At 65.1% G+C, this 99,022-nt stretch carries 85 protein-coding genes and 5 tRNA genes; 31 read left to right on the top strand and 59 right to left on the bottom strand.

Translation table 11 applies throughout. The features are described 5' to 3' along the window. Position 1 precedes the first annotated feature (1 nt). From Q0894_RS15495 to Q0894_RS15480, 4 genes are all read right to left on the bottom strand, one after another. Positions 2-75, bottom strand: a tRNA-Asp gene (locus Q0894_RS15495). Positions 76-104: 29 nt separating this feature from the next. Continuing rightward, positions 105-181, bottom strand: a tRNA-Asp gene (locus tag Q0894_RS15490). Positions 182-219: 38 nt separating this feature from the next. Then, a tRNA-Val gene (locus Q0894_RS15485) sits at positions 220-295 on the bottom strand. A gap of 51 nt (positions 296-346) precedes the next feature. Then, positions 347-1,084, bottom strand: coding sequence for an alpha/beta family hydrolase (locus Q0894_RS15480; RefSeq protein WP_299237012.1), 738 nt, complete (start codon positions 1,082-1,084; stop codon positions 347-349). Between the two features lie 165 nt (positions 1,085-1,249). On the opposite strand from Q0894_RS15480, the gene ccoN reads away from it, so the two are divergent. The 11 genes from ccoN to fnr all read left to right on the top strand — a co-directional run bounded on the left by ccoN (position 1,250) and on the right by fnr (position 12,226). Continuing rightward, on the top strand, positions 1,250-2,674 hold the full coding sequence (ccoN, locus tag Q0894_RS15475; protein WP_299237010.1) for a cytochrome-c oxidase, cbb3-type subunit I: 1,425 nt from the start codon (positions 1,250-1,252) through the stop codon (positions 2,672-2,674). 23 nt (positions 2,675-2,697) lie between these two features. Continuing rightward, on the top strand, positions 2,698-3,303 hold the full coding sequence (ccoO, locus tag Q0894_RS15470; protein WP_299237008.1) for a cytochrome-c oxidase, cbb3-type subunit II: 606 nt from the start codon (positions 2,698-2,700) through the stop codon (positions 3,301-3,303). 2 nt (positions 3,304-3,305) lie between these two features. Further along, on the top strand, positions 3,306-3,536 hold the full coding sequence (locus tag Q0894_RS15465) for a cbb3-type cytochrome c oxidase subunit 3 (protein ID WP_299237006.1): 231 nt from the start codon (positions 3,306-3,308) through the stop codon (positions 3,534-3,536). Further along, positions 3,533-4,462: a cytochrome-c oxidase, cbb3-type subunit III gene (gene ccoP / locus Q0894_RS15460; protein WP_299237004.1), complete on the top strand. Its 930-nt coding sequence runs from the start codon at positions 3,533-3,535 to the stop codon at positions 4,460-4,462. The genes Q0894_RS15465 and ccoP overlap by 4 nt, the downstream gene beginning before the upstream one ends. A 133-nt stretch (positions 4,463-4,595) precedes the next feature. Further along, positions 4,596-6,035, top strand: coding sequence for a cytochrome c oxidase accessory protein CcoG (gene ccoG, locus Q0894_RS15455; protein WP_299237002.1), 1,440 nt, complete (start codon positions 4,596-4,598; stop codon positions 6,033-6,035). Between the two features lies 1 nt (position 6,036). Further along, positions 6,037-6,540, top strand: a complete 504-nt coding sequence (locus tag Q0894_RS15450) for a FixH family protein (protein ID WP_299237000.1) — start codon at positions 6,037-6,039, stop codon at positions 6,538-6,540. A 14-nt stretch (positions 6,541-6,554) separates the two neighbouring features. Then, positions 6,555-9,044, top strand: coding sequence for a heavy metal translocating P-type ATPase (locus Q0894_RS15445; RefSeq protein ID WP_299236998.1), 2,490 nt, complete (start codon positions 6,555-6,557; stop codon positions 9,042-9,044). Next, positions 9,041-9,271 (top strand): cbb3-type cytochrome oxidase assembly protein CcoS, encoded by a 231-nt coding sequence (gene ccoS / locus Q0894_RS15440; RefSeq protein ID WP_299236996.1) that lies wholly within the window; start codon positions 9,041-9,043, stop codon positions 9,269-9,271. Before Q0894_RS15445 ends, ccoS begins: the two co-directional genes overlap by 4 nt. Then, positions 9,271-9,978 (top strand): sulfite exporter TauE/SafE family protein, encoded by a 708-nt coding sequence (locus tag Q0894_RS15435; protein ID WP_299236994.1) that lies wholly within the window; start codon positions 9,271-9,273, stop codon positions 9,976-9,978. The genes ccoS and Q0894_RS15435 overlap by 1 nt, the downstream gene beginning before the upstream one ends. 89 nt (positions 9,979-10,067) lie before the next feature. Then, complete coding sequence (locus Q0894_RS15430) at positions 10,068-11,402, top strand: radical SAM protein (RefSeq protein WP_299236991.1); 1,335 nt, start codon at positions 10,068-10,070, stop codon at positions 11,400-11,402. Between the two features lie 80 nt (positions 11,403-11,482). Beyond that, complete coding sequence (fnr, locus tag Q0894_RS15425; RefSeq protein WP_299236989.1) at positions 11,483-12,226, top strand: fumarate/nitrate reduction transcriptional regulator Fnr; 744 nt, start codon at positions 11,483-11,485, stop codon at positions 12,224-12,226. A 164-nt stretch (positions 12,227-12,390) separates the two neighbouring features. Here fnr and ttcA read toward each other — a convergent pair whose 3' ends face one another. The 3 genes from ttcA to Q0894_RS15410 all read right to left on the bottom strand — a co-directional run bounded on the left by ttcA (position 12,391) and on the right by Q0894_RS15410 (position 15,878). Next, a complete protein-coding gene (ttcA, locus tag Q0894_RS15420) occupies positions 12,391-13,308 on the bottom strand; it encodes a tRNA 2-thiocytidine(32) synthetase TtcA (protein ID WP_299236987.1) in 918 nt (305 codons plus the stop codon). 94 nt (positions 13,309-13,402) lie between these two features. Next, positions 13,403-14,020, bottom strand: coding sequence for a 3'-5' exonuclease (locus Q0894_RS15415; RefSeq protein ID WP_299236985.1), 618 nt, complete (start codon positions 14,018-14,020; stop codon positions 13,403-13,405). Positions 14,021-14,054: 34 nt separating this feature from the next. After that, positions 14,055-15,878, bottom strand: a complete 1,824-nt coding sequence (locus Q0894_RS15410) for a putative nucleotidyltransferase substrate binding domain-containing protein (RefSeq protein ID WP_299236984.1) — start codon at positions 15,876-15,878, stop codon at positions 14,055-14,057. A gap of 566 nt (positions 15,879-16,444) precedes the next feature. Between Q0894_RS15410 and Q0894_RS15405 the strand changes: the two genes are divergently transcribed. The 4 genes from Q0894_RS15405 to Q0894_RS15390 all read left to right on the top strand — a co-directional run bounded on the left by Q0894_RS15405 (position 16,445) and on the right by Q0894_RS15390 (position 23,180). Further along, complete coding sequence (locus Q0894_RS15405) at positions 16,445-16,705, top strand: DUF4212 domain-containing protein (protein WP_161423818.1); 261 nt, start codon at positions 16,445-16,447, stop codon at positions 16,703-16,705. A gap of 6 nt (positions 16,706-16,711) precedes the next feature. Then, complete coding sequence (locus Q0894_RS15400) at positions 16,712-18,508, top strand: sodium:solute symporter family protein (RefSeq protein WP_299236980.1); 1,797 nt, start codon at positions 16,712-16,714, stop codon at positions 18,506-18,508. Between the two features lie 139 nt (positions 18,509-18,647). Continuing rightward, complete coding sequence (locus Q0894_RS15395; protein WP_299236978.1) at positions 18,648-19,163, top strand: hypothetical protein; 516 nt, start codon at positions 18,648-18,650, stop codon at positions 19,161-19,163. A 69-nt stretch (positions 19,164-19,232) separates the two neighbouring features. Then, a complete protein-coding gene (locus Q0894_RS15390; RefSeq protein ID WP_299236976.1) occupies positions 19,233-23,180 on the top strand; it encodes a NahK/ErcS family hybrid sensor histidine kinase/response regulator in 3,948 nt (1,315 codons plus the stop codon). Between the two features lie 149 nt (positions 23,181-23,329). On the opposite strand, the gene Q0894_RS15385 is transcribed toward Q0894_RS15390, so the two are convergent. The 3 genes from Q0894_RS15385 to Q0894_RS15375 form a co-directional block, all read right to left on the bottom strand. Next, positions 23,330-23,992 carry a response regulator transcription factor gene (locus tag Q0894_RS15385; RefSeq protein ID WP_132044969.1) on the bottom strand — a complete coding sequence of 221 codons (663 nt, stop codon included), beginning with the start codon at positions 23,990-23,992 and terminating at the stop codon, positions 23,330-23,332. A gap of 201 nt (positions 23,993-24,193) precedes the next feature. Further along, positions 24,194-26,146 (bottom strand): acetate--CoA ligase, encoded by a 1,953-nt coding sequence (gene acs / locus Q0894_RS15380; RefSeq protein ID WP_299236973.1) that lies wholly within the window; start codon positions 26,144-26,146, stop codon positions 24,194-24,196. A 182-nt stretch (positions 26,147-26,328) separates the two neighbouring features. Beyond that, positions 26,329-26,868: a SprT-like domain-containing protein gene (locus tag Q0894_RS15375; protein WP_299236971.1), complete on the bottom strand. Its 540-nt coding sequence runs from the start codon at positions 26,866-26,868 to the stop codon at positions 26,329-26,331. An 84-nt stretch (positions 26,869-26,952) separates the two neighbouring features. On the opposite strand from Q0894_RS15375, the gene Q0894_RS15370 reads away from it, so the two are divergent. Continuing rightward, on the top strand, positions 26,953-27,600 hold the full coding sequence (locus tag Q0894_RS15370; protein ID WP_299236969.1) for a YecA family protein: 648 nt from the start codon (positions 26,953-26,955) through the stop codon (positions 27,598-27,600). Between the two features lie 89 nt (positions 27,601-27,689). Here the strand turns inward: Q0894_RS15370 and Q0894_RS15365 are convergent, their stop codons facing one another. Further along, a complete protein-coding gene (locus Q0894_RS15365) occupies positions 27,690-28,811 on the bottom strand; it encodes a phospholipase D-like domain-containing protein (RefSeq protein ID WP_299236967.1) in 1,122 nt (373 codons plus the stop codon). Between the two features lie 132 nt (positions 28,812-28,943). On the opposite strand from Q0894_RS15365, the gene plsB reads away from it, so the two are divergent. Then, complete coding sequence (plsB, locus tag Q0894_RS15360) at positions 28,944-31,394, top strand: glycerol-3-phosphate 1-O-acyltransferase PlsB (protein WP_299236965.1); 2,451 nt, start codon at positions 28,944-28,946, stop codon at positions 31,392-31,394. On the opposite strand, the gene Q0894_RS15355 is transcribed toward plsB, so the two are convergent. From Q0894_RS15355 to ampD, 6 genes are all read right to left on the bottom strand, one after another. Further along, a complete protein-coding gene (locus Q0894_RS15355; RefSeq protein ID WP_299236962.1) occupies positions 31,395-32,159 on the bottom strand; it encodes a class I SAM-dependent methyltransferase in 765 nt (254 codons plus the stop codon). Continuing rightward, on the bottom strand, positions 32,156-32,875 hold the full coding sequence (gene tsaB, locus Q0894_RS15350) for a tRNA (adenosine(37)-N6)-threonylcarbamoyltransferase complex dimerization subunit type 1 TsaB (RefSeq protein WP_299236959.1): 720 nt from the start codon (positions 32,873-32,875) through the stop codon (positions 32,156-32,158). The genes Q0894_RS15355 and tsaB overlap by 4 nt, the downstream gene beginning before the upstream one ends. A gap of 245 nt (positions 32,876-33,120) precedes the next feature. Continuing rightward, positions 33,121-33,777: an adenylate kinase gene (gene adk, locus Q0894_RS15345; RefSeq protein WP_299236957.1), complete on the bottom strand. Its 657-nt coding sequence runs from the start codon at positions 33,775-33,777 to the stop codon at positions 33,121-33,123. Positions 33,778-34,017: 240 nt separating this feature from the next. Next, a complete protein-coding gene (aceF, locus tag Q0894_RS15340) occupies positions 34,018-36,021 on the bottom strand; it encodes a pyruvate dehydrogenase complex dihydrolipoyllysine-residue acetyltransferase (RefSeq protein ID WP_299236954.1) in 2,004 nt (667 codons plus the stop codon). A gap of 58 nt (positions 36,022-36,079) precedes the next feature. Further along, entirely contained in the window at positions 36,080-38,758 is a 2,679-nt protein-coding gene (gene aceE / locus Q0894_RS15335) for a pyruvate dehydrogenase (acetyl-transferring), homodimeric type (RefSeq protein WP_299236952.1), read from the bottom strand. Positions 38,759-39,093: 335 nt separating this feature from the next. Then, a complete protein-coding gene (gene ampD / locus Q0894_RS15330) occupies positions 39,094-39,663 on the bottom strand; it encodes a 1,6-anhydro-N-acetylmuramyl-L-alanine amidase AmpD (protein ID WP_299236950.1) in 570 nt (189 codons plus the stop codon). Positions 39,664-39,780: 117 nt separating this feature from the next. Between ampD and nadC the strand changes: the two genes are divergently transcribed. Further along, positions 39,781-40,623 carry a carboxylating nicotinate-nucleotide diphosphorylase gene (nadC, locus tag Q0894_RS15325; RefSeq protein ID WP_205741936.1) on the top strand — a complete coding sequence of 281 codons (843 nt, stop codon included), beginning with the start codon at positions 39,781-39,783 and terminating at the stop codon, positions 40,621-40,623. Here nadC and Q0894_RS15320 read toward each other — a convergent pair. Beyond that, a complete protein-coding gene (locus Q0894_RS15320) occupies positions 40,620-41,159 on the bottom strand; it encodes a GNAT family N-acetyltransferase (RefSeq protein ID WP_299236948.1) in 540 nt (179 codons plus the stop codon). The genes nadC and Q0894_RS15320 overlap by 4 nt on opposite strands. A 103-nt stretch (positions 41,160-41,262) precedes the next feature. Here Q0894_RS15320 and tsaA point away from each other — a divergent pair, with 103 nt between their 5' ends. After that, positions 41,263-41,988, top strand: a complete 726-nt coding sequence (gene tsaA, locus Q0894_RS15315; RefSeq protein ID WP_299236946.1) for a tRNA (N6-threonylcarbamoyladenosine(37)-N6)-methyltransferase TrmO — start codon at positions 41,263-41,265, stop codon at positions 41,986-41,988. A gap of 52 nt (positions 41,989-42,040) precedes the next feature. On the opposite strand, the gene purC is transcribed toward tsaA, so the two are convergent. The 4 genes from purC to dapA are packed head-to-tail and all read right to left on the bottom strand — an operon-like array spanning position 42,041 to position 45,484. Continuing rightward, entirely contained in the window at positions 42,041-42,754 is a 714-nt protein-coding gene (purC, locus tag Q0894_RS15310) for a phosphoribosylaminoimidazolesuccinocarboxamide synthase (protein WP_195688962.1), read from the bottom strand. A gap of 40 nt (positions 42,755-42,794) precedes the next feature. Further along, positions 42,795-43,598: an MBL fold metallo-hydrolase gene (locus Q0894_RS15305; RefSeq protein ID WP_299236940.1), complete on the bottom strand. Its 804-nt coding sequence runs from the start codon at positions 43,596-43,598 to the stop codon at positions 42,795-42,797. Further along, on the bottom strand, positions 43,598-44,554 hold the full coding sequence (locus Q0894_RS15300) for a lipoprotein, NlpB (RefSeq protein WP_299236937.1): 957 nt from the start codon (positions 44,552-44,554) through the stop codon (positions 43,598-43,600). The genes Q0894_RS15305 and Q0894_RS15300 overlap by 1 nt, the downstream gene beginning before the upstream one ends. Positions 44,555-44,599: 45 nt before the next feature. Further along, complete coding sequence (gene dapA, locus Q0894_RS15295) at positions 44,600-45,484, bottom strand: 4-hydroxy-tetrahydrodipicolinate synthase (protein WP_299236935.1); 885 nt, start codon at positions 45,482-45,484, stop codon at positions 44,600-44,602. Positions 45,485-45,707: 223 nt separating this feature from the next. Here dapA and Q0894_RS15290 point away from each other — a divergent pair, with 223 nt between their 5' ends. Beyond that, entirely contained in the window at positions 45,708-46,196 is a 489-nt protein-coding gene (locus Q0894_RS15290) for a peroxiredoxin (RefSeq protein WP_299236933.1), read from the top strand. 28 nt (positions 46,197-46,224) lie between these two features. Here Q0894_RS15290 and Q0894_RS15285 read toward each other — a convergent pair whose 3' ends face one another. Together Q0894_RS15285 and Q0894_RS15280 are read right to left on the bottom strand one after the other, a co-directional pair. Continuing rightward, the gene (locus Q0894_RS15285) at positions 46,225-47,325 is read right to left on the bottom strand and encodes an AI-2E family transporter (protein ID WP_299236931.1); all 1,101 of its coding nucleotides are present in this window, start codon (positions 47,323-47,325) and stop codon (positions 46,225-46,227) included. Further along, a complete protein-coding gene (locus Q0894_RS15280; RefSeq protein WP_299236929.1) occupies positions 47,322-47,570 on the bottom strand; it encodes a sulfurtransferase TusA family protein in 249 nt (82 codons plus the stop codon). Before Q0894_RS15280 ends, Q0894_RS15285 begins: the two co-directional genes overlap by 4 nt. A 134-nt stretch (positions 47,571-47,704) precedes the next feature. On the opposite strand from Q0894_RS15280, the gene Q0894_RS15275 reads away from it, so the two are divergent. Continuing rightward, on the top strand, positions 47,705-49,171 hold the full coding sequence (locus Q0894_RS15275) for a M48 family metalloprotease (RefSeq protein WP_299236927.1): 1,467 nt from the start codon (positions 47,705-47,707) through the stop codon (positions 49,169-49,171). 70 nt (positions 49,172-49,241) lie between these two features. Here Q0894_RS15275 and nadA read toward each other — a convergent pair whose 3' ends face one another. From nadA to Q0894_RS15245, 6 genes are all read right to left on the bottom strand, one after another. After that, positions 49,242-50,270, bottom strand: coding sequence for a quinolinate synthase NadA (gene nadA, locus Q0894_RS15270; RefSeq protein ID WP_299236925.1), 1,029 nt, complete (start codon positions 50,268-50,270; stop codon positions 49,242-49,244). A gap of 238 nt (positions 50,271-50,508) precedes the next feature. Continuing rightward, positions 50,509-50,584: transfer RNA gene (locus tag Q0894_RS15265), tRNA-Lys, on the bottom strand. Positions 50,585-50,612: 28 nt separating this feature from the next. Beyond that, positions 50,613-50,688: transfer RNA gene (locus tag Q0894_RS15260), tRNA-Lys, on the bottom strand. A gap of 79 nt (positions 50,689-50,767) precedes the next feature. Beyond that, positions 50,768-51,619 (bottom strand): 23S rRNA pseudouridine(2605) synthase RluB, encoded by an 852-nt coding sequence (gene rluB / locus Q0894_RS15255; protein WP_161423835.1) that lies wholly within the window; start codon positions 51,617-51,619, stop codon positions 50,768-50,770. Then, positions 51,616-52,485, bottom strand: coding sequence for an SMC-Scp complex subunit ScpB (gene scpB / locus Q0894_RS15250; protein ID WP_299236921.1), 870 nt, complete (start codon positions 52,483-52,485; stop codon positions 51,616-51,618). Before scpB ends, rluB begins: the two co-directional genes overlap by 4 nt. After that, positions 52,482-53,393: a ScpA family protein gene (locus Q0894_RS15245; RefSeq protein WP_299236919.1), complete on the bottom strand. Its 912-nt coding sequence runs from the start codon at positions 53,391-53,393 to the stop codon at positions 52,482-52,484. Before Q0894_RS15245 ends, scpB begins: the two co-directional genes overlap by 4 nt. Before the next feature lie 359 nt (positions 53,394-53,752). On the opposite strand from Q0894_RS15245, the gene Q0894_RS15240 reads away from it, so the two are divergent. Then, the gene (locus Q0894_RS15240; protein ID WP_027960243.1) at positions 53,753-53,956 is read left to right on the top strand and encodes a cold-shock protein; all 204 of its coding nucleotides are present in this window, start codon (positions 53,753-53,755) and stop codon (positions 53,954-53,956) included. A 217-nt stretch (positions 53,957-54,173) separates the two neighbouring features. Here Q0894_RS15240 and Q0894_RS15235 read toward each other — a convergent pair whose 3' ends face one another. The 5 genes from Q0894_RS15235 to guaB form a co-directional block, all read right to left on the bottom strand. After that, entirely contained in the window at positions 54,174-55,634 is a 1,461-nt protein-coding gene (locus Q0894_RS15235; RefSeq protein WP_299236917.1) for a catalase, read from the bottom strand. Positions 55,635-55,794: 160 nt separating this feature from the next. Then, positions 55,795-57,069 (bottom strand): dicarboxylate/amino acid:cation symporter, encoded by a 1,275-nt coding sequence (locus tag Q0894_RS15230; RefSeq protein ID WP_299236915.1) that lies wholly within the window; start codon positions 57,067-57,069, stop codon positions 55,795-55,797. A gap of 199 nt (positions 57,070-57,268) precedes the next feature. Next, the gene (locus Q0894_RS15225; protein WP_299236913.1) at positions 57,269-58,132 is read right to left on the bottom strand and encodes a putative RNA methyltransferase; all 864 of its coding nucleotides are present in this window, start codon (positions 58,130-58,132) and stop codon (positions 57,269-57,271) included. A 107-nt stretch (positions 58,133-58,239) separates the two neighbouring features. Next, positions 58,240-59,817 (bottom strand): glutamine-hydrolyzing GMP synthase, encoded by a 1,578-nt coding sequence (gene guaA / locus Q0894_RS15220; protein WP_299236911.1) that lies wholly within the window; start codon positions 59,815-59,817, stop codon positions 58,240-58,242. A gap of 177 nt (positions 59,818-59,994) precedes the next feature. Continuing rightward, complete coding sequence (guaB, locus tag Q0894_RS15215; RefSeq protein ID WP_299236909.1) at positions 59,995-61,464, bottom strand: IMP dehydrogenase; 1,470 nt, start codon at positions 61,462-61,464, stop codon at positions 59,995-59,997. Between the two features lie 136 nt (positions 61,465-61,600). Between guaB and xseA the strand changes: the two genes are divergently transcribed. Together xseA and Q0894_RS15205 are read left to right on the top strand one after the other, a co-directional pair. Then, positions 61,601-62,971 (top strand): exodeoxyribonuclease VII large subunit, encoded by a 1,371-nt coding sequence (xseA, locus tag Q0894_RS15210; RefSeq protein WP_299236907.1) that lies wholly within the window; start codon positions 61,601-61,603, stop codon positions 62,969-62,971. Positions 62,972-63,115: 144 nt separating this feature from the next. After that, the gene (locus tag Q0894_RS15205; RefSeq protein WP_299236905.1) at positions 63,116-63,772 is read left to right on the top strand and encodes a peroxiredoxin; all 657 of its coding nucleotides are present in this window, start codon (positions 63,116-63,118) and stop codon (positions 63,770-63,772) included. A 63-nt stretch (positions 63,773-63,835) separates the two neighbouring features. Here Q0894_RS15205 and glrR read toward each other — a convergent pair whose 3' ends face one another. The 6 genes from glrR to Q0894_RS15175 all read right to left on the bottom strand — a co-directional run bounded on the left by glrR (position 63,836) and on the right by Q0894_RS15175 (position 71,720). Further along, positions 63,836-65,206, bottom strand: a complete 1,371-nt coding sequence (gene glrR / locus Q0894_RS15200) for a two-component system response regulator GlrR (RefSeq protein ID WP_299237019.1) — start codon at positions 65,204-65,206, stop codon at positions 63,836-63,838. Positions 65,207-65,264: 58 nt separating this feature from the next. Next, positions 65,265-65,834, bottom strand: coding sequence for a hypothetical protein (locus tag Q0894_RS15195; protein WP_299236903.1), 570 nt, complete (start codon positions 65,832-65,834; stop codon positions 65,265-65,267). A gap of 4 nt (positions 65,835-65,838) precedes the next feature. Further along, a complete protein-coding gene (locus Q0894_RS15190; RefSeq protein WP_299236902.1) occupies positions 65,839-67,326 on the bottom strand; it encodes a HAMP domain-containing sensor histidine kinase in 1,488 nt (495 codons plus the stop codon). Between the two features lie 910 nt (positions 67,327-68,236). Then, positions 68,237-69,550, bottom strand: a complete 1,314-nt coding sequence (gene argA / locus Q0894_RS15185; protein WP_299236900.1) for an amino-acid N-acetyltransferase — start codon at positions 69,548-69,550, stop codon at positions 68,237-68,239. A 149-nt stretch (positions 69,551-69,699) separates the two neighbouring features. Further along, positions 69,700-70,965: an inorganic phosphate transporter gene (locus Q0894_RS15180; RefSeq protein ID WP_299236898.1), complete on the bottom strand. Its 1,266-nt coding sequence runs from the start codon at positions 70,963-70,965 to the stop codon at positions 69,700-69,702. Positions 70,966-71,039: 74 nt separating this feature from the next. Then, a complete protein-coding gene (locus Q0894_RS15175) occupies positions 71,040-71,720 on the bottom strand; it encodes a TIGR00153 family protein (RefSeq protein WP_299236896.1) in 681 nt (226 codons plus the stop codon). A 114-nt stretch (positions 71,721-71,834) separates the two neighbouring features. Here Q0894_RS15175 and Q0894_RS15170 point away from each other — a divergent pair, with 114 nt between their 5' ends. Together Q0894_RS15170 and Q0894_RS15165 are read left to right on the top strand one after the other, a co-directional pair. After that, positions 71,835-72,701 carry a CYTH domain-containing protein gene (locus Q0894_RS15170; RefSeq protein ID WP_299236894.1) on the top strand — a complete coding sequence of 289 codons (867 nt, stop codon included), beginning with the start codon at positions 71,835-71,837 and terminating at the stop codon, positions 72,699-72,701. Between the two features lie 22 nt (positions 72,702-72,723). Continuing rightward, a complete protein-coding gene (locus tag Q0894_RS15165) occupies positions 72,724-73,662 on the top strand; it encodes an ion transporter (protein WP_299236892.1) in 939 nt (312 codons plus the stop codon). A 10-nt stretch (positions 73,663-73,672) separates the two neighbouring features. On the opposite strand, the gene Q0894_RS15160 is transcribed toward Q0894_RS15165, so the two are convergent. Continuing rightward, entirely contained in the window at positions 73,673-74,296 is a 624-nt protein-coding gene (locus tag Q0894_RS15160; RefSeq protein WP_299236890.1) for an L-threonylcarbamoyladenylate synthase, read from the bottom strand. 2 nt (positions 74,297-74,298) lie between these two features. Further along, positions 74,299-75,204, bottom strand: a complete 906-nt coding sequence (locus Q0894_RS15155) for a PHP domain-containing protein (RefSeq protein ID WP_299236888.1) — start codon at positions 75,202-75,204, stop codon at positions 74,299-74,301. A gap of 111 nt (positions 75,205-75,315) precedes the next feature. Between Q0894_RS15155 and Q0894_RS15150 the strand changes: the two genes are divergently transcribed. Both Q0894_RS15150 and mnmC read left to right on the top strand, forming a co-directional pair. Continuing rightward, complete coding sequence (locus tag Q0894_RS15150) at positions 75,316-75,615, top strand: YciI family protein (protein WP_299236886.1); 300 nt, start codon at positions 75,316-75,318, stop codon at positions 75,613-75,615. 155 nt (positions 75,616-75,770) lie between these two features. Next, on the top strand, positions 75,771-77,786 hold the full coding sequence (gene mnmC, locus Q0894_RS15145; RefSeq protein ID WP_299236884.1) for a bifunctional tRNA (5-methylaminomethyl-2-thiouridine)(34)-methyltransferase MnmD/FAD-dependent 5-carboxymethylaminomethyl-2-thiouridine(34) oxidoreductase MnmC: 2,016 nt from the start codon (positions 75,771-75,773) through the stop codon (positions 77,784-77,786). Between the two features lie 72 nt (positions 77,787-77,858). On the opposite strand, the gene Q0894_RS15140 is transcribed toward mnmC, so the two are convergent. From Q0894_RS15140 to ccmA, 13 genes are all read right to left on the bottom strand, one after another. After that, positions 77,859-78,128: a YheU family protein gene (locus tag Q0894_RS15140; RefSeq protein ID WP_132045053.1), complete on the bottom strand. Its 270-nt coding sequence runs from the start codon at positions 78,126-78,128 to the stop codon at positions 77,859-77,861. Continuing rightward, a complete protein-coding gene (gene ligA / locus Q0894_RS15135; protein ID WP_299236881.1) occupies positions 78,125-80,194 on the bottom strand; it encodes an NAD-dependent DNA ligase LigA in 2,070 nt (689 codons plus the stop codon). The genes Q0894_RS15140 and ligA overlap by 4 nt, the downstream gene beginning before the upstream one ends. 137 nt (positions 80,195-80,331) lie before the next feature. Further along, positions 80,332-81,744, bottom strand: coding sequence for a cell division protein ZipA (gene zipA, locus Q0894_RS15130; RefSeq protein WP_299236879.1), 1,413 nt, complete (start codon positions 81,742-81,744; stop codon positions 80,332-80,334). 225 nt (positions 81,745-81,969) lie between these two features. Then, the gene (gene smc / locus Q0894_RS15125; protein ID WP_299236876.1) at positions 81,970-85,461 is read right to left on the bottom strand and encodes a chromosome segregation protein SMC; all 3,492 of its coding nucleotides are present in this window, start codon (positions 85,459-85,461) and stop codon (positions 81,970-81,972) included. Positions 85,462-85,480: 19 nt separating this feature from the next. Continuing rightward, positions 85,481-86,731 carry a c-type cytochrome biogenesis protein CcmI gene (ccmI, locus tag Q0894_RS15120; protein WP_299236875.1) on the bottom strand — a complete coding sequence of 417 codons (1,251 nt, stop codon included), beginning with the start codon at positions 86,729-86,731 and terminating at the stop codon, positions 85,481-85,483. Beyond that, on the bottom strand, positions 86,728-87,210 hold the full coding sequence (locus tag Q0894_RS15115; RefSeq protein ID WP_299236874.1) for a cytochrome c-type biogenesis protein: 483 nt from the start codon (positions 87,208-87,210) through the stop codon (positions 86,728-86,730). Before Q0894_RS15115 ends, ccmI begins: the two co-directional genes overlap by 4 nt. Continuing rightward, on the bottom strand, positions 87,201-87,734 hold the full coding sequence (locus Q0894_RS15110; RefSeq protein WP_299236873.1) for a DsbE family thiol:disulfide interchange protein: 534 nt from the start codon (positions 87,732-87,734) through the stop codon (positions 87,201-87,203). Before Q0894_RS15110 ends, Q0894_RS15115 begins: the two co-directional genes overlap by 10 nt. Further along, positions 87,731-89,737, bottom strand: coding sequence for a heme lyase CcmF/NrfE family subunit (locus tag Q0894_RS15105; RefSeq protein ID WP_299236872.1), 2,007 nt, complete (start codon positions 89,735-89,737; stop codon positions 87,731-87,733). Before Q0894_RS15105 ends, Q0894_RS15110 begins: the two co-directional genes overlap by 4 nt. A 14-nt stretch (positions 89,738-89,751) precedes the next feature. Then, positions 89,752-90,255 carry a cytochrome c maturation protein CcmE gene (gene ccmE, locus Q0894_RS15100; RefSeq protein WP_299236870.1) on the bottom strand — a complete coding sequence of 168 codons (504 nt, stop codon included), beginning with the start codon at positions 90,253-90,255 and terminating at the stop codon, positions 89,752-89,754. Next, positions 90,245-90,463 (bottom strand): heme exporter protein CcmD, encoded by a 219-nt coding sequence (ccmD, locus tag Q0894_RS15095; RefSeq protein WP_299236868.1) that lies wholly within the window; start codon positions 90,461-90,463, stop codon positions 90,245-90,247. Before ccmD ends, ccmE begins: the two co-directional genes overlap by 11 nt. Continuing rightward, positions 90,463-91,203 carry a heme ABC transporter permease gene (locus Q0894_RS15090; protein WP_299237017.1) on the bottom strand — a complete coding sequence of 247 codons (741 nt, stop codon included), beginning with the start codon at positions 91,201-91,203 and terminating at the stop codon, positions 90,463-90,465. The genes ccmD and Q0894_RS15090 overlap by 1 nt, the downstream gene beginning before the upstream one ends. Before the next feature lie 29 nt (positions 91,204-91,232). Further along, positions 91,233-91,949: a heme exporter protein CcmB gene (gene ccmB / locus Q0894_RS15085; RefSeq protein WP_299237015.1), complete on the bottom strand. Its 717-nt coding sequence runs from the start codon at positions 91,947-91,949 to the stop codon at positions 91,233-91,235. Positions 91,950-91,956: 7 nt separating this feature from the next. Further along, positions 91,957-92,601, bottom strand: coding sequence for a cytochrome c biogenesis heme-transporting ATPase CcmA (gene ccmA / locus Q0894_RS15080; protein WP_299236866.1), 645 nt, complete (start codon positions 92,599-92,601; stop codon positions 91,957-91,959). Between the two features lie 298 nt (positions 92,602-92,899). Here ccmA and lexA point away from each other — a divergent pair, with 298 nt between their 5' ends. Then, complete coding sequence (gene lexA, locus Q0894_RS15075) at positions 92,900-93,286, top strand: transcriptional repressor LexA (protein WP_299236864.1); 387 nt, start codon at positions 92,900-92,902, stop codon at positions 93,284-93,286. Continuing rightward, positions 93,286-93,906 carry a YigZ family protein gene (locus tag Q0894_RS15070; RefSeq protein WP_299236862.1) on the top strand — a complete coding sequence of 207 codons (621 nt, stop codon included), beginning with the start codon at positions 93,286-93,288 and terminating at the stop codon, positions 93,904-93,906. Before lexA ends, Q0894_RS15070 begins: the two co-directional genes overlap by 1 nt. Before the next feature lie 102 nt (positions 93,907-94,008). Here the strand turns inward: Q0894_RS15070 and Q0894_RS15065 are convergent, their stop codons facing one another. Genes Q0894_RS15065 through Q0894_RS15055 form a run of 3 tightly spaced genes read right to left on the bottom strand, consistent with a single transcriptional unit; the run spans position 94,009 to position 97,496 of the window. Beyond that, positions 94,009-95,331 carry a sodium ion-translocating decarboxylase subunit beta gene (locus Q0894_RS15065; protein ID WP_299236860.1) on the bottom strand — a complete coding sequence of 441 codons (1,323 nt, stop codon included), beginning with the start codon at positions 95,329-95,331 and terminating at the stop codon, positions 94,009-94,011. A gap of 10 nt (positions 95,332-95,341) precedes the next feature. Beyond that, positions 95,342-97,183, bottom strand: coding sequence for a sodium-extruding oxaloacetate decarboxylase subunit alpha (gene oadA, locus Q0894_RS15060; protein WP_299236858.1), 1,842 nt, complete (start codon positions 97,181-97,183; stop codon positions 95,342-95,344). A 55-nt stretch (positions 97,184-97,238) separates the two neighbouring features. Continuing rightward, entirely contained in the window at positions 97,239-97,496 is a 258-nt protein-coding gene (locus Q0894_RS15055) for an OadG family protein (protein ID WP_299236856.1), read from the bottom strand. Between the two features lie 181 nt (positions 97,497-97,677). Between Q0894_RS15055 and Q0894_RS15050 the strand changes: the two genes are divergently transcribed. Next, positions 97,678-98,658, top strand: a complete 981-nt coding sequence (locus Q0894_RS15050; protein ID WP_299237013.1) for a tRNA-dihydrouridine synthase family protein — start codon at positions 97,678-97,680, stop codon at positions 98,656-98,658. Positions 98,659-99,022: the final 364 nt, after the last annotated feature.

Here is a 99,022-nt window from a genome sequence, read left to right as displayed (position 1 = left end):
GCGGACCGGACGGGACTCGAACCCGCGACCTCCGGCGTGACAGGCCGGCATTCTAACCAACTGAACTACCGGTCCGCAACAGGGCTGACTGACTGGAAACACGTTGGCGGACCGGACGGGACTCGAACCCGCGACCTCCGGCGTGACAGGCCGGCATTCTAACCAACTGAACTACCGGTCCGCTGCGTGTTGCCTACGTAATCGGGACTGCCGAAGCAGTGGTGGGTGGTACTGGGTTCGAACCAGTGACCCCCAGCTTGTAAGGCTGGTGCTCTCCCAACTGAGCTAACCACCCCCGGTACGTGGCGCTGCATTCTACAGAGACCGGCCCGAATGTCAACGCCTTTTATCGAACGGCGTCGACTCCACCATGCCCATCCATAAAGCCGGCGATGGCGGCGGCGGCCGTCTCGATCAACCGCACCTGGGTCGTGCCGCTGGCGCGCCGTGGCTTCCAGTCATGGTCGCCATCCTCCAGCCAGTGCAGGCGTGCCGCTTCGGGTAGCGCATAGCCTGCCACCTCCTCACGGGTGCCAAAGGGGTCACGACTGCCCTGCACCACCAGGGTCGGGCAGGCGAGTTGCGGCCAGTGATCGAGGCGCAGCCGCTCGGGTTTGCCGGGCGGGTGGAAGGGGTAACCACAGAGTACCAGCCCCGGGGCACCATCGCGGGCGGCGAGCAGGCTGGCTACCCGTCCCCCCATGGACTTGCCACCCAGCCACAGCGGTGGCAGCTCGGGGTGTGACAGAAGGTCGCACCAGGACGCCATCTCCTCCACCAGGGTGTTCATTCCCGGTGGCGGACGACGACGCCCTTCGCGACGCATCCGCTGAAGGTAGCCGAACTCGATGGCCAGGGTCTGGACACCGGCCACGGCGAGACCTTCGCGCAGCCGTTGTAGAAACGTGGAATCCTGGCCTGCGCCGGCGCCATGGGCCATCAGCAGACGACCGAGGCGCGCCTCGCCCCGCACCTCCAGCGGCCCCTCCGGCAGCTGCCACAGGCCGCAATCACCTTTCAGTAGACGCTCGCGACACTCGGACGAAGCCATCGCCACGGCCTGCAGATGGATGAACTCTGACACAAGATCTCCTTTACAAGTTCTCCAAATACACCCTTGGGCGTGTTCAGGATATTGCCCGGCTGGGGTAGAATCCCCCGCGAATTGACCTGCATCATCCTCAGGGAGGCCGCGTCCGTGACACACTGACGCAGCTTTATCTCCTACCGCGTTCGATGGGAACCCGACATGAGCACAGCATTTGAACACCCGACCTACAACTACAAGGTAGTTCGGCAGTTCGCGATCATGACCGTGGTCTGGGGCATCGTGGGCATGACACTCGGTGTCACCCTCGCCGCCCAGCTGGTCTGGCCGCAACTGAACCTCGATCTACCCTGGACCAGCTTCGGACGCCTGCGCCCGCTGCATACCAACGCCGTGATCTTCGCCTTCGGCGGCTCGGCACTGATTGCCACCTCCTACTACGTGGTACAGCGGACCTGTCAGGTGAGACTGTTCTCCGACCGGCTCGCCGCCTTCACCTTCTGGGGCTACCAGGCGGTGATCCTGCTCGCCGTGGTGACCCTGCCGCTGGGCTACACCACCACCAAGGAGTACGCCGAGCTGGAGTGGCCGATCAACATCCTGCTGGCGGTGGTCTGGATCGCCTATGCGATCGTCTTCCTGATGACCATCAAGCGCCGCAAGGTGTCGCACATCTATGTGGCCAACTGGTTCTATGCTGCGTTTATCCTCACCATCGCCGTGCTGCATATCGTCAACAACGCGGCGATTCCTGTCACCGCCTGGTACTCCACCTCCATCTACGCCGGCGCCATCGACGCCATGGTGCAGTGGTGGTACGGCCACAACGCGGTAGGCTTCTTCCTGACCGCCGGCTTCCTGGGCATGATGTACTACTTCGTACCCAAGCAGGCCGAGCGTCCGGTCTACTCCTATCGCCTCTCCATCGTCCACTTCTGGGCGCTGATCATGGTCTACATGTGGGCCGGCCCGCACCATCTTCACTATACCGCTCTGCCCAACTGGACCCAGTCGCTGGGCATGGTGCTGTCGATCATCCTGCTCGCACCCTCCTGGGGCGGCATGATCAACGGCATGATGACGCTCTCCGGCGCCTGGCATAAGCTGCGTACCGACCCCACCCTGCGCTTCCTCGTGGTCGCCCTCTCGTTCTACGGCATGTCCACCTTCGAGGGTCCGATGATGGCGGTGAAGACCGTCAACGCCCTCTCCCACTATACCGACTGGACCATCGGTCACGTCCATGCCGGCGCCCTGGGCTGGGTGGCAATGATCACCATCGGCTCCATGTATCACCTGATTCCGCGCCTGTTCGGCCGCACCGAGATGTACTCGGTCAACCTGATCGCCGTGCACTTCTGGCTGGCGACCATCGGCACCGTGCTCTACATCGCCTCCATGTGGGTCAACGGCATCCTGCAGGGCCTGATGTGGCGTGCGATCAACCCGGACGGCACCCTGATGTACACCTTCGTCGAGTCCGTCGAAGCCAGCGGTCCCGGTTACATCGTGCGTCTGATCGGCGGCCTGTGCTGGGTCACCGGCATGCTGATCATGGCCTATAACGTCACCCGGACCATCAAGCGCGGCGAAGAGGCCCATCAGCCGCTTCCCCAGACCGCCTGAGCCTACAGGGAACGAGACTTCCAATGAGACACGAGATCGTCGAAAAGAACGTCGGCCTGCTCGCCGTGCTGATTCTGGTGGTAATCAGCTTCGGCGGCCTGGCCGAGGTGGTGCCACTGTTCTTCCAGAAGCAGACCACGCAGCCGGTAGAGGGGCTCAAGCCGCTGACCGCCCTGGAGCTCGAGGGACGCGATATCTTTCGCCGCGAGGGTTGCGTCGGCTGCCACTCGCAGATGGTGCGCCCCTTCCGCGCCGAAACCGAGCGCTATGGCCCCTACACCGTGGCCGGTGAAACGGTCTACGACCACAACTTCCTGTGGGGCTCCAAGCGTACCGGACCCGACCTCGCCCGCGTAGGCGGCCGCTACAGCGACGACTGGCACCGCGCGCACATGTACAACCCGCGTGATGTGGTGCCCGAGTCGGTGATGCCCGCCTACCCATGGCTGTTCGAGAACACCGTCGACGGCGAGGCCACGCCCAAGAAGATGCGCGCCCTGCGTGCCCTCGGCGTGCCCTATACCGACGAGCAGATCGAAAACGCCACCAGCGAGGTGCGTGGCGAGCAGGAGATCACCGCTCTGATCGCCTATCTGCAGCAGCTAGGCACCGTTCTCAAGGACAACTGATCATGGACAGCGGCACCGTAAGCGGCATCGTTACCGGCATCCTGATCGTGACCTTCATCGGCATCACGGTGTGGGCCTACTCGAAGCGTCGCAAGCCGGACTTCGATGAAGCGGCCAATCTGCCCTTCAGCGACGATGACGAGACACCGAACCATGACACGAGCGCCTCGCCGAACGGGGTCGATTCCCGCAAGAACGATTCTTGCAAGAGCAAGGGAGACAGGAACACATGAACAATCTCTGGGGTGACTCCCTTTCCGGGTTCTGGAGCGCCTGGATCATCGTCATCACGCTGGGCTCCATCGGTCTTGCCTTCTGGTTGCTCTATGCCAACCGCAAGACCGACAAGACCCCCGATGCCGAAGGTAATGTCGATACCACCGGCCATGCTGCCGACGGCATCGAGGAGTACGACAACCCGCTGCCGCGCTGGTGGTTCCAGCTCTACGTCGGCACCGTGATCTTCGCGCTGGGTTACCTGGTGCTCTACCCGGGTCTGGGCAACTTTGCCGGCCTGCTGGGCTGGAGCCAGGAGGGTCAGTGGGAGCAGGAAGTGGCGCGAGCCGAGGAGCGTTTCACGCCGATCTTCGCCCAGTACGAGGAGGTGCCGATTCCCGAGCTGGCCCAGGACGCGGAGGCCATGCAGGTCGCCGAGCGCATCTACCTCAACAACTGCGCCGTGTGCCACGGCTCTGGGGCTCAGGGCGGCTACGGCTTCCCCAACCTGACCGACGACGACTGGCTCTACGGCGGCGAGCCGGAGAACATCCTGGCGACCCTCAACAACGGCCGCAACGGCCTGATGCCCTCCTGGCAGCAGCTGGGCGAGGAGAACATCGAGAACGTCACCCAGCACGTCCTCGCGCTCTCCGGCAACGAGCATGATGCCGAGCGCGCCGAGAGCGGTGCGGCGACCTTCACCTCGGTGTGTGCCGCCTGCCACATGCCCGACGGCACCGGCAATCAGGCGCTCGGCGCCCCCAACCTGACCAACAACATCTGGCTCTATCAGCAGCCCGGACAGAGCGTGGCCGATGCCGTGCGCCAGACCCTGCGTAACGGCCGCAACGGCCATATGCCGGCCCAGGCCGCCTATATCGGCGAGGAGCGCGTCCACCTGGTGGCCGCCTACGTCTACAGCCTGCGTAATCAGGACTGAGACCGCCGGTCCCGGCAAGGCTGAAAGGGTGCGACCTCAGGTCGCACCCTTTCTCGTTTGTGCGGCGCATCGATACAATAGTCCCATCTCGCCCCGAAGCGACCCGGGTCATCCCTCCTGCCGTGAGCCAGCCATGAGCGACAAGATTCCTACTCGCGATGTCACACCGCCATCCGTGCAGCACCATACGCCCCAGGAAGCGTTCACCCAGGAGATGTATGCCAGTCGGCGCCATATCTATGTGCGCGAGATAAAGGGCTTCTTCCAGCGCCTGCGCCGCGCCTCCAACTGGTTGCTGATGCTGGCCTTCTTCCTGCTGCCCTGGGTGCCCTGGGGCGACCGCCCCGCCATCTGGTTCAACCTGCCCGGTCGCGAGTTCCATATCTTCTCGGCCACCTTCTACCCTCAGGAGTTCATGCTGCTCTCCTGGCTGCTGATCATCTGCGCCTTCGGACTGTTCTTCATCACCGTGTTTGCCGGCCGCGTCTGGTGTGGCTACACCTGCCCACAGAGTGTCTGGACCTTCCTGTACATCTGGGTTGAGCACCGCCTGGAGGGCTCGCGCAACCGACGTATCAAGCTCGACAAGCAGCCCATGAACGCCGACAAGCTATGGCGCAAGGGGGCCAAGCACGCCATCTGGCTGATCATTGCCATGGCCACCGGCGTCACCTTCGTGGGTTACTTCACCCCCATCAATGACCTGGTGGTCGAACTGCCGACCCTGGAGGCCCACGGCTGGTCCTACTTCTGGGTCGGTTTCTTCCTGGTCTTCACCTATCTCAACGCCGGCTGGCTGCGTGAGCAGGTGTGCATCTACATGTGCCCCTACGCCCGCTTCCAGTCAGTGATGTTCGACCGCGATACCCTGATCGTCTCCTACGACGCTGCCCGGGGCGAACCCCGCGGTCATCGCAAGAAGAGTCTCTCCCATGAACAGGCCCGCGAGGCCGGTCATGGTGACTGCATCGACTGCGACCTGTGCGTGCAGGTCTGCCCCACCGGCATCGACATCCGCGACGGTCTGCAGTACGAGTGCATCACCTGTGCGGCCTGCATCGACGCCTGCGACAGCGTGATGGACAAGATGGGCTATCCCCGCGGTCTGATCCGTTACACCACCGAGAATGCCCTTGAGGGCAAGCCCACCCATATCCTGCGGCCACGCCTGATGGGTTATCTTGCGGCCCTGCTGCTGATGACCGGGCTGTTCGCCTGGACCGTCAGTGATCGCACGCCGCTCTCCTTCGATGTGGAGCGTGACCGCAACCGGCTGTTCCAGACCACGAGCGAAGGCAATATCAGCAACAGCTATACCCTCACGGTACGCAACATGGACGGCGAGGCCCATGTCTATCGCCTGGAGGCCTCGGGCCTGCCCGGGCTGACACTGGATACCGAGAGCATCCGAGTCCCGGCCAGCGACTCCCGCCAGCGAGTGGTCACCATCACCGTGCCGGGAGAGGTGATCGAACAGCCCAGCCATGCCATTACCCTGCGACTGACCGCCGAGCGGTCCCCCGATATCAGCCTGGAGCGCGAGGCACGCTTCCTCGGCGAACTGCGGAGATAACATGCGCGAAGACCTCACCCCCTGGTACAAGCAGTTCTGGCCCTGGTTTCTGATCGGGCTCTTGCTGTCATCGATCACCTTCAGCCTCATCTACCTGGTCGTCTCGATTCGTTACTACGATGGCTCGGTTGGCGGCGACTACTACAAGCGCGGCCTGGCCATCAACGAGCAGCTGGCCAAGCAGGAGCATGCCCGGGCGCTGGGGCTCGAGGCTCAAGTGCTGTTCGATAACCGCACCGGCGACGTCGTGGTGGACCTGATGGGGGAGAGTCGCCCGGAGAGCCTTGCCCTGACACTGATCTTCCCCACCGACAGCGACTTCGACCGCGAGCTGACCCTGGAGCATGTACATGAGGGTCGCTATCTCACCACCCTGGAGGAGCCGTTGCGCTATCGCTGGTACCTGCAGCTGCAGCCCGAGGCAGGTGAGCAGGCCGAGTGGCGACTCACCGGCGAGATCAGCTTCCCGAACGATGCCCCCGTCACCCTGAAGCCGGGCCTCTAGCCCGGCGCCCCGACATGACCGACACCGTCGAGACCCTGGACACCACCTGCTATCACTGCGGCAACCCGGTACCCACCGGTGCCACCTGGTCGATCACCCTGGATGACATCCGCCACCCGCTCTGCTGCCCCGGCTGCGAGGCGGTGGCCCACGCCATCGTCGACGGCGGGCTTGCCAGCTACTACCGCTTCCGCACCGAGCTGCCGGAGCGACCCGATGAGCGCGGCACGGTTGATGCCGATACCTGGACGGTCTTCGATGACCCCGGGCTGCAGCAGCAGTTTGTCCACCCCGAACAGGACGGCAGCGGCCAGGTGCATGTCACCCTGGCGGTGGATGGCATCACCTGCGCCGCCTGCGCCTGGCTGATCGAGCACCGCCTCAACGCCCTGACGGGTATCACCACCACCGCGGTCAACCTCAGCCATCACCGGTTGCGCGTGACCTGGGACCCCGAACGGCTTCCCCTGTCTCGCATCCTGGCCGAGCTGGCTGCCATCGGTTACCCCTCCCAGCCCTATGAACCGGATGCCGCCCAGCTTCGCCTTCAGCGCGAAGAGCGCATGAGCATCCGACGCCTGATCGTCGCCGCTGCCGGCATGATGCAGGTGATGATGTTCTCGATCCCCCACTACTTCGCCGGCGAGGGCGAGATCAGCGCCGACTTCAGCGCCCTGTTCCTGTGGCTGGCCTTCGCCCTGACCACACCGGTGGTGCTGTTTTCGGCTCAGCCCTTTTTCACTGGCGCGGTGCGCGATATACGCAGCCGTCAGCTGGGCATGGATGTTCCGGTGTCGCTGGCCATCGGCTCGGCCTATATCGCCAGCGCCTGGGGGGTATTCGTTGGCGGCGACATCTACTTTGATTCGGTGGTGATGTTCACCTTCTTTCTGCTGTTTGGTCGCTATGTGGAGATGCGCGCGCGCCGGCACAGCGGACGCATCGGCAATGCGCTGGCTCAGGTGCTCCCGCTTTCGGCGACGCGGCTGGAGGATGACGGCCAGGCGCGCATCGTGCCCGCCAGCGACCTGCACGAGGGCGACCGCGTATTGGTCAAGCCCGGCCACGGGATACCCGCCGACGGCATCATCGAGGATGGCGAGTCCAGTCTCGACGAGTCCATGCTGACCGGCGAGACTCTGCCGGTCAGTCGCACGCTCGGCGACAGCGTGACCGGTGGCAGTCAGAACATCACCAGCCCGCTGACCATCCGCGTGACCCGCGCAGGCAAGGACGCCAGGGCCGCCGGCATCGTTGACCTGACCGACCGCGCCTTCGCCCATCGCCCCAAAATCGCGGAGCACACCGCCCGCCTTGCCCACCACTTCGTGCTTCAAGTGCTGATTCTCTCCGTGGTGGTCGGCACCGTGTGGTGGTTTGTCGATCCTCAGCGCGCCTTCTGGGTGACGCTCTCGGTACTGGTGATCACCTGCCCCTGTGCACTGGCCCTGGCTACCCCCACAGCGCTGACGGCGGCCCATGGTCAGCTGCGGCGACGCGGCGTACTGATCACCCGCGCCGACGCCCTGGAGACACTATCCAGTCTCGATCGGGTGGTTTTCGACAAGACCGGCACCTTGACCGCCGGTGAAATGACTCTTGCCGAGGTCCGGCGAACCGGGGAAAGCGAAGGCCTCGACGGCAACCACCATGATGAGGAGGCGCTGACCCGCATCGCCGCGGCTCTGGAAACCCAGTCCGAGCACCCCATCGCACGGGCCTTCGGGCCCTATCGTGATCACCGCCTGAGCGCCGAGGCGATCATCAACCGCCCGGGACTGGGGCTGGAGGGCACCCTTCACAACCGGCGGTGGCGGCTCGGCAAGCCGGAGTTCGCCGCCCCCGACCAGCCCCTGGCACCCCCAGGCGACGGCCAGTGGCTGCTGCTGAGCGAAGCCGGACGGCCCCGGGCCTGGTTCAACTTAAGCGACCGCCTGCGAGAGGATGCCGTCGACACCATCGCCGCACTGAGCTCGTTGGGATTGAAGGTGGAGCTGCTCTCGGGCGATACCGCTGACGCCACCGCCAGCATGGCCGAGCGGCTGGGTATCGCGCAGTGGCGCGGCGGGGTCAGTCCGGAAGGCAAGCTCGACCGCCTGCGCCAGCTGCAGGCCGCGGGTGAGCGCGTCGCCATGGTCGGCGACGGCATCAACGATGTGCCGGTGCTGGCGGGTGCCGATGTGGCCATCGCCATGAATGGCGCCACGGACCTGGCCCGCACCCGCGCCGATGCCGTGTTGCTGGGCCCGCGCCTGATGCGTATCGTCGAGGCCGTCGCCATCAGCCGCGCCACGCGCCGCATCATCAAGCAGAACCTCGGTTGGGCGCTGGTTTACAATATTGGCGCCCTGCCGTTGGCCATGATGGGCTTCGTCACGCCCTGGATTGCGGCCATCGGCATGTCGGCCAGCTCGCTGGTGGTGGTCGGCAATGCTCTGCGCCTGACTCGCCACACCCCGCTGCCACAGGAGGTGGCTACACCTTCGGAACCCCGCACCGCATGACTATTCTCTACCTGCTGATACCACTGACCCTGATCCTGCTGGGTCTGGCCTTGTGGGCCTTCTTCTGGGCGGTGAAGCACGACCAGTTCGAGGACCTGGAAGGACCCGCCTACCGCATTCTCTTCGATGAGGACGACAATGACCGCCCCCCGGAGGAGCGCAGGAGCGGCGGCAAGGATGATACGACCTCATCGGCGCCCCCCGGGCCAACGGACGAGACGCGCTGATGGACCCGACCGGACTGGACCTGCCGCCTTTCGCCGCCGCCTTCGTCTTCGGCCTGCTCGGCGGTGCCCACTGCATCGGCATGTGTGGTGGCATCATGAGCGCACTCTCCTTCGCGGTACCCCCCAGCATGCGCTCTCCGGCGCGCCTCTCGGGCCTGCTGCTGGGCTACAATCTGGGCCGCATCACCAGCTACATGATCGCCGGTGCCCTGGCGGCGTCGCTCGGCACCCTGCTCTCGCTGACCGCCCCCGCGCGTCTTATCCTGCAAGGGCTCGCCGCTCTGATGCTGATCCTGATGGCGCTCTATATCGCCGACTGGTGGAAAGGGCTGCTGGGGGTCGAAGCACTGGGCAGGCGCCTGTGGCGCCATCTGGAGCCACTGGGGCGGCGACTGATGCCGGTGGTGAAGCTCCCCCAGGCAGTGGCGCTGGGGGCGGTATGGGGCTGGCTACCCTGTGGGCTGGTCTACTCCATGCTGACCTGGAGCCTGGCCATGGCGGATCCGCTGCGCGGCGTCTTGCTGATGGGAGCCTTCGGGCTAGGCACGCTTCCGGCCCTGCTGGCCACCGGCTTTGCCGCGCGCCAGCTGAGCCGACTGATCCGCCACCGGGCCACCCGCACCCTTGCCGCGCTATCCATCATCGCCTTCGCGCTCTGGCAGCTATGGCTGCTGCTTCCCGGGGGAGGCGCCTCCCATACCGGCTGAGCACTATTCCACGCGGGGTTGACGCAGCTCAACGCCGTTCTGGGCACCACGCCCTAGCATGAGGGTAGATCCATCATCGGAGTCGCCCCATGCCCGTTCCCGCCAAGCACACCGTCCCCGCCGGGGCCTCGAGTCCTGCTCGAGAGGCGCTGCCCGGTGCGGGCGACCTGGTAACGGCCGAGGAGGTCGCCTACCCCGCTCCACACCACTATCGCGACGACATCGGCGCCCAGGCACTGGAAATGGCCCTCGCCGAGCGTCCGGCCGAGGCACCCCTGGCGATCAAGGTGCGCCTGCCCTTCTGCCGCCATGCCTGCCGCTTCTGCGCCAGCCAGTGCGTCTCCTCCCGCAGCAGTCGCCAGGCCGACCCCTATCTCACCCGCCTAGACCGCGAAATGGTACTGGCTCGGCGTCGGCTCAGCGGCCTGCCGGCGGTATCTCGCCTGCACTGGGGCGGCGCCCCCCCGGCCTTTCTCTCCCTGGACCAGATGAGTGACCTCTTCGATCGCCTGGACGCCCGCCTCGGACTCTCCGGTGCCCGGGAGCGGGACTTCAGCATCGACCTCGACCCACGAGAGGCCGATATGCTGACCCTGCGCCATCTGCAAGCGCTGGGCTTCAACCGCCTGAACCTGGGTGTGCAGGAACTGGATCCACGTGTACAACAGGCCATCAACCGCCTACAGCCGAGGGCCCTGACCGAGTCCCTGGTCGACGAGGCCGACCGCCTGGGTTTTCGGGAGCTGACGATGTCGCTGATGCTGGGGCTCCCTTTCCAGACACCTCAAGGCCTCGTCGACACTCTCGAGCAGGTCATCGGCATGGTCCCGGCACGCATCCGCCTCTACCGCTATCGGCATCGCCCGGAATACCATCGGGCCCAGCGTGCCATCCACCGTGACTGGCTACCCGACACCTCGACCCGCCGACAGCTGCTGGCCGTGGCTCGCGCCCGGCTCGACGCCGCCGGCTATGTCCATATCGGCCTGGGCCTCTACACGCGCCGCAACGACCCCCTGGCACTGGCCCAGGCCAGCGGCACTCTGGGGCATGGTCCGCTTGGCTTTACCCGGGGGCAAGCGGGTGATCTGCTGGGGCTCGGCGTGAACGCCACCAGCCGTATCGGCGACCTCTGGGTTCGTAACACCGGTACGCTGGCGGCATACGAATCGGCACTCGATAACAGCCAACTGCCAACCGCACGCGGCGCCCGACTGACAGCCGATGAACGACGCCACCGCGTGACCCGCGAGACCCTGCTGTGTGACCGTGGCATCGACCCTGCAGGCCTGCCGCCGAGCCCACACCTCGAGAGGCTCCTCGCGGAGGGACTGATCGAGATGACGACTGAGGGAGTAGTATCGCTGACCGCCGAAGGGCACTGGCGGCTGCCCTACATTCTCGACGCCCTCGCCCTCCCCTAGCCGCCGAGCCCCGTGCAGTTTGCCCTGCCTGCACTTTGCTCCATAATGGGGCCATGACCACGATCAAGAAGGAAAGGGCCATGGCGGACACTCTCACCGGTCGGCGGCGATCCGTACTGCAGGAGACACGCTGTCAGACATGCAGTCTCAGCTCTCTCTGCCTGCCTCTGGCACTCGAGGTGGACGACATGGACCAGTTCGACGCCATCATCCGGCGTCGCGCACCACTCAAGAAGGGCGAGGCGCTATTTCGCCAGGATACCCCCTTCTCCAGCGTCTTCGCGGTTCGCTCCGGCAGCCTCAAACAGGTCACAACCGAAGGCAGTGGCGAAGATCAGTTGACCAACTTCTACCTGCCCAGCGAACTGGTGGGCCTCGACGGCATCGACGAACAACGCTATCCGGGTACCGTGGTGGCACTGGAGACCACCACCGTCTGCGAGATTCCCTTCGACCGCCTGGATCACCTCGCGGAGTCGATGCCGGAGCTGCGCGGCCAGCTCTATCGCAGCATGAGCAAGGAGCTGCGCGATGACCGCCGCATGATGCGCCTGCTCTCGCGCAAGACCGCCGACCAGCGCCTGGCCAGCTTCTTCACCAGCCTCTCCGAGCGTTTCCGCCGCCGCGGCTACTCGCCCTACAGCTTCCGCCTCTCCATGGCACGGGCCGATATCGGCAACTACCTGGGCCTGGCGGTGGAGACGGTAAGCCGTATCCTCGGCCGCTTCCAGACCCAGGGCCTGGTCGCCGTCTCGGGGCGCGAGGTGAATATCCTCGACCTGCCAGCGCTCACCCGCCTTGCCGAGGAAGAGGGGGCGCACTAACGGCGTAAGCCGTAAGCCGTAAGCCGTAAGCCGTAAGCCGTAAGCCGTAAGCCGTAAGCCGTAAGCCGTAAGCCGTAAGCCAGGGTATCGACGCCAAGCCTAGCGGCAAAGAGTTGTTCTTACAGCGACAAGCTTATAGCTTACCGCTCCCGGCGAAGCCGGGTTTACAGCTCTTGCTGGATATCGATACGGCTGGCCTGCATCCTGGCCTGCTTCTTCTCCAGCCCAGCGAAGTCAAACAGCTCACGATCGGCCAGCTGTGAAGGCGCCACGTTGGTCACCGCCTTAAACATGCTCTCCAGACGCCCGGGGTGCTTCGCCTCCCACTCCGCCAGCATCTCCTTGACCACCTGGCGCTGCAGGTTGGGCTGAGAGCCACACAGGTTGCAGGGGATGATCGGAAACGCCATCTGCCGAGCAAACTCGGCAATGTCCGCCTCCCGGCAATAGGCCAGCGGCCGAATCACCATGTTGCGGCCATCGTCGGACAGCAGCTTCGGCGGCATCGACTTGAGGCTGCCGCCGAAGAACATGTTGAGGAACAGGGTCTCGAGGATATCCTCGCGGTGGTGCCCCAAGGCGATCTTGTTGGCACCGATCTCCTCGGCGAACCCATACAGGGAGCCGCGGCGCAGTCGCGAGCAGAGTGCACAGGTGGTCTTGCCTTCCGGGGTCTTCTCCTTGACCACCGAGTAGGTATCGCGCTCGAGGATATGATAGTCGACCCCGATACTCTCCAGGTACTCGGGCAGCACATGCTCGGGAAAGCCGGGCTGCTTCTGGTCAAGGTTCACCGCCACCAGCGAGAAGTCGACCGGGGCGTTGCGCTGCAGATTGCGCAGGATCTCGAGCAGGGTGTAGCTGTCCTTGCCGCCGGACAGGCACACCATCACCCGATCTCCCTCATGAATCATGCCATAGTCGATGATGGCATTGCCTACCTGGCGCCGCAGCCGCTTCTGCAGCTTGTTGAATTCACGCTTGTCCTGAGTACCGGGCTGCTGCTGGGGCGCGTCTGGCCCGGAGTGGGTGAGGGGCGCGCTATCGCGTTCGCGGGGGTCGAAGGTCACGGCGTCTTGCATAGGTCTTGGCGCTGCCAGTGCGGGCAAAAATGGAAAGGCGCCCATCCTACCACCGGCGACCGCGCCAGGCGACGCCAGACGTCACTCGTGCCGACTAACTCCCGGCGGCGTCAGCGCGCTCCAGGCGCAGGAACATCAGCGCGGTGGTCACCGCATCCCCCAGGGCGGTATTGCGCCCCATGACCGGCACTCCCAGGCGCTCGGCGGCACTCTCGAAGCGCGGCAGGTTATCGATTGCCGGGTGCTGACGCCGCAGTCGGCGCCGCCACAGCTGGGCCACATCCACGGTGGCGTTGGGTAGCTCGAAGCCGAAACGCGGACGCAGCTCACGGTTGAGAATCGCCAGGTCAAAGCCCAGATGCCAGCCCACGAGAGGGCGATTGCCGACGAAGTCGAGCAGCCGCGCCAGGGCGCTGTCGATGCTCTCGCCATTGTCGAGGTCCATGCCACGCAGGCCATGGATGCGGATGGAATCACCGGTCAGCGAGTCGGGGCGACGAAGGCGCAGATCCAGGGAGCCACTGGTGAGGATATGATCACCACGCACCCGCACCGCGGCGATCGACACCAGCTCGGCGCTGCGGGTATCCAGGCCGGTGGTCTCGGTGTCGATCACCACCATCTCGTCACCGGTATAGGGGCGAAACAGCCAGGCGTACTCGCCGTTGGCATGGCGCCGCTGATCCGCGACGCGTCTCAGCATCTTGAGCATGACGGGCTCCTTGTGTCGTTGTCGTTCCGTCGATTCATGAGTATTCCAGATGAAAGCGGTGGGAGAGGCGCTGCTTGAAGTCCTTGACGATATGCAGCGCCTCGCGCAGCAGGTCGCGCTCCAGCGACGAGAGCTCCTGTACCACCACACGATCAGGGCTGTGCTCGCCCCCCTCCTCGTCCTCACGCCTCTCCAGCTGCTGCTTGAGGCGCAGCTCGGTGAACAGCGCCAGCGCCTCGGCCAGGTCCTCGGCGAAGCGTGGCTCCAGCCGGCCATCGGCAGCCAGGGCCTCCAGGCGCTCCAGGGTCGAGGTAGGCCGGATGCCGCGCTCCAGCGCCATCACTCGCACGCCATGCACGATGGGGAAGATCCCCCCCTTCTTGATATCGATGCCGTGCTGGGGCCGCTTGAGTGAGCCAAACAGGGTCAACGGTGTGGAGAAGCGCAGGATGGTGCGGGCGAAGTAGGAGAGCAGCAGATCGTTTCCGCTGCACTGGGCAAAGAGGTCGTCACGCACCCGGTCGAGCAGCGCCGGGTTACCCGCCACCGCGTGGGAGTCGAGCATGATCGCCAGCTTCATCAGGCTGTCGCCATCCCGAGCCTCGACCCAGCGCGCGATGCGCTGCTTCCACTGGGTGACCGTGCCCACCCACTCCGGGTTGGAGACCATGATATTGCCCGGGCAGAGTGGATAACCCAGCTCCACCAGGGTCTCGGTCAGGCTCTGCATCTGCTCGGCGCAGTCGGGCCACTCGAGATCATCGGCCAGGATCAGGCCGTTGTCCTGATCGGTCTTGAGGATCTGCTCACCACGCCCTTCGCTGCCCATCACCATCAGGCAGCTATCGGCATGGTAACGCTCGTCGATCAGAAACCCCCAGGCCTTGTTGATGATCCGGCCGTTGAGGGCCGCCAGCAGGCCCATGGAGAAGCGCAGCTTTACCCCCTGGGCCATCAGCGCACTGACCAGCTCTGGAGTGCGCCGGCTGGCGGCGGCAAGGGCTTCGAGGCTATCGGCCTGCTCGACCTGCAGGCTGACCACGTAGCTGCGACTGGAGAAGTAACTGAGCACATCGGTCAGCTCCACCACCCCCACCGGTTGGTGCTGGTCGATCACCACGACCCGCTCCACCTTATGGCGGGTCATGATCACCAGCGCCTCGAAGAGGTACTTTTCCGGTGTCACGGTGATCAGCTCGGCATGTCCCAGCTCCTCGAGCGGAGTGTCTCGGCCACGCTCATCTATCACCAGAGCATTGAGCAGATCGGTCTTGGTGATCATGCCGTGACAACCTCTGCGCTTCACCAGCAGCGAGTCGGCATGTCGCTCGTTGATGGTGACCACCGCCTCGGCGATGGTGGTGGCAGCCGGCACCACCAGGGGCTCACGCATGCACTCCTTCACCATCGCCAGCATGAAACCGGCCATGGTCACTCCGCCCTCGGCGCGCTGCTCGGTCAGCAGGCGGGCCTTGTGGGCCAGGCTCTGGCGGAAGAACTCGGCAAAGGGGAGATAGGCGTCGCACAGCTCCAGGAAAAGTGCCCTGGGCATCAGGTAGCAGAGGCTCTCCTGCTCGGCACGAAAGCGATAGCGACTCTTGCCGTTGAGAATGCTGATCGCCCCGAACAGGTCCCCCTGGGTGTAATGCCCGATGCGCTCCCTGGCCGCCGGCTGGGTGGCATCGATCTCCGCCACCTCGCCCTTGTGAATCAGAAAGACATACTCGCCGGGCTGACCAGCCTCGAGGATGATCTCGTCACGATCGAAGTAGGCCAGATCGACGCCCTGGCGCACCCGCTCGCGACCGGGCTCGTCGAGCAACGTGAACGGTGGCTGAGAAAGATCGAGATCGATCATGGCTGGACCTCACGGATCACCTCTCGCCTGAAGGAGCGCCCCGGCACCGAAGTGGCTCGTCGGTCTCAAGGGGGCGCCTTCGGCGAAGGCATTGTTATTGATTTCCGCAGGCGTGATCGGCAGGCGACGAAGCCGACGACACATCGGTACTCCTGTGGAGCATAACAACGACCATGCCTCGCCGATAAGCTAGACGAACGTATCGATCCTGGGCCGCTTAGACCATGGTCCTATCCGACGCCTTATCACTAGACAAAGGTCCAAGATGAACGAGATATACCATGGTGTTAACCAGCCGCCTTAGCTCTTGGCATTTCACATAACCATCTATCACAAATTATTGATTTTAAATATTTTTTACTATTGAAAATGAATCACTTTATTCTCATGATACGAAAGTCTGGGATTCATTTCTTGCACTCATTGACCACTATTCACCTGCATCATGCAGGGCAATCGCACGCCACCATGGCGTCTTCCCGCCCGGAGACATGCGATTGCCCTGGTGGTTTCACCATCAACGACTGCACAAGTTCCCTATCTCAACAACAAGTGGAGAACACGACATGGCAGAAGAGAAAGTCGACACAACCGAGTACTGGAAGGCCAACGTACGCCTGATCGTGGGCTGCCTGGCCGTCTGGGCCTTTGTCTCCTACGGCTGCGCCATCCTGTTCCGGCCTCTGCTCGCCGGCATCCCGGTCGGCGGGACCGATCTTGGCTTCTGGTTCGCCCAACAAGGGTCGATCCTGACCTTCATTTGCCTGATCTTCTTCTACGCCTGGCGCATGAACAAGCTCGACAAGAAATTCGGCCTCGGGGAGTAATCAAGAATGAGCCAATTTGCCATCAACCTGCTATTTGTAGGGGCATCATTCGCCCTCTACATCGGCATAGCGATCTGGGCCCGTGCCGGCTCGACCAAGGACTTCTATGTGGCGGGCGGCGGCGTCCACCCGGTCACCAACGGCATGGCCACCGCTGCCGACTGGATGTCCGCCGCATCGTTCATCTCCATGGCCGGCCTGCTGGCCTCCGGGGGTTACGCCAACTCGACCTTCCTGATGGGCTGGACCGGCGGCTATGTCATCCTGGCCATGCTGCTGGCCCCCTACCTGCGCAAGTTCGGCAAGTTCACGGTGCCCGACTTCATCGGTGAGCGTTTCTACAGCAATACCGCTCGCCTGGTAGCCGTCATCTGCCTGATCGTCGCCTCGGTGACCTACGTCATCGGCCAGATGACCGGCGCCGGTGTAGCCTTCTCGCGCTTCCTCGAGGTCTCCAATACCTGGGGCATCTGGATCGCGGCCTTTATCGTGTTCCTCTATGCGGTATTCGGCGGCATGAAGGGAATTACCTATACCCAGGTGGCCCAGTACGTGGTGTTGATTGTCGCCTACACCATCCCGGCGGTGTTCATCGCTCTGCATCTGACAGGCAACCCGATCCCCATGTTCGGCATGTTCAGCACCCACACCGAGTCCGGTGTGCCGCTGCTGGCCAAGCTGGATAGCGTGGTCAATGCCCTGGGCTTCCGTGATTACACCGCCGACGTGGACAACAAGCTCAACATGGTGCTGTTCACCCTGTCGCTGATGGTGGGTACTGCGGGCCTGCCCCACGTCATCATCCGCTTCTTCACCGTACCCAAGGTGGCCGACGCACGCTGGTCTGCCGGCTGGGCCCTGGTCTTCATCGCCCTGCTCTACCTCACCGCACCGGCCGTTGGCTCCATGGCGCGCCTCAATCTGATGACCACCGTCTACCCGGAGATGGCCGGTGAGGTGGAAGACTATACCGACGAGCTGAACAACCCGATCCTCTACGAGGAGCGCCCGGGCTGGATCCGCACCTGGGAAGAGACCGGTCTGATCACCTTCGATGACAAGAACGGTGACGGCCGCATCCAGCTCTATAACGACAACAATCCCGAGTACACCGAAATCGCCGAATCCCATGGCTGGGAAGGCAGCGAGCTGACTGTCAACAACGATATCCTGGTACTCGCCAACCCCGAGATCGCCAACCTGCCACCCTGGGTCATCGGCCTGATCGCGGCCGGCGGTATCGCCGCGGCACTCTCCACCGCAGCCGGTCTGCTGCTGGCCATCTCCTCGGCGATCAGCCATGACCTTATCCGCAACATGATCAATCCCAACATCACCGAGAAGGGCGAGATGCTGGCGGCGCGGATCTCCATGGCCGGCGCCATCCTGCTGGCGACTTACCTGGGCCTCAACCCGCCGGGCTTCGCCGCCCAGACGGTGGCCCTGGCCTTCGGCATCGCCGGCGCCTCGCTGTTCCCGGCGCTGATGATGGGGATCTTCTCCAAGCGGGTGAACAACAAGGGCGCGGTCGCCGGCATGCTGACCGGTCTGGTCGCTACCCTGCTCTATATCTTCACCTACCTGGGCTGGTTCTTCATTCCCGGCACCAACATGCTGCCCAACACGCCGGATAACTGGATCCTGGGCATCTCGCCGCTCTCCTTCGGCGCGCTGGGGGCGATCTGCAACTTCACGGTGGCCTACCTGGTTTCCAGCGCCACCGAGGAGCCCCCGCAGGAGATCCAGGACCTGGTGGAGAGCGTCCGCTATCCCAAGGGTGCTGGCGTGGCGACCGGCCACTGATCTCCAGGCCATTCTGGGTCATAATGGCCCCCTGGCCCGGTTCGCCGGGCCAGGCAACTTCCTACCGATCGGGCTTCCTCAGGGAAGCCCGATCGCTTTGCCACCGGTTTATTTACATGATGTCTTACAAGGGTGAATCATGATTTGGCACTTGATTGCGGCGATCTTTGCCGGCCTCGGTGCGGCGGGCATCGGGCTTCTGCTGCGCACGCTCAGTGGCAAGCGGCTGCCGCGTTGGATCATCCCGGTCCTGGGCGGCCTGGGGATGCTCGGCTACCAGATCAACGTCGAGTACAACTGGTACGAGCACAAACGCTCGCTGCTGCCGGATACCGCCCGTATCGTCCAGGTACAGGAAGAGCCCATGTTCTGGCGCCCCTGGACCTACCTCTTCCCGATGACGACCGCCTTCAGTGTGGTCGATGAGCAGGGCATGACGACCCGGGAGCAGGCGGGCAAGAAGCATGTCGAGTTTCTGCTCTACCGCTTCGAGAAACAGCTTCAGGACAGCGTCAGCCACCAGACCTGGCTGATGAACTGCGCCACTCGCGAGACCCTGCCACTGGAGGGTGAGGAGCGCCGGCCGAGACTGGACGCCATGCGTCGGCTGACGTCGGAAGCGCCGCTCTACCGAGTGGTCTGCACCGAGACCTGACAGACCATGAGCCTGCCCTCGGGCGCGCCATTGCCCTAGAATGGGCGGCGACACCGAGGGAGGAAGTCCATGTTCTCAGGCTGGCTGCTGGTCGCCGCATCGCTGCTCTACATCGCCATACTGTTCGGCATCGCCTGGCGTGGTGATCGTCATGCCCGACGCCATGGCGCCAGCCAGCGACGGCCGATCATCTACTCCCTGGCGCTGGCCATCTACTGCACCTCCTGGACCTTCCATGGCGCGGTAGGACAGGCCGCCAATGGCGGCTGGTCCTTCGCCAGCATCTTCGTCGGGCCGATCCTGACCTTCCTGCTGTTCTGGCCGGTGCTGGCCAAGATGATCCGAGTCGCCAAGCACCAGAACGTCACCTCCATCGCCGACTTCATCGCCTCACGCTACGGCAAGACCCAGTCGCTGGCGGCCTTCGCGAGCCTGGTGGCCCTGATCGGCACCCTGCCCTATATCGCCCTGCAGCTGAAGGCCGTATCCACCTCCTTCAGCCTGCTGACCGTCGACAGCGACATCACGCGGGCGCCGCTCTTCGCCGACACCGCCTTCTATGTGGCGCTGGTGATGGCGGTCTTCGCCATCCTCTTCGGCACCCGCCATACCGATGCCACCGAGCACCACGAGGGGATGATCCATGCCGTGGCCTTCGAGTCACTGATCAAGCTGGTCGCCTTCCTCGTGCTGGGGGCCTATGTCACCTGGGGGATGTTCGACGGGCTCGGAGATCTACTGGTACGCGCCGAGAGCCAGCTGGAGCTTCAGCAGCAGCTGGCCGAGCAGGACTTCGGCCAGAGTTTCTGGGCCCAGACCCTGCTGGCGATGCTGGCGATCCTCTGCCTGCCACGCCAGTTCCACGTGGCGGTGGTGGAAAATACCCATCGCGATGACGCCCGCACGGCACGCTGGCTTTTCCCGCTCTACCTGCTGGCCTTCGCCTTCTTCGTGGTGCCACTGGCGGCCGCCAGCCTGACCCTGTTCGCCGACAGCCAGGTGGCGCCCGACAACTTCGTGCTGGCGCTCCCCATGGCAGCCGATAGCGCCTGGCTGACGCTGCTGACCTTTATCGGTGGCTTCTCGGCGGCGACCGGCATGGTGATCGTGGCCGCCGTCGCGGTCTCGATCATGATCTCCAACGAGATCGTGATTCCGGCGCTGTTCCGATTGCGCTGGTTCGACACCAAGGCCCGCGACTACGGTCGCCTGGTGCTGCGCGCGCGTCGCATCACCATCGCTGCCGTACTGGCCATGGCCTACGGGTTCTATCATCTGATTGGCGAATTCGCCTCCCTCGCCTCCATCGGCATGCTCTCCTTCGCCGCCGCGGCCCAGTTCGCTCCGGCGTTGATCGGCGGACTCTACTGGAAACGGGGCAACCGTCTCGGCGTGATCGTCGGCATGAACGCGGGCTTTGCCATCTGGGCCTACAGCCTGCTGATGCCGGCCATGATCGGTGCCAGCGTGCTGCCCGCGGACTGGCTGGCCGGTGGCCCCTTCGGCGTCGCCTGGCTCTCCCCCACCTCGCTGTTCGGCCTCAATGTCGGTGACGGTTTCACCCACGGCGTGATGCTCTCGCTGGGGGTCAACCTGTTCTGCTACATCTTCGTCTCCCAGGTCACCTCCCAGCGAGTGGTGGAGCGCATCCAGGCCTCGCTGTTCGTCGACAGCGTCGAGACCCGTCAGACCTCGGTGAACCGGCCCTGGACCGGTGCCACCACCGTGGGCGACCTCAAGGTGCTGTGCGAGCGCTTCCTGGGTGCCAGCCAGGTCAGCCGAGCCTTCGACGACTATGCCCGGCGCAGCGGCAAGCCGCTGGAGGACGGCACCCGTGCCTCCATCGACGTCATCCAGTTCACCGAACGCTTCCTGGCCTCGGTGCTCGGCGCCTCCTCGGCACGCATCGTGGTCAACTCAGCGCTGCAGGGGCGCGGCATCGGTATCTCCGATGTCATCTCCATCGTCGACGAGGCCTCCCAGGTGCTGGAGTTCAACCGCGCCCTGCTCCAGGCCACCATCGAGAACATCAACCAGGGCATCAGCGTGGTCGATCAGAACCTGCGCCTGGTGGTATGGAATCAACGCTATCTTGAGCTGTTCCGCTTCCCCGATCACCTGATCCGGGTAGGCGCGCCGATCGACAAGATCTTCCGCTACAACGCCCATAACGGTGAATACGGCCCCGGCGATCCCGAAGAGCATGTCCAGTTGCTGCTCGACAATATCCGCCAGGGACAACCACACCGCTACGTCCGCTATCGCCAGGATGGCAGCGTCCTGGAGGTGCAGGGCAACCCCATGCCGGGCGGCGGCTTCGTCTACACCTATCAGGACATCACCCAGCAGAAACGCATCGAGGAGGCACTTATCCGCTCGGAGAACAATATCCGCATCTATACGGATAACGTACCCGCGCTGATTGCCTACTTCGACAAGGAGTGCCGCTACCTCTTCACCAACCGCGCCTACGAACAGGCCTTCGGCATCGATCGCAACGCGGTGATCGGCAAGCGAATCCACGAGGTCATCTCACCCGAGATGAGTCAGGAACGGAAGCAGTGGATCGAGCTCGCCCTGGCCGGCGAGCGGGTCAGCTTCGAGGTCTCGTTCAGACTACCCGAGGGGCGGCGCTACATGCTGGTGACCTACACCCCCCACTTCGGCGACAGCAGTGCGATCCTCGGTTTCTTCGCCCTCTATCAGGACATCACCGAGCGGCGCCTGGCGGAGGTCGCCCTGAAGGAGACCAACGAGACCCTGGAGGAGCGCGTTCGCGAGCGCACCCAGGCCCTCTCCGAGGCCAACGCGGCACTACGCCAGGAGAACCGGGTACGCGCCGAGGCGGAGCAGGCCCTTCGCCAGGCCAAGCAGGTGGCCGAGGATGCCAACGCCTCCAAGACACGCTTCCTGGCCGCCGCCAGCCATGACCTGCTGCAGCCACTCAACGCCGCTCGCCTGTTCACCTCGGCCCTCGCCCAGGAGATGGACGCCACGGACATGAAGCGCACCATCGGCCATATCGATGGCTCGCTGCAGGCCGCCGAAGAGCTGCTCGGCACCCTGCTCGACATCTCCAAGCTGGATGCCGGCGCCCTCACCCCAAGACGCAGCCACTTTGCCCTGGCAGATATCATCCGGCCGCTGCGTGCCGAGTTCGAGGTGATGGCCGAGAATCGTGGCCTCGACCTGATGGTGGTGCCGACCGCCGCCTGGGTCGACAGCGACCCTCAGATGCTGCGCCGTATCGTGCAGAACTTCCTCTCCAACGCCATTCGTTACACCCAGGAGGGTCGGGTGCTGCTGGGCTGTCGACGGCATGCCGGCCGACTCTCCATCCAGGTGTGGGACTCCGGCCCCGGCATTCCCGCCTCCAAGCAGGCCGAAATCTTCCAGGAGTTCCGCCGCCTCGACCAGGCCTCGCGTCACAAGGAGAGCGAAAAGGGGCTCGGCCTGGGGCTCTCCATCGCCGACCGCATGAGCCGGGTGCTCGACCACCCCATCACGGTGCGCTCCCGGGAGGGGTACGGCACCATGTTCGCGGTCAGCGTGCCGGTGGTCGCCGCCCAGACGCCGGCCCAGCAAGGCGAGGAGCCAACGCCACCGCGCCGTGCCGGCAACAAGCTGGCCGGTACGCGAATACTCTGCATCGACAATGAGACCCTGATTCTCGAAGGCATGAAGGCGATGCTCACCGGCTGGGGCTGTGAGGTATTCACGGCCACCAGCATCGGCGGTGCCAAGTCGGTGCTGCGCCATCTCGACGGCGACCCGGACGCCATTCTCGCCGACTATCATCTGGACAACGAGGTCACTGGACTGATGGCCCTGGAGGCCCTCGGCGAGCGGCTCGAGGGGGCGGTGCCCGGCATCGTGATCACCGCCGATCGCACCGAGGAGGTGGCCGAGGAGGTCAGGCGCACCGGCTACCAGCTGCTGCTCAAGCCGGTGCGTCCCGCGGCCCTGCGCGCCCTGCTCACCCGTACCCTGCAGGCCAGCCGCGCGCCTGGCGGTTAGCCGTAAGTGAACTGCACCCGAAGGTTGGATGTGGGCATCCAGCTTTCGGGGTGCAGTTCAGATCCGTGAGGCTTTTCGGGGTGCAGTTCAGATCCGTGAGGCTCTTTTCTTATAGCTTACAGCTTAAGGCTTACAGCTCCTGAGCCGGCTCAGGAATGGACCTTGGGCGGCTCGACCTCGAGCTTCTGGGCGGCGATCACCGCCTGGGTGCGGGAGTGCACACCGAGCTTGCGTAGAATGGCGGTGACATGCGCCTTGATGGTGGCCTCCGAGACATTGAGCTCATAGGCGATCTGCTTGTTGAGCAGCCCCTCGGTCAGCATGTTGAGCACCCGGAACTGCTGGGGAGTCAGCGAGGCGATGGCCTCGGCGAAGCGGGTCTCCTCCTCGTCGGCATCGCCGATGACATCGGCCAGCTCCGCCGGCAGCCACACCTCCCCGTCGAGAATCTCGCCTACCGCCTCGGCAATCAGCTGAAGCGAGGAGGACTTGGGAATGAATCCCGAGGCGCCGTAGTCGATGGCGCGACGAACCACATGGGGCTCATCGCTGCCCGAGACCACCGCCACCGGGATATCCGGGGTCTGGCCACGCAGCTGGATAAGCCCCGAGAAGCCGTGGGCCCCTGGCATATGCAGATCGAGCAGGATCAGATCGGCATCGGGGTGGCGGGTCACCACCTCGGCCGTTGCCTCCATGGTATCGGACTCGACGATCTCGGCCTGGGGCGCCAGCTGCCGTAGTGCCTGGGTCAGGGCTGCACGGAACAGCGGATGGTCATCGGCAACGATGAATTTCTGGGCAAAGGCCATGGATTCTCCTCCGGTTCCTCTGGCAGCGGGTCAAGGGCCGCCACTCGGGCTCATCTGCGTTTCATCGCATGTTACCCCATGGTAGCGGGGTTCCCCAAGCACCACACGATTATTGTCGACAACTTTTCCCCAACACAAAAAGAAGCCGGCCCCTCGGGGCCGGCTCGGTGGTTCATATGGTGTCAGCTGGGTCGCAATGCCTCAGCGGTTGGCACGATGCTCGATCAGCTCATCGACCACACTCGGGTCCGCCAGGGTACTGGTGTCACCCAGGCCATCGGTCTCGTTGGCCGCGATCTTGCGCAGGATACGCCGCATGATCTTGCCTGAGCGGGTCTTGGGCAGGTCGGCGGCCCACTGAATGACGTCGGGAGACGCGATGGGGCCGATCTCGGTGCGGATCCACTTGACGAGCTCCTTCTGCAGCGCGTCGCTGGGCTCGTGTCCCTCGGTAAGAGTCACGTAGATATAGATCCCCTGCCCCTTGATATCGTGGGGGAAGCCGACCACCGCCGCTTCGGCCACCGCCTCATGGGCCACCAGCGCCGATTCGATCTCGGCGGTTCCCATGCGATGACCGGAGACGTTGAGCACATCATCGACACGACCGGTGATCCAGTAGTAGCCATCCTCGTCACGGCGGCAACCATCCCCGGTGAAGTACATCCCCGGATAGGTGGAAAAGTAGGTCTGGGTAAAGCGCTCGTGATCCCCCCAGATGGAGCGCGCGATGCCCGGCCAGGAGTCGAGGATCACCAGGTTGCCCTCGGCCGCCCCCTCCAGCAGGTTGCCATCGTTATCGACGATCCCCGGTCGTACACCGAACAGCGGAAGCGTGGCGGAGCCGGGCTTGAGGTCGGTGGCACCGGGCAGCGGCGCGATCAGGATGCCGCCATTTTCGGTCTGCCACCAGGTATCAACGACCGGACACCTGGAGTTCCCGATCACGCGGTAGTACCACTCCCATGCCTCGGGGTTGATGGGCTCACCCACCGAACCGAGCAGACGCAGGCTCTCCCGAGTGCTCGAGGCCATGACATCATCGCCATGGGCGCGCAGGGCACGAATCGCGGTGGGAGCGGTATAGAGGATATTGACCTGGTGCTTGTCGACGATCTCCCCCATCCGGCCGGGTGTCGGATAGTTGGGCACCCCCTCGAACATCAGGGTAGTACCACCATTGGCAAGCGGTCCGTAGACGATATAACTGTGCCCGGTGACCCAGCCCACATCGGCGGTGCACCAGTAGATATCGCCGTCGTGATAGTCGAAGACATACTGGTGGGTCAGGGAGACGTAGGTCAGGTAGCCGCCGGTGGTGTGCTTCATGCCCTTGGGGGCACCGGTGGAGCCGGAGGTATAGAGGATGAACAGCGGATCCTCGGCCCCCATCTCCTCGGCGGCACACTCGGTGGGCTGGCCGTCGACCTGCTCGTGGTACCAGAGATCGCGCCCCTCGTGCCAGTCAATTTCGCCCCCGGTGCGCTTGACCACCAGCACCTTCTCGCAAACCTCGGCGCCCTGGCGGGTGAGGGCCGCATCGACATTATCCTTGAGCGGCACCTGCTTGCCGCCCCGCACGGACTCATCGGCGGTGATGATCAGCTTGGACTGCGCCCCGATCACGCGCTGGGCCACGGCATCCGGAGAGAAGCCGCCGAACACCACCGAGTGCACCGCCCCGATGCGGGCACAGGCCAGCATGGCCACGGCTGCCTCGGGGATCATCGGCATGTAGAGCGTGACCACATCCCCCTTGCCGATACCAAGCGCCTTGAGGGCATTGGCCAGCTGGCAGGTTCTGGCATGCAGCTCACGATAGGTGATGTTCTGGGACTCGCTGGGGTCGTCGCCCTCCCAGATGATGGCGGTCTGATCCCCCCGCGTCTCCAGATGACGATCAAGACAGTTGGCGCTGGCATTGAGGGTCCCGTCCTCGAACCAGCGGATATCGACGTTCCTGGGATCCAGAGAGGAGTGCTTGATCTTGGTCGGCGCCTTGATCCAGTCGAGGCGCTTGGCCTGCTCCGCCCAGTAGCCTTCGGGATCCTCGATCGACTGGCGATAGAGCGCCTCATATTTTGCCTTGTCGATCCAGGCATTCTTCGCCAGCGCCTCGGGAACCGGGTAGGTGTTCTTGTGCAGCTCCGTCATACAAAAGACCTCTTGATCAGGGAGAGAGTCGGGCAAACCGTCTCCAATCGCATGCGAGTTGGGCGTGCCGGCTCCATGAAAACCACTTCCAGCATATAGGTCTCGGCGCGGCCTTCCATTTAGACCTTGGTAGAAATAAAAAACCCTTTAATTACATTGGCTTAACTTAAAGTTTTGGACGATCAACCCGAAAGATAGACCAACGTCTGAGCACAGTGGCGACAGCGATATACCCGTCCGCCACGTACCAGTGCATGACGCCGAGGCGTGAAGCGATGCTCACGACAAGCACAGGCATAGCGATGGGGAGCGGGGCTCGCCCGTCCGGTATCGAAGCGATGGGTGGTGCGCGGCTCGAGCCCAAAGAGACGACGCATCACTGTCTGCCATTCCCGGCCGTGAGGCCGTGCCCGTCGGCCATCCTTCAGGTGATGAACCAGCCAGTGGGCCATCTCGTGAGGCACCACCTCGACCAGAAATTCGACACGATTCTCGGCATACAGCACCGGGTTGAAGCGAAGCCCACCGCGACTGAAGTGCGCCTGACCCGCACTTCTGCCGCGCAGGTCGAGCCACACCCGGGGCCTGGGCAGTTCGGGGTGGACCTCGCGGCACAGCGAATAGGCCTCCTCGACCCGTTCCCTCAGGGCGCACGCGAGATCAGGCTCAGCCAGGGAGGCCAATGTTTCGGGGTCGGGGTGGGGCAATGCGGCATGCTTCATGAGTGATAGAATGGCGCCTTGTCCCCGGAGCGTAAAGCCCCTGGCTACCAGCCTAAGCCCGTGAATCAGCGTGAGAGAGCCACGATGTCCGACACCCCACTGCCCGAACCCCTGCTCGACGATGACCAGCTCGACCGTCTCGACGATTTCCTGGCCTCGGAGCGGGTTTCCGAGGATGCCCTGGACCTGATCGGCACCCATGGCTTTCTGGTAGCCCTGGCCGTCAGTCCTCGTGAAGTGCCGCCGGCGACCTGGGTGGCGGAGCTGTTTCAGGGGGAGCCATCCTTCACCGACGACGGTGAGCGCGAGTCGATCCTCGGGCTGCTGGAGCAACTGCGTCATAACGCCATCGTCGCTCTGGAGCAGGGTCTGCTGCCGGAGCTGCCCTTCGAGCTGAGCCTGGATGATATCTCCCCGGAGGAGACTCCCATCGGCGACTGGTGTGCCGGCTTCATGGAGGGGGTATTCCTCGATGAGCCTGGCTGGTTCGAGGAGGACGAGGAGGCCGCCGCCACCCTGTTGCTTCCCTTTATGGCGCTCTCGGGGCTGTTCGACGATGAGCCGGACATGGCCGAGTTCACGACCGATACCGCCCGGCTAGAGGGGCTCGTCCGCCAGCTGCCGGAGCTGGTGCTGGACCTCTACCTTCACTATCGCGTCCCCCCGGAAACCCCAAAGCCGATGCCACGCAAGAAGAAGCCCACCGGTCGCAGAAAAGGCGGCAAGCGGTAGCCACAAGCCCATGGGGGCAGACCCCGGGCCAAAACTCCGCCGGGGTCTGCCCCCTGAAGGCGCAACCAGGCTCCTGCCGCTTATCCCAGTTATCTAAGCCGGGTCAGCATGCCGTCGAGGGTGCCGAACAGCCACTCCTTGATACGCTGCAACAGGGGGCGCCGTGACCACTCCCCGGGCTCGATCTCGTGACTATCGGCGAAGTGCTGCTCGAACAGTAGCGCCACTTCGCCGGCGAAACGCCGATCACTCACCTCCTGGTTGGCCTCAAGGTTCCAGTGCAGGCTCCAGTGGTCGAAGTTGCAGGACCCCAGACTGACCCAGTCATCGACCAGCGAGAACTTAGCGTGGATAAAGGTCGGCTGGAACTCATGGATATGCACCCCGGCCTTGAGCAGACGACCGTAGAAACGCTGCCCTGCATAGCGTACCCCAGGGTGGTCATGGCGCTTGCCGGGCAGCAGCAGGCGTACCTCGACGCCCCGGCGCGCCGCCCGTGCCAGACGCAGGCGCAGGCTGAAGGTGGGCGCGAAATAGGGGGTGCAGATCCAGATGCGCTGACGAGCGGATGCCACACAATCATGCAACGAGTGGCGAATCGCCTGGTAGCGGTAACCCTGGCCCCAGATCGCCCGACCGCGCATGCCGCGATAACCGCTCTCCGCATGAGCCGCGGTGGAGAGTCCGCGCACCAGCGACGCGGGCCCTCGGCCCCGTGTGAGCGGAGAGTCCCACAGGCGGCAGAACAGACGCACCCAGTCGGCCACCACGGGCCCCTGGATACGCACCGCCACCTCGTACCAGGCATCGAGAAACTCGTCCACGGCTCCGAAACCGCCGGTAAAGGCGACCCGACCATCGACGACCACCAGCTTGCGGTGGTCGCGAGTCAGGTTTCGGGTCAGGGAGTGCAGCCCCAGCGGATTGAAGAAACGCAGGGCAACCCCGCCCTCCTGCAGGCGCTCGCGATCATGACGGGAAAGGCCCATGGCGCCATAGCCGTCGAGCAGTAGCAGTACCGTCACACCGCGCTGGGCGCTACTGACCAGCGCATCGATCAGGGTCGTGGCCAGCCGTCCCGACTCCATCAAGTAGAGCTCGATCAGTATCGAAGCACGTGCCTGCTCGATGGCCTCAAACATGGCAGGAAGGAAGCGGCTCGCCTCCGGCAGCAGTTCGAAGTGGTTGCCGTCTCGCCAGTTCCCGTGCATGGCCATATCCCTGTCCGCGTCACTACATCCCCCCCTGAAACGGGTGCCGTGGCACCGAGTCGCCACTGACCCGAGGCCTCGCGACGACTATACTGGCCTTTCCTTCTTCTTTCCTGCGTCCGAGGCAAACGGATGGCCTTGCTGCACACCTTGACCACTCCCCTGCGTGCGGTGATGACCCGCATGATCGCCGCCTGGGTCCGGCCGCGTCTGATCGAGCCGCCTCCCGCCGAACTGGGGATCGCCGCCGAGCTGCCGGTATTCTATGTACTGCCTCGCACCGCCTGGAGCGATACCTGGCTGCTCGGCTCCCTCACCTCCCGCCATGGCCTGCCCACCGCCGACAGCCGCCGCCGCTTCGCGGGCCTGAATCTCCCTGGCTGTCTGGCACTGCCACGCCGACGCCAGCGTCATACCGCGGGCCACGCGCCCCCCTTCGAGGGGCTGATCGAACGCCTCGAGGCCGACCCGACGCTTGCGGTGCAGCTGGTGCCGGTCAGCATCTTCTGGGGGCGTGCTCCCGGCAAGCGGTTCGGATTCTGGCGCATGGTCGCCGCCGACAGCTGGCAGCTGACCGGACGCCTGCGCCGGCTGCTGGCGGTACTGGTCAATCGCCGCAGCGTGGAGATCCACTTCGGCGCCCCACTGCTGCTGCGCGACCTCTGTGACGGCCGCGACCCGGCCCTTACCAATCGCAAGGCGGCAAGGCTGTTGCGTGTGCACTTCCGCCGGGTGCGTAGCCGGGTGCTGGGCCCGGACCTCTCCCACCGCCGCACCCTGATCGAAGGCGTGGCATCGAGCCCCCACGTGGGCCAGGTGATCGATGAGCTCGCCGGCGAAGGGCGCCAGTCGCGGCCTCGCCTGGAGCGTCGCGCCCGTCGTTACGGTCGCGAGATCGCCTCCAACATGACCTATCCGGTGCTGCGGTTCATGGATGGCTTGCTGCGCCGGCTGTGGAACCGCCTCTATGACGGTGTCGACGTGCGCGGGCTGGAGGCGATCAAGCCGCTGGCCGAGGACCATACCCTGGTCTATGTACCGTGCCACCGCAGCCATATCGACTACCTCCTGCTCTCCTACGTGCTCTATCAAGAGGGCCTGATGCCGCCGCATATCGCCGCCGGACGCAACCTGGACATGCCCCTGGTCGGACCACTGCTGCGGCGTGGCGGCGCCTTCTTCCTGCGCCGCAGTTTCCGCGACAATCGGCTCTATGGCGCGGTATTCAATGAATACCTGCATCGCCTGATCGCCCGCGGGCATCCGCTGGAGTATTTCATGGAGGGCGGTCGTTCACGCAGCGGCCGCATGCTGCCCGCGCGTCCCGGCATGCTGGCCATGACCCTGCGCTCCTTCCTGCGCAGCCACGCCGCCGGCCAGGCCCAGCCGCTGGCTTTCGTTCCGGTCTATATCGGCTACGAACGGGTGATCGAAAGTGCCAGCTACCAGCGCGAGCTGCGCGGCGGCAGGAAGCGCAAGGAGACCCCGCTCTCCCTGCTTCGGGTCCTTGGCAAGCTACGCCAGCCCTTCGGTCGCGTGAGCCTCAATATCGGCGAGCCACTGCGGTTGGCCGATTACCTGGATCATGAGCTGGGCAGGCAGTGGCGAGGTGAGACCGGACCTCAGCCGGTGTGGCTCAACGACCTGGTACCCCGGCTGGGGGAAACCCTTAATCGACGCATCAATGCCGCCGCCGCCCTCAATCCGGTCAATATGGTAGCCCTGGTGCTACTGGCCACCCCTCACCATGCCATCGAGGAGCGCCTGCTGGTGCGCCAGCTTTCACTGCTGGCCGCGCTGCAGCGGCGCATGCCGGCTCCCACACGGGCCAGCCTGCCGGAGGGCGACCCCGAAGCCTGGATCGCTCAGGCACTGGCGCTGGGCATGATCCAGCGCCGTGATCAGTCCCTCGGCGATCTCCTGCTTGCCGACACCAACCAGGCCAGCCAGCTGGGCTGGTATCGCAACAACGTGCTGCACCTCTTCGCCCTTGCCGGGCTCACCGCCTTCGCCTTTCGTCACCAGCCGAGACACTCCCTCGATGAGCTCGAGGCCCTGCTGGCCCCCGGCTGGCCGATCCTCGCCCGCGAGCTGATGGTGACCCCGCCCCTCGACCTGCGCGAGGCGCTGGCGGCGATGCTCGAGGTGCTGGTCGAACAGGAGCTGCTGGAGCCGGATGGCGAGGGGGGCTGGCAGCGCTTCGAGGACCGCCTGGAGGCGGGCGAAAGCCTCGACCTGCTGGGTCAACTGATGCAGCCATCACTGGAGCGTGGCTACCTGCTGCTGGCGGTGCTGATCCACACGGGCTCGGGCCATCTGACGGCCGAGTCGCTGGCCGAACACAGCCGGCTGCTTGCCGAACGACTGGCGGTGCTGTCGGGGCTCGACGCACCGGAGTTCTTCGATACCCGGCTGTTCGTCAGCCTGGTGGAGAGCCTGGAGCTGGAGGGCTGGCTGTGGCGCGACGCCGAAGACCGACTCATCTTCGATGATCGACTGCGCGACGCAGCCAGGCGCTCAAGCAAGCTGTTCGACCCGGCCCTGCGCCACCGCCTGCAGCTGATCACCCGCCGCGGTGACTGATCATCCTGTCTTCAGGCTGCGATGCACATAGAGGTCATAGCGACTGGTCTTGCCCTCGATCACATGGCGCGGGGCGGGACCCTCGATCGGCGGTGCCTTCCTGGGCCGCTTGACCACCACCCGGTGGGTAGCGACATCCAGCGCCGCCTCCAGCAGACGCGGCGCATCCGCATCGTCGCCCGCCAGGGTGCGGAACAGGCGCATCTCCTTCTTGACCAGCGCCGACTTCTCGCGATGGGGAAACATCGGATCCAGATGGATGACCTGAGGCGCGAAGCCCGACTCGGCTACCCGGGCCTCGAGATCACGGGCGGCATCGCCATGCACCAGCTGCATCCGCATGGCGATCTCGGCGGTTTCGGCATCGGCCAGGGCCCTGGCCAGGCCATCCTCGAGCAGGGCGAAGATCGCCGCGACTCGCTCCATCATCAATACCCGGGCGCCCAGGCTAGCCAGCACGAAGGCATCACGGCCCAGGCCGGCAGTGGCATCCACCACCGCCGGCGTCACCCCCTGGGTGAACCCGCAGGCGCGAGCGATCAGCTGTCCGCGCCCACCGCCAAAGCGTCGCCGATGGGCGGCGCGCCCGGCGGTAAAGTCGACCGCCAGCGGCTGGCCGAAGCGCCCGGGATCACCCACCAGGACCAGGCACGCCTCTCGCCGCGCCAGCAGGAGTTCGGCATCCTGTTCGCAGGGGAGGCCCAGACGCTCGGCCAACATTGCCAGCGCCGGGTCACTTACCGCCACCGGCAAGCGCTCACTCATTTCGCCGCGCCTGCATCCATCTTCTTCCAGGCCACCTCGTTGCGCAGGTAGACCGGCTGGGCGAGATGGGCCGGCTGCCCCCTCCCCGCCTCCAGCTCCTGCAGGGCCAACAGCGCCATATCGGCGGCGTCTGCCTCCATCTCGGGCAGTTGCCGACTGACCCCTGCCTGCACCCGGGCAGGCATCCGTTCGTTCAGGCTCCAGCCGGAGCCCACGCCGACCCAGCCATGGTCATCTTCCATCACCGGCAGACAGAGCCGCTCGGGGGCCATCACGGCCTCGTCGAGAAGCGGCTCCGGCAGCCCCTCGACGCACTGCCAGGCGGCCACGTAGATCTCGCCCATGCGGGCATCCAGGGCGGTAACCACTCTGCGAAACTGGTAGCGACGATGAGCGCCCAGCGCCAAGGCCGCCAGGGTCGAGATCCCGACCAGCGGGCGGTCGAGGCCGTAGGCGAGTCCCTGGGCGGCGCCAGCGGCAATGCGCAGGCCTGTGAATGAGCCAGGACCGTGCCCATAGGCCACGGCGTCGAGCTCGCCAGGACGCACCCCCGCCTCGGCCAGCACTTCGTCGACCATGGGCAACAGGCGCCGGGTGTGCTCTCGGGGAGTCAGGGCGAAACGGGAAATCAGCTCATCATCGGCACCGGAGCGCCGACGCAACAGGGCAACAGAACAGGCGCTCGAGGAAGCATCCAGGGCCAGCAGGATCGACATGGCACCACCATCTCGGGTAAACGAGCCGCCATTATACGCGGCCGGGCCCTAGACGACGATGGCCCGCTTTACGCGGGCCATCTCTCGGCGGAAACCACCCACCACCTACAACGTGTGCGACGCTTTCCCGGCGACAGGCCTACAGGGAGGCGCTGTGAATCCCTCCCTGGACGCTACCTCGGCCTTCCCTGGTCCTCGGACCTCCCTTTCGACCTGCCCCCGGCGCGCCGCTGTGGGTAGCTCGATCAGCCCTCGAGTGCCTTGATCACCTGGGCCTTGATCTCGTCGACGCTGCCGACGCCTTCCACCCGATGGTAGATCGGCGCGCTCTCGGCATCCTGCTCGGCCCAGGCCTGGTAGTAGTCGACCAGCGGCGCGGTCTGCTCATGGTAGACCGCCAGACGGTTTCGCACGGTTGACTCGCGATCGTCCTCACGCTGGATCAGCGCCTCGCCGGTCACGTCATCCTTGCCCTCTTCCCTGGGCGGGTTATGGTCGACGTGGTAGACGCGCCCCGAGCCCGGGTGCACACGACGACCGGCCATGCGGCTGACGATCTCCTCGTCATCCACGGCGATCTCGAGCACATGATCGAGCTTCACCCGTGCCTCCTTCATGGCATCGGCCTGGGGGATGGTGCGCGGAAAGCCATCGAACAGGAAGCCGTTGGCGCAGTCAGGCTGAGCGATGCGCTCCTTGACCAGGGCGATGATGATATCGTCGGAAACCAGGCCGCCGCTGTTCATGATCTCCTTGACCTTGACGCCCAGCTCGCTGCCCTCCTTGACGGCGGTACGCAGCATGTCACCGGTCGAGATCTGCGGAATCTTGAAGCGTTCGCAGATGAACTGGGCCTGGGTGCCCTTGCCGGCACCGGGGGCGCCCAACAGGATCAAACGCATGTTAGTGTCCTCGTGTTCAAGTGGTTGTCAGATTTGAAGAAATAGTGGGGGAGGAACGATAACCGCGGCCCACGGCCAGCACAAGCGCCGGACATTGCCGAGCCCCCTTCGCCGCAGGAAAGCACCTTTTATTTCAAGGGCATCGGCTCAAATTGCACTTTGGTCTTGGCATTCCTGCAGAGACCGGAAATGACGACGGCGCCCGCAGGCGCCGTCGTGTGGCGGGTCGCAGTCTCCGCCCTACAGCAGCAGCCGACGGATATCGGTCAAAAGCTGTCCCAGCAGTGCGGTAAAGCGTGCCGCATCGGCACCGTTTACGGCCCGGTGGTCATAGGAGAGGCTCAGCGGCATCATCAGTCGCGGCTGGAAGCTTGCGCCATCCCAGACCGGCTTCATCGACGCCTTGGAGACACCCAGGATAGCCACCTCCGGCGCATTGACGATGGGGGTAAAGGCGGTACCGCCGATGGAACCCAGGCTGGAGATGGTGAAGCAGCCACCGGTCATCTCCTCGCGCTTGAGCTTCTTCGACTGCGCCTTTCCCGCCAGCTCCACCGACTCCTTGGCCAGGTCGATCAGCGACTTCTGGTCGGCATTGCGAATCACCGGCACCATAAGACCATCCGGTGTGTCCACGGCGATGCCGATATGCACGTACTTCTTGTGCACCAGGGTCTCGCCGTCGCTCTTCAGGCTGACATTGAACTGCGGGTACTGACGCAACGCGAAGGCACACGCCTTGATCAGGAAGGGCAGCGGCGTGAGTTTGGCCCCCTGGGCCTCCGCCTCGGCCTTCATCGACTTGCGGAAGGCCTCCAGCTCGGTGATATCCGCCTCGTCGAACTGGGTGACGTGGGGCAGATTGACCCAGCTGCGGTGGAGGTTGGTGGCCCCCATCTTCATGAGGCGCCCCATGGGCTTCTCTTCCACCTCGCCGAACTGGCTGAAGTCCTGATCGGGAATCGGCGGAATGCCTGAACCAGCCGCCGCCGGGGCGGCGCTGCCTGCCTCGGCCTTGCCCTGGTTGGCCATCACCTGCTTGACGTAGGCGTGGACATCCTCCTTGAGAACCCGCTTCTTGGGTCCGCTAGGCTTGACCAGAGCGAGGTCGACGCCCAGCTCGCGGGCCAGCATGCGCACCGCAGGACCGGCATGTACCAGCTTTCCATCGCGGGGCTGGTGGGCCGCCATCTCGGCTTCCGGACTCGGCGTACCTGGCGCCGTCGTCGCGGGCTTCTCGGCCTTGGGTGACTCGCTCCGAGAGGGCTCGGGGCTCTTCCTGGACGCCTGGCTGGCCGTGGGCTTGGCGGCAGCCGTCTCGATATAGCCGATCAGGTCGCCCTCGGAGACGCTGTCGCCCTCCTTGACCACGAGCTCCACCAGCTTGCCCTTGAACGGGCTCGGCACATCCATGGAGGCCTTGTCGGACTCCAGGGTAATCAGTGGCGCCTCTTCTTCCACCTCATCGCCGGCGGCCACGGCCACCTCGATGATCGGCACGTCGCTGGCACCGCCCAGATCCGGAACGCGGACCTCCTGACGTTCAGGCTCACCCGAGGAGGCCTGCTCTTCCGACTCCTCGGGCTCTTCGGCAGTCTCGCTAGCCGCGGCCGTCGGAGTGGCATCACGGGATGAGTCCGCTGCCGCATCGCCCGCCTCGCCGGCGATCTCCATGGTGCCGATGACATCGCCCTCCGAGACGGTATCCCCCTCCTTGACGGTCAGGGAAACCACCTTGCCCTGGTGCGGGCTGGGCACATCCATGGAGGCCTTGTCGGACTCCAGGGTGATCAGCGGCGCCTCCAGGTCGATCTCGTCACCCTCGGACACGGCGACGTCGATCACCTCGACATCGCTGTCACCTCCCAGGTCGGGTACGGTGATGTCCACGGTGCGCTTGCCACCGCCACTGGCCGCCGGCTTCTCGGCGGCAGGTTCCGGCTCCTTCTCGGGCGCCGGATCGCTCTGCTTCTCGCTCTCGGCGGCCGGCTCCGATTCGCCGCCACCCTCGAGCTCCAACTCGACAATATCGTCCCCCTCGGAAACGGTATCGCCCTCCTTGACCAGCACCTTGGCCACCTTGCCGCCCTTGGGCGACGGCACATCCATGCTGGCCTTGTCGGACTCGAGGGTGATCAGGGTGTCCTCGGCCTCGATGACGTCGCCTTCCGACACCGCGATCTCGATGATCTCCACATCGGTATCGCCGCCGATGTCCGGTACTTTGATGATTTCGCTACTCAAGGTCGCGCTCCTTCCAAATCGTGCCTGGAAGGGGCGGGCATCCGCCCGCCCCACCGGATCAGTCGGTCAGCGGATTCGGCTTGGCCGGATCGATGTTGTACTTGCTCAGCGCCTCGCCGATCACCTTGCGATCGAGCTCGCCGCGCTCGGCCAGCGCCTTGAGTGCTGCCACCACCACGAAGTGACGGTCAACCTCGAAGAACTCGCGGAGCTTCTCCCGAGTGTCCGAACGCCCGAAACCGTCGGTACCCAGCACATGGAAATCGGTGGGCACCCAGGCACGCACCTGATCGGCAAACAGGCGCATATAGTCGGTAGAGGCGATGGCCGGCCCCTGACGACCCTCGAGACAGCGCGTCACATGGGGCTTGGCCGGCTCGGCCTCGGGGTTGAGGAAGGCCTGGCGGTCCAGCGCCAGCGCCTCGCGGCGCAGCTCATTGAAGCTGGGCACACTCCAGATATCGGCGCCCACGCCCCAGTCGTCGCGCAGCAGCTCGGCAGCGGCCTCCACCTCGCGCATGATGGTGCCGGAGCCCATCAGTTGAACCCGGGCCTTGTCTCCCTGGGTCTCGCGCAGCAGGTACATGCCCTTGATGATGTCCTCGGCGGGCACCTCCTCTATTTCGGGGTGCTCGTAGTTCTCGTTCATCACCGTCAGGTAGTAGAAGCAGTTCTCCTTGTCGACGAACATGCGCTTCAGACCATCCTGCACGATGACCGCCAGCTCATGGGCATAGGTCGGGTCGTAGCTGCGGCAGTTGGGGATCATCGCCGCCTGCAGGTGGCTGTGGCCATCCTGGTGCTGCAGCCCCTCGCCATTGAGCGTGGTGCGTCCGGCGGTTCCCCCCACCATGAAGCCGCGTGCCTGCATGTCGCCGGCGGCCCAGGCCAGGTCCCCGATGCGCTGGAAGCCAAACATCGAGTAGTAGATATAGAACGGCAGCAGCGGCAGGCCGTTGTTGGCGTAGGAAGTTGCCGCGGCGATCCACGAGGACATGGCGCCCGCCTCGTTGATGCCCTCCTCGAGGACCTGTCCGGCCTTGTCCTCGCGATAGAACATCAGCTGGCCCTTGTCCATGGGCTCATACTTCTGACCACCGGGGCTGTAGATACCCAGCTGACGGAACATGCCCTCCATGCCGAAGGTGCGGGCCTCGTCGGGCACGATCGGCACCACCTGCTTGCCGAACGACTTGTGCTTCACCAGACCGTTGAGAATCCGCACAAAGGTCATGGTGGTGGAGACCTCGCGCCCCTTCGAGCCACCCAGCTGGCTGGCGAAGATCTTGTCGTCCAAGCCAGGGATGTCGAGCGGCTCGAAGTCGTACTGGCGTGCCGGCAGATAGCCGCCGAGGCGCTCACGCTGGAGATGCATGTACTTCATCTCCGGGGTGTCGTCGGCCGGCTTGTAATAGGGGATCTCGTGCTCGATCGCTTCGTCGGAAACGGGAATGCCGAAACGATCGCGGAAGCGCTTGAGCACCTCCGGGTCGTCGATGGACTTGACCTGGTGCGCCTCGTTGTCCGCCTCGCCGCCATCGGCACCCAGGCCGTAGCCCTTGACGGTATGCGCCAGCACCACGGTGGGACGCCCGTTGGCGTTGTTCACCGCCTCATGGTAGGCCGCATAGACCTTGAACGGGTCATGGCCACCACGGTTGAGCTTCCAGATGTCGTCATCGGAAAGATCCTTGACCATCTCGAGGGTCTCGGGATACTTGCCAAAGAAGCGCTCTCGGGTATAGGCGCCGCCCATGGCCTTGTAGTTCTGATACTCGCCATCGATGGTCTCATCCATGGCCTTCTGCAAGATGCCCTTCTTGTCCTTCTCGAAGAGCGGATCCCACAGGCGCCCCCAGACCACCTTGATCACGTTCCAGCCGGCACCCCGGAATACGCCCTCGAGCTCATCCATGATCCGCGAGTTACCGCGCACCGGGCCGTCGAGGCGCTGCAGGTTGCAGTTGACCACGAAGATCAGGTTATCGAGCTTTTCACGGCTGGCCAGGTGGATCGCGCCCAGGGATTCCGGCTCGTCACACTCGCCATCACCGAGGAAGCACCAGATCTTGCGGTCCTGCATCGGCTGCAGGCCACGCTGATCCAGATACTTCATCACGTGGGCCTGATAGATGGCCATGATCGGGCCCAGACCCATGGAAACGGTGGGCAGCTGCCAGAAATCGGGCATCAACCAGGGGTGCGGGTAGGAGGAGAGACCGTTGCCGTCAACCTCCTGACGATAGCGATCCATCTGCTCCTCGGTGAGGCGGCCTTCGAGGAAGGCGCGGGCATAGATGCCCGGGGAGCTGTGGCCCTGTATGAAGACCAGGTCGCCCTTGAAATCGCCGTTGGCAGCGCGGAAGAAATGGTTGAACCCCACTTCATAGAGAGTCGCGCTGGACATGTAGCTGGCCAGGTGGCCACCGATGCCCTTGTGCTTGCGGTTCGCCCGGGTAACCATCGCCGCCATGTTCCAGCGGATCATCGAGCGGATCTTGCGCTCCATGAAGAGATCCCCCGGCATCGGCGCCTCGCGATGCACAGGAATCGTGTTGCGATGAGGCGTGGTCGCCGAGAAAGGGGGCTGGGTACCGTCACGGCGCAGGCGGTCGGCCAGGCGGGTCAGCAGGTGCCGGGCACGCTCCTCGCCCTCGTACTCCAGGACTGATTCGAGGGCTTCCAACCACTCTGCGGTCTCGACCGGGTCGAGATCCTCTCTTGCCTCCAGACTCATAGACGTCTCTCCGAATGACGATGGATGTTGCATGCCCGCTGCTGCGCGGAAGGCAGGGCGTTCTACTGCCAGAGAGGCATCACACCCCGGGATTTTGTGTAATTTTATTACGTCACGACGCAAAGAAACCGTCGTTTCTTTGCGAAAGATACAGTAAACCTCGCCACCTGCCAAAGCAACCTTGCATGGAATTGATTTCCACACTCTTCATACTGCACCGCAACACAAGAGGTTAGCACTCCACCGAAGCAGAAACTCGACGAAAGTCAATGAGATGTAGTTAAACTACCGTATGAAGCAAGCGAGCGCCCTGACCATCACACCCGGCAAATGACTCACTCGGCCGCGTGGCACTCGCCCAGTCGCTGACGAAAGTAGGCCCAGTCGAAGGCGGGCCCCGGGTCACTCTTGCGCAGCGGTGCCACCTGCGCATGGCCGGCCACACGCGATGTCTCAAGCTCGGGGTAGGCGGCGACAAGGTCGAGAGTCACCTCGACCAGTCGCTCATATTGGGCATCGGTATAGGCAGAGACCTCGTTGCCCTCCAGCTCGATGCCGATGGCAAAGTCGTTGAGGGCGGTACGCCAGCGCTCGCCATCGCGCCAGCGGGAGCGTCCGGCGTGCCAGGCCCGGCGCTGGAAAGGCACGAACTGCACACACTCGCCATTGCGGCGAATCAGCAGGTGAGCCGAGACACGCAGGCCCTGAAGGGAAGCGAAGAAGGGGTGGGCCTCGGGGTCCAGCCGGTTGGTGAACAGATTCTCGATATGCGCTCCACCGTATTCACCCGGCGGCAGGCTGATGGAGTGCAGTACCAGCAGCGACACCTCACCGTGCGGTCGCTCGTCACAGTTGGGGGACGGCACCCGCCGCGCCCCGGCAAGCCAGCCCTGTTCAATCGCCATGCGTCTCTCCCCTGACGTCACCGGTAGGGATTCCCTATAATGGACCTCCTTGACCACTCCGGCCACCCCACGCCGACACCAACCCCACGAGTGACCCGCATGGACTTTCAGGACACCCTGCCCTACCACAACAAGCTCGTCGAAGAGATTCGCGATGCCGCCGCCCGCCTGCTGGCCGAGGACGTTGGCCCGGGCGATATCACCGCCCAACTGATTCCTGCCGAGCAGTTCGCCAGGGCTCGCGTCATCACCCGCGATGACTGCGTGCTGTGCGGGGTGGCCTGGGTCGATGAGCTGTTTCGCCGCCTCGATGCCACGGTGACCCTGCGCTGGCTGGCCGCCGACGGAGACACCCTGAAGGCCGGCCAGTGCTTCCTCGAGCTGGAGGGGGCGGCGCGCAGCCTGCTGACCGGCGAGCGCGCGGCGCTCAACCTGTTGCAGACGCTATCCGCTACCGCCACTCACACCCGCCACTACGTCGACCTGATCGCCGACACCGGCGTGCGCCTGCTCGACACCCGCAAGACCCTGCCCGGGCTGCGCCTGGCGCAGAAGTATGCGGTGGCCTGCGGCGGAGGGCATAACCATCGTATCGGGCTATGGGATGCCTTCCTGATCAAGGAGAACCATATCGCCGCCTGTGGTGGTATCGAGGCGGCGGTGAGCGAGGCCCGCCGCATCGCGAGCGACCTGCCGGTAGAAGTGGAGGTGGAGAGCCTCGACGAGCTTGACCAGGCCCTGGCGGCCGATGCCGACATCATCATGCTCGACAATTTCGGCCTCGACGAGCTGCGGGAGGCCGTACGACGCAACGCCGGCAAAGCGACCCTGGAGGCTTCCGGCAACGTCGACAGGAGTACGCTGCGCGCCATCGCCGACACCGGGGTCGACTGCATCTCCAGCGGCGCCCTGACCAAGGATGTCAAGGCGATCGACCTTTCCATGCGCCTGGAAGACTAGGTCTGCAGCGCGACCAGCGACTTCTCCAGCCGATGGCGAGACAGCCGCTCACCGTTGCGCTCCACATACTCATGACCAAGGTCGCGCCAGCCGCGCCGCTCCAGCCCCACGGCCAGCATCAGGCTTGCCTCGATGCTGGCACGAGACACCCCGCGCTCGATCAGCAGTCGCTCGGCGTGAATCAAGAGCGTTGAACCGATGCCACGACGCGCCAGCGAAGGCCATACATAGAGCGTCACGATGCGGCCGGCATGGGGCTCCAGCTCGAGAAAGCCGACGCAGCGGCCGTCACACTCCGCCACCAGGGTGGTATAGAGAGCCTGTCGCGCCGCCCAGGCACACGCATCTCGCGGCAATGCCGAGACCCAGGCATCACGCTGGGGCCTGGTGTAGTGTGCAGAAGCCCCCTGCATCACCGCATGATGAAAGACCTCGGCCTGGTCGCCGGCGTCTCGCGCCAGGGCCTCGCGGTAGCGTATTCGCGGTGCGGGGCAGCGCGTGGCCTCCCTCTTCAGCACTGCAGCAGCCTCATCCATGGGATGTCTCGCAACGTTGGTGAATGCCGAGAGACTACACAACCCCACGCCGACAGGCCAACCGCGGTCGCCGGCCTGAGCGGGGCCAGGCATAATGACCTCCATGAGCGTTCACTCCTCCCCCCCGGCCATCACCCTGTCGCCCATCGGCCTGATCGAGAGCGACTTCCCCGACAAGTTCGGTGTGCCTCGCCAGCCCGGCCTGGCCCCCTCGGCTCGTGCCCTCCTCCGACTACTCCCCCCCTACGATGACCCGCTGACGGTCAGGGGGCTGGAGACCTTCAGCCATCTGTGGCTCACCTTTCTCTTTCACCAGAGTCCCGAACGCTGGACACCACTGGTGCGACCGCCACGCCTCGGCGGCAATCGCCGGGTCGGGGTCTTCGCCAGCCGCAGCACCCACCGGCCCAACCGCCTGGGCCTGTCTCTGGTGGAGCTGATCGAGGTCGACACTCGGGGCGGCGTCAGGCTGCTGCTCGCCGGTGCCGACCTGGTGAACGGCACCCCGGTGCTCGATATCAAGCCTTACCTGCCCTGGGCAGAAGCCAGACCCGAGGCCAGCGCCGGCTTCGCTCCCGAGGCCCCTCACCGACTCCCGGTATGCTTCACCCAGACCGCCGAAGCGACGCTTGCCGGACGTGATGATGCCGCCTCGCTGCGCTCACTGATCGAGGAGGTGCTGAGCCAGGACCCTCGGCCGGCCTATCGCGACGACGATGAAGCACGCCGTTATGGCGTTCGCCTGCGCGAGCTGGATATACGCTTTCGTGTCGTGGCAGCATCCCGCGGCACCCGCCTCCTGGAAGTGCTGGAGATCGTGCCTGCATAAACGACCAGGGGCCCCGCAGGGCCCCTGGTGATGCCAACCTGAAACCTCGGCCTCAGTCGAAGCTGACCCCGATTCGACGCCCGACCTCCTCGTAGGCCTCGATCACGCCACCGAGCCCCTGGCGGAAGCGATCCTTGTCGAGCTTCTCGCGCGTCTCGGCATCCCACAGACGGCAACCGTCCGGGGAGAACTCGTCGCCCAGGACAAGCTGCCCCTTGAACAGGCCGAACTCCAGCTTGTAGTCCACCAGCAGCAGGCCGCCATCGGCAAACAGCTGCTTGAGCACCGCGTTGACCTTGAAGGTCAGCGCCTTCATCTCGGCCAGCTGGTCGGCGGTCGCCCAGCCGAAGGTTTCGGCCAACGACTCGTTGATCATGGGGTCGTGCAGGGCATCATTCTTGAGAAACAGCTCGAAGGTGGGCGGCGAGAGCGCCTCCCCCTCGGTCACGCCCAGCCGCTTTACCAGGCTGCCCGCGGCGATATTGCGCACCACGCACTCGACTGGAATCATCTCCAGCGTCTTGACCAGGCTTTCGGTGTCGGAGAGGCGCTTCTCGAAGTGGGTGGGCACCCCCGCTGCAGACAACGTCTCCATGATGAAGGCGTTGAAGCGGTTGTTGACCATCCCCTTGCGGTCCAGCGACTCCATGCGCTCGCCGTCGAAGGCGCTGGTGTCATCGCGGAATTGCAGTATTACGCGATCCGGGTCATCGGTGGTGAAGACCGACTTGGCCTTGCCGGCGTAGAGTTCTTGACGCTTTTCCATGGAAGCCTCCGGAGGGCTTGGTCAGTTGGAAGGTTGCAGCTCAGGCGATGGCTTGCCATGCCAGACCATCGTCCTGGCAGGCTACCATCAACCGCGATGTGTCACCGTCGAGCAGTGGCGTCAAAGCCTCCAGCGCCAGCTCGGGGCGATTGTTGTGTTCAGATAGATGCGAACAGGCGATTCGCTGCAGGCGGTCGAGGCCGAGCCGGGTCAGCAGCGTCGCCGCCTGGGTATTGGCCAGATGCCCCCAGTCACCTCCCACTCGCCGCTTGAGGCGGGGTGGATAGGGACCCTCGGCAAGCATCCGGACATCATGGTTGCACTCAAGCACCAGGGCATCGCAGCCGGCAAAGGCCTGGGCGACATGCTCGGTGGGGTGTCCGAGGTCGGTGAGCAGCCCCAGGTGTCGCCCACCGCCCTGAATACGGAACTGCACCGGCTCGCGGGCATCATGCGGCACGGTCACCGGGTCGATATGGAGTCCCTTCACGGCGAAGCGCGCCTGGGGGGTGATCCAGTGGCGTTCGGGCAGTTCACCCAGCCGACCACTCCCCCAAGTACCCGGAGTCAGCCACACCGGCACCCCGTAGCGACGAGCCAGGGGGCCTACCCCACGAATATGGTCGCCATGCTCATGGGTCACCAACAGGGCATCGAGTTGCCGCGGATGCAGCCCCAGACGGGCCAGGCGGCGTTCGGCTTCGCGCAGCGTGAAACCGCAGTCCACCAGCAGACGTGTCTCGCCATCGCTCACCAGGGTCGCGTTACCCTTGCTGCCGCTGCCCAGCGATGCAAAGTACAGTCGTCCGCCTTGGCGAGCGATGATGTTGCCGGCCTCCGTCATCAGCGCAGCAGGCTCGCCACTCGCTCCAGCAGCTCACGTCGGTCCTCGGCACTGAAGCCGCGCTCGCTGAGATTTACCGCCCGCAACAGGGTGCGGTCGGGGCCCTCGCGCTCCAGCTCCAGGCGAATCTCTCGCGGCGACTCGGAGGTCACCAGTCCTTTCCAGAACCCGACACTGCGCTCGGAAAGCGGCAGGTAGCGAATGCGATGGGAGTAGTCCGCCGGAATGCCTTCCAGCAGCTCGCGACGCTCCTCGACGGTGAAGTCCTGCTTGAGCTGGTAGTCGAGTTCGGCCCAGGTGCGGTCAATATCCAGCGGCACCTCGACCGCCCACTCGTCACCCCGCTTAACGAGGTGCAGACGCTCCCCACCGGCCAGGCGCTGGGCCTGCAATGAAGCGGTTTTCGACGCCGTGGCGCTGCGCGCAGCGAGATACTGCTCCAGGGCACCGAGGCAGGCACTCTCCGGGCGCCCGGCTTGATCGCAACGCACCTCGCTGTCACCGGCACGCAGTCCCTGGCGAACGCTCAGGCGCCCCTGGCGCGTCTCGACCACCCCGCGACTCGAATCGCTGGCGACCACCTCCAGGCCACGGCTGCGCGCGAAGCTCTCCAGCTGTGGCCAGACGCTGTCCGGGGCGGCTCCCACCACCAGCCAGGCGTCGTCACCCACTCGGCGGGACTCGACGAACTCACGCTGAAGTCGACCGGCACCCAGCGGTTGCGGTGCCGGTGCCTCGAAGTCACCCGTGGAGCCGTGAAAGTCGGCGGCCGTCTCGGGCACCGGCATGGCGTCACGATAGCGCTCGGCAGCACGACCCTCGGGCAGCGTCAGGGGCGCCGCCTGGCGGGCATCGGCATAGTCGATATTACGATCGTGATAATAGCCGTCATCACGGGCACAGCCGGCCAGGGCGACGAGCATCGCCAGCGGCAGCCATTTCAGCGCTGAGTTCATGGGTCTACCTTGCTTCCAGTTGTCCAGGGGCCGGCGCGGTGCCGATCAGTCGTCGATCAGGCCGGCCAGTTGCAGGGCTTCGCTGATGGTGGAGTGGTACTTCTCCGACAGCCAGGTGAGCGGCAGACGGATGCCCGGCTCGATCAGCCCCATGCGATTGAGTGACCACTTGACCGGGATCGGGTTGGCCTCGATGCCGAGATTGGTATGCAGCGGCATCAGGCGAGTATTGAGCTGATGCGCACGTTCGGCATCGCCGGCGACCGCGGCGGCACACAGCTCGTGCATGGCTTGAGGCGCCACGTTGGCCGTTACCGAGATATCCCCATGACCGCCCATCAGCATGAAGTCACAGGCGGTGCCATCATCCCCCGAGTAGAGCATGAAGCCACTGCCCGCGAGGCGACCGATCAGGTCCTCGGCACGCTCCAGATTACCGGTGGCGTCCTTGAGCCCGACGATATTGTCCACCTCGGCGAGGCGCAGCACGGTCTCGTTGTAGAGGTCGGAGCAGGTGCGGCCGGGCACATTGTAGAGGATCACCGGCAACTCGCTACCCTCGGCGACCGCCTTGAAGTGGCGATAGAGCCCCTCCTGGGTCGGCTTGTTGTAGTAAGGGCAGACCGACAGGCAGTAGTCGGCGCCTACCTCGCTGGCATAGCGGGCCAGCTCAACGGCCTCGGAGGTGGCGTTGGCGCCGGTACCGGCAATCACCGGAATCCGTCCGTCAACCTCCTCCACCACCGTCCGAATCACATCGAAGTGCTCGGCAAATGACATGGTGGTGGGCTCGCCGGTGGTACCGGCGGCGACGATGCCATCGGTGCCATGGTCGAGATGGAAGTTCACCAGGCGACGCAGCGCCTCCCAATCGATATCGCCATTGACCTTCATCGGCGTCGCCAGGGCGACGATGCTTCCCGTGACCATCCTCTCTATCCTCTCGGTTCGACTGCTGCCGGCTCGATTGCCGCTCGGCGCCCCGGCCCTAGCGGCGCCCAGACGGGGCAGGTCGCTGCCCCCAAGGCTCAAATGGTACTCAGGCGGCCCAGGCCTGTACAGCGACGCGACCAGATTCCACCACCCTCTTTGACAGCCGGGCGGGGGTTGCGTGTAATCGACGCCTCGTGACCCACTCACCCAGGAGACTCCCATGAGTGTCAGCATCGGCCAGCCGGTACCCGACTTCACAGCCCTCGCCACCGGCGACACCAGCGTTACCCTGTCCGAGTTCAAGGGGCGTCAGGTCGTGATCTTCTTCTACCCCAGGGCCAGCACCCCCGGCTGTACCACCGAAGGCGGTGACTTCCGCGATCGCAAGGCGGAGTTCGAGGCTGCCAATACCGTGGTGCTTGGCGCCTCTCGGGACGGCATTCGGGCTCAGGAGAACTTCAAGGCAAAGCAGGCGTTCAACTTCGCCCTTATCTCCGACAAGGAGGAGACACTCTGCCGGCTGTTCGACGTGATCAAGCTCAAGAAGATGTACGGCAAGGAGCACCTTGGCATCGAGCGCAGCACCTTCCTGATCGACAGCGAAGGCAAGCTGGCCCACGAGTGGCGCGGGGTCAAGGTCAAGGGCCACGCCCAGGAAGTCCTGGAGAGGGCTCAGTCCCTGAACGAGGGCACCGGCGACACCGAGTAACCGCCGACGGGGCCGCCGGGGGGCGGCCTCACTCCCCTGCCACCACCTCGCCGCCCTCGCCCTCGCGATGACGCTTGACCCCCCGGGGCCAGGCGTAGACCAGCGCCTTGATCAGGGTCGCCAGCGGGATGGCGAAGAAGATGCCCCAGAACCCCCAGATGCCGCCGAAAAACAGCACCGCCACGATGATCGATACCGGATGCAGGTTGACCGCTTCGGAGAACAGTACCGGCACCAGCACATTGCCATCCAGCGCCTGAATCACCCCATACGCGACCAGCACATAGAGGAACTGATCGCTCATGCCGAAGTGGAAGCCCGCCACGGCGGCTACCGGTAGCGTCGCCACCGCGGCGCCGATGTACGGTACCAGCACCGAGAACCCCACCAGCACCGCCAGCAGCGCAGTATACGGCAGCCCGAAGAAGGCAAAGGTCAGGAATGCCGCCGTACCCACGATCATGATCTCGATAAACTTGCCACGCACATAATTGGCGATCTGGCTGTCCATCTCATGCCAGATACGGGTCATCAGGGTGCGCTTGCGTGGGAGCAGCGACAGGATGAAGTCCACCAGGCGCTCACGATCCTTGAGCAGGAAGAACACCAGGATCGGCACCAGCACCAGATAGATGATCAGCGCCAGAACATTGCCCAGCGAAGCCAGGGAGAGGGTAAGCGCGCGCTGTCCGAACTGGGTCATCTCGCGGCCAGCCACGGCGATCCAATTCTGGATCTGGTCCGGAGTGACCAGCTGCGGATAGCGTTCCTGCAGATCATCGAGCAGCTGCTGGCCACTGGCGAACATCCGCGGGGTCTCCTGCACCAGCGCCACCAGCTGGTTCCAGATCAGCGGCATCAGGATAAGAGCCATCGCCAGCAACAGTCCCAGGAAGAAGAGGAACACCAGGATCACTGCCAGCAGGTGGGGGACATGTCGCCGCTCGAGCCAGCTCACCGCCCCCTGAAGCAGAAAGGCGATCACCAGCGCCGTCAGAAAGGGGGCCAGCATGCGCCCCAGAAAGACTACCACCGCGATGCCGAGCACCAGGACCAACAGCAGGATCACCGCCTCCTCGTCGGACAGATAGCGATCGACCCACCCCCTGAGCACGGCACGCAAGGTCATGAAGCACGCCCCTCGCCCTTGCGGATCCAGTAGTGATAGATGCTGTCGCGCTCCTCCCTGGCCGGCATTTCGTGAGCGCTCTGTTCGATATAGGTGGCAAAGTCCCCCCAGGAGCCGGCATCGGTGGCCTTCACCTCGAGAAGCTGACCAACCTCGAGCCGGGAGAGCGCCTGCTTGGCCTTGAGCAGGGGAAGCGGGCAAGGCAGTCCGCAGACATCGAGTACTTGGTCGGGTTGCAGAGACATGTAGACTCCCTGAAGAATGCGGAATATCGCCACCTGGCTTGGCCAGAGGCGGGAAGCCCTAGGATTTAAAGGCACTTTGCGAGGCGAATCAATGTCAGAGTGTGGGCCCGCCTCGCCCCAAGGAGAGCTTGCCCATGCCGTCACGCCCCCTCCCTCGTGCTGCTGCCCTGCTGCTGGGGCTGTGCCTGGCACTGCCTGCCGTCGGCCAGTGGACCGAACCCGCCTGGGAGAGCAGCGCCGACCTGCCCAGCCTGTCAGCACCGGGTCATCGGGCCGCCAGCAGTGAGGAGTATCGACTGGGGCGTGCCTGGCTACGCCAGTTTCGCGCCCGGGCCCCCGAATGGCAGGACCCCATCGCCCAGGCCTATGTCGAGGCACTGCTCGCTCGACTCGCCTCCCATGCCGGAGTCGACACCAGTGAGCTGCTCGTGACCCTGGTCGACAGCCATCGCCTCAACGCCTTCGCGGTACCGGGCGGCGTGGTTGGCATCAACGCCGGGCTGTTCGCCTTCGCCGACCAGGAGGCGGAGCTGGTCTCGGTGCTCGCCCATGAGCTCGGCCACCTGGCCCAACGCCACTACTCGCGCGGCCAGGCTCGCGCCGAGCAGACCCAGGTCCCCGCCATGGCCGCCATGCTGGCTGGCATGCTGATCGCCGCCGCCGGAGGGGGCGATGCAGGCATCGGCGTCGCCATGGGCTCCCAGGCCGCCTTTATCCAGGACCAGCTGAGCTACTCACGCCGCTATGAGCAGGAGGCCGACCGCCTGGGGCTGCAGGTCATGGCGGAAGCGGGCTACGACCCCGAGGCCATGGTCTCGATGTTTCGCGCCATGCAGCGGCTGGCCAGCCTGCAGGGCGGCACCCCTCCCGAGTTTCTGCTCACCCACCCGCTTACCGAGTCGCGCATCAGTGATACCGCATCACGCGCCGCCAAGCTCTCGGTGCAGGAACAACGAGATGGCCTGCAGTACCACCTGGTGCGTGCCCGTGCACTGCTGGCGATTCACCGGACAGACCCCGACCGGGCGAGGACCCGGCTGACTCAGGGCGATGTCCCCCGGCAGGCGGAGCGTTATCTGGCGGCCTTGATCAGCGCCGAACGGGGCGATACGGATGAGGCGCTGCGCCGGCTCGACGCCCTGGCGCGGGAGCAGCCCGACCTCACCCTGATCCCCGCCACGGCGGCCGAAACTGCCTTCGCCGCCGGACGCACCGATGACGCCATCGAACGCAGCCGGCGTCTGCTGCGTCTGGTTCCGGGACATGTCCCGACCAGCCTCACCCTCGCCGAAGCACAGCTCCAGCGTGATCCCGAGGCGGCATGGCGCCTTCTGCGCGATCTGGCAGACCGGCGCCCCGAGGACCATCGCGTGTTTGCACTGCTCGCCGAGGCGGCGGGTCGCAGCGGTCGCGAGGCCCTGGGCCACCTGGCCCGCGCCGAATATCAGCAGCTTACCGGACGCATTACCGATGCCATTCGTCAGCTGGGCGTGGCTCGTCGAGTGGCCGATCAGGAAGACAACGCTACCGCGGCCGCGCGTATCGAGCAGCGTTACGAGGCGTTCCTCGACTACCGAGAAACGCTCGAGAAGTTTCAATAACGCCGTCAGCCAGCGAGTCGACGCCACGCCCAGCGGCAAGGGGGTTTCTTACAACAAGCGCTAGGAGGGCCTAGCGCTTGAAGTTGAGCATCCGCTCCAGGGGCCTCAGCGCCGCATGGCGAAGCTCTGTTTCGACCTGAATCTCACCGAGCCCATGACGCAGGGCATCGGCCAGGTTATCCAACCCGTTCATCGCCATCCAGGGGCAGTGGGCACAGCTCTTGCAGGTGGCACCATTGCCAGCCGTAGGCGCCTCGAATAGCGTCTTTTCCGGCACCACCTGCTGCATCTTGAAGAAGATGCCACGATCGGTGGCCACGATCAGCTTGTCGTTGGGCAGCTCCTTGGCCGCCTGGATCAGCTGGGACGTCGAGCCCGCCACATCGGCCAGCTCCACCACCGCCGCCGGCGACTCCGGGTGCACCAGCACCGCGGCCTCCGGATAGAGCGCCTTGAGGTCCTCGACCCCCTTGGACTTGAACTCTTCGTGGACGATGCAGGCACCATCCCATAGCAGCATGTCGGCACCGGTCTGCTTCTGGATATAGCCCCCCAGGTGCTTGTCCGGCGCCCACAGGATCTTCTCGCCGCGGGCCTGGAGGTGCTCGATCACCTCCACGGCGATGGAGGAAGTCACCACCCAGTCGGCACGCGCTTTCACCGCCGCCGAGGTGTTGGCGTAGACCACCACGGTGCGGTCGGGGTGCTGGTCGCAGAAGGCGCTGAACTCATCGGCCGGACAGCCCAGATCGAGCGAACAGGTCGCCTCCAGGGTCGGCATCAGTACTCGCTTCTCGGGGGAGAGAATCTTGGCGGTCTCACCCATGAAGCGTACACCGGCCACCACCAGGGTATCGGCCGGATGCCGGGCGCCGAAGCGAGCCATCTCCAGGGAGTCGGCCACGCAGCCCCCGGTCTCCTCAGCCAGCTGCTGGATGGCATCATCGGTGTAGTAATGGGCCACCAGAACGGCGTTGTTGGCCTCGAGAAGCCGCTTGATCTCCTCGATGCGCGCCTGATCCTGGGCGGGAATACGGGTGGGGCAATAGGTGCGGGCCAGGTGCTCACGCACCTCGGCACGGGAAGTCATGATCGTCATCGTGTCTACCACTGTGACCGGCAGGGGCTCCCCCTGCAGAGGATGGGAGCATCTCTTCCACGCGCTCCGCGTGGTGAGATGCGCCAATGAGCTCGGCTGCGTCTGTCGCCTGCCGGCTCGCCCTCTATTCTAGACCATATCGCTGGTGTATTGACCAGCACCGGCCGAAAACCTCTGGCCAGCCCCTCGGCACCAATACGAAAACGCCCCGATCTCGAGGAGACCGGGGCGTCTGAATTGGTGGGTCGTGTAGGATTCGAACCTACGACCAATTGGTTAAAAGCCAACTGCTCTACCAACTGAGCTAACGACCCGAGCTTGCAAGCAAGCCAGTGTCCGGAGTGGTGGGTCGTGTAGGATTCGAACCTACGACCAATTGGTTAAAAGCCAACTGCTCTACCAACTGAGCTAACGACCCTTCCGAACGGGGGCAGATAATACTGATACACCTGCGTCCTGGCAAGCCTTTTTTTGATTTCCTTTAGCCGAGTCCGCGGTCAGCGACGCGCTCTCGGCTTGCGCATCGCCTGTACCGGCTTACGCTTGTGCTTGTCGCGGCTCCAGCGATTCTTCTCGTCCGGCGTCAGCTCCGGCACCTTGCGGGCCGGCAGGCTTGCCAGCTCAGCCAGGTCATCGACCTCTTCCTGAGAGAGCTCCACCCACTCACCGGCCTTGGCGCGCTTGTCGAGAAAGATATTGCCGTAGCGCACCCGCTTGAGCCGACTGACGGTAAGGCCTTGCGACTCCCAGAGCCGACGCACTTCGCGATTGCGCCCCTCCATGATCACCACGTGAAACCAGGTGTTGATACCCTCGCCGCCGAACTCCTGAACGTCAGTAAAGCGCGCCGGGCCGTCGTCGAGCATCACGCCCTCGACCATGGCCACCACATGCTCCTGGGTCACCTCCCCCATCACCCGAACCGCATACTCCCGCTCCACCTGAGTGGAGGGGTGCATCAGGCGGTTGGCGAGCTCACCGTCGGTGGTAAACAGCAGCAGGCCGCTGGTATTGATATCCAGGCGACCGATGGCGATCCAGCGCTCGCCCTTGAGGCGAGGCAACCGGTCGAACACGGTGCGACGCCCCTCGGGATCCTTGCGAGTACACAACTCACCCTCGGGCTTGTTGTACATGATCACACGCCGCGGCACCTCCTCGGCGGCACGCAGAGTTACCGGCCGATTATCGAAGAGCACCCTGTCGCGGGTCTCGATACGATCGCCTAGGGTAGCCACCTGACCATTGACCTGGACTCGACCGGCGGCGATGGCAGCCTCCATCTCGCGGCGCGAGCCAAGCCCGGCTCGCGCCAGGACCTTCTGCAGTTTTTCGCTGGTATTGCTCATGAATCTTCGTTCTCACTGGATGTGTATTCCGCCCCCGCAGCAGCGTCCTCATCGACGCGGCTGCGGGCACGTTCGGACAGACGCGCCTCGAGATCGGCGAAGCTCAGGTCTGCCCGCTCGGACGCCTTCTCGGCGTGATCAAGACCGCCCTCTTCGGCGGGCTCGTTGGAGGCATCGGCCGCCGCCGACGCCTCGGATTCGGATAGTGTAGCGCCCTCGGACGCCTCACCGGCACCCTCATCTTGCACCATATCCGCCTGGGCGAGAATATCGGTCTGGTCGGGCGGCGACGCCTCTTCATCGAAAGCGTCCATCTGCTCCGCCCCCTCGAACGCCTTGAGCTCATGCATGGGGGGTAGCTCATCGAGCGTCTTGAGACCGAAGTCGTCGAGAAAGCTGCGTGTGGTTGCATAGACCGCGGGGCGACCTGGCACGTCACGATGACCCACCACGCGAACCCAACCACGCTCGAGCAGGGTGCGCATGATCGAGCCGCTCACCGAGACCCCGCGCACCTCCTCGATATCGCCACGGGTAACCGGCTGACGGTAGGCAATCAGCGCCAGGGTCTCGAGCAGCGCCCTCGAATAGCGCTGGGGGCGCTCATCCCAGAGTCGCGATACCCAGTGCGAGAGCCGTGGGCGGATGCGCAACTGATAACCCGAGGCCGTCTCGATCAGCTCTATGGCGCCCCGTTCATGGCGGCCACGCAGGCGCTCCAACGCCTCACGCAGGGCGCGCCGCGGTGGCCGTTCATGGTCGTCAAACAGGGCCTCCAGGCGCTCCACCGCCAATGGCTCTCCCGCGGCCAGCAGCGCCGCCTCGAGGATCTCATCCAGCACACCGGGTACTTCCTCGGCCATCATGGCCCAACCTCCCCGTCTTCCTCCTCGAAGGGACTCTCTCCCCCATCTTCGGAATCACCCTGCTCGATACCCTCGACTGGGGCGACTCGGGCGCGGACATGAAGAGGTGACAGCGGTGCGTTCTGCACGACCTCGATCATCGACTCCTTGGCCAGCTCGAGAATCGCCATGAAGGTCACCACGACACCAGCACGCCCCTCCTCCAGCGCGAACAGAGCCTCGAAGGGCACGAAGCGACCACCCTCGAGCCGTTCCATGATCGCCAGCATGCGCTCGCGTGTCGACAGCACCTCGCGGCTGATCTGGTGAGTCTGGTTGAGCTCGGCACGCCGCAGGATACCGGCCAGGGCGCCCAGCAACTGATCCAGCCCGACATCGGGATGGATCACCCGACTCTCCAGCGGCGGCAGTGCCGCACGAGCCGGAAACCAGTCCCGCCCCAGCCGAGGCAGTTCGGCCAGCGACTCGGCGGCACTCTTTAACCGCTCATACTCCTGCAGGCGGCGAATAAGCTCGGCGCGCGGGTCCTCCTCCTCGTCGTCACCCCCCTCTCTGGGTGGACGTGGCAGCAGGGTGCGCGACTTGATCTCGGCAAGCATCGCCGCCATCAGCAGGTATTCACCCGCCAGCTCGATCTCCATGGCCTTCATCAGCTCGACGTACTCGATGTACTGCCGGGTGATGGCGGCCACATCGATGGCCAGAATATCCAGGTTCTGTCGGCGAATCAGGTAGAGCAACAGGTCGAGCGGCCCCTCGAAGGCTTCGAGAAAGACCCGCAGCGCCTCCGGCGGTATATAGAGGTCCTCCGGCAGCTCGGTAATCGGCTCATCGAACAGCCTGCCCAGCACCTCGGCCTGGCCGGCGGCGGTCTGTTCGAGGCTGGGGGAATCGGGGGTAGCACTCACGCGGCGTGCCTCTCCGGGGACGCAGAATCAACGGCGCAGTCTAGCAAGAGCGCACCCATGGAAACAGCGCCTTGAGGCTGCCCACGGCCCGCGCGGTGATGTCGTCATCCGCGCCGCCTCTCAACGACTGCGGAACCGGCTGGGCCGGCTTCTTCGACGAGCCCACCAAAAATAAATCACGAAAGTCTTTGACCCAGAGCCACAACAATGAGACCGTAGCGCCAGTTGGTTGGCAAGCAGCATGGTTTCAGCAGCATTCGAATTCTTTCGACCGCCTGTAAGATCATTCTTGTTTTACCCGCTATACATCTGGGTGACACCAGGAACTTTGCAAGGCGCTAAGCGCGAAAGGATTTATTATGACAACTGGTACCGTAAAGTGGTTCAACGACTCCAAGGGTTTTGGCTTCATCTCTCCGTCTGACGGCGGTGATGACGTCTTCGCTCACTTCTCCGAGATTCAGGCTGAAGGCTTCAAGTCCCTGCAGGAAGGTCAGAGCGTCTCCTTCGACGTGACCCAGGGCAAGAAGGGCCTCCAGGCCTCTAACATCAAGCCGCTCTGATCTCCGGATCATGAACGCGCACGAACCTCACGGTTCGTGAAACAGGGCTCGCTTCGGCGGGCCCTGTTTCGTTGTTGCCTGCTTCAAAGTATTTCCAGGCCGATATAGCCTCTCCAGACTGATGATCTCCTGTTCGCCGGTCTCGACCCGCCCTCCAGGTGAAAGAAAGCCCGCCGGCATCACACCGACAGGCTTCTGAAGCACTCAGGACAAGCCCTCAGCCGATATTGGCCTGGACTCCCTTGGCGATCCGCTCACCGATCTCCGGATCGACCTTTCTCCAGTAGTCGAAGGCTCGCTCAAGTACCGGAGCGGAAACGCCGGCGGAGAGATGACCCACGGCATTGGCCACCAGCCGATCACGGGCGGCTTCGTCCATGACCTGATTGACCAGGGTATTGGCCTGTCCGAAGTCATCATCGTCCTGGCGCAATGTATAGGCAGCTCGAACCATCTCCCCTCCTGCCTCCCAGCTGGAGTCCTCGGGATAACGCTCCCCGTCGGCCGCCGGACCTCCCTTGGAGTTGGGGGCATAGACCGGGTCCGCCACATTCTGCACCCGCATGGCGCCATCCTTGCTGTAGCTGTGGACCGGTGCCTTGGGGGCATTGACCGGAATCTGCTTGTAGTTGACGCCCAACCGGTGGCGATGCGCATCCGCGTAGGCAAACACCCGCCCCAGCAACATCTTGTCGGGACTGATGCCGATGCCGGGCACCAGGTTATTGGGCTCGAAGGCCGCCTGCTCGATCTCGGTGTGATGATCCGTGGGGTTGCGGTCGAGCGTCAGCTTGCCGACCTTGACCAGCGGATAGTCCGCATGGGGCCAGACCTTCGTCAGGTCGAAGGGGTTGAAACGATAGGTTTCGGCATCCTTGAACGGCATGATCTGCATGTACAGCGTCCAGCTCGGATACTCACCGGCCTCGATCGCCTGATAGAGATCGCGGGTATGATAATCGCCATCCGCGCCCGCCAGCCGGTCGGCCTCCTCCTGCGTCAGGCACTCGACCCCCTGATCGGTCTTGAAGTGATACTTGACCCAGAACTTCTCGCCCTGGGCGTTCACCCACATGTAGGTGTGGCTGGAATAGCCATTCATGTGCCGCCAGGTCCTGGGAATTCCCCTGTCGCCCATCAGCCAGGTGACCTGGTGGGCACTTTCCGGTGATAGCGTCCAGAAGTCCCACTGCATATCGTGGTCACGCAGATTGGTATCCGCACGGCGCTTCTGGGAGCGAATGAAGTGCTGGAACTTCAGCGGGTCGCGGAGGAAGAACACCGGCGTGTTGTTCCCCACCATGTCGTAGTTGCCTTCGCTGGTATAGAACTTGATGGAAAACCCGCGCGGGTCGCGCCAGGTATCCGGGCTACCGCGCTCGCCGGCGACGGTGGAGAAGCGAATCAGCACCTCCGTGCGTGTTCCCGGCTGAAATACCGCGGCCCGCGTATAGGCGCTGACATCGTCTGTCACCTCGAAATGCCCGAAGGCGCCGCTGCCCTTGGCGTGGGGCTGGCGCTCGGGAATACGCTCGCGGTTGAAGTTGGCCATCTGCTCGATCAGGTAGTGGTCGTGGAGCACGATGGGGCCGTCGGGGCCGACGGACAGCGAATGCTCGTCGCTGGCGACCGGTATTCCGGCATCGGTCGTCGTCGGCTTGCGGTTATCAGTCGTCACGGTCAACCCTCCTCTTGGATGCGCGCCCATGGTGACGCGAGTGGCGCCACCAGCTTCCAGCGCCTGTTAGGAGGTATAACAACCCAGCCTCAAGCTGTCCAACTCACTACCGAGACCGTGACACCGCCATGGTTATCGCCGTCCCTGGCTCGGTCAGAGGCTAGCGATACCGGACGGGCTCGGAAGTGCCGGACGTCTGCGAGGTGTATCGACTACGCTCACTGCGGTCGATGACCGCTGTACCAACGAGATCGCCGGTCACGTTGAGCGCGGTGCAGCCCATGCCCACCAGGGCATCGATGGCCGTCAGCAGCGCCACGGCCTCGATAGGCAAGCCCACCTGAGAGAACACCGTCGCGATCATCACGATACCGGCACCGGGCACCCCGGCGGTCCCCACCGAGATCAGCGTGCCTACCACCACAATCTGCAGCATGCTTGCCCAGTCAAGCGGTACACCCATCACGTTGGCAGCAAAGACCGCCGAGATGGCGATGCGAATCGCTGCTCCGTCCATGTTCAGCGTCGCCCCGAGCGGCAGGCTGAAGCCATAGAGGCTACGCGGCAGGCCCAGGCGGCTTGCGGCACCCAACGTCAGCGGCAGGGTGCCGGCGCTGCTCTGGGTGGCGAAGGCGGTGGCCATGGGCGTACGCGCCTCGCGGAAGAAGGCGCGAGCCGACACACCGAAGCCCTTGAGCAGGCCGAGGTAGACCAGCAGCTGCGCTCCCAGCGCCAGATAGAGGACCACCACCATATCCCCCAGTGACAGCAGGGTCGCGAGCCCCTGATCGGCGACGGTATTGGTCACGATGGCGAAGACCCCAACCGGCACAACGTGAAGAATGCCATCCATCACCCTGAGCGTGGCGGTGTTAAGCGCCTCGATCAGGCCGTAGAGCCGCTCACCCAGCTCCGCCTGGGATTCGGACTGACGCATCTTCGACACGGCCAGGCCAAAGACCAGCGCGATGAAGATGATGCCCAGCAGATCCTGCTCGGCGAAGGCGGCAACGATATTGTTCGGCACGATGCCGAGCACCACCGAGAGGATGCCGGGGTTGTCGGGTACCGAGACGGAGCCGGCTCCCTGCAGCGACATGCCCTCTCCCGGCGACAGCAGGGTCGCCACGCCAAGCCCCACGGCGATGGCCAGGGCCGAGGTGACCAGATAGTAGAGAAACACCTTGCGGCCGATCCGCCCTAGGCTGCCGGCGGCGCCCTGATTGACTCCCGACATCAGGGTGAACAGGACGATGGGCAGGATGATGAACTTCAGCAGCCGCATCAGCAGCTCACCCAGCGGGGCCAGCCATTCGGCCACGACGGGCCCACCGACCAGGCCGACCACCACGCCCAGCACCAGGGCGATGCTCACGCGCAGGATCAGCGAGGCATCGCGATAGCCGTGCCACAGGGGTGTCAGGAGCGTCGACATAGGGACCTCGTCAAAATGAAAGACCGCCGCGGACCATAGACATACAGGCCCCGGCGTGCAAAGACTGGAAAGTTAATAGCTTATAACGCCCTTCACCCCGTACTGACATCGTCGGTGTCATGGCGCTGCATCTTCGGCTCGCCCAAGGCGTTCGGTCAGGTAGCGCAAGGTAGAACCGGACACGAGCACGTGGATCGTCTCATTCTCGCACCAGCCGCGTCAGTCGTGCGTCCACGGTGAGTGCAAGCGAGGTGAGGGCCGCGGCCTTCTCGCGCCCCTCGGCACTGGCACGATGCAGATGCGGCGTCATCGTCAGCAGATCGGCGATGGACTCGGCACTCTCGAGCTCGATGGTGAAGCGCAGCGTCTCGCCGGGCCTCCGGGCGAACCCCTCGGGCACGATCTCGCCGCCCTCTCGGGGCGGCTTGAGGCTCGGGTAGATGATCTCGCGCAACTCACGCAGATGGTCCGGCCCGGGCTCGACCATCAGTAGCTCGCCGCCCGGCTTCAGCACGCGGGCGAACTCGGCGTAGACGGGGAAGCCGAACAGGCATAGCACGCGGTCAACGCAGCCGGTCTGGACCGGCAGGTGGGCGTTGGTACCCACCACCCAGGTGGCGACCTCCAGGCGCTTGGCGGCGGCGAGTACCGCCCACTTGGAGATATCTACGCCCAGTAGCGCAAGCGCCGGTGCCTTGCCTGACGCCTCCTCGATCTCGGATGCGGCATCGGCCAGTTTGCGCAGGTAATAACCCTCGCCGCAACCGGCGTCCAGGCAGCGAAGTGGCACCCCGCCCGGCACTTCGTCCAGCACGGCGCGACCGATCGCCTCGGCGATGGGCCGATAGTAGCCGGCCTCGAGAAAGCGCCGCCGCGCCGACACCATCGCCTTGCTGTCGCCGGGGTCCCGGGAGCGCTTGTTCTGCACCGGCAGCAGGTGAACGTAACCCTGACGCGCGATATCGAAGCTGTGCCCATCCGCACAGCGCCAGGTGTTGCCACTCTTGTGCAGGTCATTGCCGTCCAGCGGGCAGGCCAACGCCATGAATCTCGTCGTACTCATCTTCTTCCCCCTATCATCGGCGAAGGCTCGCCAGTCTGCGATGAGTCAAAAAAAGAAACCCGCCGAGTGGCGGGTCCCTGACGACCGGCAACATGCAACGGGTAGCATCATTCCCACTCGATGGTGGCCGGCGGCTTGCTGCTGACGTCGTAGGTGACACGAGAAACGCCGGTGATCTCGTTGATGATGCGATTGGAGACGGTCTCCAGCAACTCGTAAGGCAGGTGCGCCCAGCGGGCGGTCATGAAGTCGATGGTCTCCACGGCGCGCAGGGCGATGACCCATTCGTAGCGGCGGGCGTCGCCGACCACGCCGACCGACTTCACCGGCAGGAAGACCGCGAAGGCCTGGCTGGTCTTGTGATACCAGTCGGCCTTGTGCAGCTCCTCGATAAAGATGGCATCGGCCTCGCGCAGGATATCGGCGTACTCCTTCCTCACCTCGCCGAGGATGCGCACGCCCAGGCCCGGCCCCGGGAAGGGGTGACGGTAGACCATGTCGTAGGGCAGACCGAGCTCGACACCGAGCTTGCGCACCTCATCCTTGAACAGCTCGCGCAGCGGCTCGACCAGCTTGAGCTTCATGGTCTCGGGCAGGCCACCCACGTTGTGGTGCGACTTGATCACGTGCGCCTTGCCGGTCTTGGCGGCGGCGGACTCGATCACATCCGGGTAGATGGTGCCCTGGGCCAGGAAGTCGACTCCCTCGATCTTGGCGGCCTCGGCGTCGAAGACATCGATAAAGGTGTTGCCGATGATCTTGCGCTTGGCCTCGGGGTCGGCCTCGCCCTTCAGCTTGTCGAGGAACTGGTCCTCGGCGTCCACGCGAATCACCTTGACGCCCATGTGACGAGCGAAGGTCTCCATCACCTGGTCACCCTCGGCCTTGCGCAGCAGGCCATTGTCGACGAAGACGCAGGTCAGCTGGTCACCGATGGCCTTGTGCAGGAGTGCGGCCACCACCGAGGAGTCGACGCCGCCGGAGAGGCCGAGCAGAACATGACGATCGCCCACCTTCTCGCGCACGCGCTCGATCTGATCCTCGATGATGCGGGCCGGCGTCCAGTTACATTCGGACTGACAGATATCGACCACGAAGTGCTCGAGGATGCGCTGCCCCTGCAGGGTGTGGGTCACCTCGGGGTGGAACTGCACCCCGAAGAAACGCTTCTCCTCCCAGGCCATGGCGGCGATCGGGCAGCTCGGCGTCGAGGCGGTCACAGTGAACTCGTCGGGCACCCGGGAGACCTTGTCACCATGACTCATCCAGACATCGAGCAGGTTCTTGCCCGTCTCGGCATCGATATGGTCGGAGATATCGCGAAACAGCGCCGTTTCGGCGTCGAGACGAATCTGCGCATAGCCGAACTCATGAACATGGGAGCCCTCGACGGCACCACCGAGCTGCTCGGCCATGGTCTGCATGCCGTAGCAGATGCCGAGCACCGGCAGACCCATCTCGAACACGCACTGCGGGGCACGGGGCGAATCCAGCTCGGTGACCGACTCGGGGCCGCCGGCGAGGATGATGCCGTTGGGGGCGTACTCGCGAATCTCGGCCTCGCTGATATCGAAGGCGCGAACCTCGGAGTAGACGCCGATCTCGCGCACGCGGCGGGCGATCAGCTGGGTGTACTGGGAGCCGAAGTCGAGGATCAGGATCTTGTGGGCGTGAATATCGGTCATGAAAGCATCCGCTAGGGCATCTAGGCCAAGGCTGAAAATACGTAGAAAATCCTGCGAGCGTTGCTGGATGAGCGTCAGGCTAGGCGAAAACGGCCGAGGCAGCGGAGTTGACGAGTCTGTCAATGAGCATGCCGAGGCCGTTTTCAACAACGCATGGCGCCATTCCAGCGGCGCTTTTTAACCAGCCCGGTAGTTGGGGGCTTCCTTGGTAATTTGCACATCGTGCACATGGGACTCGTTGAAGCCGGCCCCGGTGATCTGCACGAACTGCGGCTTGGTGCGCATCTCCTGGATGTCGCGGCAGCCGGTGTAGCCCATGGAGGCGCGCAACCCGCCCATCAACTGATGGACGATGGCCCCCATCATGCCCTTGTAGGGCACGCGACCTTCGATGCCTTCGGGCACCAGCTTCTCGGCACCGGCATCCTTGTCCTGGAAATAGCGGTCGGCGCTGCCCTGACTCTGGGCCATGGCACCCATCGACCCCATGCCACGATAGGCCTTGTAGGTGCGGCCCTGGTAAAGCTCGATCTCGCCGGGCGCCTCCTCGGTGCCGGCCAGCAGACCACCCACCATCACCGCGCTGGCTCCGGCGGCGACCGCCTTGGCCAGATCGCCGGAGAAGCGTACACCGCCATCGGCGATCAGCGGGATATCGTAGGGCTCGAGCGCCTCGGCCACGCTGGAGACGGCGGTAATCTGAGGCACCCCCACGCCGGCCACCACGCGCGTGGTGCAGATGGAGCCGGGGCCGATGCCCACCTTTACGCCATCGGCGCCGGCCTCGGCCAGGTCCTTCGCCGCTTCGGCCGTGGCGATATTGCCGCCTACGACCTGGATCTGGGGGAAGTTTTCCTTGGCCCAGCGCACCCGATCGATCACGCCCTTGGAGTGGCCATGGGCGGTATCGATGATGATCACGTCGACACCGGCCTCGGCGAGTGCCGCCACGCGATCGGCGGTCTCGGGACCGGTCCCCACCGCGGCACCGACCAGCAGACGGCCATCCGCATCCTTGGCGGCGTTGGGGAAGGTGCGCGCCTTCTCGATATCCTGGAAGGTGACCAGACCACGCAGGCGGAAGGCATCATCCACGACCAGCATCTTCTCGATGCGGTACTCCTGCATCTTGCTCTTGATCACGTCCAGGGAGGTGCCCTCCGGCACGGTGACCAGACGCTCGCGAGGCGTCATGATGTCCGCCACGCTATCGCCATGGTTGGGCTGGAAGCGCATGTCGCGCTCGGTGACCAGGCCGACCAGAGACTCGCCCTCCACCACCGGAAAGCCCGAGAAGCCATGCTCCTCGGCCATGGCCAGCAGATCCGCCAGCTTGGCTTTGGGCCCCACGGTAACCGGGTCGTTGACGATCACGCTCTCATGCTTCTTGACCTTGCGCACTTCGGCGGCCTGGTGGGCGATGGTCATGTTCTTGTGGATGATGCCGATGCCACCCTCCTGGGCCATGGCGATGGCCAGTCGCGCCTCGGTCACGGTATCCATGGCGGCGGAGAGGAGCGGAATGTTCAGGTAGAGGTCGCGGGTCAGTCGAGTCCGCAGGCTAACGTCCTTGGGCAGAACGTCTGAGTAGCCGGGCACGAGGAGAACATCATCGAAGGTCAGAGCTTCTTGGGCCATACGTAGCATATCGGCAACACCCAGTGAGCTGGTGGGAGGAGGCAGGTAAGTTAATCGACCATTATAACGGGCCTAGGCGGGTCACGTCACGAACCAACACGACACCATGCTACCCTGAGCCTCTGTTGTCCGAGGAGCCAGCGCCATGAGCCACCCCGATGCCCCGCCCCTTTCCGTCAGCGAGCTCAACCGCATCGCCCGGCAGCTGTTGGAGGGGCGCTTCGGCGATATCTGGGTCGAGGGCGAGCTCTCCGGGGTCTCGCGCCCCAGCTCCGGTCATGTCTACTTTACCCTCAAGGATGAGCATGCCCAGCTGCGCGGCGCCCTGTTTCGGAGCCGTGCACGCTTCGTGGGGGCGCCGATGCGCGACGGCGACCGGGTCAAGGTACGCGGGCGGCTGTCGGTCTTCGAACCCAGAGGCGACTATCAGCTGATCGCGGAAGCGGTGCAGGCCGCGGGCCTGGGCGAGCTGCTGGCGGCCTACGAACGGCTCAAGTCACGCCTCGACAGCGAAGGCGTGTTCGCCAACGCCCGCCCCCTGGCCTGTCCGCCACGCCACCTGCTGATCGTCACCTCACCTACCGGTGCGGCGATTCGTGATGTACTGGCAGTACTTGACGCGCGCTGGCCCATGGTGAACGTGACACTGATTCCGGTGGCGGTCCAGGGACGCGAGGCGGTGCCGGCAATGATCTCGGCGCTGGGATTGCTCAATCGCCAGGCGAACCTCGACCCGAACCGCGACGCCATCCTCCTCACCCGGGGCGGCGGCAGCCTGGAGGACCTGTGGGCCTTCAACGACGAGCACCTGGCTCGGGCGATTTTCCATTCACGACTGCCGGTCATGTCGGCGGTGGGCCACGAGGTGGATGCGACCCTTGCCGACTTCGCCGCCGATGCACGCGCCCCCACCCCCTCCGCGGGAGCGGCGCGACTGGTGCCGGATCGCCATGATCTCGCCCACCGTCTGGTGATGCTCCAGGCACGCCTGGTGCGCGCGATCCAGTCTCGGCTCGATGCCGAGGGTCAGCGACTGGATCATCAGCGGGCGCGGCTGCGTCACCCTGGCGAGAAACTGGAGCACCGCCGCCAGGCGCTGGCGCAACTGGCCGGACGACTGACACGAGCCCTCCAGGCACGCCTGACCGAGGCCAACCGACACCAGGCCCAGCTGAAGCGCCGCCTGACGGCACACCCGCCCGGCCGCCAACTGGCGCTGGCCGAACGTCGCCTCGAGGCGACGAGCCAGCGTCTTAGCATCGCGGCGCCGCGGGCGCTGGTGCGTCATCGCGAGCGTCTGACAGCGGTCGCCAGGGAGCTCCATGCCGTCAGCCCCCTGGCGGTGTTGGGCCGTGGCTATGCGATACTCGAGGACAAGCAGGCGCGCGTGGTACGACGAGCCGACGACGCCGCTCCCGGCGACCACCTGACCGCCCGCCTGGGGGAGGGACGCCTGACGCTCGAGGTAGTTCCTCATGACACCGATATTCCGACCGCCAAGCGGTCGAACCGATAGCGCAGGGAGCTCACAACCCCCTGCGCTATCTAAGCTTAGTCGCAAGTCGTCTTGACGTTCGGGGCCAGATGCCGTTTCGTCGACTGTTCTTGCGACACTCCCGCCAAGGGCGGGATTCCATCACCATGTATCAAGGAGTCACACATGTCTCTGCGCATCAATGACCTCGTACCGGACTTCGAGGCCGACACCAGCCAGGGTGCCATCCGCTTCCACGAGTGGCTGGACGGCAAGTGGGCCATCCTGTTCTCCCACCCCAAGGACTTCACCCCGGTCTGCACCACCGAGTTCGGCGCCGTGGCCAAGCTCAGCGATGAGTGGAAGAAGCGCGATACCAAGGTGATCGGCATCTCGGTGGATGGCGTGGAGGAGCACAAGGGCTGGATCAAGGACATCGAGAGCTATGCCAGCAGCGATGTCGGCTTCCCGATCATCGCCGACGAGGACCTCAAGGTCGCCAAGCTGTTCGACATGCTGCCCGCCGAGGCCTACCTGCCCGACGGCCGGACTCCCGCCGACAGCGCCACGGTCCGCTCGGTGTTCATCATCGGTCCAGACAAGCAGCTCAAGCTCTCCATGACCTACCCGATGAACGTCGGTCGCAACTTCGCCGAGGTACTGCGTGCCCTGGATGCCCTGCAGACCGCCAACGGCAAGGGCGTCGCCACCCCGGCGGACTGGACCGTGGGCGAAGACGTGATCATTCCCCCGACGGTCTCCGACGAGGATGCCAAGGCCAAGTTCGGCGAATTCGAGACCGTCTTCCCCTACCTGCGTCGCACCAAGCTTCCCCAGCAGTAAGCGGAGCACAATGTGATCCCCTGTCCCCCGCCACATGGCGGGGGACAGTCGTTTCGTGAGCCCTCAGCGCTCAGGCTTGAAGGGGGCCGGCTCCAGGTCGTGACGCCCCAGCAGCTTGTAGAAGTCGGTGCGATTGCGCCCGGCGATACGCGCCGCCTGGGTCACGTTGCCGGCGGTGAGCTTCAACACCTTGATCAGGTAACGACGCTCGAAGGCCGCCCGGGCATCGTTGAACGTCGGCAACACACTCTCTTCGGCCGCCAGCGCCTGGGCCACCAGCGCCTCGGGGATGATCGCGGTCCCGGTCAAGGCCACACACTGCTCGACCACATTGACCAGCTGACGCACGTTACCCGGCCAGGCACTGGCCGCCAGCAGCTTCAGGGCCTCCGGCGAGAAGCCCTTGACGAAGGGCTTGTGACGCTCGGCGGCCTGGACCACCAGATGCTTGGCCAGCAATGGCACATCCTCGGGGCGCTCCTTGAGCGATGGCAGACGCAGGTTGACCACATTGAGGCGGTAGTAGAGATCCTCGCGAAACTCCCCCTCGCCCATGGCGCGATCTAGGTCGCGATGGGTTGCCGAGATGATTCGCACGTCCACCGGCACCTGAGTGGTAGAGCCCAGCGGACGAACGTGACGCTCCTGGAGGGCACGCAGCAGCTTGACCTGAAGCGGCAACGGCATGTCGCCGATCTCGTCGAGAAACAGGGTTCCGCCGTCGGCGGCCTGAAACAGGCCACGATGTTCGCTGATCGCTCCGGTAAAGGCTCCCTTGGTGTGCCCGAACAGCTCACTCTCCAGCAGCTGTTCGGGAAGGGCGCCACAGTTGATCGCCACGAAGGGCTTCTCGGCTCGCGGGCTGGCACGATGAATGGCTCTGGCCATCAGTTCCTTGCCCGAGCCGGAGGGGCCACTGACCAGCACGCTGACATCGGAGGCGGCGACCATGCGCGCCTGCTCCAGCAGGCGCTCCATCTCGGGGCTATGGGTGATGATCTCGGCACGCCAGGCTTCATCGCCATCCGTCACCCCGCCCGGAGCCTGGGCCAGGGCATCCTCGATGGCAGCGAACAGTTCGTCACGATCCACCGGTTTGGTCAGGAAACTGAATACGCCCTCGCGAGTCGCCGCGACCGCATCGGGTATCGAGCCGTGGGCGGTAAGCAGGATGACCGGCAGCCCCGGCGCCGCCCGCTGCACCTCGCGGAACAACATCAGACCATCCATCTCATCCATGCGCAGGTCGGTAATCACCAGGTCGGGACGATCCACCTCCAGCGACCTGAGCGCCTCGCGGCCGCTCTCCGCGGTGGTCAGCCGGTAGCCGCGACTCTCCAGTCGCATGCCCAGCAGCTTGAGCAGGCTGACGTCGTCATCCACCAGCAGGATATGGGCAGGCTGCCGACGCCCGGCACTCCCGGCGACCGCCATCCGAGTCGAGTCAGCACGCGTTTGCAGGGGGGGCAGGGTCTTCACATCGAGGCCTCCATCATTCTTCGTTCTGCTGTCGCAGGTTGATACTTCGCTCGATGGCGGTCAGCGCCTCGAGCTTCTCCGCCAGGGCGGCCTTCTCCTCCTCCAAGGCGGTGATACGGGCCTCGCTATCCACCTGGGAGGAGCGCGCGGCATTCAGTCGCCCGAGCATGGCGCGGCGACGCTCCAGCTCATTGAGCCAGTAGCGCAGCAGCGGCTGCAGGGTCACAGGCGCGGCGCTCAGGTCGGCCTTGTAAAGCTCCGAGGCAAGCACCCACTGCCGGTGGCTCCCCCATGAGAGCGCCACGGCGCGAGCCAGGCGCCGCTCCGCCTCCTCTCCTTCCAGGCGCTTGAGCATGGCATCACGCCAGGCGCGATCACCGCGCTGCGACGCCAGCCCGAAGTCGACCCACTCCCGCAGCAGGCACGCCTCGTCGGTGAAGCTCGGCAGTTCGGCCCGGCAGTGGGCAACAGACTCCACGACGCTGGCCGGCTCGGTGGAGTGCTCCATCAGCCCCCGCGGCAGACTCTCGCAACCGACCAGCCAGATGGCCAGTAGACAGGCCAACAGGGGACGCAGTGTCATCACATCAGTTCCTCGCTTGCGGGTCTGCCAACTCGGCAGGCATGTCAGTAGGGTCCACCCTCGAGAGGGCCGTGTGCGGCAGCGTCAGGCGGAAGCAGACCGCCAGGCGTGGATCTGTCACCAGCGCCAGTTCGCCCTGCTGCAGGCGGGCGCAGTCCGCCGCTACCGAGAGCCCGATGCCGGACCCCTTGAGCGGCCCCTTGCGACGCGTGCCGCCCTGATAGAAGGGCTCGAACAACCGTGGGCGATCCGCCTCGGCAATGGGTTCGCCGCTGTTGGCCACCTCCAGCTCAAGGCGATCTCGGCGCTGCCGAGCACGGATCTCCAGCACACCCCCCTCCTCACCATAGGCGATGGCGTTGGAGACCAGATTATCGAGGATATGCCCAGTCGCGGCACGATCCAGTGGCCACACCACCGGGCCATCGAAGCCCTCGACCCGCATTCCCTTGTTGGCCAACGCCAGACGATGCTTGGCCAGCACCTCGTGCAGCAGGGTGGCAACGTCGATCCGCTCGATCTTCACCCGGCGGTTCTGCTGCAGCAGGTTGTAGTCGAGCAGCTGCTCAATCAGCCGCTGCAGCTCGCGGCCGCTGCCATCGATCAGCTCGAGAATCTCCTGCTGCTGCGGGTTCAGCTTGCCGGCCACCCCGTCGCCCAGCAGCGCCGACCCTTCACGCACGCTGGCCAGCGGGGTCTTGAGCTCATGAGACATATGGCGCAGGAAACGCTGCTTATCGACCTCCAGCTCATCGAGACGCGAGGCGAGCCAGTCGAGGCGCTCATCCAGCTGAATCAACTCGGCGGGACCTTGTACCGGGCGGGGTGGTGACTCGCGGGAGCCACTGCCGATCCCCAGGATACGGCGTTCCAGCTGGCGCACCGGACGAATGATCAGCCATGAGAACAGCAGCATCAGCACCAGGCTGGCCGACACCAGAGCCCCGGTCTGCCACCACAGCTGCCTCTGCACCCCTCGCGCGCCCTCACGGATGGCATCGATACGCGTATCGATGCGCTGATTGGTGGCCTGGCGCAGCGCTTCGGTATGTTCAGCGAGTGCCGGGAAGGCGTCGAGCCGCTCCTTGAACGCCGCCAGCTCCAGGCCGGGCAGATCGCTCAAGCGTACGAGAAGCGCCTCCAGCGCCTCCACGACAGGAGCCTCCGGCAGCAGCTCCCGCTGCCGACCCAGCAGTTGACGATACTCCTCGAGCCGGGCGGCATAGATCTTCAGCAGGCTCTCCTGCTCCAGGACGGCATACTGCCGTGCACTACGCTCCATCTCCAGGGCCAATACCCCCAGGGTCCGGGCGCGCCGCGTCTCCTCCACCGCCTGGCGAGCACTGGCGTCGGCCAGCCGGGTAAGCTCGGAGAGAGCCTGGCCCGCCTGGAACATCAGCACGCCCAACGGCAGCATCACCACCACGAAGGCGATCAGCACAAGCTGCAGCAGGGAGCGGGGGCGCCAGCGACGGGCGACTCGGGTGGCCATGTCCAGCGTTCTTCGCAGATAACCAGGGAGCGGGGTGGCGGATGGGGTTGCCATCATGTCGAACCTTCAGGATACCAGAGTTTGCCTGGGCGCCGTGCCCTCACGATCGCGGCATGCGAGTGATAAAAAAAAAGGCCGGCAGAGCCGGCCCAATACGCAGGGAACTGAAGGGTCTGGAAGGATCACCGATGGCGGCCTGGTCCAACCAACGTCCACCCTTCCAAACGGGCCGGGGAAGGCCCTCGAAGCCATGAGCGAGCCATCTGCCACCAGGGGCTGGCCCTCCTCATGCGGACGGCAGGTCATCGAAGACCGACCATCCCGCTTCGTTTCTGGCAGTGCCGCCTGGCCTTGTCGAAACCATTCGTGCCATGGCGCCACTGCGCAATTCCATCCCCCGCAAGGGGGGAGAGAGGCATCCATGCCGGGGCATCCTTGCCCTTGGGTACGCATCCCTGAGCATGTCGGTACCCGTCTCATCGCAACCTAAGTCACACATCGCTAGGAGCAGACGCTGATCGCTTTGGAGGCGAGGCACAGGGCAGTGTCGTTCCGCCCCCGCCGCGATCGAAATGGTTCGAGCCGTAATGAACCACTCCCGTCGCTCATCTCACATATTGCGAACCTCGTGCCAGAATTAAATAAATAGTTTAAATTCAACTACTTACACAACCTCGTATGCTCAAGATGTGTTCCAACCCGGGCGACGGGGAGGCTTGCGACCTGGATTATGTCGCAAGAAAAAGACACAAGCGGAGAGAATCTCTAAACAGTCATACCCATCAATAGCTTAGAGAGTCGCCAAACCGCGACGACCGCACAGGCGGTGACACCTCACGGCGACAGGACATGGCTTGCCATATCATTGGCGAATGGCAGGCGAGATCGTTGCGATAACACGCCGGCATGCTCAGCCGAGAGACTTGACCAGCACCTTGGACTTGCGGGCGTGATTGTAGGTGTCCCGGCGCAGCGGTGGCAGCGCCTCGAGATCGGCCAGACGAAAGCCGTGCTCGAAGAACCAGTGGGTGGTGTGGGTGCTGAGGGCAAACAGCGCCGTCAGGCCCTGCCGCCTGGCACGCCGCTCGAGCTCGGCCAGCAGCAGCTCGCCGCGAGCACCGCCACGATAGTCATCGTGAACCGCCACGCAGGCGAGCTCGCCCATCTCGGCATCATCGAACCGATGCAGGGCAGCACAGCCAATGATCATGCCGTCGCGCTCGATCACCAGATAATCGTCGATCTCGTGCTCCAGCCGTTCCCGGGAGCGAGGGACCAGCATGCTGCGCTGCTCCAGCGGTTCGAGCAGCTCCAGCAGGCCACCGATATCCGCCAGCTCCGCCGAGCGCAGCTGCTCGTAACGATGCCGGGTGATCATGGTGCCGACCCCGTCGCGGGTGAAGAGCTCGCCAAGCAGGGCGTCATGGTCGTGCCACGAGAGCAGGTGCGTACGCGCCACCCCGTGGCGAGCGGCCTGACAGGCGGCCTCCAGATGACGTGCAAGCTCGCTGCCGGGGGGCGCCTGATTCAGCAGCGGCCCGGCTTCGGCGGGCGTCAGCTGACGCTGCAGCTGGCCACTGGCATCGCAGAGGCCACTGGCCTCGCCGAGCAGGATCAGCTTGTCGGCCGACAGCGCCATGGCGGCATGCTGGGCCACATCCGAGGCGTCGAGGTCGAAGACTTCTCCGGTGCTGGAGAAGCCCAGTGGTGGCAGCACCACCAGAGCGCCCTGCTCCAGCAGCCCCTCGATGGCCTGGGTACGCACCCGGCGCACCTCACCGCTATGATCGAAGTCGACTCCCTCCCGCACACCGAGCGGCTTGGCCATTACCAGATTGCCGGAGATCGCAGAGAGTTCCACACCATGCATCGGCGTATTGGGAAGGCCCAACGAGAAGCGCGCCTCCAGCCATAGCAGCTGCTCGGCGGCCACTCGCTCGATGCAGGCCATCACCTCTCCATCGGCAACCCAGCGCCCCTGATGCTGCCCCGGCGTGACCCCTGCCGCATCCAGTGCCTGGCGTACCTGAGGCCGAATGCCGAACACCACGACCAGCCGTACCCCCAGGGTATGCAGTAGCGTTAGATCCTGGATCAACTGCTCGCCATGCCCCCGCGCCATCGCCTCGCCTTCGATCAGAATGACGAAGGTTCGTCCGCGATGAGCATTGATATAGGGCGAGGAGTTGCGAAACCAGTCGACGAAGGGGAAGCGTTTATCCAAGAGCCGCTCTCCGGCTGCGGGTGATCGAAAGGAGGGTCCACGACTATAGCAGAGCAACGGAAACGGCGGCACCACCAACGTGGTACCGCCGCCCGGGGCTCAGTGCAGACGATGGCCTGGGGCTCGTGGCCCCCGGCCACTCGTATGAGTTAGCCGAACATGCCCTTGAACATGAAGAAGAACAGGATGGCCAGCCCCGCACCGGCAGGCAGGGTGATCAGCCACGACATGGCGATGGTGCCGATCACGCGCAGGTTGAGGGCCGCCATGCCGCGGGCCAGACCCACGCCCAGCACCGCCCCCACCAGAGTGTGGGTCGTGGAGATCGGCAGGCCGGTGCCCGACGCCAACACCACGGTGACCGCGGCGGCCAGGGTCGCCGCGAACCCACGGCTGGGCGTAAGCTCGGTGATGCCGGTACCGACGGTGGCAATCACCTTGTGGCCATAGGTGACCAGGCCGACGACGATGCCGCCGCCACCGAGCACCAGCACCCACCAGGGCACCAGGGCGGCCCCCTCAATCTCGCCGCCACTCCTGACCACACCGATCACCGCCGCCAGGGGACCCACCGCGTTGGCCACATCGTTGGAGCCGTGGGCGAAGGCCATGGCACAGGCCGTAAAGATCATCAGCACGCCAAATACCCGCTCGACCCCACTGAAGCCAAAGTGATCGGCCTTGCTTTTACTGGCCTGCACTCGCCGCTCCATAAAGGCCCCCAAGACGGCAAGTAGCAGGCCAGCGAGCATCGACAGCAGCAGGCTGCTGCCAAAGCCGAGATCAAGACCGACATGCTTGAGCCCCTTGGTCAGGGTCACCATGGTGACCGCAAATCCCACCAGGAAGACGTACATCGGTACGTAACGCTTGGCGGCCTCAAAGGGGTCACGGGCCTCGAAGATGAGGTGCTGTACCGATTTGAACAGGGTGAAGGCGATGGTGCCGGCAAGCAGCGGCGAGACGATCCAGCTGGCGGCGATCTTGCCGACACTGGCCCAGTCCACCGCCGCGGCGCCCAGACCAGCCACGGAGAAACCAACGATGGCCCCGACGACAGAGTGAGTCGTTGAGACCGGCCAGCCCTTCATGGAGGCAATCAACAGCCAGGTGGCGGCCGCCAGCAGCGCGGCCAGCATGCCATAGACCAGCAGCTGCGGGTCCTCCTGGAGAAGTTCGGGGTCGATGATCCCCTTGCGGATGGTGTTGGTTACTTCGCCGCCGGCTAGCCAGGCGCCGAGAAACTCGAAGATGACGGCGATCAGGATCGCCTGCTTGATGGTGATGGCGCGAGAGCCCACCGACGTGCCCATGGCGTTGGCGACATCGTTGGCCCCCACCCCCCAGGCCATGAAGAAGCCAAACAGGCAGGCCAGGATGATGAAGATCTCGCCGTGCTGCGCAATGATCGACATGAGGATACGTCCCCTCGTTGCGGTCGTTTGATGGCGTAGTTATAGCGGCCCGGGCACTGCCCGGGCCCTAACACTCAATTGGCGGTCATGATCTGCAGGCGGCTTCCCACGCGCTCGGCACGGTCGGAGAGCTGGCCTACCCAGTCGATGATCGTGTAGAGAAACATCACCTCGACCGGCGGCAGGCGGTCCTCGAGGCCGAACAGCTGGCGGCGGATGGCGACCTGCTGGGCATCGGCCTGATGCTCCAGGCGGTCCAGTTCACGGATCAGCTTCTGCATCACATCGCTGGCATTACGACCAAAGCCGGAGTCGAGCAGATCCCTGAGCTCCTCCAGGGCGTGGCGCGCCTGGGCCACACAGGCCACGGCCGTCTGCATGTAGTCACGCATCGGCTGGGCCAGCTCCTCGGGCACCTGCATGCGCCTGCCGAGCATGATCCCGGTAATATCGCGGACCTTGTTGGCGATCTTGTCCTGTACGCTGATCAGGTCGAGCAGATCCGAGCGCGATACCGGGAGGAACATCGTGTTGGGAAGGTTGAGGCGCAGCTCGGTCTTGAGCTCATCGGCCTCGTGTTCGAGGCGAGTCACCGATTCACGATGGAACGCGGCCGACTCCCAGTCGCCAATGAGGGTCGCCTCGAAGAACGGCAGCAACTGGTCGGCGCATTCGCTCGTCTTGACGATATGGGTCAGCAACGGCTCGAATGGCGAACGACCGAACATCGCGGAGAAGGGATTGGGTGTCACCATGGGGGCATCTCGAAACCTTGAAAATGGCGGCGACAGTATAGTGACCCCTGCCGCCATCGTCATGAACTATTCATCCGAGTTGAGAATCCCCACCTGATCGAGGCTGTCGACGCAATGAGTCAAGAGATCGAACTGAAACTCGCCCTGGGCCCCGAAGGCCCCGACGCCCTGCGTCGCCACCCCCTGCTGAACGAGTCCTCCCCGAGCGCCACCCGCCTCGGCAACACCTACTTCGATACTGCCGGGGGGGAGCTGGAAGCGGCGCGCATGGCGCTGCGCCTGCGCCGGGTCGACGGTCGTTTGCTGCAGACGGTAAAGACCCGCGGCGAGGGCAGCGGCGGCCTGTCGCGACGCGGCGAGTGGGAGTGGCAGGTCCCGGGGCCGGGGCTCGACCTGGCCGGCCTCGAGGGGCTGCCACCGGCCGAGCTGGGCGAGGATGTGCTGAGGCGACTGGAGGCACGCTTTACCACGGACTTCCGCCGCGAAACCTGGCACCTCGAGCATCGCGTGGCCCGTATTGAGCTGGCCCTGGATGAGGGCGACATTTCCGCGGCGGGTCGTCATGTCGAGATCCGCGAACTGGAACTGGAGCTCGTGGAGGGCGAGCCGGCAGCGCTATGGTCACTGGCCGAGACGCTGGCCGAGCGTGTGGCGATGCGCCCCTCGGATACCAGCAAGGCGGCCCGGGGCGGGGCCCTGCTGTCGGGCGAGTGGCGACTCCCCCCGGGCGGCTCGCCGGCCTGCTGGCTACACCGCGCCGTGGTGGCGCTGGATGCCCACGCCGACAGCGGCCATGGTGACTGGCGGGAAGCGGCGGCCGATGCCCTGCGCCGACTCGCGCCCCTGGGCGACCCGACGACGAGAGAGGCGGCGGACTCCCTTGGGAAGGCCCTCGCGAGCGATGCCTGGCTGACGCCCCATAACGGCCGACAGCTGTTGTGGCTGGCACACCGTCTGTCGGGGCAGCTCCCCCTGGCCTGAATTCACCACAAGGAAACCGCCCGTGAACCAGCTACCCAGCCCCGCCGACGAAGGCCTGCGCAAACGCGTCTTCCAGATCATCTTCGAGTCCGACACACGCCCTGCCAAGGCCTTCGATATCGCCCTGATCGTGGCGATACTCACCAGCGTGCTCGTGGTGATGCTGGAGAGTATCGAGAGCCTGCGCAGCGACTACGCCACCCTGTTCTTATGGCTGGAGTGGGGGTTCACCATCGCCTTTACGCTCGAGCTGGCGGTACGCCTCTACTGCCTTGAGCGCCCTGTGCAGTACCTAAGGAGCTTCTACGGGATGGTCGACCTGATCGCCATCCTGCCCACCTGGCTGGCGCTAATCGTGCCCGGAGCCCAGACCCTGGTGATGGTGCGACTGCTGCGCACCCTGCGCATCTTCCGAGTGCTGCGACTGATGGAGTTCGTCGGCGAAGGACGCCTGCTGATCGAGGCGCTCAAGCGCAGCAGCCACCAGATCTTCCTGTTCCTGTTCACCGTCTTCATGCTGGTCTCGATATTCGCCTCAATCGTGTACCTGATCGAGCCCGCCTCGGCCGGCTTCACCAGCATCCCCACGGCGATCTACTGGGCCATCGTCACCCTGACCACGGTGGGCTTCGGCGATATCGTCCCGGTAACCCCGTTGGGCCAGGCGATTTCGGTGATGGTGATGCTGATCGGCTACTCGATCATCGCCGTGCCCACCGGGGTCTTCTCCGCCGAGGTGATCCGCTCGATCCGCGCCGACCGCTACTCCGACGAGGCATGCCCAGGGTGCGGCCATGACCGCCACGAGCAGCGCGCCAAGTACTGCCTGCTGTGCGGCACCTGGCTCGACGAGGACACCCCCGACCCGCAGCTCTCCGAGGAGGAGCAGGAGGCCTGGTGGGAGGAGCATGGCGGCAAGGAGGATGACGACGACGCCGACAAGGCGCCGCCGTCGGGCTAAGCCGTCGAGATCAGTCGCGGAAGGGAGCGACGTCGCCGCGACCCTCGCGCAGGACCACCGGCGGAAGCTCGCGCAGGTCCACCACGCTGGTAGGCTCCAGATGACAGGCACCACCGTCGATGATCAGATCGAGGTCGGCGCTGAAGCGCTCACGGATCTCTTCGGCATCGGTCATCGGCAGCTCCTCGCCCACCGGAATCAGGGTTACGCTCATCAGCGGCTCGCCGAGTGCCTCGAGAAGGGCGTAGGTAATGGCATGGTTCGGTACGCGGACCCCGATGGAGCGACGCTTGGGGTGCAACAGCAGCCGCGGCACCTCGGTGGTCGCATTGAGGATAAAGGTGTAGGCACCAGGAGTATGGGCCTTGAGCAGGCGAAAGACGGCGTTGTCCACCTTGGCATAGGTACCGATCTCGGAGAGGTCGGAGCACACCAGGGTAAAGTTGTGCTTGTCATCCAGGGCACGCAGCCGCTTGATCTTGTCGATGGCCTTCTTCTCGCCCAGGTGGCAGCCCAGGGCGTAGCCCGAGTCGGTGGGATAGGCCACCACGCCGCCGGAACGGATGATGCCGATCGCCTGCTCGACCAGGCGCTTCTGGGGGTTTTCGGGGTGAATCTGGAAGAACTGGCTCATGGTCACGCTCCTGAATTGAACCGCGGCGCCAGCCGCGGATGGGTCCATACCGGCAGCGTGGCGGTGCGCGGCACCGGGCTCATGCTGCCCGGCGCCAGGTGGCCGCCGGAGAAGTGAAAGTCGCTGCCCAGCGAGGCATAGAGCCCGCGCTCCTGGAGCTGTCGTGACAGGTCGCGGGTCACATCGGGATTCTGGAAGCCACTGACCAGCTCGGCGGCCTGGCCGCCGGCGGCACTGAAGTCGTTGAGCAGCAGGCCACGCTTGCGTCGCGTGAGGGAGTAGCGAAGAGGATGCGCCAGCACCGCCACGCCCCCCGCCGAAAGCACCCAGCCCACCGCCTCGGCCATATCCGGCCACAGCGCCTTGACGTCACCCGGCTTGCCGGCCCCCAGGTACTTCTTGAAGGCGGTCGCGACGTCGGGTACCACTCCCGCCGCGACCAGCGCGCGGGCGAAGTCGGGGCGGCCCAGGGGGCGCTCGCTGCCGGCCTGCTCCCGCGCCCGGGCCAGGGCATCATCGAGGCCAATCTTCTCCATGCGGGAGGCGATGGTCCTGGCGCGCTTCACACGAGCCACGGCCTGGGCCTCGAGCCCCTCGACCAGCGCCCCCTTCACGCCCTCGGGCAGCAGCCCCACCACATGGATGCCAATGCCCCGCCACTGCGTGGATAGCTCGGTACCGGGAATCAGCACGAGGCCCTCGCGCCTGGCCGCCTCGGCCGCCTCGGCCACTCCTTCCAGGGTGTCATGGTCGGTCAGCGCCATATGCGTCAGGCCCTGGGCGGCACAGAGCGCCACCAGGTCCATGGGAGACAGGGCACCATCCGAGGCGGTGGAGTGCATATGCAGGTCGATGCGGAGCGGCGCAGGGTCGCCCTCGAAGCGCAGGGGAAGTGGAGACATTGGCATGACGCCGATCGGCGACTTTGTCAGAATGGTCTATCATGGTGCGCCTCTGGCCAATGCCGGTCAATGCCGCCACTCCCTGACCCCGCCGCCCCAATAGAAGGAAGACAGCCAATGCTCTACGCGATCATCAGTGAAGATGTGGACAACAGCCTGGAGCGCCGTCTCGCCGCCCGCCCCGACCATCTGGCGCGCCTGGAGGCACTACGCGACGAGGGTCGCCTGGTCCTGGCTGGTCCCCACCCGGCGATCGACAGCGAGGACCCGGGCGAGGCCGGCTTCTCCGGCAGCCTGGTGGTCGCTGAGTTCGACAGCCTCAAGGCGGCCCAGGCCTGGGCCGATGCCGACCCGTATGTGATCGCCGGCGTCTACGCCAGGGTGGCGGTTAAGCCCTTCAAGAAGGTTCTCCCCTGAGAAGGCCCCCTGAACCACCCCACTTATCAACAGCCTGTTTTACACAGTCACTGTGGACAACCCTGTTGAAACGCCGCGGATGCCTGTCGCCAGCCCCCAGATACCGGCTCCGCGGCGCAATCGATCAAATATTGAACACGCCTCCGGAGCTTCCCGTGACTGCCGCCCCCGATGGCCTGCCGCCTCTCGCCGCCCTCGATAACGCCCGCCTCGACTGGCGCAACGATGCAAGCGGCGAGGCAGCCCCCCACTCCTCCGCCTTCGACGATGTCTATTTCTCTCGCCATGATGGTCGCGCCGAGACCGAACATGTCTTCGTCGCCGGCAACCGCCTGGCGGAGCGCTTCAGGGAGTGGCAGGCGCCGCGCCCCTTCGTGATTGGCGAAACCGGCTTCGGTACCGGGCTCAACATGCTGTGTGCCTGGGCCTGCTTCGATGCCCACGCGGCGCCGGAGGCTCGACTGCATCTGGTGTCCACCGAGAAGTTCCCACTCGACCGCGCCGATCTGGCCCGGGCGCTGGCCGCCTGGCCCGATCTGGCAAGGCGCAGCGAGAGCCTGGTGGCGCAGTGGCCCGAGCCGGTGACCGGCGTGCACCGGCTCTGGCTCGATGAGCGCGTCACACTCGACCTGCACCTGGGCGATGCCGCCGAGCGGCTGTCACTGCTCGACGGCCGGGTCGACGCCTGGTTCCTGGATGGCTTCGCCCCGGCGAAGAACCCCGAGATGTGGCAGCCGGCACTGTTCCAGGCGATGGCGGCTCGCTCCCGACCAGGGGCTACCTTTGCCACCTTCAGCTGCGCCGGCGTGGTCAAGCGCGGCCTGGCGGCGGCCGGCTTCACCTGGCACAAGTCACCGGGCTTCGGGCGCAAGCGAGAGATGCTCTGCGGAGAGATCGCCGAGCCCCCCCGCGATGAACGCCGGCGACAGACTCCCTGGTTCACCCCACCGGCGCCCCGGCCACCTCGCCATGTCGCGATCATCGGTGCCGGCATCGCCGGCGCCAGTGCCGCCGCCGCCCTGGCCAGGCGCGGCATCGCCGTGACCCTGATCGACCGCCTCGAGCGTGCCGACCTGGAAGCCACCCATCTGCAGGGCGCGCTCTACGTCAAGCTGGCTGCCGACACCAATCGGCAGAGCCGTATCTACCTGGCCGGGCTGCTGCATAGCCGCCGCTGGCTGGCCTGGCTCGACCCGCGGCAGTCGCTATGGCGGAAGAGCGGCGTGCTGCAGCTGGCCCTGAACGACAAGGAGCAGGCGCGCCAGACGCGTTTCCTGGCCAACCACCCCCTACCGGAGAGCGTGGTGAGAGGGGTGGGCGCCGCGGGAGCCAGCGCTGCCGCCGGCGTCAGGGTCGATGCCCCGGCCCTGGACTACCCCAATGCCGCCTGGGTCAGACCCATGGAGCTCTGCATACGACTGGCGGAAACGCCGGGTGTCAGTTTCCTTCGGGGAGAGGTCACGGCACTGCGGCGACTGAAAACCGGCTGGAGACTGGAGATGCGCGACGGCGATCCCATCGAGGCCGACCAGGTCATCGTCGCCGGCGCTGCGGAAACCGTCGCCTTCGAGCAGGCCGCCCCTCTCCCCCTGCAGCCGGTTCGCGGGCAGCTCAGCCAGCTCCAACTGCCCCCGGGGGCACCCAGGCTGGGGCGTGTGGTCTGCGCCGGAGGCTATGTGCCCCCGGCGGCGGAGGGCGTGCTCAACATCGGCGCCACCTTCGCCCCTGACGATACCGACACGGACCCTCGCGAGGCCGACCATCGCGCCAACCTGGAGGAGCTGGAGCGTGGCCTGCCCCACTTCGTCGCCGCCCTGCGCGACGCCGGCACCGACCTCTCCCCGGAGCGGTTCCGCGCCCTGGTAGGGGTGCGTGCGGCGAGCCCCGACAAGACCCCCTACTGCGGCCCGGTGCCCGACGCCGATGCCTGGCGGGAGGAGTATGCCGTGCTGGCCAAGGACGCCACCCGCATTCCCGAGACACTCGGACGGCACCATGCGGGGCTCTGGGTCAGCACCGCCCACGGCTCCCGCGGCCTGGCCAGTGCTCCGCTATGTGCCGAGCTACTGGCCTCGCGGATCTGCGACGAGCCACTACCCCTGGAGCAGCCGCTGGCGGACCATCTACATCCCGGCCGGCGCCTGATACGCGACCTGATTCGTGGAAAGTGATCGCCCATCCTCTTGGACGCCGGGGGCCTCGCAAGGCCCTCGCCGATGGAGGGCAGCACCTAGAGTCGGAGACTATCCCTCCTCGTCGTCGGCGAGATCTCGACCGAAGGCCCGCCACTGGGCCAGGGTCATCACCTCGGTGCTCTCCGTTCTGAGGTCATGGGCGATGATCAGCTCGCTGCGTTCCAGCTGGCGCTTGAGTTCGGCCACCCAGCCACGCATGCCCTCGCCGGTGTCGGTGGTGTCGTAGCCCTGGCGAGTGACGAAGGCCTCCAGCAGGGCATCCAGGGTCTCCCCCGGCAGCATCCGGTAGGGCACCTCGATAAAGCGGTCGCCGCTCATGTCTCGCCCTCCTCGTTCTCATCCGTGGCGACGTCGCCGGCTTCCCAGGCGGCCAGCTGCGCCAGGAAGGCCGCCTCATCCAGTACCGGCACACCCAGCTGCAGCGCCTTGTCGAGCTTGCTGCCGGCGGCCTCGCCTGCTACCAGGCCGGCGGTCTTCTTCGACACGCTGCCCGCCACCTTGGCCCCCAACGCCTGCAGGCGCTCCTTGCCCTGATCGCGGGTCATACTCTCCAGGGTGCCGGTCAGCACCCAGGTCTGCCCGACCAGGGGCTGAGGACGCTCGACGACGGCCTGCTCCTGCCAGTGCAGACCACAGGCGACCAGGTCATCGATGGTCGCGCGGTTGTGCGGCTGGCGAAAGAAGGTGTGGACATGGGCGGCAACGATGGGCCCGACATCATCGACTCCCTCCAGAGCCTCCCGTTCAGCCGCCATCAGCGCCTCCAGGGTGCCGAAATGCCGCGCGAGGCTGGCCGCGGTGGCTTCGCCCACCTCGCGGATGCCCAGGGCGTAGATAAAGCGAGCCAGGGTCGTCGCCTTGGCCCTCTCCAGGGCCGCGACCAGGTTCTCGGAGGACTTCTTGCCCATGCGCGGAAGCGTGGCCAGCGTCTCGGCCTGCAGGCGAAAGAGGTCCGCCGGGGTGGCGACCCAGTCCCGCTCGACCAGGCCATCGATCAGCTTCTCCCCGAGACCATCGATATCCAGCGCCCGGCGTGAGGCAAAATGCTTGAGGGCCTCCTTGCGCTGGGCGGGGCAGTAGAGCCCCCCGGAGCAGCGCGCCACCGCCTCGTTCTCCAGGCGTTCGATCTGCGCATCGCACACCGGGCAGCGCTCGGGGAAGACAATCGCACAGGCATCCGCCGGTCGCTTCTCCTCGATCACCCGTGCCACCTGCGGGATGACATCACCGGCACGCCGGATAACGACGGTATCGCCGATCATCACCCCGAGCCTGGCGATCTCGTCGGCGTTATGCAGGGTGGCGTTGGAGACGGTAACTCCCGCCACCGAGACCGGCGCCAGGCGGGCCACCGGGGTGATGGCACCGGTGCGCCCGACCTGAAACTCGACATCGTTGAGCCGCGTGGTCTGCTCCTGGGCCGGAAACTTGAAGGCGATCGCCCAGCGTGGCGCCCGAGCCACGAACCCCAGCTCACGCTGCAGACGTAGCGCATCGACCTTGATCACCACGCCATCGATGTCGTAACCGAGCGAGTCACGCTTCTCGCCGAGCCGTCGACAGTAGTCGACCACCCCCGCGGCGCCCTGTACCACCTCGAGCTCGCTGCTGGTGCGGAAACCGAAGTCGCTCAGATGAGCCATCAAACCGCTATGTGTCGCGTCACCCGGGTCGGGCTCGACGCGGGCCACCTGATAGGCGCTGAAGGTCAACGGGCGGGTGGCGGTCACCTTGGGGTCGAGCTGGCGCAGGCTGCCGGCGGCGGCATTGCGTGGATTGGCGAAGACCTTGGCGTCATCCGCCCGGGCGCGCTCATTCATCGCCTCGAAGTCGGCATGGGAGATGATCACCTCGCCGCGCACCTCGATCAGGGCTGGCGGTGTGTCACCACGCAGCCGCAACGGTACCGAGCGCAGAGTACGCAGATTGGAGGTGACCCCTTCGCCGGTACGGCCGTCGCCGCGGGTGGCCCCGCTGACCAGTTCTCCCGAGGTATAGACCAGGGATACCGCCGCACCGTCCAGCTTGGGCTCGCAGCAGAAGGCGATCGAGGCGGCATCGCGCTCCAGGCGCTCGGCCACTCGCCTGACGAAGGCCTCCAACTCCTGTTCGTCGAAGGCATTGTCCAGCGACAGCATGGGCACCGCATGCTCGACTTCGGGAAATCCTGCTTCCGGGGGGGCCCCCACCCGCTGGGTCGGCGAATCCGCCGTCACCAGCTCAGGATGCTCGCCCTCGATCTGCTGCAATCGACGCAGGCGGCGGTCGTAATCGGCATCGGTCAGGCGAGGGTCATCGAGGACATAATAGCGATAGTTGGCATCGTCGAGTTCGGCGCGCAGCCGCTCGACCTCTTCGCGTAGCTTCGAGTCAAGCTGGGTCATGGAATTCCGTGTCTGGGTCTATCGCGGAGGCCTCGGCGCGCGAGGCATGGAGATGATCGCCTAGCTTACCAAAGCAACAACCCTCGTGGGGCCTGCCTCACGAGGGTTGTCGGTCATGCGGCGAGCGCCAAACGGCGTTAATTCACCTGATAGCGGTGCAGGCGGTTGCGACGCACGAAGTCCTGGACGCGCTGTCGGGCGAACTCCACCGTCTGGGCGGTCATCACGCTCTGGTGTTCGTCCTTCAGCTCGCCGCCCAGGTGTCGCACGATGACCATAGCGGTCTCGACCATCGCCTCGAAGGCGGCACCGCTGTCCTCGGCTCCCGGCAACGGCATCAGCAACGTGATGCCCGGCGTGCGGAAATCATCGATCGCCTCGATGGGGAAGGTACCGGGCTTGACCACATTGACCATGGAGAACTGCAGACGACTCTCGGGGTCCTCGGTCTCGAAGCGATGGAAGATGCCCATTTCACGATCATAGCGCAGGCCACAGGCAAGCATCAGGTCGAGCAGAGCGGTACCGGAAAATCCCTCCTCCTCACGGGCCATGACCGAGATGACGATGATCTCCTCGGCCTGGCTGAGCGTCAGTCGGGCATGCTCGGCACTCACATCGTGGCGTAGCGCCTTCTCCAGCACCGGATGGACACGCACCTTATCGCTGTGTCGGGATGCCTCGAAGGCCTCCTCCTCGGCAGATACCGCCGCCGCTTCGTTCGCTTCGGCTTCGGTCTCCAGGCGACGGCGCTCGGCATCACGGGCAGATTCCGCTTCTGTCTGGGCCTGACGCTTGCGCTCGGCGTCATCGGCCAGCTTGCGTGCCTTCTCTTCCTTGCGCTCCTCCTCACGCCGCGCCCTGTCCACACGCTTCTGCTCGCGGCGCTCGGCCAGGTTCTTCTGCAGCGAGGCACCGAAGCGCTGCACCGAGACCCCCATGCGCTTCGAGCCGCTCTTCAGGGAGTCCCCCATGCCGTCGAAATCCACCAGGCGGTAACGTTCGTCGTCGTCGACACCGTCATGATCCCGCGGGTCGGCAGCCAGGGGCTCGCTGGAGCGCGAGGCGGGGCCGGCATCCGCTGCCCCCTCTTCTTCGGCAGCAGAAGCTCTCTGTGTGCCCTCATCCAGCGCGGAAAGGGTCGGCTCATGACGCTCATCCACCTGATGATCGTCTGGCGTGTCGAGACTGCCGGCTGGCGGCGTCATCGGCGCGGCAACTTCGCCCTCGGGCTCAGCCTCATGGGAGGTAGAGGCCTTCCAGCTGGAAAGCACACGCGACGGGCCAGGATGCTCCTGGCGCTCCAACTTGGGTTTGGGCTGCACACGACCGTAGTCCGCGGGCCTGACGACTCGCGCCCCTCCGTTGGGCAGTTCCCAGTTAATTTCGGCCTTGCGGGCCGCTTCGTCGGGGTCGGTGCCGAGGGCGTCCTCCGCCACCTCATCGAGGCGTGGAGTTCGTCGCTGACGCTGCAGGCGTCGCGCTCCATCCACCACGATAAGGGTTACCAGCGCCAACCCCAGGATGATCAGCCACTCTCTAAGTTCCATGGATCGTCAGCCTTTCGCTAGGGCGCCATGCAAGATGTTTATTCGTCACCAGCATAGCGCGATTGCCGAAAAAGGGGCTACTTTTTTTACTTGTCAAGCATCGGTGATATACCAAGACAAGCCTGTCTCGCCCCGCGCAATCGCCCTTCGATGATTCCTCTGCTTCCATGCATTGCAACATGTGATGCTTCCTTGTTACCCCTTTTTGGGCCTTCCTTCAAGCGCTCAAGCCTCGGCGAGCGCCGCGGCCTCCTCGACATCCACCGCTACCAGTCGTGACACCCCCGGCTCCTGCATCGTCACTCCCATCAACCTCTCGCCGGCTTCCATGGCGATCTTGTTGTGGGTGATGTAGATGAACTGCACGCTCTCTGACATCTCCTTCACCAACCGGGCATAGCGTCCCACATTAGCATCATCCAGGGGGGCGTCCACCTCGTCGAGCATGCAGAAGGGGGCCGGATTGAGCTGGAAGATGGCGAATACCAGCGACAGGGCCGTCAACGCCTTTTCGCCACCCGACAGCAGATGAATGGTGCTGTTCTTCTTGCCCGGGGGCCGCGCCATGATCGCCACTCCCGTCTCCAGCAAATCCTCACCGGTCAGCGTCAACCATGCGGTCCCGCCACCGAAGACTCTGGGAAAAAGCGACTGCAGCCCCGTATTGACCCGCTCGAAGGTATCGCGGAATCGGCTGCGGGTTTCCTGATCGATACGACGAATGGCGCGATCGAGGGTCTCCAGCGCTTCGTTCAACTCGGCGTGCTGCGCCTCCAGATAGTCGCGGCGCTCGGCCTGCTGGTCATACTCCTCGATGGCCGCCAGGTTGATGGCACCCAGGCGACGAATGCGCTCAGCAAGCTGCTCCAGGCGTGCCTGCCAGGCGGATTCGGTGGCGGCGGGGTCCAGCGTCTCGGCCAGCTGGCGCTCGTCATGCCCCAGCTCCCGCAGCTGTTCATCCTGCCCCTCGGCCTTGAGACGCAGCGCCTGAACTTGCATACGCGACTCCTGCAGGCGCTCGCGGATGCCTTCCAGGGCCCGCTCGTGGGACTGACGTGCCTGCTCGTCCTCGCGCAGCCGCTCGACCAGCTCGGCGGCACGCGCGCGCACCGCATTGAGACTACGCTCCTCGCGCTCACGCCGGTCGAGCAGCTCCTCCAGGCGCTCACGGCGCTCCTCCTCCGGCTCGCTGAGCAGCTCGCGCTCCTCTTCCAGCTCCGCGAGGCGCTCCTGGAGTCGCTGACGGCTCTCACCGGCACGCTCCCGTTGCTCGGCCAGGCCGGCTCGCTCGGCCACCAGGCGTTCCTGCTCCAGTGCCAGACGCTGCAGCTGCTCGGCCAGGGGGCGCTGCTGCACACGCAGGCTACCTAACCGCTCGCGTGCCGCCTGACGCTCTCTCTCCAGCCGCTCACGGTGATCGGCGCCGGCCTCCAGGCGCTCCATGGCGGCCTGCCACTGCTCGCGCACCTCGTCGATGGCCAGGCGGGCCTCTTCGCGTGACTCCCCCAGGCCGGCGAGCTCCTCCGCCAACTCTGCGGAGCGTCCCTGCAGATGCTCCAGCCGACTACTGAGGCCACTATCCTGGACGGCGAGCTGCTGATAGCGTCGTTCGAGGTCACGCTCCGCCTGCCGACACGCCTCGAGGTCGGCCTCGGTTCTCTCGGTGCGCTCATTGGCCGATGTCAGGCTTGCCTCATGATCGGCCAGGCGTACCTCGACCTGGTCGAGCGCCTCGCGAACCTCTCCCCGTCGACGCCGGCTCACCAGCAGGGCATCCGGGCCATCGCCACTGACGCGCTGACGAGCCCAGCCACGGCCCAGCCACAGGCCATCGGCGGTGATCAGGCTCTCCCCTGGCCCCAGCTCTTCACGTCGACTCCAGGCCTCATCGCGGCTTTCGACACAGCACACCGCCGCCAGCCACTGGGCGGCGGCCCCGGCACCCTCAACCTTGGCGGCCAGGCTCTCTGATGCGACCTGGGGCTCATTCGCGTCGATCAGCCCAAGCTCCCCCGGTGTGGCCACCAGGGCCTCGAGGCGCCCCTCGAGGGGGGCGACCCGGGCGCGCAGCCAGGGGGCCAATACCCATGAGGCGACAGCCTCCCAGCCGGGGGCCACCGTGAGACACTCGCCGAGACGCGGCGCCTCTCCAAGGCCATGTTCGGCGAGATGCGCCTCCAGGGCTTCATCGTGGTCGGCCAGCCCTGCCTCGATCAGTGCGTCCAGCGAGGCCAGCTCACCGGCCAGCTCGCTACGCGCCTGGCGCTCCTCCTCTCGACCGGCTTCTGCGGCGCGCGATGCCTCACGGGCCACCTCTCGGGCATCGGCGAGGGCCTCGCGACGCCCCTCGAGAGCCTCGCGTTCGAGCTCGATCTCGGCCAGCTGTTCGGCGAGCTCATCGCGCTGGGCGGTCAACGCCTGGAGATCGGGCAGCTCCTGCTGCTGCTGGCGGCGTCGCGTCAGGTCGGCATCCAGCCCCTCCAGACGCGACTCCAGCTCGCGCAGTCGATCCTGGCAGCGCTCGGCGTCCCGACTCTGTTCGCGCCAGCGATCGCCGAACGCCTCCCACGCAGCGTCGGCCTCCTGGGCCTCGGGCTCGGCCTCCTCCAGGGCGGCTTCGAGCTCCTCGAGACACTCGGCGAGCTCTTCCCGCTCGGGAGCCAGGGTCGCCAGGCGCTCATCCAGGCTGACCAGACGCTCGCCATCGTTTTCGCCGAGGCGGTCGAGGTCGACGAGCTCACGGCGCGCCGCCTCGAGGTCACGGGCCAGCTGAGCATCACGGGTACGGCCATGCTCCAGATCCTGCTCCAGGCGGGCAATGGCGGTGGTGGTCTCGAAGAATCGCGACTGTTCGGCATCGAGTTCGGAAGCGAGGCGGTCGTGATCGGCCCGAGCCTCTTCCAGGCGGGTCTCGCACTGACGCAGCCCCAACACCTCGCGCTCCACGGCGGTCTCGAGCTCGGCGACGCGGTTCTCCTCCTCGCCCTGGCTGGCCCGCAGGGCCCGTGCGCGCAGCAGGGCCAGCTCGCCCTTGACGCGATGCTCGTCATTCTTGAGCTGCTGGTAGCGGCGCGCCGCCTCGGCCTGACGCTTCAGGCGCTCGAGCTGCTTGTCGAGCTCCTCCCGGATATCCTCGAGACGCTCGAGATTCTCCTGGGTGCGCCGCATGCGGTTCTCGGTCTCGCGGCGCCGCTCCTTGTACTTGGAGATGCCCGCCGCCTCCTCGAGGGTGGCGCGCAGTTCCTCGGGGCGCGCCTCGATCAGCCGTGAAATCATGCCCTGGCCGATGATCGCGTAGGAGCGTGGGCCGAGCCCGGTCCCCAGGAAGAGGTCGGCAATATCCCGGCGTCGGCACTTCTGGCCGTTGAAGAAATAGCTCGACTGCCCTTCGCGGGTCACCTGGCGCCTTACCGCGATCTCGGCATACTGGGCATAGGGGCCTCCCATGGCCCCGTCACGATTGTCGAAGTGCAGTTCGATGGCGGCCTGTCCCACCGGCTTGCGGCCGGTGGAGCCATTGAAGATGACATCGGCCATGGACTCGCCGCGCAGGGTCTTTGCCGACGACTCGCCCATCACCCAGCGCACGGCATCGATGATATTGGACTTGCCGCAGCCATTGGGTCCGACGATGGCGGTCATGTTGCTGTCGAAGGGGACCGTGACCGGATCGACGAAGGACTTGAAGCCCACCAGGCGTATCGATGTCAGACGCATCGGCGGCTACCCCAAGGACTCATTCGACGACGCGATCGATCACGACCTCGACCGGCTCGCCGTCGGTCTCCCCCACGGCCAGGCCGGTAAGCTCGCCGAACATGTCCCCGGCCTGAGGCGTGGCCTGCCCGCTCGACGAGACACGAACCACCAGACGCGCTTCATCCACCTGTGAGAGATTGGCCTGAGGCGACATGGCATGGCGTCGATCGAGCACCAGCTCGGTAGGCAGATCTCCCAGTGTCAGGCGTGCCACGGCCAGTGGCGGCAGTTCGCCGGCCATGTCCCGGGCCACCACGAATACCGGGGTCGTGTCATCGAGACGGCCGACGAGCTCGTCATCCAGGCGCACCCGGGCGAGGATGCCCGTGCCCTGGGGCTCGGCGTCGGCCGGCGCAGCACCCTCGGGGGTCTGACCGAGCCGCTGCTGGGCGATCTGGATACCCTGGCGCAGGGCCTCACCGGTGGCGGGGTCGTTCATGCCGGCGATGGCGCGCCGCCAATTGTCGATGGCTTCCTGATAGGCCCCGCGGTCGAAGGCCTCGATACCCAGCAGGCCAAGCACCGTGGGTTCGCTGGTGTTGACGGCCAGGGTCTCGTCGACCAGTGACTGGACACGGTCGGTCAGCCGACGGCCGGCGACGAAGAACTCGATCTGGGCCAGCTGTGCCAGCAGTGCGGGCTGGCGCCCCTCTATCTCGATCAGCCGTTCCAGGGCATCGATGGCCTGCTGGCTCTGGCCGCCGTCGCGATAGAGGGGGAACAGCATGCCCCAGACATTGGGGTTGTCCGGCTGGCGGGCGGCCTGCTCCTCGAGGCGCTCGACCAGCATCTGTGCCGAGCCCTCGGGATGGGTCATGACCTCCCTCTGCACCGCCAGCAACGCCAGGTCGCCCTCGGCTCCTTCCTGCTGATACCAGAGCACACTGGCCACCACGACCCCCAGCATCACCAGCGGTACCGCCAGGCGTCCGGCGGCCGAGGGCTTGAGCGGGGCGCGCTTGAGGCGCTCGGTATCCTCGAGCAGGCCACGCTCGAGTGCCAGGCGATCCTCCTGGTAGCTCGCCTCGTCGGTATCGCCACGTTCGAGGGCAGCCTCCAGGGACGCCAGGCGGCGCTGGTAGATGGCCACATTCTGCTCGGCCGAGCGGTCGTTGACCTCATGATCGCGCTGGGCATCGTGCAGCGCGCGTGCTCGCTTGAGCGGCGCCACCAGCAGCCACAGGGCCGGCAGCAACAGTAGGGCGAAGGCGATCCACAGCAGGGTCATTCGGTTCTCTCGCGGTTGATCAGGGCATCCAGACGGGCGCGCTCCTCGGCGGAGAGCTCCCTGTTGGAGGCGTTGCGACGGGCGCGCACCAGCAGGCCCACCAGTACCAGGCCAAGCAGGCCCAGGACTACGGGCAGGCCCCATAACAGGAAGGTGCGCCCCTCGAGGCGCGGGTTATAGAGCACATAGTCACCGAAACGCTCCACCATATGGTTCCGGATCTCGATATCGGCCCGCCCATCCATCAGCAGCTGATAGACGCGGTCGCGCATATCGCCGGAAACCGGTGCGTCGGAGTCATTGATCGCCTGGTTCTGGCAGGTCGGGCAGCGCAGAGAGGCGGTGATGTCGCGATAGCGTTTCTCAAGCACCGGGTCGTCGAACTCGCGTACCTCGATGGCGGCAGCCTGCACCAGCCCGGCTGCCAACAGCAGGAACAAGCTGACAACCAGAAGCCGCGGACGTCGCATCAACGCCATTGTTCCACCTCCGGAAGGATCGTCTCGGCAACATCGTTGGGCGCGATGTAGCCGGTGTGGTGATAGCGAATCACCCCGTCGCCATCCACCAGGAAGGTCTCGGGGGCGCCGTAGACCCCGAGCTCGAAGGCCAGCTTGTTATCGGGATCGAAGATATTGACCTCGAAGGGATCACCGAACTCCTCCAGGAAGCCCAGCGCCTTCTCCCGGGTATCCTTCCAGCTGATGCCGACCAGGCGTATGCCATGACGCTCGGCGAGGTCGAGCAGCTGCGGCATCTCACGCTTGCACTCTGGACACCACTCGCCCCAGACGTTGACCAGGGTCAGCTCGCCGGTGGTCAGCAGGTCGCGGTCGACCCGGCGCTCGGGCGCCTTGAGGGTCGCCAGATCGAACTCGGGAAAGTCACGCGCCATCAACGCCGACTCGCGATGGAAGGGGTTCAGGGAGAGCCCCTGGTAGAGGAACACCGCCAGGGCCAGGAAGCCCGCGAGCGGCAGCAGCAGAAGCAGACGACGATTCATGCATTGGCCTCCCGTCTGGTCGTGCCGAGCGCCCGGGACTCGGGGTCGGGCGCGGTAGCCAATCGGCGATAGCGCTTGTCGGCCACCGCCAGGACGCCCCCGAAGGCCATCAGCAGCCCTCCCAGCCACAACCAGCGTACAAAGGGCTTGTACTGCACCCTCAGTGCCCAGCTGCCGTCTCCCAGGTCCTCGCCCATGGCCACGTAGAGGTCACGCAGGAAGCCGGGGCGCAGCGCCACCTGGGACATCGGCATTCGGGTCGCCAGGTAGAGACGCTTCTCGGGATTCATCATGAAGTTACGGCGGCTGTCACCCCGTTGTACCGAGATATTCGCCCGATCGGCCACGAAGTTGGGGCCCTCACGATGGGAGAGCTCGTTCATGGTGAAGGTGTAACCCGCCACCTCGACGCTGTCGCCCGGAGCCATGCGCACGTTCTGCTCGATGCTGTAGTTGGAGACCACCGCCACACCGACGATGGTCACCGCAACCCCCAGATGGCCAAGCTGCATGCCCCAGTAGGCCAGTGAGAGCTTCTTCAGCCCGGCCCCCACGGAGCTTGCGTTGCGGGTCTTCTCGAAGAGGTCACGCAGCATGGGCAGCACGATCCATAGCGCCGCCACCAGGCCCAGGGCAACCGCCGGGCTCCACCGCTCGGCAAACAGAAGCGGCAGGGCCACCCCTAGCACCACGGCCCCCACGGCGGCGAGCCATAGCCGCCTGACCAGCAGGCCCACCGGGGTCTGCTTCCAGCGCGCCACCTGTCCAAGGCCCATAAACAGCGCCAGGGTCAGGGTGAGCGGTACGAAGAGCGCATTGAAGTAGGGAGGGCCAACGCTGATCTTGCCCAGATCCAGGGCGTCGAGCAGCAGCGGGTAGACGGTGCCCATCAGCACGGTGATCGTCATGATCACCAGCAGGATGTTGTTGATCAGCAGCAGCGCATCCCGGGAGAGCCAGGTGAACCCCACCTTGTGGCCGACTCGCGGCGCGCGCAGCGCGAACACCAGCAGCGACAGGCCCACGGTGATGCCCAGCAGCATCAGGATGAACTGGCCGCGCGAGGGGTCGTTGGCGAAGGCGTGTACCGAGGTGAGTACCCCGGAGCGCACCAGGAAGGTGCCCAGCAGCGACAGCGAGAAGGTGAAGATCGCCAGCAGCAGCGTCCAGCTCTTGAAGGCGCCACGCTTCTCGGTCACCGCCAGCGAGTGCATCAGCGCCGTGCCCGTCAGCCAGGGCAGCAGCGAGGCGTTCTCCACCGGATCCCAGAACCACCAGCCACCCCAGCCAAGCTCGTAGTAGGCCCACCAGCTGCCCAGGGCGATGCCCACGGTCAGAAAGGCCCAGGCGAGGTTGGTCCAGGGTCGGGCCCAGCGTGCCCAGGCGGCATCCAGACGCCCCCCCAGCAGGGCGGCAATGGCGAAGGCGAAGACCACCGAGAAACCCACATAGCCCATATAGAGCATCGGAGGGTGCATGATCAGGCCGATATCCTGGAGCAGCGGGTTGAGGTCGGCACCATCGGCCGGCACGCTGGGCAGCAGCCGGTCGAAGGGGTTCGAGGTGATCAGCACGAAGGCCAGGAAGCCCATGCCGACCAGGCCCAGCACTCCCAGCACCCGCGCCACCATGTCGCGGGGCAGCTCCCGGGAGAAGCGCGAGGCGAAATAGCCCCAGGCCGCCAGCAACAGGCTCCACAGCAGTACCGAGCCCTCGTGGTTGCCCCATACGGCGCTGAGCTTGTAGTACCAGGGCAGCATGGAGTTGGAGTTGTTGGCCACGTTGGTCACGCTGAAGTCGTCCAGCATGTAGCTGGCCGTCAGGCAGGCGTAGGCGATGGCCACGAACAACAGCTGCCCGGCCGCCATGGGGCGAGCGTAGGCCATCCACAACGGCCGGCGGGTGGCCGCTCCGGCCAATGGCAGCACACCCTGCACTGTGGCCATCAGCATGGCGATCACCAGGGCATAGTGGCCGATCTCGGGGATCATCAGGATCTGCATGGGGTCTCCGCTCGTTACTGGCTGGCGCCTTGCTGCTTGGCGTCCATACGCGCGCCCACTTCGGCGGCCTTGGCCTGGTAGTCCTCCGGCGAGTAGCCGGCTTCTTCCAGGGCCTGGGCCACCTCGGGGGGCATATAGTTCTCGTCGTGGCGCGCCAGCACCTGGTCGGCGCGCAACCATCCTTCGGGCTGCAGCTCACCGACCACCACCACTCCCTGCCCCTCGCGGAACAGGTCGGGAAGAATGCCGCTGTAACGGACCTCGAGATCATCGACGTAGTCGGTCACCATGAACTCGACGTCGAGACTCTCCGGGTCCCGGGCCACGCTGCCCTCCTTGACCATCCCGCCGGCGCGGATCTGGCGCTCGAGGGGCGCGTCTCCGGCGGCGATCTGGACCGGGCTGAAGAACAGGTTGATATTGCTGCGCAGCGCATAGAGGGTCAGCCCCACGGCGATTGCCGCCAGTGCGATCAACCCCAGCGACAGATAGAGCTTCTGCCTGCGTTTAGGCCTCATGGCGTGGTCCCCCCGTTCGATGTGAAGTCTGGTTTGTCGCGGCCTGGCGGCGATGGCGACGCTGGAGCACGCGCAGCAGCCGGCGGCGCTCCGCCCTGGCATGTAACACGATGCCGATCAGCAGGGCGCCGGTCACGCCCCAGCTGGCCCATACATAGGAGGCATGTCCCCCCATGGCGAAAAAGTCCTGGAAGGAGTCGAAAGCCATCAGCCCTGCTCTCCGGCGATTTCGCGCACCCAGCGCTTGTTCGATTCACGGCGCAGGATCTCGCTGCGCGTGCGCATCAGGGTGACGGCGATAAAGAAACAGTAGAAACCCAGCACCATGATCAACAGCGGCGCCCACATCTCCATCGGCATCGCCGGGCGGGAGGTCACGCTGAAGGTGGCCGGCTGGTGCAGGGTGTACCACCAGTCCACCGAGTACTTGATGATCGGGATATTGATCACCCCGACCATGGCCAGCACCGAGGCCGCCCGCGAGCCGCTGTCACGACTGGAGAAGGCGCCACGCAGGGCGATGACGCCCAGGTAGAGGAACAGCAGGATCAACATCGAGGTCAGGCGTGCATCCCACATCCACCAGGTCCCCCAGGTGGGCACGCCCCACACCGCCCCGGAGAACAGTGCGATAAAGGTCATGGCGGCGCCCAGCGGCGCCATCATCGCCGCCGCCATGTCGGCGACCTTGATCTTCCAGACCATGAAGATCAGCCCCGCCACCGCCATGCTGACGAAGATCGACTGGGCCAGGAAAGCCGCCGGGACATGTACGTAGATGATGCGGAAGCTGTTGCCCTGCTGATAGTCCTGCGGAGCGAAGGCCAGTCCCCAGACGCTGCCCGCCAGGATCAGCACCACGGCAGCGGTCCAGAACCACGGCATCAGGCGTGCGCTGATACCGTAGAACCATTTGGGCGAACCAAGCTTGTGAATAAAGGACCAGATCTTGCCCATTGCGTCTCTCGCTTGAACGTTCAACCGTTGATGCTGATGCGCAGCGATGCCGCGATCGCCCAGGGGGCGAGCATCAGTGACAGGGCCAGCAGGGCCCCGAGGATCGCCAGATGCGCCGCGGCGCCATCCCCCATGATCGCTGCCTGCACGGCCCCGGCGCCGAAGATCAGTACCGGGATATAGAGTGGCAGCACCAGCAACGACAGCAGCACCCCACCGCGTGACAGCCCGACAGTGAGTGCCGCGCCGATGGCGCCGATCAGACTCAGGCTGGCGGTGCCCAGGGCCAGGGAGAATGCCAGGGTCAGGTAGCTCCCCGACGGCAGTGCCAGCATGATGCCCAGCAGCGGCGCCATCAGCGCCAGGGGCAGGCCGGTCAGCAGCCAGTGAACCGCCACCTTGGCGAGCCCCAGCATGGCCAGCGGTTGTGGGGTCAGCAGCAGCTGCTCGAGGGAGCCATCTTCATAGTCGCTGCGAAACAGGCTGTCCAAAGACAGCAGTGCCGCCAGCAGCGCCGCCACCCACAGCAGCCCGGGGGCGATGGTCGCCAGCAGCTCCGGGTCCGGCGAGATGCCGATCGGGAACAGGGTGATCACCAGGGCGAAAAACACCAGTGGGTTGAGCACCTCGCTGCGCCGGCGCATCAGCAGGGTCAAGTCGCGCTTGAGTGTCGCCCAGACTGCGACCAGCAGACCGCCGCGAGGTTCCCCGTCGCTGCCCTGCCGACCCTCGCTCATACGCGTGTCAATGCTCGGCATCCTGTCCTCCCCGGCCGAGACGAATATGCCGAAGCTGCTGCGACGCCTTGAGCTCATGATGGGTGGTCACCAGCACACAACCGCCCGAGCGGGCATGTGCCACGAGACGAGTCTCAAGTGCCGCAACGCCTTCGCGATCGATGGCGGTAAAGGGTTCATCGAGTACCCAAAGCGGCCGCGGCGTCAACTCCAGCCGGGCCAGCGCCACCCGGCGCTGTTGCCCGGCGGAGAGCTGGCCCGCGGGTAGATCCTCGAAGCCGGCCAGCCCCACCGCTTCCAGCGCCGCCAGTCGCGCTGTCTCCTGAACCGGCTCACCGGCCAACGCCTGGTACCAGGCGAGATTCTCGAGCGGCGTCAGGGCCGCCTTCACGCCCGGAGCATGCCCCAGGTAGAGCAGGTTCTCGAGAAAGGCCTGGCGCGCCTGGCGCATCGGGCGCTCGTTCCAGAACAACTCACCCTGATAGTCGGCGAGCTGTCCCGAGAGGATCTTGAGCAGGGTGGTCTTGCCGCTGCCGTTGGGACCCTCAACGCGCACGATCTCGCCCCCTCGAATATCGAGGTCGAGGCCCTCGAACAGCCACCGGTCATCCCGTTCACAGGCCAGGTCACTAGCTTGCAGGCGCAGGGTCAAGACACACTCCGGTGGATGGGTAGTTTGGCCCGAGACTCTACACGTAAAGCCCTTTTCCTGCCAGAGAGGGACACCGCGTCAGCCGGTCGCAGTTGACGTGCATCAAGCGCATCGTCGATTCCCCACCTTGCCAGATTTAGCGTCCCTGCTATGCTCCCTAGACACTGTATGTTTCAACAGGAGATATACCATGCTCGAGGCCAGCACGCGGTACATGATACGTCGTCCCAACCGGCGCCTCGCCGAGTCGTGGTCGCCATGCCCCCTTCCTGGTGGTCCCCAGGACGAGAGCCAGGCAATGGTCGATATCCCCCTGCTGGGTAGCGTCGCGGCGGGGATGCCCATCGAGGCCTGCCCCAGCGTCAGCCATATTCGCGTTCCTCGTCGCATGGTACGTCGCAATACCTACGCCCTGCGCGTTCGCGGAGACTCCATGGTGGAGTGCAATATCTTCGACGGAGATGTCATTATTATCGAACAGTGCGAGAGTGCCGAGAATGGCGAAACCGCGGTGGTAATGATCAATGATCAGGAGGTCACCCTGAAGAAGCTCTATATCGAAAAGTCCGGCGTGCGTCTGCAACCCGCCAACCGGCAGATGGCCCCCATCTTCCTCAAGAATAGTGATATCCAGGTGCTGGGCATGGTGATGGGCGTGGTGCGTCAGGGCGAGCTGGCCGCCTGATGCGTTACCCGGTACCCGACCTGCCCCCCGGCGAATGGCAGGAGAGCGAACTGGAGGTGGAGAAGAGCCGCTTTATCACCTGGCTCTGCCATGCCCCGACCATCGCCGACTTCGAGACGCTGCTGGCACTAGCGCGCGAGCGCCACCCCAGCGCCAGCCACCACTGCACCGCCTTTATTGCCGGGCCTCCCGGTGAGCAGGCGGCCATTGGCTTCTCCGATGATGGCGAACCCGGCGGAACCGCCGGGCGCCCCATGTTTCAGGTACTCGAAGGCTCCGGGCTGGGTCAGGCGGGCTGCGTGGTCATCCGCTACTTCGGCGGCACCAAGCTAGGCACCGGCGGACTGGCCCGAGCCTACGCCCAGGCGGTCTCCCAGGCATTGGAGGTACTGCCCCGTCGCGAGGTGGTCGAGCGTACCGCCCTGAGGCTCCGGGTCGACTTCTCGGGCGAGGCCGAGGCGCGCGGCTGGCTGAGCGAGCGCCGGATCCCGGTGGAAGAGGCCGATTACGCCGCCGAGGGTGTCTGGCTGACCGTTGGCTGGCCGAGTGATGTCGAGGTCGACCTGAGTCCGCTGGCCTCGCGGTTGCGCGGCAACCTCGAGATTCTCGCCGACGATTGACCCGGGCTCGAAAAGCAGTCGGACAGGTGCTCGGAAAGGCATTCGAGAAAAACAAAGAAAGGCGCCCGCGGGCGCCTTTCACTCGCATGGCCAATGCCGTCATCAGCCGAGATACTTGATCATCACCCCCGCGGCCACCGCCGAGCCGATGACCCCGGCCACATTGGGCCCCATGGCATGCATCAACAGGAAGTTGTGCGGGTTGGCCTCGAGCCCCACCTTGTTGGAGACCCGGGCCGCCATCGGCACCGCCGAGACACCCGCCGAGCCGATCAGCGGGTTGATCGGAACACGACTGACCACGTTCAGCAGCTTGGCCATCAGCACGCCGGCGCAGGTGCCGATTCCGAAGGCCACGATGCCCAGGGACAGGATCCCCAGGGTCTCCACGGCCAGGAAGCTGTCGGCCATCAGCTTGGAGCCCACCGAGAGGCCCAGGATGATGGTGACGATATTGATCAGCGCATTCTGTGCCGTGTCCGAGAGACGCTCCACCACCCCGCACTCGCGCATCAGGTTACCGAAGCAGAACATCCCCAGCAGCGGCGCCGCATCGGGCAGAAAGAAGGCGACCAGCAACAGGATGGCGATGGGGAAGGCGATCTTCTCGCGCTTCGACACCGGCCGCAGCTGGGTCATGGTGATCTCGCGCTCCTTCTGGCTGGTCAGCAGCCGCATGATCGGCGGCTGGATCAGCGGCACCAGCGCCATGTAGGCGTAGGCCGCCACGGCGATCGCCCCCAGCAGCTCCGGGGCCAGCACGCTCGACACATAGATCGAGGTGGGGCCGTCGGCGCCACCGATGATGCCGATGGCGGCGGCCTGGTTGAGCGAGAAGTCCATCACCCCCAGCGACGAGAGTCCCACCGCCCCGAACAGGGTGGCGAAGATGCCGAACTGCGCGGCCGCCCCCAGGAACAGGGTACGCGGATTGGCCAGCAGCGGCCCGAAGTCGGTCATCGCCCCCACGCCCATGAAGATGATCAGCGGAGCGATACCGGAGGCGATGGCGACCTTGTAGAAGCTGTAGAGCATGCCGTCACCGTAGCCGACACTGGCTGCCACATCGCGTCCCGCGCGCAGCGCATCCGCCGTGGCCTCCTCCTCGACCACCCCCTTGAGGAGTTCGCGCCACGCCTCGGCGCTCGCCTGAGGGTCGAGGGCCACCCCTAGGGCCCCGGCGATCCGCTCCAGCACCGCCGGCTTGGCCACCTCGATGGCCTGGTCCAGCGCCGACAGCGCCAGGCCCGCCTCGGGAATATTGGCCAGAATGCCACCGAAGCCGATCGGTACCAGCAGCAGCGGCTCGAACTTCTTGGCGATGGCCAGATAGAGCAGCAACATGCCGACCAGAATCATCACGGCCTGGCCCGGGGTCAGGTTATAGACCCCCGAGCCGTACCAGAGTGTCAGTAGTTTCTCCATGACAGGTCCCTTAGAGCTCGATCAGCACGTCACCGACGGCGACGCTGTCACCCTCGCCGACCTTGACGGCGGAAACGGTGCCGGCGCTTGAGGCACGCACCTCGGTCTCCATCTTCATCGCCTCGAGGATAATCACCACATCCCCCTCGGCGACGCTGTCACCCTCACGCACGTTGACCTTGAAGATATTGCCGGCCAGGGGGGCAGTGATCGTCTCGCCGGGCGACGCTTCGCCGCTCGCGGCGGGGGCTGAGGCGGCGGCAGCCGGTGCGGCCTGCTCCTGAATGGCCCCGACCTCGCCGCCTTCGGCGACCTCGACCACGTAGGCCTTGCCGTTGACCTTGACGGTGTAGGTCTCGGGGCCGGTGGCCGGCGCCTTGGGCTCTGCCCCGTCCTTCCGTGAAGCGGCCGGCAGCTTGGCGCCGGCATCGGGGCTCTCACTGCCTGGCGCCTGGGGCGCCGGCTCGAAGGCGTCGGGGTTATCGCGGTTGGCGAGGAACTTCAGGCCGATCTGGGGGAACAGCGCATAGGTCAGCACGTCGTCGATCTCGCGCTCGCCCTCGGCCAGACGGATGCCGTCGGCCCTGGCCTTCTCCTTGAGCTCGGCGGCCAGCCTGTCCATCTCGGGGCTCAGGTTGTCGGCCGGACGGCAGGTGATCGGCTCGCCCCCTTCCAGCACGCGTGCCTGCAGCTCCTTGTCGAACGGCGCCGGGGCGGCACCATACTCGCCCTTGAGCAGCGCCTGGACCTCCTTGGAGATCGACTTGTAGCGCTCCCCCATCATCACGTTCATCACCGCCTGGGTGCCGACGATCTGGGAGGTGGGCGTCACCAGCGGGATAAAGCCCAGGTCCTCGCGCACGCGCGGTATCTCCTGGAGAACGTCGTCAAGCTTGTCGCCGGCCCCCTGCTCCTTGAGCTGCCCCTCCATGTTGGTCAGCATGCCGCCCGGCACCTGGGCGATCAGGATGCGTGAATCGATGCCCTTCAGCGAGCCCTCGAAGGCGGCGTACTTCTTGCGCACCTCGCGGAAATAGGCGGCGATCTCCTCGAGCAGCTCGAGGTCCAGGCCGGTGTCGCGCTCGCTGCCCTGGAGAATGGCCACCACGGATTCGGTGGGGCTATGACCGTAGGTCATGGACATCGAGGAGATGGCGGTATCGACGTTGTCGATGCCCGCCTCGGCGGCCTTGATGGCGGTAGCGGTGGACATGCCGGTGGTGGCATGACACTGCATGTGGATGGGGAGGTCCACGGCCTTCTTGAGCCTGGAGACCAGTTCATAGGCATCGTAGGGCTTCAGCAGCCCCGCCATGTCCTTGATGCAGAGCGAGTCGGCCCCCATGTCGGCGATGGTCCTGCCGAGCTCCACCCAGCCATCCAGGGTGTGCACCGGGCTCACGGTATAGGAGAGCGTGCCCTGGGCGTGACCCTCGACCTTGCGCACCGCCTGAATGGCACGCTCCAGGTTGCGCGGGTCGTTCATGGCATCGAAGACCCGGAAGACATCGACGCCATTGGTCCTGGCGCGCTCGACGAAGCGATCCACCACATCGTCGGCGTAATGGCGATAGCCAAGCAGATTCTGGCCACGCAGCAGCATCTGCTGGGGAGTATTGGGCATGGCGGCCTTCAACGCCCGTATCCGCTCCCACGGATCCTCGCCGAGGTAGCGGATACAGGCGTCGAAGGTGGCCCCGCCCCAGGATTCCAGCGACCAGAAGCCGACACGGTCGAGCTTCTCGGCGATGGGAAGCATGTCATCCAGGCGCATGCGGGTAGCAAACAGCGACTGGTGGGCGTCGCGCAGGACGACATCGGTAATGCCCAGCGGGCGAGCGTTGTCAGTCATGGGGGTGACCTTGGTGTTGTGGATGGTGGTAGGAAAGAAACCGGAGAAGGAGGGGTCAGCGACGGTGGCGGCGGCGATAGCGATGCACCGCGGCAGAGATCGCCACCATGACATCCTCGTTCTGACTCGCCTGAGAGGCTGCGCGGCCACGTGTCGTCGGCACCGCCGGCGTCACAGGCTCGGGGAAGAAGCGACCGATAAACTTCGACATCAAGGTGGTCACAATGACTAGCAAGGTAAGAAAAACAAAAACAAAGCCCATCCCCAGGGCCATGAGGGAAAGTCCCTCCTCCAGAAGCTGCATATCCTGCATTGGGCGCCTCCCTTGTGAATGGTCCGCCACCACCGGCGCTGTCATGCCATGCTGGGTGGCTTGCGTAGAATCTGCAATGCTATAACCTGCCAGGTTGTCGACAAATTGCAATGGGGTCATGGTGGAAGTCAGCGTTGTTAATTTACTACAAGATACTCCCGGACGTCTCGGCCTGGCCCCCATGGAGGGCGTCATCGACGCCGATACCCGAGCCCTGCTGACCCGACAGGCGGGCTTCGACTGGGTGGTCACCGAGTTTGTCCGCGTGGTCGATGCCCGCCTGCCGCCACGGGTCTTCTACAAGCACTGCCCCGAACTTCAGCACTCCCCAAGGACGACTCCCTCGGGCGTACCGGTCCAGCTGCAGCTGCTCGGCTCCGACCCCGCGGCCCTGGCCGCCAACGCCGCCCAGGCATTGCGCCTCGGTGCCATCGGCATCGATCTCAACTTCGGCTGCCCGGCCAAGCTCGTCAATCGTCATGATGGAGGTGCCTCGCTGCTACGCGACCCGCGGCGCGTGCATGTCGCGGTTGCCGCCGTCCACGAGGCGGTAGGCCACTGCATCCCGGTGACCGCCAAGATTCGCCTGGGGTTCGCCGACCGCCGCCTGGCGCTGGCCTGTGGCCGCGCCGCCCAGGCCGGTGGCGCCCGGCACCTGGTGGTGCACGGCCGTACCCGCGAAGAGGGCTATCGCCCACCGGCCCACTGGGAGTGGATCGGCCGCATACGACGCGACCTCACCATTCCGGTGATCGCCAATGGTGATATCTGGACTCTCGAGGACTACTGGAAGGCTCGCACGCTCTCCGGCTGTCGACATGTCATGCTGGGCCGTGGCGCCCTGGCCGACCCCTGGCTGGCGGCCCGCATTCGCCACTGGCACCTCACCGGCAAGCGACTGGCAGTCACGCCCTGGGCGGCGCGGGCAGAGATCCTGCACGAGTTCGCGACCCTCAAGCGCAAGATCCTTCCCGAACGCATCGTGGCCTCGTTGATCAAGCAGTGGCTCAATCATATGCGCCGGGCAGACGCCGAGGCGGCTCGCCGCTTCCAGCGAGTCAAGCGGCTCACCCTGCTCGACGAGCTACTGGCGGGCCTGCAGGCAGACGGTGCGGAGCCAGCCAGCCCTGGTCCAAGCCTGGCAGGCGCGGCGGCGGGGTAAGCTGACGCCACTGCAGGATAGACAGACACTATTCTCAGGAAAGAACGGCATTACCGAGGAAAGAACGGCATTAACCGAGGAAAGAAAGGCAGTATCGCAGGAAAGAAAGACACTAGGGCAAGAAAGAAAGACACTGGGGCAGGCAAAAAAGAGGCGCACGTCGCAATGGCGACGGCGCCTCAAACGATCGCGGAGCCAGCGCCCATTATGGGTACGGCCGGTCCGGCTAGCGAGAAAACATCATAAACAAAACAGAAGACCCGCCCTGCGAGAGGACGGGTCGGTATCTGGCGCGCCCGGGAGGATTCGAACCTCCGACCACCTGATTCGTAGTCAGGTACTCTATCCAGCTGAGCTACGGGCG

Source organism: uncultured Halomonas sp. (assembly GCF_947501415.1).
Taxonomy (GTDB): Bacteria; Pseudomonadota; Gammaproteobacteria; order Pseudomonadales; family Halomonadaceae; genus Halomonas.
The sequence above is the reverse complement of the archived record's forward strand: the minus strand, read 5'-3'. Positions and strand labels throughout refer to the sequence as shown.

Coding starts and splice junctions, on each gene's coding strand:
- Q0894_RS15305 (WP_299236940.1), bottom strand. CDS start 43,598: ATGACGGAGGCCGGCAACATCATCGCTCGCCAAGGCGGACGACTGTAC.
- Q0894_RS15105 (WP_299236872.1), bottom strand. CDS start 89,737: ATGCAGATCCTGATGATCCCCGAGATCGGCCACTATGCCCTGGTGATC.
- Q0894_RS15150 (WP_299236886.1), top strand. CDS start 75,316: ATGCTCTACGCGATCATCAGTGAAGATGTGGACAACAGCCTGGAGCGC.
- ccoS (WP_299236996.1), top strand. CDS start 9,041: ATGACTATTCTCTACCTGCTGATACCACTGACCCTGATCCTGCTGGGT.
- rluB (WP_161423835.1), bottom strand. CDS start 51,619: ATGAGCAATACCAGCGAAAAACTGCAGAAGGTCCTGGCGCGAGCCGGG.
- tsaA (WP_299236946.1), top strand. CDS start 41,263: ATGAGCGTTCACTCCTCCCCCCCGGCCATCACCCTGTCGCCCATCGGC.
- Q0894_RS15065 (WP_299236860.1), bottom strand. CDS start 95,331: ATGGAGAAACTACTGACACTCTGGTACGGCTCGGGGGTCTATAACCTG.
- Q0894_RS15225 (WP_299236913.1), bottom strand. CDS start 58,132: ATGAGTACGACGAGATTCATGGCGTTGGCCTGCCCGCTGGACGGCAAT.
- Q0894_RS15375 (WP_299236971.1), bottom strand. CDS start 26,868: ATGAAGCATGCCGCATTGCCCCACCCCGACCCCGAAACATTGGCCTCC.
- ccoG (WP_299237002.1), top strand. CDS start 4,596: ATGAGCGACAAGATTCCTACTCGCGATGTCACACCGCCATCCGTGCAG.
- Q0894_RS15435 (WP_299236994.1), top strand. CDS start 9,271: ATGGACCCGACCGGACTGGACCTGCCGCCTTTCGCCGCCGCCTTCGTC.
- ligA (WP_299236881.1), bottom strand. CDS start 80,194: ATGACCCAGCTTGACTCGAAGCTACGCGAAGAGGTCGAGCGGCTGCGC.
- glrR (WP_299237019.1), bottom strand. CDS start 65,206: ATGGCGGTCGCCGGGAGTGCCGGGCGTCGGCAGCCTGCCCATATCCTG.
- ccmE (WP_299236870.1), bottom strand. CDS start 90,255: ATGAGGCCTAAACGCAGGCAGAAGCTCTATCTGTCGCTGGGGTTGATC.
- Q0894_RS15290 (WP_299236933.1), top strand. CDS start 45,708: ATGAGTGTCAGCATCGGCCAGCCGGTACCCGACTTCACAGCCCTCGCC.
- plsB (WP_299236965.1), top strand. CDS start 28,944: ATGGCCTTGCTGCACACCTTGACCACTCCCCTGCGTGCGGTGATGACC.
- Q0894_RS15320 (WP_299236948.1), bottom strand. CDS start 41,159: ATGGATGAGGCTGCTGCAGTGCTGAAGAGGGAGGCCACGCGCTGCCCC.
- Q0894_RS15240 (WP_027960243.1), top strand. CDS start 53,753: ATGACAACTGGTACCGTAAAGTGGTTCAACGACTCCAAGGGTTTTGGC.
- Q0894_RS15355 (WP_299236962.1), bottom strand. CDS start 32,159: ATGAGTGAGCGCTTGCCGGTGGCGGTAAGTGACCCGGCGCTGGCAATG.
- Q0894_RS15205 (WP_299236905.1), top strand. CDS start 63,116: ATGTCTCTGCGCATCAATGACCTCGTACCGGACTTCGAGGCCGACACC.
- acs (WP_299236973.1), bottom strand. CDS start 26,146: ATGACGGAGCTGCACAAGAACACCTACCCGGTTCCCGAGGCGCTGGCG.
- purC (WP_195688962.1), bottom strand. CDS start 42,754: ATGGAAAAGCGTCAAGAACTCTACGCCGGCAAGGCCAAGTCGGTCTTC.
- Q0894_RS15155 (WP_299236888.1), bottom strand. CDS start 75,204: ATGCCAATGTCTCCACTTCCCCTGCGCTTCGAGGGCGACCCTGCGCCG.
- Q0894_RS15415 (WP_299236985.1), bottom strand. CDS start 14,020: ATGCTCAAGATGCTGAGACGCGTCGCGGATCAGCGGCGCCATGCCAAC.
- guaA (WP_299236911.1), bottom strand. CDS start 59,817: ATGACCGATATTCACGCCCACAAGATCCTGATCCTCGACTTCGGCTCC.
- ccmD (WP_299236868.1), bottom strand. CDS start 90,463: ATGGCTTTCGACTCCTTCCAGGACTTTTTCGCCATGGGGGGACATGCC.
- Q0894_RS15230 (WP_299236915.1), bottom strand. CDS start 57,069: ATGTCGACGCTCCTGACACCCCTGTGGCACGGCTATCGCGATGCCTCG.
- ccoP (WP_299237004.1), top strand. CDS start 3,533: ATGAACAATCTCTGGGGTGACTCCCTTTCCGGGTTCTGGAGCGCCTGG.
- Q0894_RS15410 (WP_299236984.1), bottom strand. CDS start 15,878: ATGATCGATCTCGATCTTTCTCAGCCACCGTTCACGTTGCTCGACGAG.
- Q0894_RS15140 (WP_132045053.1), bottom strand. CDS start 78,128: ATGAGCGGCGACCGCTTTATCGAGGTGCCCTACCGGATGCTGCCGGGG.
- ccmI (WP_299236875.1), bottom strand. CDS start 86,731: ATGACCCTGCTGTGGATCGCCTTCGCCCTACTGTTGCTGCCGGCCCTG.
- Q0894_RS15070 (WP_299236862.1), top strand. CDS start 93,286: ATGCGTTACCCGGTACCCGACCTGCCCCCCGGCGAATGGCAGGAGAGC.
- Q0894_RS15285 (WP_299236931.1), bottom strand. CDS start 47,325: ATGACCTTGCGTGCCGTGCTCAGGGGGTGGGTCGATCGCTATCTGTCC.
- ttcA (WP_299236987.1), bottom strand. CDS start 13,308: ATGCAAGACGCCGTGACCTTCGACCCCCGCGAACGCGATAGCGCGCCC.
- Q0894_RS15280 (WP_299236929.1), bottom strand. CDS start 47,570: ATGTCTCTGCAACCCGACCAAGTACTCGATGTCTGCGGACTGCCTTGC.
- lexA (WP_299236864.1), top strand. CDS start 92,900: ATGGTCGATATCCCCCTGCTGGGTAGCGTCGCGGCGGGGATGCCCATC.
- Q0894_RS15400 (WP_299236980.1), top strand. CDS start 16,712: ATGAGCCAATTTGCCATCAACCTGCTATTTGTAGGGGCATCATTCGCC.
- Q0894_RS15405 (WP_161423818.1), top strand. CDS start 16,445: ATGGCAGAAGAGAAAGTCGACACAACCGAGTACTGGAAGGCCAACGTA.
- dapA (WP_299236935.1), bottom strand. CDS start 45,484: ATGGTCACGGGAAGCATCGTCGCCCTGGCGACGCCGATGAAGGTCAAT.
- aceE (WP_299236952.1), bottom strand. CDS start 38,758: ATGAGTCTGGAGGCAAGAGAGGATCTCGACCCGGTCGAGACCGCAGAG.
- scpB (WP_299236921.1), bottom strand. CDS start 52,485: ATGATGGCCGAGGAAGTACCCGGTGTGCTGGATGAGATCCTCGAGGCG.
- Q0894_RS15160 (WP_299236890.1), bottom strand. CDS start 74,296: ATGAGCCAGTTCTTCCAGATTCACCCCGAAAACCCCCAGAAGCGCCTG.
- Q0894_RS15170 (WP_299236894.1), top strand. CDS start 71,835: ATGAGTCAAGAGATCGAACTGAAACTCGCCCTGGGCCCCGAAGGCCCC.
- ccoO (WP_299237008.1), top strand. CDS start 2,698: ATGAGACACGAGATCGTCGAAAAGAACGTCGGCCTGCTCGCCGTGCTG.
- Q0894_RS15275 (WP_299236927.1), top strand. CDS start 47,705: ATGCCGTCACGCCCCCTCCCTCGTGCTGCTGCCCTGCTGCTGGGGCTG.
- Q0894_RS15365 (WP_299236967.1), bottom strand. CDS start 28,811: ATGCACGGGAACTGGCGAGACGGCAACCACTTCGAACTGCTGCCGGAG.
- Q0894_RS15110 (WP_299236873.1), bottom strand. CDS start 87,734: ATGAATCGTCGTCTGCTTCTGCTGCTGCCGCTCGCGGGCTTCCTGGCC.
- Q0894_RS15050 (WP_299237013.1), top strand. CDS start 97,678: ATGGAGGGCGTCATCGACGCCGATACCCGAGCCCTGCTGACCCGACAG.
- fnr (WP_299236989.1), top strand. CDS start 11,483: ATGGCGGACACTCTCACCGGTCGGCGGCGATCCGTACTGCAGGAGACA.
- oadA (WP_299236858.1), bottom strand. CDS start 97,183: ATGACTGACAACGCTCGCCCGCTGGGCATTACCGATGTCGTCCTGCGC.
- Q0894_RS15195 (WP_299236903.1), bottom strand. CDS start 65,834: ATGACACTGCGTCCCCTGTTGGCCTGTCTACTGGCCATCTGGCTGGTC.
- guaB (WP_299236909.1), bottom strand. CDS start 61,464: ATGCTACGTATGGCCCAAGAAGCTCTGACCTTCGATGATGTTCTCCTC.
- ccmB (WP_299237015.1), bottom strand. CDS start 91,949: ATGAGCGAGGGTCGGCAGGGCAGCGACGGGGAACCTCGCGGCGGTCTG.
- adk (WP_299236957.1), bottom strand. CDS start 33,777: ATGCGTTTGATCCTGTTGGGCGCCCCCGGTGCCGGCAAGGGCACCCAG.
- xseA (WP_299236907.1), top strand. CDS start 61,601: ATGAGCCACCCCGATGCCCCGCCCCTTTCCGTCAGCGAGCTCAACCGC.
- ccoN (WP_299237010.1), top strand. CDS start 1,250: ATGAGCACAGCATTTGAACACCCGACCTACAACTACAAGGTAGTTCGG.
- nadA (WP_299236925.1), bottom strand. CDS start 50,270: ATGACGATCATGACTTCCCGTGCCGAGGTGCGTGAGCACCTGGCCCGC.
- Q0894_RS15450 (WP_299237000.1), top strand. CDS start 6,037: ATGCGCGAAGACCTCACCCCCTGGTACAAGCAGTTCTGGCCCTGGTTT.
- Q0894_RS15445 (WP_299236998.1), top strand. CDS start 6,555: ATGACCGACACCGTCGAGACCCTGGACACCACCTGCTATCACTGCGGC.
- Q0894_RS15385 (WP_132044969.1), bottom strand. CDS start 23,992: ATGGCCTTTGCCCAGAAATTCATCGTTGCCGATGACCATCCGCTGTTC.
- Q0894_RS15190 (WP_299236902.1), bottom strand. CDS start 67,326: ATGGCCACCCGAGTCGCCCGTCGCTGGCGCCCCCGCTCCCTGCTGCAG.
- Q0894_RS15175 (WP_299236896.1), bottom strand. CDS start 71,720: ATGGTGACACCCAATCCCTTCTCCGCGATGTTCGGTCGTTCGCCATTC.
- smc (WP_299236876.1), bottom strand. CDS start 85,461: ATGCGTCTGACATCGATACGCCTGGTGGGCTTCAAGTCCTTCGTCGAT.
- Q0894_RS15055 (WP_299236856.1), bottom strand. CDS start 97,496: ATGCAGGATATGCAGCTTCTGGAGGAGGGACTTTCCCTCATGGCCCTG.
- Q0894_RS15300 (WP_299236937.1), bottom strand. CDS start 44,554: ATGAACTCAGCGCTGAAATGGCTGCCGCTGGCGATGCTCGTCGCCCTG.
- Q0894_RS15180 (WP_299236898.1), bottom strand. CDS start 70,965: ATGTCGATCATTGCGCAGCACGGCGAGATCTTCATCATCCTGGCCTGC.
- Q0894_RS15430 (WP_299236991.1), top strand. CDS start 10,068: ATGCCCGTTCCCGCCAAGCACACCGTCCCCGCCGGGGCCTCGAGTCCT.
- tsaB (WP_299236959.1), bottom strand. CDS start 32,875: ATGTCGATCCTGCTGGCCCTGGATGCTTCCTCGAGCGCCTGTTCTGTT.
- Q0894_RS15390 (WP_299236976.1), top strand. CDS start 19,233: ATGTTCTCAGGCTGGCTGCTGGTCGCCGCATCGCTGCTCTACATCGCC.
- Q0894_RS15115 (WP_299236874.1), bottom strand. CDS start 87,210: ATGGCGTTGATGCGACGTCCGCGGCTTCTGGTTGTCAGCTTGTTCCTG.
- Q0894_RS15370 (WP_299236969.1), top strand. CDS start 26,953: ATGTCCGACACCCCACTGCCCGAACCCCTGCTCGACGATGACCAGCTC.
- Q0894_RS15465 (WP_299237006.1), top strand. CDS start 3,306: ATGGACAGCGGCACCGTAAGCGGCATCGTTACCGGCATCCTGATCGTG.
- Q0894_RS15395 (WP_299236978.1), top strand. CDS start 18,648: ATGATTTGGCACTTGATTGCGGCGATCTTTGCCGGCCTCGGTGCGGCG.
- zipA (WP_299236879.1), bottom strand. CDS start 81,744: ATGGAACTTAGAGAGTGGCTGATCATCCTGGGGTTGGCGCTGGTAACC.
- ampD (WP_299236950.1), bottom strand. CDS start 39,663: ATGGCGATTGAACAGGGCTGGCTTGCCGGGGCGCGGCGGGTGCCGTCC.